An 88,299-nucleotide genomic window follows, 5' to 3' on the forward strand; every position below is an offset into this window, starting at 1 on the left:
CTGCTTCTTCGTCCTATCCCGCCCGAGCGGCAGTATCTCCCGCGCCATCCTCTACGTTCTCTCCCGCCTTGGGGCCGAACCGCCCCTTCCACGCCTTCAGCTGCTGCGTGACGACGGCCTTGGGCGACCCCTTCGCGAGCACGATCTTGCGCTTTACGTCCATGAGGAACTCCTCCGCCTCGGCGAAGCTCCCGCCTTCCAGGTCGCGCGCGAGCGCGGTCGGATCGATGCCCAGCGCCTTCCGGTCGGCACCGACGTGTTCGAGCCAGCGCCGGAAGTCGGCACGAGTCGGCATCGGCAGCTCGAGACGCAGCTGGAAGCGGCGCCACACGGCGCGGTCGAGCAGTTCGGGATGGTTGGAGGCGCAGACGATCACCGTATAGGAGGGCAGATCGTCCATCTGGAGGAGAAGAGAGGACACGACGCGCTTGATCTCGCCGGTCTCGTGAATGTCGCCGCGCTCCTTCCCGAGTGCGTCGAACTCGTCGAGGAACAGAACGCAGGGTGTCGAGCGTGCGAACTCGAATACGCGCTTCAGCCGCGCGGACGTCTCGCCGAGATAGCTGTCGATCACGGCGTCGTAGCGGATGGTCATGAACGGTACGCCGAGCGCGGAGGCGATGGCCTCGGCGAGCGTCGTCTTGCCATTGCCCGGCGGGCCGGCGAGCATGACCCTGTGACGCGGCTCGAGCGAGTTCGCACGCAGACGGTCGGCCTCGTACTGCTCCTCGACGAGGTCGCGGACCTGCGCCTCGACCTCCGGCGGCAGTACCAGATCGTCGAGGCTGCGCCGAGCGGGGCGCTCGATCACCAGATCGCGAACCTTGTCGGGCAGGAACGTACCTCCGACCGCTCGAGGAGCCTGGCGCGACGGCGGCGCCACGGCACCGAGCGCCTTGGAGAGTCGGTCGGCGAGCGTATGATGCTGCTTTGCGCGCGCCTCCGCAACCAGCGCGGCTACCGTCCGCTCCAGCTTCGCATGATCGTTCTGTGCGCCGGCTTCCGCCAGCTGGATCACCAGGTCCGCTCTACTCATCGATACACCGCCACGGCCGAATCCTAGCGATCAGCCGCCCTTCCGTTCATTGACGCGCCTGCTCGCCAGGTCAAGGTCGAGCAGTGACACCAAGTGTAACAGTATGTCACGCAACTGCGTAACACTTTCTACGCTGAGATTTAAGAAATCGTCACCTGACAGACCGGTCATCGGACGCATGCCCGTCGCCATCGCCCTCATCATCTCCTCTCGACGCGTCGAGCGCGGAGCGGTGTCACCACCCAAGTACCGATAGAGGTCTGTACGAGTGATGCCAAGCGCGTCGGCGGCAGCCCTCTTGCTCGGCTGCCTGCCCACATAGGTCCAGAGAGCGGCTCTGAATGCATCCGGTTCGTCCATCAGACCAATGTGAACACGCAGTGTCACACATACAAGATGAAAGTTACGCTTTTCGTCACATAGAATGACACATACCGGAGGGCGCATAATGAACTCACTGCGGTTCGAGTCCGCGGCTCTGGAGGAGCTGAAGTCTCATGGCTGGACGCAGACCCGAGACGCCGCGATCGCTGACAGAGCATGCCGCTCAACCAGATCGTGTCCCATCCGGTCATCGAGGGTGCCGGTCTGGTCATCAATCGCGCACAGCTATCCAGCGGCAATTGGAGCGGATCAGGATCACCGTCCGTTCGGACCTGATGTCCCGGTTCGACGCCAGGACGCTGACCGCGAAGCTGCTCACCTCCCGTGGCGCCGAGAACCCCTGACCTCCTGCCGGAACCGTCATCCGCCTCCGCACATGCACGCCTTAGCGAGCCTTTTTCCGTTTGCGGATGACTCACCCATCCTGAAAATCTACGGCCGTTCCGCCGCGGCACCGCTGCGGCGCGGACGTGTCGCTGGTATAGAGATGAGTGGGTCCCGCAGGTATAGAGCCCGTGGGGTCACCTTCCGCAACTCCAGGATTTCCGCCGTTTTCCAGAGACGGCGATCTCTCCCGTAGGGGTCACCATCTTCAAAGGCTTAGCTTTTTCCGGTGGTGTGTGGGGTAATTGACCCGTCACAACGTGGATTTGCGAGCGCATCCATCGCCCGCAGTCGGCCATAGATCAGCGCCGGCGGCTGGCTCCGATTGAGACCGCTAAGCGCGTCGTACATGATCTGCGCCTACCGCCGACGCCATCGGTAATTGATCAGCACGCGCGCTGCGCGCCAAACGAGCGATACAATGATGATGGTAACACAAAGGAGCGGAATGGTTATGGTGGACCTCAGCGTTCGAGAGCGCGCTGCGGCGCGGCGTGGTCGGGAGGATGGGTCGGGTTGGCAGGTACGTGCGCGCGCTTCGTTACCTCCGCGATCGGCGATGCGCTCACGATCGAGAACCGCCTGAAGGAAGCGATCAAGCCGTACCGCGATATCGCGCGCACGCACGCACGCTGCACTTCGCACCAGCGCCCTGTTCCGCCCTACCCTCCCGCAGTTGGCCGGGATGCCAATGCAGGATCAGCCGTTTGCGGTCCGGCAGCGGGCGCGGCGTGAACGCAATGGCCGGTGCAGACGTTGTTGAAACGACCCAGCCATCGAAGCGCTATTCCATCGGGAACCACGCCGCAGGACCTGTCATATGAGTGCGCATGATGGCCTACCCCCCTGACGAAACGGCAGACTGATCATGGACCCAGATCGCAGCGGCACGATTTCCTTACCCATACGGGTCGGGCTGATCGGATACGGATTCTCCGGCAAGACCTTCCATGCGCCGCTGATCGCGTCGGTGCCGGGCCTGACGCTGGCCGCGGTCGCGTCCAGCGACGCCGCGAAGGTCCGCGCGGATTTCCCCGATGTCGTCGTCCATGCCGACCCGCTGGCGCTGATCGCGGCCGGCGATATCGACCTTGTCGTCGTCGCGACCCCGAACGATACGCACGCCCCCCTCGCCCGCGCCGCGATATCGGCGGGCAGGAATATCGTCGTCGACAAGCCCTTCACGCTGGATTTGGACGAGGCACGCGACCTGTTGGCACTGGCGGCGGCGCATGGCGTGCTGCTATCGGTGTTTCACAACCGGCGGTGGGACAGCGATTTCCTGACGATCCGCGCGGCGATCGACGGCGGGGTGGTGGGCGACGTCACGCACTTCGAATCGCATTACGATCGCTTCCGCCCGACCGTCCGCGATCGCTGGCGCGAGCGGGCCGGCGTCGGCAGCGGCGTCTGGTTCGATCTGGGGCCGCATCTGGTCGATCAGGCGCTGTCGCTGTTCGGCGTGCCGGACCGAGTGCAGGGGTCGCTGGCGGCGCAACGCCCGGGCGCGGTCACCGACGACTGGGCGCATGCGATCCTCGATTACGGCGATCGCCGGGTGGTGCTTCAGGCGACGATGCTGGCCGCAGGCGGCACCGCGCGGTTCACGGTCCACGGCACGGGTGGGAGCATGATCAAGCGCTTCGCCGACCGGCAGGAGGAACAATTGCTGGGTGGCATGTGCCCGGGTGAGCCCGACTGGGGCGAGGACTCCGATCCACTGCTGATCCATCGCGTGGGCGGCACGGAACGTCGTCCGGCGCTGCCGGGCGACCAGCGCGCTTACTATCGCGGTATCGCCGCGGCGCTCGCGGGCAAAGGTCGCAACCCCGTCGAACCGGTCGAGGCGCTTGCCGTGATGGCGGTCGTGGAGGCGGTGCGCACCGCCGCCGCAGCGGGATCGCGCATCGCCGTGCCGCTCACCGACGACGAGCGGACCGCCGCGGATATCGCCCTCCATCGTCTTCCGACCGAGCGGGAATCCGCCCGAGGTTTGACACGCCGGCGGGGACCGGCCCGCCGACGGACCGGATCGCCATCAGAAGCAACAGGTGCCGCATAACCTGCTCCCTCGACTGCCTATTAGCTTGTCTCACAAATTAACTCCGTGGAGGTATATGTGGGAGCACAGCGATGTCCTCCTGCTTGCGTCGGGTGATACCGTCCGCGTAAAGCTGTCGATGTGATGGCGGGAGGAGCATGATGGCGGCTGGGAAACGGACGCGCCCGGCACATCTGATGCTGGCGCAACAACTGGGCGTCGCGATCGTCACCGGTCGTCATCAGCCCGGCTCCGTGTTGCCGGGTGAGATCGAACAGGCCGAAACGCTGGGCGTATCACGCAGCGTGGTCCGTGAAATGCTGAGAACGCTTGCCGCCAAGGGACTGGTCGAAGGTCGCCCGAAGACCGGCACCAGGGTGCGTGACCGCCATGACTGGAATCTGCTCGACCCCGAACTGCTCGGCTGGATGTTCGAGGGCGCACCGCCGCTGCCGTTCGTCCACAGCCTGTTTCAACTGCGGATGATCGTCGAGCCCGCCGCCGCCGAGATCGCCGCCGTCAAGCGGACCGCCCGGCATCTGTCGGCAATGGGCCATGCGCTGGAAACGATGTCGACGCACGGATTGGCCAGCGAGATCGGCCGGGCTGCCGATCAGGAATTCCATTCGGTCATCCTCGATTCGACCGGTAACGAGCTGCTCGTCAGTCTGTCGGCGAGCATATCGGCGGCGGTGCGATGGACGACGTTCTTCAAATACCGTCACGAAAAACATCCCCGAAACCCGATCCCCGAACATCGCGCGCTGTTCGAAGCGATTGCCAATGGCGACCCGGCGGCGGCCGGCGAGGCGACGCGGGCGCTCGTCAATCAGGCGCATCTAGACACGGAAGCCGCCCTGGAAATCGAAGCGCGCCTCGCCACGAATTGACGTTACGCGCAGCCGTTCGGCGCCGGCACATCTTGTGCGGCTCCCGAGCCGCGTTGCAATTCGGCGTTGACCGACCAGAACCGCCAAATATAGTCCGACATGACAGATGAGGGGCAGAACATCTTGGCGCGACATCGCTGCCGATGCCCCGACAGGAGAGGATCATGGCGAAATCGATCGCTATTGTCGGACGTTACGCGGCGTCCGCATCAAATCAAGCGATCACGCGCCGGAACCTGCTGGCAGGCGGTAGCGTCTTCGTGTTGGCCGGCCCCGCGGCGGCGCTGACGACCATCGCCACATCGCCCCCCGATCGCGTCCGCCGGGTTGCGGCGGTGCCCATGCGCCACGTCAGACTGAAGCCTTCGCCCTTCGCCGACGCCTTCGCGGCCAATCAACGCTATCTGCTGTCGCTCGACCCCGAACGTCTGCTCCACAATTTCTATCTGTCCGCAGGTCTTCCCGCGCCGAAACCCGTGTACGAAGGTTGGGAGGCGCAGGGGATCGCCGGTCATTCGCTCGGCCACTGGCTGTCTGCCTGCGCGCTGGTGGTCGCCAACATCGGCAATACCGATATCGCCAGCCGTCTCGACCACGCGCTGGCCGAAATGGCGCGCATCCAGACCGCGCATGGCGATGGCTATCTCGGCGGCACGACGGTCGAGCGCGACGGCAAGCAGGTCGATGGCAAGATCGTGTTCGAAGAGGTACGTCGCGGCGATATCCGCACGCAGGGGTTCGACCTCAACGGCGGCTGGGTGCCGCTATATACGTGGCACAAGGTACATGCCGGTCTGCTCGATGCGCATGCGCTGGCGGCCAACCCGCGCGCCCTGCCGATCGCGATCGGGCTGGCCGGTTATCTCGCCGGCGTCCTGGAACCGTTATCGGACGCGCAGATGCAGCAGGTGCTGCGCGCCGAGCATGGCGGCCTGAACGACAGCTATGCCGAAACCCATGCGCTGACCGGCAATCCCCGCTGGCTGCGCATGGCGGAGAAGATCCGCCACAAGGCGGTGCTCGATCCGCTGACCGCGCAGGTGGATCGACTGGAGGGACTGCACGCCAACACCCAGATACCGAAGCTGATCGGACTGGCCCGGCTTCACGAGCTGACCGGGAATCCGAACCATGCCACCGCCGCCCGCTTCTTCCACGACCGGGTCACCCATCACCACAGCTATGTCATCGGCGGCAATTCCGAACGCGAACATTTCGGCGCCCCCGACAAGCTGGCGAAGCGAGTCACCGAGGCGACGTGCGAAGCATGCAACAGCTACAATATGCTGAAGCTGACCCGACATCTGTACAGCTGGGAACCGAACGCACGCTGGTTCGACTATTACGAGCGCGTCCAACTCAATCACATTCTTGCGCATCAGCGACCCGATACCGGGCAGTTCGTCTATTTCATGCCGCTGTCGGCGGGCGCACGGCGCAGCTATTCGACGGCGGAAGAGAGTTTCTGGTGCTGTGTCGGTTCGGGCATGGAGAGCCATGCGAAACATGCCGATTCGATCTATTGGCACGATATCGGCGCCGGGGCGGCGCATACGCTCTACGTCAATCTCTACGTTCCCAGCACGCTGGACTGGACGGACCGGAAGCTCGCGCTCGATCTCGATACACAAATGCCGATGGAGGGCGCGGCTACCCTCACCATCCGGCGCGCACCCCGTGTCGAACAGGCGATCGCGTTGCGCCTACCCGGCTGGGCGCAGGAACCGACGATCGCCTTGAACGACCGGACGATCACGCCGACGATCCGCGATGGCTATGCGATCGTGAGCCGCATCTGGAAGCCCGGCGACCGTCTTCGCGTGACGATGCCGATGGCGTTGCGCACGGAGGCCCTGCCCGACGATCCATCGATGGTCGCGTTCATGCAGGGGCCGCTGGTGCTGGCCGCCGATCTCGGTCCGGCGTCACAGCCCTTCGACGGGCTGGGGCCGGCGCTCGTCGCCGAAGGCGCGGTGACCGGGGCGTTGCGAACCGCGACCGGAGCGCACCGCTTCACCGCCCGCTCCGCCCTGGGCGAGCCGCTCGAATTCAAGCCGTTCTTCGCGCAATATGACCGCCGCACCGCCGTTTATCTGCCGACGTTCACACCCTCCGACTGGGCAAGCGCGAAGGATGGCTATCTCCGCGCGCAGGCGGAACGCCAGTCACTCGCGCGGCGAACGGTCGATGTCGCCTATCTCGGGGAGATGCAGCCCGAACGCGATCACGGCTTCACCGCCACGCGCAGCGAAACCGTCCAACTCAACGGCCGGTCGGCGCGCAAATTGCGGGGCGGCGAGACGTTGACGCTGACACTGGCGCGACGCCCCGGTCCGGCGATGCTGCAGGTCGTCTATTGGGGACAGGATATCGATAAGCGGTTCGACATCAGCATCGATGGCACGCCGCTCGCCACCGAAACCCGCCCCGGTCCGCGCAAGCCCGGCTTCGTCGCGGTCGATTATCCCCTCCGTTCGGCCGGCGAACAGGGCAAGGCGCAGGCGACAATCTCGTTCACGGGCAAGCAGGGTGATATCGACATCTATGAGGTCAGAATGCTGACGGTCTCGGCGGGCGCAACATCACCCCCGCCGGTCGCCTGATCGCCGTGATCGGATTGCAAGGGCGCGGTAGGACCGCAGTCGCCGCGCTGATGCTGTTCGCGACCGGTACGGCCTCAGCGCAGGAACCGACCGTCCCGGTCACGCTGCGGCCCGCCGTCGATCGGCCATCCACCCGGTTCGAGGGGTGGGGCACCGCCCTCGCCTGGTTCGCCAACGTCACCGGCGGTTGGCCCGATTCCGAGCGCCAGCGACTGGCCGACCTGCTCTATGGTCCCGACGGGCTCGGCTGGACGATCGCCCGCTATAATATCGGCGGCGGAGACGCACCGGAAACGCCGCCCTATCTGCGTCACGGGGCGGCGGTGCCCGGCTTCTGGCGGCGCCCCGCCGGGGCCACCGGCAAGGATTGGTGGCGCGCTGACGACGAAGCGATGTGGGACTGGTCGCGCGATGCCCATCAGCGCTGGTGGCTGGACGCGATCCGCCTCCGGGTGAAGCAACCGATCTTCGAGGCATTCTCGAACTCGCCGCCATGGTTCATGACCATATCCGGCCGCGTGTCGGGCGCCGAGCGACGAACCGACGACAATCTGCGCGTCGGACAGGAAAAGGCTTTCGCCGCCTATCTCGCCCGCGCCGTCGATGAGCTTCAACGTCGCCACCACATCACCTTTCGCACGCTGTCGCCGGTCAACGAGCCGAACACCGATTACTGGTATTCGATCAACACGCAGGAAGGCGCGCATTGGAGCCCCGCCCGTCAGGCGGCGATGATCGACGCGACCTATTCTGCGCTACAGGCACGCGGCCTAAAAACGACGATCGCCGCGCCCGACGAAACCAACTCGCACCTGTTTCTGGCCGATTGGGCAGCCTACCCTCCGGCGACGCGCGCGCGGATCGGCCAGATCAACGTCCACAGCTATGGCACGGTACACCAAACGGCGGTGCGCGACGCCGCAAGGGCGTCCGGCATCCGCCTGTGGATGAGTGAGAACGACGCCCCGCTGGACAAGGACCCGGAGGATTTCGTGGGCATGGCGTCGCCGCTCGCCTTCGCGGAACATGTCGTGGCCGATCTCAAGCGACTCGAACCTGCCGCCTGGATATTCTGGCAGGCGGTCGAGCATCTCAGCACGCTGAACGGTGGTGCGGGATCGAACTGGGGTCTGGTCAAGGCTGACCTGAGTGCCGGGCCGACGGGCGCGCACGCGATCCATGTGACCCGCAAATACTGGGCCATGGCGCAGTTCAGCCGGTTCATCCGTCCGGGTTATCGACTGGTGCCGGTCGACGACCTTGATACGGCGGGTGCTTTGTCGGCCGATGGCCGGACGCTCGTGATGGTCCATGTCAACGCCGGCCTGAACCCGCGCCGCCTGACCCTGCCCACCGGCTGGCGCGCGCAGATGATCGTCACCGACGCCACCCGCACAGTCGCCTGCGTCGCCGGCAACACCGCCCCGCCCCGCGCAATCGTTACGCTGATCCTGCGCCGCGGCGCCTATCGAGGACGATGCGACAGCGTTTCCTGACCGCGCTTTCACCATAACCGGATCAGAACAGTTTGCGCACGCCGAGCCTGATGGAGCGTCCCATGGGATCGGTATAGGCGCTCTGAAACCGGTTGGGTGTGTCGCCGATACGATCGCGGACATCGACGCGGTCGTTCAGCAGGTTTTCGACCGTCAAATTCAGCGTCATCTTTCGCGCCCAGGGGCGGCCGACTACTTTTTCCGCGTCGAGTGAGCCGTATGCGACCAACCATGTCCGTCCCGAAAACCGCAGGTCCGACGCGGCCAGATCGTTGCGCACGCGTGTCGCTCCCTGCAACCGTGCGAAGACGCCCAGATTGACCGCCCCGATCATGCCGCCGACATTGCCCTCCACCTCCCAACGGGACCGCCCCCCGGTGCCGGTCAAAGTCGCGCCGTCCAGCAGATTCAGCGTCGGCGACCCAGGTTGCAGGATCAGGCGATTGTCGAGCCGCCATGTGGTCGTCAGAAAGACGAACAGGCTGGGACGTTGTTTGGGCGGTTTTGGCGGCGGGGCGTCCTTGAGCGGCACGACGGCTTTGTCGGACGGCGGCGGTGGCGCCCGCCCGATTGGCGTCCACAGGTTGACGGACACCCTCAGTTTCCGCTCGTCCTCGCGTGCGATGTTGACGGGCCGCAGATCGGCCTGGATGAGCGAACCGGATGGATCACGGAGAAAATGCCCCGGAAACGCAGCCTGAAAATCGCTCGTCGCGCCGCCCAGATAGGCGGTCTGATCGGATATCTGCGTATCGAAATAATCGAGATTTACCCGAAACTCCTTGTCGCGCATCGGCTGCCACGCGACGCCCAGTGTCGTCACCCGGCGCCGCTCCGGCGAAAGATCGGGATTTCCACCGCTGAGCACCGTCACCAGAGCGCTTGCTCCCGTCGTGAAATCGAAGAACGGCACGTTCAGCGACGTGAAGACCGGGTTCGTTAGCAGCGCGATCGGCGGCGGTGTCCGGGCATCGTTGATCGTCGCGTTGAACTGGACACCCCGGATCGGCGTCCAGTTCAAGCCGTAGTTCGACGTGACCAACCGCCCATAATTCGACACGCCCGATATCCCCAGCGTGCCGTTCGCCGACAGGCGCCCCATAAACGGAAGGACGTCCTTGTCCGGCGAAGTGATCGGCACGTCGATATTGACGCTGGCCCCCCTGGTCGTTCGTTCAAGGCGCAAAGGCTGATCCGCCATCCCATCCTGCCTGCCGCTGCTCGTCGATCGCGCGAAGTCGGTCGTCATCGTGACCGTTGCCTCCCCGGCAGGAAGGCGCAGGACCGGTCCGTTCGCAACGGCCTCGCCAACCACCGTGTTCGTCGTCGTATGGCTGTCGTTGCGGATGCGCCGCGACAGGGCGGCGGCATCCGGCGACATCAGCGGATCGCCGCCCGCTGCGATCGCCGCCTGCAACTGGTCCACCGATATACCCTGATCCGTCAGGGCACCGCTACGGTTCCGGTCGTAGGTGGTCGTCACGTTCCACGTCCAGCGACGATAATCGCCCTGAAGCGTCCCCGAGCCATGCAGGTTCAGATTGGTGGTTCGCTGCCTGAGCAAAGTACCGGGCAGATAACGATAGAGAAGGACCTCATCGGCGAACGGCAGCCCCGGATTGCCGCCCGGCACGCGCAACAGCGCCGGTGACAGACCGTTCAGACCCAGACTGCGCTGCGCCTCCATCGTCAGGTTGAGCGAACCGCTGATCTTGCCGTCCAATGGTGCCGCGACCGTTCCATCGACGCGGAAAGTGTCCGAACGTGGCTGCAACGTGCGATAAGGGCCGAGGTCCGTCGTTGCCAGCCCCTCATTATCGTAACTCGACAGCAATTGTCGGACAGCAGGGTCGGTCGGAACACCCGCCTGCAGCATCGGCCGCCCCGCGATCTGGTCGAGGCGCGGATCGAGGCTGCCGCTGTTCGTCCCCGTGACATTCCCTTGCAGGGCGAACAGAATGTCGGGATCGGGAACGATGTCCCGCTGGCTCTGCAGGATGCGGTTCTGGCGGAGGTGCGAGGCGCTCAACGACGTACGACGCGGTCCGTCGATGCGCGTCGATATGATTTCGGCATAGTTGGTCGCGCCGCCGCCCTCGGTCGACGTTCCGCCCAGTTGCTGCACCGCGACCGACCGGAACTGCTTCCTGGTGATAAAGTTCATCACGCGAACGGTCGGTGGAAATCCGAAGCGTACCGCATCCTGCTCGGGCAGGATCTCCGTGCGCTCGATCGCTTCGGGCGGGATATCCTGCATCTCGCCGAAACCCGAAACCCGCCGCCCGTTCAGCAGAAGCACCGGATCGCCCCCACCGGACGACGTGGACAACGGCTTCAGGCGCTTCATCAGCTCCGTCAGACTGGTCGCGCCCAATGCCCTGATGTCGTCCGGACCCAGAACCGCGATCGGATCGACGTCGCGGATGGCCGATCCGGGGATGCGACGGCCCAGAACGACGACCTCGTCATCATTGCCGGTCGCCTCCTGTCTGGCCCTGTCGATCGGGCCGGTCGCGGAGGGAATGTTATCCTGCGCCGCGAGCGGCAACGGGATGGCGACGATGCCTAATGACCACGCCCATAACGACCGCGTTCGCCCGGAACCGGCGATTGCATGATGACCGATACGGTGATTGCAACGAGCAGGATCATACACTCACCGTCTCTCCCACGACATCGACCGATCCCGATCGCTGCTTTCGCCAATGATCTTGGTAAGATTGCGGCAATCGAGTCCCCGGTCGCGACTTGGCGAGCAAAATGGATCAAGATGCCGGTCGTCTCCCGTTGCCGTTCTGAAAGGAAGCGATCGATGACCCCCACGCGCCGTCACCTGCTGGCCGCTGGCGCTGCCCTGCCGCTGGCCGCACCGATATCGGCGCGCGCCGAACCTTCCGCCGCCGATCGCATAGCCCGGCGCATACGGATGCCCCGTATCCCTCGCCATCGCGAAAGCGTGGCCGCCCATGGTGGCAAGGGCGATGGCCGCACCGATTGCACTGCTGCGATCGCCGCCGCCATCGCCGCCTGCGTCGCGGCCGGTGGCGGGCAGGTCGTACTGCCGCCGGGCACCTGCATGACCGGGCCGATCCGCCTGCGATCGCGCGTCGCGCTTCACGTGCCGGCCGGCACCGTCCTGCGCTTCATCCCGGAATCCGAGCGTTACCTGCCGCCCGTTCTCACCCGGTGGGAAGGGGTCGAGTTGATGGGCTATCATCCGCTGATCTACGCGCTGGACGAAGAGGATGTGGCGGTGACCGGCGGCGGGACGATCGACGGCGGGGCCGACGATCGCCATTGGTGGCCATGGAAAGGCCCGTGGAACGGCCGCTATGACGACACCCCGGAACGCGAGCGGCAAGCCACCGACCGCACCCGCCTGTTCGCCATGGCAGAGGCAGGTGTCGCGGTCGGCGAGCGGGTATTCGGGCGGGGCAGCCGGTTGCGTCCGCCGCTATTCCAGCCCTATCGATGCCGTCGCGTGGCGATGGAGGGCGTGACCGTGAACGGATCGCCCTTCTGGCTGCTTCATCCGGTCGCCTGTCGCGACGTCACCTTTCGCGGTGTCACGTGCGCCAGCCATGGCCCCAACAACGATGGCTGCGATCCGGAATCCTGCACCGATGTCCTGATCGAGGATTGCATCTTCGACACCGGCGACGACTGTATCGCGCTGAAGGCCGGTCGCAACGCCGATGGCCGGCGGCTCGCGATGCCGTGCGAGAATGTCGTGATCCGCCGCTGCACGATGCGGGAGGGACATGCCGGTGTGGCGATCGGCAGCGAGCTGACCGGCGGCATCCGTCACGTCCATGTCGAGGACTGCATGATGAACAGTCCGTCACTGGCGCGGATGCTGATCGTCAAGACCAATGGCTATCGCGGCGGGATCGTCGAGGATATCCGGTTGCGCCGGATCACCGTGGGCCATGTCGAAACCGCGCTGATCCAGTTGTGGATGATCTATGAGGAAGGTGATGGCGGCACGCATGTCCCGGTCATCCGCGATATCGGTATCGCCGACTGCACCGTCGGCGACGTCGGCCGGGTGCTCGCCATCGTCGGGCGCCCCGACAGCCCGGTGACGAACGTCCGGATCGATCGACTGCGGCTGAAAAAATCCGCTCGGCCGTCGTTCGCCGATGGCATCCGAAACCTGTCGATCACCGATACGTCGGTCGATGGTCGGCCGTTCGGAATATCCGATGTCGGATCGATGCGGTCGATCGACGTGCGCTGCGACAAATGGGCTTTCTGCCGGTGAGGCTATCGCCCGAAGCGGTCGATTTGATCGGCCGACGCCTTCACGATAGACGCCGCAGGGTCGGTTAGAGGGTTAGAGGCATGTCGAACGGTTCGGACCTCGGATGGTCTGCAGAAGGCGGCGTACCCACCATCACCGATGTGGCGATCGCGGCCAGCGTGTCGGTCAGGACGGTGTCGCGCGTCATCAACAACTCGCCCAAGGTCAATGCGGAAACCCGCATCGCCGTGCAGCGGATCATCGGCGAGATGGATTTCACCCCCAGCGCGCGGGCGCAGGCCCTGGCTTCCGGCAAGTCGCGACTGATCGGCGTGATCCAGGGGGATGAAAATGCCCATGTCCTGGGTCGCGTACAGCACGGCATTGCCCAGGCATGCGCGCCATCCGGTCATGAGTTGCTCGTCCACCCCACTTCGCTGTCCGGTGACGCGCTGATCGACAATGTCCGGGCATTCCTCCGCCGGTCGCGGGTCGATGGCCTGATCGTCCTTTCGCCGACATCGGAGGACTTCACGCTCGCCGCGACGATCCGTCGATTGCGGGTGCCGGTGGTGGCGCTCGCGTCCTGTCCGATCGACGGGTATGCAGCCATGCTGATCTCGCGCGACCGCGACGGGGGCGGTGCGGTGGGGGCACATCTGGCCGGTCTGGGGCATCGCCGGATCGCCGTCATCACTGGCCCTTCCGGCCGGTTGTCGTCGCTGGAACGCGTGAACGGCCTGCGCGCCGAACTGGCACGCCGGGACATCACACTTCACCCCGGTATGATCGTCGAGGGCGACTATACCTTCGCGTCCGGTCACGAAGCCGCGGAACGACTGCTGTCGCAACCGATCCCGCCCACGGCGATCTTCGCGTGCAACGACCTGATGGCGGCCGCCGTGCTGAAGGTCGCGTCAAATCGCGGTGTGGACGTGCCGTCACAGCTTTCGGTCGTGGGCTTCGACGGCACCGATCTCGCGACCATGCTGACGCCCGCGCTGACCACCGTCCATCGACCGATCGCCGATATCGCCCGGCACGCCACCGACGTTCTGCTGACGATGATCGGCGCCGGCCCGGCCGATCGGTCGACGCCGCTCCATGAATTCTTCGATCTGACCTTCACGCTGCGGGAATCCACCGCTCCCCCCGGATCGCGCGCGATCGCCTGAAACCGACCAGCGCATCGTCGTCGAGCGAACACGAGCGCCTACCATAACAATCATCGATCGGAGGATGTCATGACGACCAGACGCGGACTGATTCAGGGCGGTGCCGTCGCCATGCTGGCCGGCGCCGCTGCCGATGCATCGATCCGGACGCTGCCGACACCGAATGGCGCGGGTCGGGCATTGAAGGTGCCGCCCCCCGCCCGCTTCACCCCCGACTGGGCCTCGCTGACGGCGGGCTACAGTACCCCGGACTGGTTCCGTGACGCCAAATTCGGGATGTGGGCACATTGGAGTGCGCAATGCGTACCCGCCGCCGGTGACTGGTATGCGCGCGACATGTATCTTCCCGGCACGCGCGCCTATGCCCACCACCTGAAGCATTATGGCCATCCATCGGACGTCGGCTTCATGGAGATGCAGAACCGGTGGAAGGCCGAGGCCTGGGACCCGGCCCGCCTGCTCGATCTGTATCAGCGGGCCGGCGCGCGGTATTTCATGGCGCTGGCCAATCACCACGACAATTGCGATACCTACGCGTCGTCGCATCATGCGTGGAACACGACCCGCATCGGCCCGAAAAAGGATATCATCGGCACCTGGGCGCGGCTGGCGCGGGAGCGCGGCCTGCGCTTCGGCGTGTCGAACCATTCCGCCCACGCGTGGCACTGGAACCAGCCTGCCTATGGCTATGATCCGGAGGGAACGCGGGTCGGCCAGCGTTACGACGCCGATCGCCTGACGGCGGCACAGGGTCGCGGCAAATGGTGGCAAGGACTGGACCCGCAACAACTCTACACCGGTCGCCAGATGCCGATGCCCGACGGCATCCGGACGATCGCCGAGGCGAACGAGTGGCACGAGGGCACAGACCGGTTGTGGAGCGAAGGCGTACCGGCGAATGACGGCTTCGCGAAGAACTGGTTCCTGCGCTGTCGCGAACTGATCGACCGGTACCGGCCGGACATGATCTATTTCGACAATTTCGATCTGCCGCTGGAGCAATACGGTCTGGATATCACCGCCTATTATTACAACCAGTCGATGCGGTGGCATCAGGGCAGTCTCGAAGCGGTGGTGACGGCGAAGACCACGCCTCCGCAGCGCCGGATGGGGATCGTCGACGATGTCGAACGGGGCGGGAAGAACTATATCGAACGGTTCCCGTGGCAAACCGATACCTGCCTCGGCAACTGGCATTACGATGCCGATCTCTACGAGCGCGGCGGTTACAAATCGGCCGCGACGGTCATGCATACGCTGTGCGATGTCGTATCGAAGAACGGCAATCTGATGCTGTCGGTCCCCATGCGCGGCGATGGCACGATCGACGACAAGGAGGAACGGATCGTCGAGGATATCGCCGACTGGATGGGACGGTTCGGATCGGCGATCTACGGCACCCGCCCCTGGCGGCGATACGGCGAGGGACCGACCAGGGCGAATGCCGGCCTGTTTTCGGAAGGCGGTCCGATATCCCCCTATGGCGCCCGCGATATCCGCTACGTCACGAAGGGAGACGATCTCCACGCCCTGATCCTCGGCTGGCCGGACGATGGCGTCGTTCGGCTGACGCTGCTCGGCAGCGGCAATCCCACGTTGCGGGGGCAGGTTCGGCGGGTAACACTGCCCGGCAGTTCGGAACCACTGTCCTTCCGCCGCACGCCCGACGCGCTGGAGGTGACGTTGCCGCCGGCGGCCCGTCACCCGATCGGCGTCGCGCTGGTTCTTTCGGGCGACAAGGTCGGTGCATGATCGATCGTTGAGCGGGCTGCGTTCGGCATCCACCTCCGCCGGCACGCATCGAGCGGCTGTCGCACGCCATGGGAACCGCTATGCACCGGCGACATGTCGATCACTTGTCGGCATCCTGCAAAGGAACCGGATCGTGCGCGCCTGCCAAACCCTGATCGTCGTCCTTACCCTGCCCGCCGCCGCGCTGGCGCAAAGCTCGACAGATCAGGCACGCGCCATCGCCGGCGATCCGCCATCGGCATCGCAGCGACTGACGCTGGCGGACCTGCCCCGCCCGACGGGCAAGGCGACCGCGCTGTTCGACGGACGCAGCCTGACCGGCTGGCAGCCATGGCTGGGTTATGCCGATCCTGCCGTCACCTATCGCGGCGATCCCGGCAGCAAGCCGATCGGCACCGGTCGCGATACCAGCGGCGATTTCGCCGTGCGACGGACGGACGGCGCGCCAGCCATATGGATCAAGGGCCAGACGTGGGGCAGCCTGGTGCAGCGCGACGACCTGCGCGACTATCACCTCCGGCTCCAATATAAATGGGGCGCGAAGACGTGGCCGCCGCGCATCGGCCAGCCACCGAATAACGGCCTGCTCTATCACACGCACGGCACACCCGGAGACGTGTTCGGCACGTGGCAACCGTCGGTCGAATTCGAGATCATGAAGGGTTCGACCGGCATGGCCGTCACCGTCGGCACCAGGGTCCGCGCCCGCACCACCGTGGCGTTCGATCCCTCACTGATCGCGCCGCACCTTCGGTTCCGGGTCGGCGGCCGCCCGATCGATATGGTCAACGGCACCGCGACCTGGAATGTCGAGGCGGCCACCGATGCGGAACGGCCGATCGGCCAGTGGAACACGCTCGACCTCTACGTGCTCGGCGACCGGGCCATCCACGTCGTCAACGGCGTGCCCGTCGCCGACGTGCGCGACCTCGCCACCATTGCGCAGGACGGCACCCGCCAGCCGCTGACCCATGGCCAGATCCAGCTGCAATCCGAAGGCGCCGAGACATGGTTCCGCGCCATCACCGTCGAACCGATCCGCACCCTGCCGCGCGTGATGGTCGCCGATTAGAGCGACCGCGCTCAGGTGCCGTGGCGCGCCTGAAACAACCGGCCGCCTTCGACCAGATAGACGATGCCAAGCACGACGATGCCGATGCCCAGATAGCCGATCGCGAGCGGCCATGTCGTTCCGTTGTACGACTGGCCGATCACCGATCCCACCACCACCGCCCCCACGCTGGTGATGAAGCCCTGGATCGAGGATGCGGTGCCGGCGATATGGCCGACCGGCTCCATCGCCATCGCGCCGAAATTCGATCCGCACAGGCCGATGCACGTCATGCTGAGCGCCTGGAACAGCATATACGTCACCAGCGATTCCCGACCGGCGGCGATCACGAGAAGGTGCAGGATCGACAGCCCGATTAACGCCAACAACGCCGATTGCGAGATCAGGCGCGTCCCCAGCCGCTCGACCAGCCGGCTGTTGGCGAACGACGCGCACCCCATCGAAAACGCGCAGATCGCGAACAGGATCGTGAACCGCTCGCCGGCATGGAACTCGTCGACGAAGATCTGCTGCGCCGAGGATACGAAGGCGATGATGCCCCCGAACGTCATCGATGCCGCCACCGCATAGCCGGCGGAAAAACGGTTCGTCAGCGTCAGCCGATATGCCTGCTTCAGCGCCATCATCGACAGCGGCGAGCGCCGGTCGACCGGCAGCGACTCGCGCAAACGGAGCACCGTCCACGCCAGCACGAACGCCGCGAACCCGGCCAGTGCATAGAAGATGAAGCGCCACGGCCCGAACGCCAGCAACACCTGTCCCAGACTGGGCGCCATGATCGGCACGAGGAAGAAAATCATCTGCGCCACCGACAGCGTGCGCGCCATCTGCCGTCCCGAATACCGGTCGCGCACGATCGCGACCGCCAGCACGCGGGTCGATGCCGACATCAGCCCCTGCAACACGCGCGCGCCGAGCAGGCCGGCAAAGGTCTGCGATCCCGCCGCGAACACGCTCGCCGCCACGAAGCCCACCAGCGTGACGAGCAGGATCGGTCGCCGGCCATAACGATCCGCCAGCGGCCCATAGACAAGCTGACCGGCCCCGAAACCCAGCATGTACGCGGTGATGATCCACTGCCGGTGATTGGCCGTGGCGATGCCGAGCTGATGGCCGATATCGGCGAGCGCCGGCAGCATCAGGTCGACGCCCAGCGCGTTGACCGCCATCAGCGCCGCGATAAAGGCGACGAACTCCCCCGGTTTCATCGATGCGTGGGTGGCATGGTCGTTCATCGCTTCCGCCTAGGGTGATGACGCGCGCATTGCCACCCGTCATCCGTCACCGGATGTGAGGTCCGGACGATCCGTTGCGTCTTGAGATAGCTGGTCAGGCCGCCTGCAACCGGTCACCGTCGACAACGCCGTTTACGCCCAAGGATATCGCCATGATTCGTCCCCTGCTGATCTCCACCATGATGCTCGCATCAATCCCCACCGCCGCGGCGGCAGCGACACCGGCCGAGGAACGTGCCGCGATCGATGGACAGATCGGCAAGGATTATCCGGCGCTCGACGCGCTCTACCGCGATCTCCATGCCCACCCCGAAATGGGCTTTCAGGAGACGCGCACCGCCGCCGTACTGGCGAAGCGGATGCGCGCGCTGGGCTTCACCGTGACCGAAAAAGTCGGCCGGACCGGGCTCGTCGCGCTGTATCGCAACGGCGCCGGTCCCACGCTGCTGGTGCGAACCGAACTGGACGGCCTGCCGATGGAGGAGGAGACCGGTCTTCCCTATGCCAGCCGTGCCGAAGCGACATTCGAGGGCAAGCAGACCTTCGTCGCCCATAGCTGCGGTCACGACGTGCATATGACCGCCTGGATCGGCGCGGCGCAGGCGCTGCTGGCGATGAAGGACCGGTGGAAGGGTACGCTGATGTTCGTCGCCCAGCCCGCCGAGGAACAGGTCAGCGGCGCCGCGGCGATGATCGAGGACGGCCTGTTCACGCGCTTTCCGAAGCCCGATCTGGGCATCGCCGTCCATGTCGGGTCGAACGAGGTGGGAACGGTGATCGTCAAGGACGGCATCGTCAGCTCCAATTCGGACTCGGTCGAGGTGGTGTTCAACGGCCGCGGCGGACACGGGTCCATGCCCAGCGCGACGATCGATCCGATCGTCATGGGCGCCCGCTTCGTCACCGACGTGCAGACCGTCATCAGCCGGCAAAAGGACGCCAACGCGTTCGGCGTCGTCACCGTCGGTGCGTTCCAGGCGGGGACCGTCGCCAATATCATCCCGGACAAGGCGGTCGTGAAGCTCAGCCTGCGCTCCTTCGATGCGGATGTGCGGAAGTTGCTGCTCGACGGTGTGACGCGGACGGCACAGGCGTCGACGACGATGGCGATGGCGCCGGCACCGACGATCACCCGGCTCCACGGCACGGCGGCGGTCGTCAACGACGATACGCTCGCCGCCAGACTGGCCACCGCCCTGTCGGCGGCCGGCGGCGACCGGATAAGGCATGTTCCAGCGAGCCAGCCGGGCTGGTCGGCCAGCGAGGATTATTCGGCCTTCATCGATGCGGGCGTCCCCTCTGTCTATCTGACGATCGGCGGATACGAGAAGGAGCGGCTGGCCGATTGGGCGAGCAAGGGCCAGCCGGTGCCGAGCAACCACTCCCCCTATTTCGCGCCGGACCATGATCCGGCGATCCGCTCCGGCATCCGCACGCTGACGCTGGCGGCGCTGACGTTGCTGCCGGGCTGAGCCAGCGCTTGCGCGGAGCCGGCCGGCCCGGCAAGGCGGCGGCCATTCATGCACAGAGGGAACGGACGATGGCGAAACGATTCTGGGCACAGCTGATCGAGATGGACGAAGAGATCGCACCGGCCAGCATCCCCGGCTGCACCGACCACGAAAGCGCCGCCGATACCCTAGTCACCGATTTCGTCGGGGCGATGGGCGGCGAGATCACCAGCGGCGCCGTCCGGGTCTGGATCGACGGCGGCGGTCAGGAACGCATCTATGACTGGAGCGCCGAATTCGAGATGCCGGACACCAGCGATCTGGGCGATGACGAAGACATTGAAGTAGAGGGCGAAATCGTCCTGACCGAACGGGTCAACCGGGCCTGAGTTTTTTGGGGGTTGGCCCAAAACCACGTCTTATCCCTCATTCTCCAATCGGCCGGCGACTCTTTAGAGCACAGCGGGCGCTCAGCGGCGCCAGACGGCCGGTTGCGCAGCCAGATAGGCGTCGATGGCGGCGGCAATGCGCTTGTCGTCGCCAATCGATGGATGGGCATGGCACCCGCTGAACGCCAGCCCGGTCACGGGGACCAGCCCGACCCGGCGGTCGCCGGCCGATCGCAGCTTGGCAACGACCTTACCCGCCTCGCGCAAGATTTCGCCATCGGCCAGATCGGTCGCCCACAGGACGATCTGCGCGCGGGGGTTTGCCCGGCGCAGTTCGCGGACGAACGCCACATAGCGCCTGACATAGGCGGCATCGAGCGCCGCCAGGTCCGGCCATGGCTCGCCGGCTTTTAGCGGGGTCGAGAAATCGTTGGTGCCGAGCGCGATCACGATCACCTGCGGATGCCATCCGGCCGGCGCCGCGCGAACGCTGCGATCGAACAGCGCAAAGGGGTAGGCGATCGGCAGCGTATCGGCGGCGAACCCATCATAGTTGCGCACCACGCCCCGTCCCGAAATGGCGTTGACCGCATAGTCGGCATCATATTGCCGCCCGAGCAGGCCGGCGATCCCTCTCGACGTATCGGTGGTCTGCCACACCTCGCTCTCGGTGCAGTCCCGCTTCGTCGCGGTGTTGCCATAGCCGACGGTATGGGAGTCGCCGATGAATTCGATCCGGCGCGCGCGGGGCGATGGCGGCGGCAGGGCGCGGGCACCATCGGCCGGATAGAGTCCGCCGAATTGGGTCGGCGCCGACTGGCTCTCGCTCGCCACCTCGACACGCACGACATGACGGCCGGGGGCGAGGCCATCGACGCGGTATAGGCCGGGCGCGGGCTTCACCAGATCGCCGACCGCCACGCCATCGACCAGGACGTGAAGCCGGACATCCCCCGTCCCGACCTTCAGCAAGGCGGCGCTGCCCCGGAATGCCGCCTCGAAATAGGTGCCGGGCCATTGCCGTACCGCGTTGCCGTCACGCTGCACCGCACGGCCGCCGACGTGCATCTGCAACGCGGCGGCGGTGACGCGGGCATCGGGTGCGGGCGCCAGTCGCGGGGCACCGGTGGCGGCGGTGGTCAGGGCGATCGAGGCGAGGATCGCGATACGCAGGGTCATACGGGGTCCTTCAGCCATCCCGGCAGTTCGTCACGCGTCAGATAGCGATCCGATGCATAATAGCGACGCAGCAGTTCCGGCGTGTTCTGGTCGGCGCCGGTCAGCCAGCGGGTGTGCCAGGTCATGAACCACAACCAGTCCGCCTCCGCCCCCAGCAGCGCAGGGTCCGGGACCGGCCCGTTTTCATGCAGGCAGATGGGCAGCGTATCGCCGACGATGCGTTTCACCTGCGCGAACATCGGCGCCAGATTGCCGTGATCGGCCGCATAGATATCCGCCCCCGCGATATCGACCGTGGCACGGCCGGGATACCAGGCGGCATCGACATTCTGCCCCGCCCAGCCCAGCACCCAGATCAGGTTGTCGAGGCCGTGCATCCGCGTGAAGCGATCGTACATCAATCGCCACAGCGCCTTGAACGCCGCCGGCCCATGCTTGCCCCACCAGAACCAGTCGCCGCTGAATTCGTGCAAGGGACGCCACAGCACCGGCACGCGGGCATCACGCAGGCGGCGCAACAGTACCGCCACCTCGTCCATCTGCACCAGCATCGCCACGTTCTGCGGCGTGCCGGAACGCAGCGCGGCGATCAGGTCGAAATCCTTCTTCGAGTTCTCGTATCCCGCGCCGATGTCGGGCGCGCCCCAATGCCAGCATAAGGTGACGATGCCGCCTTTCCGCGACCAGTCGATCGCCCGCGCGTTCACGGCGTCGTTGTCCGCGGGATCGATATAATCGAGGCCAAGAATTGCCGGCAGGCGTCCCGTTACCGTTTCCAGATAATCGAGTTCGGCATGCGGGTTCGGCGGCGCCGATCCCTGTTCCTGCTGACCGGTCAGCGTCTTGCGACCGTATTGGCTCCACAGCCACGCATATAGTCGCCGGGCCCCGGCGGACGCGCGCGCATTCGATAGCGACGGCATCGACCGCGCGAGCGCCGGCGCGGCAAGGCCCATGGCGGCACCGCCAATCATTGCGGTCCGCCGCGTCAAACCGGTCATGCCGTCGTCTCCAAGGGATAATCGCGATCGATCGATACCGGATCGATCGCACTTTGCTACAGGGCGATGATGATGCAGCTATCCGGCCTGTTCCGCTATCCCGTCAAAAGCGTTCGCGGTCATTCGCTGGCCGGGGCCATGGTGGAGCAACGCGGGATCGCGGGCGACCGCCGCTGGATGCTGATCGATGCGAACGGCCGTTTCCTGACAAGGCGCCAGTTCCCGGACATGGCCTTGCTGGACGTGACGGCGGGCGACGATCATATCGTTTTCGATCATCCACGACGGGGACGGTGCGAGGCCGCCATACCCGGCGGCGATGCCGAGACGACCACCGCCAGCGTCTGGCGCGACACCTTGTTGGTGCAACTGGGCAATCCCGCCGCCAATGCCTTTCTGACGGCGGCGCTCGGCCGACCCGTGCGACTGGCCTATCAGCCCGACGACAGCCTGCGTCCGATCGATCCGGCATGGTCGCGGCCGGGCGAGCATGTCAGCCTCGCCGACGGGTTCCCGCTGCTGGTGACGACGGAGGCATCGTTGGCCGCGCTCAACGAACGCCTCGCGACACCCGTCACCATGGCGCACTTCCGACCCAGCATCGTCATTGCCGGTGCGGAGCCGTGGGCGGAGGATCGCTGGCGCCACATCCGCATCGGCGGGGCGATCCTGCGTATCGCCAAACCCTGTTCGCGGTGCATCATCGTGACGCAGCAGCCGCTGACCGGCGAGCGGCTCGACGGCAACGAACCGCTGACGACCCTGCGGGCGATGGGTCATGCCGGCACGGGCGGCGTCATGTTCGGCCAGAACGCCATCCCCGACCGGACCGGCGTGATCCGGGTCGGCGACGAGGTGGAGGTGCTGGAAGAGGGGGCCGGCAACGTCTGACCCTGCCCCCTCCCCGCTTCGATCAGAGGCGGAAGTTGACGCCGACCGTCACCGTCCGCCCGATCCGCGTCTCGAACAAGGTGTCCTGACGAACGCTGTCGATATACAGCCGGTTCTGCTCGTCGGTCAGGTTCTGCGCCTCGACGATCAGCTTGATCTGGTCGGTGATGTTGTACGACGCGGAGGCATCGACATACAGCGTCGGTGCATTGCCCTGAAGATCGCTGCCCGGTGATGCCGGGATGCCGCGGATGAACCGGTCGCGGTAGTTGGCGGTGCTGCGGATGCTGAACCGGTCGTCCTCGTAATAGATCGTGCCCGAGGCGGTGTTCTTCGACAGCCCGACCAGATCGGCCGTCGTCGTCACCGTCGGCACCCCGCCGACGCTCGCCAGGATATAGCGGATTTGCGATGTCACGCGGGTATAGTTCGCCAGCATGCCGAAGTTCTTCAGGAACCCCGGCAGGAAGGTGAACGGCACCTGCGCATTGATCTCGACGCCCTCCAGGGGACCGCCCGGCGTATTGAACGGCTGCGACACGGTGAACAGCTCGGTCGGCAGCGTGTTGGAATTCTCCAGCAGCGCGTCGGGCAGGCCCAGCTGGTTGAACGGAATCTGGCTGTTGACGCTCTGGATGAAGCTCTTGATGTTCTTGCGGAAATACGCCGCCGACAGCAGCGATCCCGGTCGGAAATACCATTCGATCGCCGCGTCGAACGTGTCCGCCCGGATCGGGTCGAGGAACGGGTTGTTGACGTTGCCGACACGCGTGACGGGATTGACGCCGCTGGTGGGCGTCAGCAGCCCCAGTTCCGGCCGCGCCAGCACCTTGGCGGCGGACAGACGCACGATCAGGTTCTGCATGGGTTCGATGACGAAGTTGGTCGATGGCAGCCAGTCGTCATACGCGTTGTTTGCGACGGCGTACTGACCGACCAGATTGGTCGGCGACGTCACGCCCGCCGGCGGGGCCACCGCGATGATGCCGGACGCGCGCATGTCCGTCTTGATGTAGCGGACGCCGACATCGCCGCGGATGCCGACGCCGAACCGGTCGCCCAGATCGAACGTGCCCATCACATAGGCGCTCTTGATCTCTTCCTTCACCCGCGAGCGACCGCCGCCGCACTCGATCCCGCAGTAACGGACCGAGTTGAACCCGAACGTGTCCGCCCATTTGTCAGGATCGATCGCCGCCCAGCTGTTCGGCGCGCCCGATCCCCAGAGATCGCCGACCCCGGTGATCTGCCGCGTGATGCTGGCGAGCGTCGTGCCGGCGGGCAACGCACGGACCACCGTGTCGGCGCTGTAGGGTCGCAGGAACGTGCTGAGGAAATCGCTCTCGCGATATTGGCCGCCGGCCTTGATCGTCAGGTCCTCGCCGACCTTCCACCCGACATTGACCTCGCCGGTCATGTTCTTGGTATCGTTGCGCGACGGCTTGCCCTGAAAGCTGAAGCCGCCAAGAACCGTGCCATCGGACAGGCTGGGCGCGTAGCTGAAGGCGTTGGGATCGGACACGTCGAAGCCGAAGCCGATCGCCGGGGTCGATCCGTTGCGGTTGTCGATCGTGAAATTGTCGCTGTCGATCACGTCCATGAACGTCTGCAACCGCTTGCGGCCATCCCAGACGGACTGGTTCAGGCCGACCAGGCCGCTGATCTCCAGCGCGTCGGTGAAGCGGTGTTTCCAGTTCAGGTTCGCCTGCTTGAAGCTCGACACGAAATGGTCGACCAGCCCCTCGGATCGCACATCGACGCCGTCGAACGTGCCGTTCACCAGCGAACCCTTGTCGTCGAAGGCGATGTCGCGCACCGACGTCATCGGCTGGCCGTTATTGGCGATCGACCGGGCGAAGGAGACGCCGGCGATGTAGTTGTCGCGCCTGGTCACGTCGAACCGCGAATAGAGCAGGTCGAGCGAGATGTCGGTGTCGGCATCCGGCCGGAATTGCAGCGTGACGGTGCCGCCGATGCGCTCCTGATCCTGTTCCGAATTCAGGTAACGCGGCAGGCGCGGCAGGAACGCGCCGCTGCCCGCCGTATTGGGCAGGTCGGCGCGGCGCAGGTTCTGGATCGTGTTGTACGCGGCGGTCGTGCTGGTACGCGGATTGCCGGTGCTGCACAGCGCCGCGGTCGATCCCTTCGCGCCGATGGCGGGATTGACGGGCGTGTAACCGACCGGCGAACAGAAGCCGCCATTGGTATTGGCCGACAGGATATCGACCGCCGAATAGCCGACCTCGCGGATGTTGCGCTTCTGATAGGCGACCGATCCCAGAATGCCGAAGCCGCTGTCGCCGAATTTCTTGGACACCAGCAGCGAGGCGCGCGGGTCGACCTTCTTCGACAGTTCGTTATAGATTCCGCGTCCCGTCGCCGACAGGACGAAGTCCTCGCGGTTGTCCATCGGCTTGGGCGCGGTCAGATCGACGGTGGCACCCAGCGACCCTTCCTCGACATCGGCGGACGGCGTCTTGCGTACCGACAGCGACGAGAAGATTTCGGTCGGGAACACGTTGAAATCGAAACTGCGCCCGTTGTTGCCGGCGCCATAGATGTCGGACGATCCGGTCTGCGCCGTACCCTCCATGCCGTTGATGCGGACGCGGGTGAAACCGGCGCCGAGACCACGGACCGAGATGTTCCGCCCTTCGCCACCGTCACCGCGTGCCAGCGCCACGCCGGGAATGCGCTGCATCGATTCAGCGAGGTTCGAATCCGGGAATTTGCCGATGTCTTCGGCCACGATGCTGTCGATCGCCGCGGTCTCCAGTCGCTTCTGGTTCAGGGCGCTCGCCAGCGAGGCACGGAAGCCGGTGACGATGATGTCGTCGCCCTCGACCGATTCCGGCACGCCGGTGTCGTTGCTGGACGATGTCGTCTGACCGACGGGTACGGGAGCGTTGGCCTGTTCGACGGCGCCGGCCGGCGGGGCGGGCGGTGTCGTCGCGGTCTGGGCGATGGCCGGCGCGGTCATCATCCCCAGCGCCAATACGGCCCCCGATGCGCCACGACGCCAAACCGAAAGAGCAACAGCCTTCGACATCTCAATCTCCTCGCCTGTCTCGTCCCGCTCTTTACGAGCAGCAACGTCCACAATGTGGAATTATCTTCCACAAAGTACCAAGAGGAGGGTGATTCGGCTACAGTAAAACGACATACGTCATGCCCGATCACGCACGGACCGCGCTATTTTGGGACATATAAGGAAAAGATGTTGCTCAGCCGGCTGATTTAACGACGAATTATCCGGCGATGGCGCAATATTCGCTAAACCGTCACACTCGCTCGATGAGCAGTGCGATGCCCTGCCCCACGCCGATGCACATGAAGGCCATCGCATAGCGCCCGCCGGTCCGCTGCAACTCCTCGACCGCGCTCATCGTGATCCGCGCGCCCGACATGCCGAGCGGATGGCCGAGCGCGATGGCGCCGCCGTTGCGGTTGACGCGATCGTCGGCGGGATCGACGCCCAGATCGCGCAGCGTGGCGATCGCCTGGCTGGCGAACGCCTCGTTCAGTTCGATCACATCCAGGTCCGCCATCGCCAGTCCCGTCCGCGCCAGCAGCTTGCGCGCCGCCGCGACCGGGCCGATGCCCATCACGCGCGGCGCGACACCCGCCGCCGCCATGCCGATCACCCGCGCGCGGGGCGTCAGGCCATGGCGGGTCGCGGCCGCCGCCGATGCGACCAACATCGCCGCCGCGCCATCATTTAATCCCGACGCATTGCCCGCCGTCACCGTGCCGTCCGCCCGCACGACGGGCTTCAGTCGCGCCAGTGCCGCCGGATCGGTCGCACGCGGATGCTCGTCGGTGGCGAAGAGGATCGGCTCGCCTTTACGCTGCGGCACCGACACCGGCACGATCTCTGCCGCCAGCCGACCGCTGGCCTGCGCCGCCGCCGTCTTGCGCTGGCTGGCAAGCGCAAAGGCATCCTGATCCTCGCGGCTTACCCGCCATTCCGCCGCGACGTTCTCGGCGGTTTCCGGCATCGAATCGACGCCGTACGCGGCCCGCATCGCCGGGTTGACGAAACGCCAGCCCAGTGTCGTGTCCTCCAGCGCCTGCGCCCGGTCGAACGCGCCCTGCGCCTTGCCCAGCACATAGGGCGCCCGCGTCATGCTCTCGACCCCGCCGGCAATCATCAGGTCGGCATCGCCGCACCGGATCGCCCGCGCCGCCGAACCGACCGCATCCAGCCCGGAACCGCACAACCGGTTCAGCGTCGCGCCCGCGACCTTGTCCGGCAGGCCCGCCAGCAACGCCGCCATCCGCGCGACGTTGCGATTGTCCTCGCCCGCCTGATTGGCGCAACCGAGGATGACGTCGTCCACCGCCTGCCAGTCGACCCGTGGATTGCGCTCCATCAGCGCGTGGATCGGCAACGCGGCGAGATCGTCCGCGCGGATCGTCGCCAGCGATCCACCCAGCCGTCCGATCGGGGTACGGATCGCATCGCAGATGAAGGCGTCGGTCATTCCGGTATCCCATCCAGTTCCGCGATGATGCGGCCAGCCTCGGCAAAGGCGGTGTTGGCGGCCGGCACGCCGGCATAGATCGCGGTCTGCATCAGCACCTCCTTCAACTCGTCGCGCGTGAAGCCGTCGCGCGCCAGCCCGGTCCTGACATGCAGGACGAACTCCTCCCAACGGCCCAGACTGGCGGTGATCGCCACCACCAGCAAACGGCGGGTCCGATCGTCCAGCCCCGCCCGGCCCCAGATCTCGTGCCACGCGATGCGCGTTATCATCGACTGGAAATCGGCATTGAACGGCGTGCGGTTCGCCAGACTGCGATCGACCCATTCGTCGCCCAGCACCCGGCGGCGGTTGGCCAGTCCCGCCGCGAACAACGTCACGGCCGCGTCTCCTGCCGGATCGTCGGCCAGAAATCGTCGCAGCGTCGATGCCAGCGCGGCCGGCGTCTCGATCGGCGCCAGATGCGCGGTATCGAGATGGACGACGGTCGCCCCCGATATCGCCGCCGCGATCCGGTCGCCATGGCCGACGAACGGCGTCGAGGTATCGCGGTCGCCCGCCACCAACAGCACCGGCAGCGTCAGCGACGGCAGCCGGTCGATCACCGCCATGTCACGGATCGCCGCGCCTGCGCCGGCATAGCCATCCGCCGGCGTCGCCACCAATCCCCGACGCAACCCATCGGCGACGTCGCCATGCGTTCGCGCGAACCGCGGCGACAGGAACCGGCCCATCGCCACATCGGCGATCGCCGCCACGCCGCCCGCGCGGACCGTGGCGATCCGGTCCGCCCATGCCGCCCGGTCCATCGCCGCCGACGTGCAGATCAGCGCCAGCACCGTCACCCTGTCCGGCGCGTCAAGCGCGAGTTGCATCGCGATCATCCCGCCAAGCGACACCCCCGCCACCGCCGCCTGTGCGACCCCCGCCGCGTCCATCACCGCGACGACATCCGCGGCCAGCATCGACAGCGTATAGTCACCCGCCGTCACATCGGACGCACCGTGGCCGCGCGTATCGATCCGCAAGACCCGGAACGCCGGCAGCAGGGACGGGACGGTCGTATCCCACAACCCCATGTCGGTGCCGATCGAGTTGAGCAGCACCAGCACCGGCCGCGCCGCCGCGCCGTCCATCTTCCAGTATATCCGTACGCCATCGCGCATCGCGAAGGGCATCAGCCATCCTCCTTCAGCAGCGCCGCGACCAGCGCCACGCTCTCGCCGATATCGTCACCGATGCCGGCGCTCGCCAGATTGCGCGCGATCGCCGCTTCGTCGATCTCCAGCCCTTCGGCCACCACCGCCATCGCCGCCAGCGCGCCCGACGCGATCAGCGCCAGATCGGCGAGCATCGGCCCCTCCGCCTGCCAGCCGCCCAGGCCACGCTCCTCCTCGCCGGCCATCGCGGCGAGTACGCCCGCAACAAGCCCCGACGCCCGCGTCGCGGCGGCGAGCGTCACCTGACAGCCTGTCGGATTGCGCTTGTGCGCCATCGCCGACGATCCGCCGCGCCCGGCGATCACCGGTTCGCGCACCTCGCCGATCGCGTTCTGCGCCAGCAGCGATATGTCGCGTGCCATCTTCGCCGTCGCGCCGATCAGGATGCCGACCGCGCTGGCGACCATGGCGGTCGCGGTGCGACGCGCGTGCCACGGCGGTCCGGCCGCGATCCCGAGTGTCGCCGCCATCCGGCCGGCCACCGCTTCGCCCCGCCCCGCCATGCCGCACCGCGTACCGGCCGCGCCGCCCAGTTGCAGCGTCAGGCCGGCCGCCGCCGCCTCTACCTGCGCCGCCGCCGCCGCGATCCCCGCCCGCCACTGGGCGATGCGCAGGCCGAAGCCGATCGGCAACGCGTCCTGCAATAATGTCCGCCCTACCGCCGGGCGATCCGCATGGGCCACGGCGTGAACCTTCAGCGCGCGCGTGATCCGCGCGGCATCGGCGATCAGCAATGCCGCCGCATCGCGCAGTTGCAGGACCAGCACCGTGTCCGCCACATCCTGACTGGTCGCGCCCCCATGCACCTGCCCGCCATCGTCACCCATCGCCGCGCGCAGGTGACGAACCAGCGGGATCGCCATCGTGCCCGCCAGCGCCACCTCCTCGGCCAGCATCACCGGATCGATCGTCAGCGCCCTTGCCACGGCCGCGATCCGCGTGGCGACATCGGCCGCGATCAGACCCTCCGCCCCCTGCGCCTCCGCCAGCGCCGCCTCGAACGCCAGCGCATGGCGGATGGTCGCCGCGTCGCTCCACACCTCCAGCATCGCCGGCGTCGCGGCCGGGCGTTGGCGCAGCCAGTCGCTCACAGGTCGAAAAACACCGTCTCGCCCGGTCCCTGCAACACGATGTCCAGCCACCAGCCGCCGACCCGCGCCTCCGCGATCAGCGTTCCCCGCCGTGCCACCGGCACCGCCGCCAGCACCGGATCGGTATCGTTGCCCTCACCATCCGCGAAGTACAGCCGCGTCGCCAGCCGCTTGATGAGGCCCCGCCCGAACACCGACAGCGCCAGATGCGGCGCCTGCCACGCGCCGTCCGGCCCCGGCACCCGGCCCGGCCGGATCGTGCGGAACCGCCAGACCCCGCCATTGTCGGTCGACGCCCGACCGAAACCGACGAAGTGCGGATCGACCGGCACCGCCTCGCGGCGATCGTCGGCGCTGCGATAACGGCCCGCGGCATTCGCCTGCCACAGTTCGATCATCGCATCGGGCACCGGATCGCCATTGCCGTCGATCACCCGGCCCGCCACCTCGATCACCTTGCCCAGCGGCGTGCCGGTCGGTGCCGACAGGTTGAGGACATAATGCTCCTCGCCGAACAGTTCCGCCCGCGCACCCATGTCGGACCGGCCGACCAGATCCGCGCCGCCCTTCCACGGCAGGCCATAATGAAAGAACGGCCCGACCGTCTGTGACGGCGTCTGTCCGAATATATCGGAATGCTGGTTGTCGAGGCGTTCGGCGGGGATACGATCGGCGACGTCAATGGTCATGCGCATCCTCCTCGAACGGCGTCTGCTCGCGCCCCTTCAGCACCACGTCGAAGCGATAGCCGAGCGCCCGGTTCGGCTCTGTGACGCTCATGTCGAACCGGCTGACCAGCCGCTGGCGATACGGCATCGGCACCGCATTGGCGATCGGGTCGATCTCGATCAGCGGGTCGTCGGGGAAATAGAGTTGCGTCACCAGCCGCGTCGCAAAGGCGGGGCCGAGCAGCGACAGATGGATATGCGCCGGCCGCCACGCATTGCGATGATTGCCCCAGGGATAGGCGCCCGGCCGCACCGTGACGAAGCGATACCGCCCCTCGCCATCGGTGACGACCCGTCCCGCGCCGGTGAAGTTCGGGTCGAGCGGCGCGTCCCATTGATCCTTTACATGCACGTACCGCCCGGCGGCATTCGCCTGCCATATCTCCATCACCGTATCGGGCACCGGCAGCCCCCGTTCGTCGAGGACGCGGCCGGTGACGATGATCCGCTGGCCGAGCGGCGGCGCCCGGTGCTGCGTCGTCAGGTCCGCCATCGCCGGCCCCATCAACCGGTCCCAGCATCCCGTGGGCCCCGTCGTCTCCGTCAGGGTCGCCGGGATGCGTACCAGCGGCTCGCGCGGGGATCGCGGCACCGTCGATCGATAATCGGCGACCAGCGATGGCGGCGCGCCCGCATCCTCGCGCGCATAGGGTATGACCGCGCTCATGCCGCCATCTCCGCCAGCGGCGCGCCGGTCTTCGCCCGCAATTCGTCCAGCGTGACGCCCGGCGCCAGCTCCACGACGCGCAGGCCGGGCCTGTCGCACGCGATCACCGCCAGATCGGTGACGATCAGGTCGACGCATCCCTTGCCCGTCAGCGGCAGCGTGCATTCGGGCAGTATCTTGGGTTCGCCATGCTTGCTGACATGGTCCATCACGACGACGACCCGCTTCACGCCCGCGACCAGATCCATCGCGCCGCCCATGCCCTTCACCATCTTACCGGGGATGGTCCAGTTGGCGATGTCGCCCGCCGCCGACACCTCCATCGCGCCCAGGATCGTCAGGTCGATATGCCCGCCGCGGATCATCGCGAAGCTGTCCGCGCTCGAGAAGAAGCTGGAAGTCGGCAGCGCTGTGATCGTCTGCTTGCCGGCATTGATGAGGTCCGGGTCGGCCTCTCCCTCGAAGGGGAACGGCCCCATGCCCAGCATCCCGTTCTCCGACTGCAACGTCACGTCGATGCCGGGGGGAATGTAATTGGCCACCAGCGTCGGAATGCCGATGCCCAGATTGACGTAGAATCCGTCCCGCAATTCCCGCGCGGCGCGCGCCGCCATCTGTTCGCGCGTCCAGCCCATCATGCATTCTCCCGGCTGCGCACGGTCAGCTTCTCGATCCGCTTCTCGTTAATGGTCGAGAGCACGATGCGGTCGACATAGATGCCCGGCGTATGGATGCAGTCGGGATCGAAGCTGCCCGCCGGCACGATCTCTTCCACCTCCGCCACCGTCACCTTGCCCGCCGTCGCCATGTTCGGGTTGAAGTTGCGCGCGGTCTTGCGGAACATCAGGTTGCCGGCCGGATCGGCCCGCCACGCCTTCACGATCGACAGGTCGGCGCGCAGCCACGTCTCGCGGACATACTCCTCGCCATCGAACGTCTCGACCGGCTTGCCCTCCGCCACGACGGTGCCGACCCCGGTCTTCGTATAGAAGGCCGGAATACCCGCGCCGCCCGCCCGGATGCGTTCGGCCAGCGTCCCCTGCGGCGTCAGTTCCAGCGCCAGTTCGCCGTTCAGATATTGCTGCTCGAACAGCTTGTTCTCCCCGACGTAGGACGCGATCATCTTGGCGATCTGCCGACTTTCCAGCAGCATCCACAATCCGAACCCGTCCGCGCCGGCATTGTTGGAAATCACGGTCAGCCCGCCCACCCCGATCGCGCGTATCTCCGGGATCAGGCTTTCGGGATTGCCCGACAGGCCGAAGCCGCCCGACATGATCGTCATGCCGTCGAACAACAGGCCGTCCAGCGCGGCGGCGGGGCTGTCATAGACCTTGTTCTTCATGCTGCCCGCTCCTTCATGCCGGCGTCAGGGGAAGGCCGACGTAATTCTCCGCCAGCGTCCGCTGGGCGGCCTCCGACCCCCGGATGTAATCCAGCTCGGCCATTTGCAGCCGTCGTGAAAAACCGTCCATGTCGGGAAAACGATGCGTGATAGACGTGAACCACCACGAAAATCGCTCCGCCTTCCACACCCGCGCCAGCGCCCTTGCCGAATAACCGTCGATCCCCGCCGTCGATCGCTCGTCGAAATACTCGACCAGCGCCTCGCCCAGCATCGTCACGTCCGACACCGCCAGGTTCATGCCCTTCGCGCCGGTCGGCGGCACGATGTGTGCGGCGTCGCCGGCCAGGAACAGCCGCCCCCACCGCATCGGCTCCGCCACGAAGGACCGCAGCGGCGCGATCGTCTTTTCGAACGACGGCCCCCGCGTCACCCGCCCGCCGACGTCCGGCCCCAGACGCAGGCACAGTTCGTCCCAGAACCGCTCGTCGGACCAGTCGACGATCTTCTCGTCCAGCCCGCACTGCACATAATAGCGGCTGCGCGTCGCCGATCGCATCGACGCCAGCGCGAAACCGCGTTCGTGATTGGCATAGATCAGCTCATGCTCGACCGGCGGCACATCGGCGAGGATACCGAGCCAGCCGAACGGATACACCCGCTCGAACGTCCGCAGCACCGTCGCCGGGATCGCCGCGCGGCTGATCCCGTGATAGCCGTCGCAGCCCACGACGATGTCGCAGTCCAGCCGTCGCTCCATACCGTCCTCGCGCCAGCTGACCGAGGGCCGCGCGCTGTCCAGATCGTGCAGCGCGACATCGTCCACGTTCCACCGGATCGACAGGCCACGCGCATCCGCCGCATCGAACAGGTCGCGCATCACCTCCTGCTGGCCATAGACCGTCACGGTCGCCCCACCGGTCAGCGCCGCCATGTCGATGCGGAACAGATCGCCGTCCAGCGACAGCCGCGTGCCGCCATGCACCAGCCCCTCGCGCACCAGCCGGTCGGCGATACCCAGCCGGTGCATCAGATCGACCGTCACCTGTTCCAGCACCCCGGCCCGCACCCGGCCCTCGACATAATCCCGGTCGCGCCGCTCGATCACCACCGCATCGATGCCCGCCGCGTGCAACAGGTGCGCCAGGAACATGCCCGCCGGGCCGGCGCCGACGATGGCGACTTGCGTGCGCGTTGCCATGTTACGCATCCACCGGGTCGGCCAACGCCGCCGTCACCGCGACCCGCGCCACCACGGCACCCAGCAACGCGCCATAGATCGCCTTGAACGACAACACCGCGACGAACGACCAGCGCTCCCCCGTCAGCGGTAACAGGATCGCGTGCGCCAATACCGCCACCACCGCGACCGGCACCGCGATGCACAGGCTGCGGACCAGCGCCGGCCGCGGCCATGATCGACCGGCCGACAAAGGCGCGATCGCACCAGCCGTCCGTCGCCGGCGCGTCAGCCACGTCGGCACCAGACTGCTCATCAGCGCGATCATCAGACTTTGCGGGGCGGCATCGACGATCAGCCCATTCCATCCGCGCATCGGCACGAACGCGGGCGCGCCGAATACCAGCAGGACGAAGACGATGCTCAACACCGCGCTGATCGCCGCAGCCACCGTCATCTCGATGCGAAGATACCGACGATGCGCATCGGACAAATAGCGGTGCGCCTCCATCGATCACTCCTCACCGGCAGTTCTCAGCGACTGTCCGGTGCAGATGTGCCTCCGCTTTGGCATTCGTGTAAAATACTAAGATGCAATGGATCGATAGGATAACACTATGCCCGTAATCGGTACGGCATGGGCAAACTGCCCCGCTCTCAATCCAGAGCGGCCGACAGCCATATCGATGTCATATGAGACCGGACGTTCGCCACGTCGATCGAGATATTGGTGCGGGCGGTCGGACTCGAACCGACAATCCTTGCGGAACCGGATTTTGAGTCCGGCGCGTCTACCATTTCACCACGCCCGCACACCGGTCGGCGCCCCTTGCTGGCCACCGATCAATGAGCGGCAAGCCTATATGCAAGTCGCCCCGAGTTTTCAAATCGGATTTTGGGGGTTCGACCCGCTGGGTCGTGTCGCCCTATTTCGGTGTGCTGGAACCTCGACCGATCCGATACGGCCCAGCCCGCGTGTCGAGTGCGTCACCCTTCCAGCTCAGCCGGACCAGTCCTTCGGCAACCAGTCTGTCGACCGCCGCGTGGACGATGGGCATCGCATCCCGCCAATCCGTCGCCGTCGTCCCGGCCTCGCTGGCCGTAGCGAGTGCGCGAGCGACTTCGCTGGGACAGATCGTCGCCCCCGGCGCACGGGCGGCGAGCAGGGCCAATGTCAGACTTCGAGCATCCATATCCCCGGCCTTCTGTTTCCTCGGTCAGTTCGTCACGTAATCGTTCCCCGCCGCGCGGATCGGAGCGACGAGTGCGGCCGGATTGGCCACCCCCGCCCCTCGCCAGATCGATCGCCCAACCTTCGCCATCAATTACGCGGCGGTTGCCGCCGATAACTCAGCGCCTCGGCGATATGGATGCGGCCCACTTCCCCGGCACCGGCCAGATCGGCGATCGTCCGCGCCACGCGCAGGATGCGGGTATAGCCGCGCGCCGTCAGCCGCATCGCCTCCGCCGCCTGTGCCAGCAGTGTGCGCCCCGCCTGATCCGGCGTCGCCACCGCATCCAGCAGCGGCCCGTCCGCCTCGGCATTGGTGCGCACCGGATGGTCGCGATACCGCGCCGTCTGCACCGCCCGCGCCGCCGCGACCCGTGCCGCGACCTCTGTCGATCCCTCGACCGGTGGCGGCAGCACCAGTTCCGCCGCCGTCACCGCCGCGACATCGACATGCAAGTCTATCCGGTCGAGCAACGGCCCCGACACCTTCGCCTGATAATCCGCCGCACAGCGCGGCGCCCGCGCGCAGGCGAGGCCGGGATCGCCCAGATGCCCGCACCGGCACGGGTTCATCGCCGCGATCAACTGCACGCGCGCGGGAAACGTCACATGCGCGTTGGCCCGCGCCACGCTGACCGTTCCCGTCTCCAGCGGCTGGCGCAGCGAATCGAGCACCGCCCGCCCGAATTCGGGTAACTCGTCGAGGAACAGCACGCCCAGATGCGCCAGACTCACCTCGCCCGGCTTCACCTTCAACCCGCCGCCGGTCAGCGCCGCCATCGACGCCGAATGATGCGGGCTGCGGAACGGCCGCGTCCGCGTCAGCCGGCCGTTGGTCAGCGTGCCGGCGACCGACTGCACCATCGACACCTCCAGCGCCTCCGCCGGATCGAGCGGCGGCAGGATACCCGGCAGGCACGCCGCCATCAGCGACTTGCCCGCCCCCGGCGGACCACAGAGCAGCAGGTTATGACCGCCCGCCGCCGCGATCTCCAGCGCGCGCTTCGCCGTTTCCTGCCCCTTCACCTGTCGCAGGTCGGGGCCGTGCGAAACCTCCTCCACCTCGCCCGGCTGCGGCATCGCCAGCAGGCCATGGCCCTTGAAGTGGTTGATAAGCGACAACAGGTCGGGGCCGGCGACCACCTCGACCGATCCGGCCCACGCCGCCTCCGCCCCCTGCGCGCCCGGACAGATCAGGCCCTTGCCCGTCTCCGCCGCGTGCAGCGCCGCCAGCAGGACGCCCGGCGACGACGCCACCCGCCCGTCCAGCGCCAGCTCGCCGACGACGACATAACCGGCCAGCGTCTCGACATCGACCACACCCATCGCCCCCAGCAAGGCAAGCGCGATCGGCAGGTCGAAATGCGATCCCTCCTTGGGCAGGTCGGCCGGCGACAGGTTCACCACGATCCGCTTGGGCGGCATCGCCAGCCCCATCGCCGCGATTGCGCCGCGCACCCGCTCGCGGCTCTCGCCCACCGCCTTGTCGCCCAGACCCACCACGTTGAATGCCGGCAGGCCGGGGATGAGTTGCACCTGCACCTCGACCGCGCGCGCCTCCAGCCCCAGATACGCCACTGTCGATACGATCGCCGCCATTCACATTCCCCCGGTTCGGCCCTAATAACCGCTTTCGGCCATGTGCAAATGGGGGTAAGAGCAAGGGAAGGTGTGGCGCAGGCCGTGGCCGCGACGCGTTGACTTGAACGCCCGTCCCGCGTATGCGCCGCCCCGCAAGGCCGTCCTCCGGGCGGCCGTTTTTATTACACGACGATCTTCGAGGAATGAACGATGAAGCGCACCTTCCAGCCGAGCAACCTGGTGCGGGCACGCCGCCATGGCTTCCGTTCGCGGATGGCGACCGTCGGCGGCCGTGCGGTAATCCGCGCCCGTCGCGCCCGCGGCCGCAAGAAGCTGTCGGCCTGATCGTGATGTCGCGCCGCCGGGATTTCCTGGCGGCCAATGCGGGCAAGCGTGCACCGATGCCGGGATTCGTCCTGCTGGTGCACCCCCGCAACGACGGTGACGCCGCGATGCGCGTCGGCTTCACCGTCACCAAGAAAATCGGCAACGCCGTGGTCCGCAACCGGATGAAACGCCGGCTGCGGATGCTCGCGCGCGAGCTGCTGCCTGCTGGCGGCACGGCCGGTGCCGACCACGTGCTGATCGGTCGCAATGGCGGCATCGAACGCGATTTCGCGCTGCTGCGGACCGAACTGACGAAAGCATTGCGCAAGGCGGCACCGGGCAACGCGGCGACGGCCCATCGGTCGCCTGCGCCTTGATTGCCCGGCTCCTGATCCTGCTGGCCCGTGGCTGGCAGATCGGCCCCTCGGCCATCCTGCCGCCGACGTGCCGCTATGATCCCAGCTGTTCGGCCTATGCAATCACCGCCCTTCGCCGCTATGGCGCGATGAAGGGGGGCTGGCTCGCGCTGAAGCGGATCGCGCGCTGTCATCCCTGGGGTGGGTTCGGGCCGGACCCGGTCCCCTGACCCACTACTATCACGCCCAAACGGGAATACAGACGCCGTGAGAGACGATCGCCAGAATTTCGTGCTGTTCGCGGTGATCGCGGCGCTGATCCTGTTCGGATGGCCGCTGATCCAGAATCGCTTCTTCCCGACCGCCAATCCGCCCGCGACGAAGATCGTCGACGGCAAGCAGGTCGCCCTGCCGAAGCCGGGTGCCGATCCCACCGCCGACAGCCCCGCCGCGATCCGCGATCGCCAGCTGGTGCTGCGCGAATCGCCGCGCGTCAGGATCGAGACGCCAACGCTGCGCGGCTCGATCAACCTGCGCGGGCCGCGGATCGATGACCTCGTGCTGGTCGGCTATAACGAAACCGTCGCCAAGAATTCCGCACCGATCCGACTGTTGTCGCCCGCCGGCGCACCGGAAGCGTATTTCGCCGGCTTCGGCTGGCGCGCGGACGGTCTGGCGCCGCCTGCCGCCGATGCGACCTGGACGGCATCGTCCGATGTCCTCGCCCCCGGCCGCCCCGTCACGCTCGACGCCGCCAATGCGACCGGCCAGCGTTTCCGCATCCAGATCGCGATCGACGACGGTTATCTGTTCACGATCAAACAGACGGTCCTGAACGCCGGCACCGCCGCCGTTCCCGTCGCTCCCTATGGCTTCGTCAATCGCGTCGGCGTGTCGAAGGACCCGGATAGCTGGACGATCCACACCGGCCCGATGTCCGTCAACAACGGTGCCGCGCACTATGACCCGAACTTTACCGACGTGGACGAGGCCCCGCAGCGTTTCACGACGCAGGGTGGCTGGCTGGGCTTCACCGACAAATATTGGCTGACCGCACTGTCGCCCGATGCCACCCAGACGTTCGACGGCCAGTTCCGCGCCGGCGCCAACAAGGCGTATCAGGCCGACTATATCGTCCAGCCCAAGGTGCTCCAGCCCGGCCAGTCGCTCGCCACCAGCGCGCGATTCTTTGCCGGTGCCAAGGAAGTGCGGCTGCTCGATCATTATTCCGACGATGGTTTCATCGCCAAGCTCGACTATGCGATCGACTGGGGCTGGTTCCGCCTCGTCGAAAAGCCGATCTTCTATTATCTCGACTGGCTGTTCCGCATGGTCGGCAATTTCGGCGTCGCGATCATCCTGTTGACGCTGACGATCCGCGCCGTCCTGTTCCCGATCGCCCAGCGCCAGTTCGCCTCGATGGCGGCGATGCGCGCGGTGCAGCCCAAGATGAAGGCGCTGCAGGAGCGGTACAAGGACGACAAGGTCCGCATGCAGCAGGAGGTTATGGCCCTCTACAAGCAGGAAAAGGTCAATCCGCTGGCCGGCTGCCTGCCCACGCTGATCCAGATTCCGATCTTCTATGCGCTCTACAAGGTGCTGCTGCTGACGATCGAAATGCGCCATCAGCCGTTCATCCTGTGGATCAAGGATCTGTCGGCGCCCGATCCGGCGACCGTGCTGAACCTGTTCGGCTACATCCCCATCACGCTACCGCATTTTCTGGCGATCGGCGTGGTGCCGGTGCTGCTCGGCATCTCGATGTTCTTCCAGTTCCGCCTCAATCCGCAGGCGATGGACGAGACCCAGAAGCAGGTGTTCCAGTTCCTGCCATGGGTGCTGATGTTCGTGATGGCGCCGTTCGCGGTCGGCCTTCAGGTCTATTGGATCACCACCAACTGCGTCTCGATCCTGCAGCAGAAGCTGCTCTACGCCCGCCATCCGGGCCTCAAGCAGGCGGCAGAGAAGTGAGCTTCACCGACGAACAGTTAGAGGCCGCGCGGAAGATATTCTCCGGCCCGATCGCCTTCCTGAAATCGGCGCCCAGGCTGGAGCATCTGCCCGAACCCATCGTGCCGGAGGTGGCGTTCGCGGGTCGGTCCAACGTCGGCAAGTCGTCGCTGCTCAACGCGCTGGCGAACCGCAACGGGCTCGCCCGCACGTCGAACACGCCGGGCCGGACGCAGGAACTGAACTTCTTCGACGTCGGCGGCGGCGGGGGCCAGCCGCCGAGCGTCCGCCTCGTCGACATGCCCGGCTATGGCTTCGCCAAGGCGCCCAAGGACATGGTCCGCCAGTGGCGTTTCCTGGTGAACGACTTCCTGCGCGGGCGCGACGTGTTGAAGCGCGCACTGGTGCTGATCGATTCGCGACACGGTATCAAGGACGTCGATCGCGAGATTCTTGGCATGCTCGACAAGGCGGCCGTCAGCTATCGCATCGTCCTGACCAAGGCCGACAAGGTGAAGGCCACCGACCTGGCCACCGTAACTCAGGCGACCGCCGACGAGGCCCGCCAGCGCCCCGCCGCGCATCCGGAGATCATCACCACCTCGTCGGAGGGCGGCATGGGGATCGCCGAACTGCGCGCCGCCGTGATGGAAGCCGTCACCGTCTGACCCGCGACGGGCCGGCGCCTCAGCTGGCCTTGGCGGGCAGCTTGATGTCGATCGGCACGTCGAACCTGACGGGGACGATCACCGGCAGATCCTCGACCGCGGATCCGCGGGTCACGGGCTTCATCCGGAACAACCGCGACATTTTCACTGCGGACGAACCGAACCCGATCCCTTGGGGATGTTCGTGAATGACCGAGCATCGACGGGGTGGCCCTGGTCGCGGCACGATGCAGGCCAGGATCACCCGCCCCGCGATGCGCTCGCGACGGGCGCGGACCGGCCAATAGGGTTCCATCTCGGGCACTGTCGGCATCCTGATCCACAGCGCCCGCGCAAGGCCGACACCATCGCCGCTACCCGTGCCGCTGCCACGACCATTTCCGCTGCCGCCTGCGCCGCCCCGCTCGGCCCCGCCGCCGTTCCCGACCGCGATATCGGGCAAAGCCAACAGGTCGGCGGATATCGGACGACCCTGCGGCGACACCAACGGCGGTTCTTCCACCAGCATCGCCGCGCGTACCGATGGCGTCGGTGCCTGCGCCATGGCGGCCCGCGGCAATGTCCGCGCCCGACCCGGCGACCCGCCGGCATCCGGATGCGGTCGCTCGCGGACGGGTGGCGGCGGGACCGGTAGGGGAGCAGGTGGCGGTGGCAAGGAGACATCGAACACCGTCAGCGCCGTCGTCACCGGTGACACGACCGTCTGCGTACCCCGCCCGGACAGGATTATCAGCAACAGGACGGCATGGACCAGTATCGTCGCGGCCATCGCCGCCACCCGCCGTCGCGCCGCATGAGGAATACCAACATGACCGGGTGATGATTCGATGGCCATGCGCTCCCTTCCAGACACGATCCTATGCCAGGCTCCCGCCCCCGGCAAAGCCGAAGCCCGGTTGCCCCCACCGGTCGCCTCGCCTAGTCCGTGGGCCATGAAGCTCATCATCGGCAACAAGGCCTATTCGTCCTGGTCGCTCCGCGGCTGGCTCGCCTGCAAGCAATCGGGCCTGCCCTTCGAGGAGGTCGTCGTCCCGCTCTACGACGCCGAATGGGATCGCCGCCGTCAAGGCGACGAGTTCGCTCCCTCGTCGGGCAAGGTGCCGATCCTGTGGGATGGCGACGCGGTGGTGTGGGACAGCCTCGCCATCGTCGATTATCTGGCGGACAAGGTCGGTCGCGACGTCTTCTGGCCGGCCGACGACGCCGCCCGCGCGATGGCCCGGTCGATGGCGGCCGAAATGCACTCGTCGTTCCAGAATTTGCGCCGCAAGCACGCGATGAACATTCGTCAGGTGTTCCCCGCTCAGCGCCCCGACGACGACGTCATCGCCGAACTGGCGCGCATCATGGAATTATGGGCGCAGGCGCGGGCCCGGTTCGGCGGCGACGGCGACTTCCTGTTCGGGGCATTCGGCGCGGTCGACATCATGTACGCGCCGGTCATCACCCGGATCGTCACCTATCAGCTACCCGTCGCCCGTTTCGCTACCGCCTATATGCAGGCGGTGCTGGAGCATCGCTGGATGCAGGACTGGATCGCCGCCGCGCAGGAAGAGGAATGGGTGATCCAGCAATACGAACAGACGCCGGAGATCAGGGGCCAGTGATCGACGTGGCGACCGATCCCGTCGCGCTCGCCGCGGCGTTGATCCGCGCCGACAGCGTCACCCCCGCGCGCGGATCGGTGTTCGACGTATTGGAAGCGGCGCTGCTCCCCCTCGGCTTCGCGGTCGACCGCTTCGTTATCGGCGAAGCACCTGACGGCCCCGTCGAGAACCTGCTCGCCACCCGCGACGGTCAGGGCCGTCACCTCGCCTTCGCCGGGCATGTCGATGTCGTGCCGGCCGGCAATGGCTGGGCCGGCTCGCCCTGGTCGGGCGAGGTGCGCGGCGACCTTCTATACGGTCGCGGCGCGGTCGATATGAAGGGCGCGGTCGCGGCCTTCATCGCCGCCGCCGTCCGCGCGCCGGGCGCGCCGCTGACGCTCGTCATCACGGGCGACGAGGAAGGACCGGCGACCTACGGCACGCTGTCGCTGATCGATCGAATGGCCGCACGCGGGATCGCGCCCGACCTGTGTCTGGTGGGCGAACCCACCTCCGCCGTTCGCCTCGGCGACATGGTCAAGATCGGCCGGCGCGGATCGGTCAATATCTGGATCGAGGTCGCCGGCCGTCAGGGCCATGTCGCCTATCCGCATCTGGCCGACAATCCCGTCCCCCGCCTCGTCGCCTTGCTGGCGGCGATCGATGCGATCGTGCTCGATCATGGCAATCGCTGGTTCCAGCCATCGAATATCGAGATCACGGAGATCGAGGTCGGCAACCCCGCCACCAACCTCATCCCCGCCGCCGCCCGCGCCCGCCTGTCGATCCGTTTCAACGACGAACAAAGCGGTGCGGCGCTGGTCGATCGCATCCGCGCCTTCGCCGCCCCCTACCGCGCCACCGTGACCGGCCGCATCTCGGGCGAAGCGTTCCTGACCCGGCCGGGCGACTGGTCGCGGATCATCACCGATGCGATCGTAGCCCGAACCGGCGTCGTGGCGGAACTGTCCACCACCGGCGGCACCTCCGACGCCCGCTTCCTGTCGCGGCTCTGCCCGACGGTCGAATTCGGCCTGCTGAACGCGACGATGCACAAGGTGGACGAGGCGGTGGCCGTGGCCGACCTCCACGCCCTGACCGACATCTACGCCGACATCATCCGGCGCGTGGCCGCCTGAGCACGATATAAAGCGCGCCCAGCCCGCCATGGCGCGGATGGGCGCCGCGCACCGCCGCGATGGCATCGGCATGGCGCGATCCCGCCAGCCAGTCCGCCACCGCCGCCCTGATCGCGCCCCGCGCGTGCGGCCGCTCGCTCTCCGGCCGCGGCGGCTTGCCCGTGACGAGCAACAGCACCCGGTCGCCCCGCCGGATCGCCCGGTCGATCCCTGCATCCAGCATCGCATGCGCCGATGCCAGCGTATGGCCGTGCAGATCGATCGAACTGTCCGGGATCACCGCGCCCCGCCCTAGCTTGCGATCCCAGGACGCATCCAGATTGTTCTGTACCGTACGGGCGGGCGACGGCTTCGGTACCGCGACGGGCGGTGGCGGCGGCACCCTGCCTGCCTTACGCGTCATCACCACGACCGGTTTCGGCAGCACTGCCGCCTTGGCCGCCACGACAACCGGCACCGGCGCCCTGGCGACCGGCACCCGGATCGGCCTGACGGTGGCCATCACCCGGCCCCATGCCAGCGCTTCGTCAGGGTTGAGGCGACGCACCCGCGACCCCCGCGCTCAACCGCGCAAGCGTACCCACCGGCAGCAACAGGAACGCCGCGCCCCGCGCCGACATACCGCCGGCAGTCGCCTCCGCGCCGGCGCCGGCACCCCAGAACGTGTCGAAGCGGTTCGCGCCCTTGATCGCGCCACCCGTATCCTGCGCCACCCACAGACCCGTCGCGTCCGCCCGATCGACCGAAAGGAACACCGGCGCACCGAGCGGCACGAATTTCGGATCGGTCGCCGCGCTGACCTGCCCCGTCACCGCATAACCCATCGCGCCCTGCGGCGGACCATCCAGCTCGCGAAAGAACACGAAGCTCTTGTTCTCGCGCATCAGCGCCCGCCCCTGTTCGGGGTTCGCCCGCAACCACGCGACGATGCCCTGCATCGACGCCTGCCCCGGCTGGAGCAGGCCGCGCTGGCGCATCAGGCTGCCGATCCCGGTATAATCACGGCCGTTCTGCGTATCATATCCGATCCGCAGCACGGACCCGTCCGGCAACCGCAGGCGGCCCGATCCCTGGATCTGCAGGAAGAACATCTCCACCGGATCGGCCGCCCAGGCGATCACCGGCGCGCGATTCGCCAACGCGCCCTCCTCGATCTGGGTCCGGTCGAAATACGGCACAAGATTGCCGCCGTTCACCCGTCCACGAACGCGCTTACCCTTCAGCGCGTCGGAGAACTGGCCCAGATCGACATCGACCAGATCGGTCGGCCGGCCATAGACCGGCACGTCATATCCCGGCCGGCGATCGAGCGACCCGCGTATCTCCGGCTCGTAATACCCCGTCGCGAACGCCTTGCCGTCGCCGACCTGCACCGCCTCGAACTGGCTGGCGAAGAACCCGCGCGCATCGCCGCCCATCGCCGCCGCGGCACAGGCCGCCTGCCAGTCGGTCCCTCGCGTCAGTCCCGACGTATCGACCCGCCGCATCAGCCCCGGACAAGACCGCGCGAATGCCGCCCGCGCCGCCACCGCCTGCACATCGGTCATCGGCAGCGTCGCGACCGGTGGCCCCGCCACCACGCCAGCCGCTGCCGCCGTAGCGGCACCCACCGGCACGGTGACGAACTGCGGGATCATCGGCACGGCCGCCACGATCCGCCCATCTGCCTGCCGCACGTTCACCGGCACATCGCCCCGCGTCAGATGATGCGTAGCTTTGGCGGGCGAGGAAGGCGGAAGCGACGACCCGGAAACGGGCGCGGGCGGCACCAGCCGCCCGCCGCATGCGCTCAATACAAGCGCCAGCGCCATTCCCCCGATCAGGCGCACCTTCACGCCTCGTCGGTGTCCGCGAGCTTCCAGTTCGGATCGCCGCTCTTCAGCGTCCGGGTGAACGTCCATACGTCATGCGTCTCGACGGCATCGGTCAGCGATCCGGCAATCATCTGCCCTTCGCCGTTGCGCGTCACCGCGGCGATATCGGCATCGAACCGCACCGTGATCCGCGCCTCGCGACCGGCCAGCTGCGCATCGGCGATCACCGCCCTCTCGATCGTGACCAGCCGGTTTTCCAGTGTCTCACCAGCGGCGTTGCGCGCCGCGATCGCCTCGGCGAACGCCGCGCAGACATCCGGCTCGGCCAGCTCGGCAAGCGTCTGCTCGTCGCCCTTCCAGAATGCCTCCAGCGTCATGCGATAGGCGCCCTTGGCACCCTGCAGGAACTGGCCGACATCGAACCCCGGCTCGCCGGCGACGATCGCGCGGAGACCCTGTTCGGCGCGGGTGTCGATATTTCGGTTGGCGGGTTCCCGCACCTCGGCCACGGCATCCACCGTTCGTGGCGCGGATGGCACTGCCGCCCGCTCCTCCGCCGCACGCGGCAGGGGCTGCTGCTCCTGCCCGGTGCGCTTGCCCAGCACCCCGTACAGTCTCAGCGCCAGGAAGGCGGCAATCATCGCAAACACTACAACGTACAGCACCAGGCCTCCGATCTTCCCGTTCAACATAGGCGCAAGCACGCTGCGATTCAAACCCGCGCCCGTTGAAACCGTTCCGACGCACTGCTAGGCGCGCTTCATCGGACCGATGGCGCGGGGGATCGCCCGCCCCGGCCTCCCGCCTCACGCTCCCTTTCAGTCAAGGATATGAACATGGACGATCAGGACAACGCCGCCAACGAGCCCGTCGGCAACGGCACCGATACCGCCCCGGCGGCAGGTCTGATCTCGCAATATGTGAAGGATCTGTCGTTCGAGAATCCGAACGCGCCCGCGATCTTCCAGTCGCAGACGCCGCCGGCGATCGACGTGCAGTTCAACATCGGCGCCAGCCAGGTGGCCGACGAAGTGCACGAACTGGTCCTGAAGATCGACGTGCGCGCCGATGTCGATGGCCAGACCGCGTTCATCGTCGACCTGTCGTTCGCCGGCCTGTTCGGTTTCCGCAACGTGCCGGTCGACCAGATCCAGCCGTTCCTGCTGGGCGAGGCACCGCGCCTGCTGTTCCCGTTCGCCCGCCGCGTGCTGGCCGATGCGGTGCGCGACGGCGGCTTCCCGCCGCTGCTGCTGGAGCCGATCGATTTCGGCCAGCTCTATCTGCAACAGGCATCGCAGCAGGGTCAGCCGACCACGACCGAGGTCGGTCACGCCTGATCCCAAGGCCTGCTGATACCCAGGCACTGATAACCCAGGCAGCGGACGATAGATGAACCTCACCAAGGCACTCGGCTCGGTCGGCGGGCTTACGCTGGCCAGCCGGGTGCTGGGGTTGGTGCGCGACGCCCTGTTCGCGCGCTTCGTGGGCGCGAACTTCGCGTCGGACGCGTATCAGATCGCCTTCCGCCTGCCGAACATGTTCCGCGCCCTCTTCGCGGAGGGTGCCTTCTCCGCCGCCTTCATCCCGCTGTTCAATAAAAAGGTCGCGGACAAGGACGGCAACGGCCTGCCCGACGGCATCGCCTTTGCCGAGGATGCGCTGTCGGTGCTGCTGCCGATCCTGATCGGCATGACGGTGCTGATGGAGGTGGCGGCCTATCCGGTCACCTGGGCGCTGACGCTGGGTTTCGGCGATGCGACGAACGATCAGTTCGCCTTCGCCGTCGGCCTCGCCCGCCTGACCTTCCCCTATCTGCTACTTATCAGCCTCGTCTCGCTGCTGGGCGGCATCCTCAATTCGCTGCACCGGTTCTGGATCGCCGCCGCGGCGCCGATCCTGCTCAACCTGACGCTGATCACCGCGCTGCTGCTGTTCCATCACGCCGACCCGATGCTCACCGCCCGTAACCAGGCGATCGCCGTCACCGTATCGGGCGTGCTGCAACTGTTATGGCTCTGGTATGCGTGCCGGCGGGCGGGCGTGACGTTGCGGCTGAAGCTGCCGCGCCTTGGCCCCGACGTCCGCCGGTTGATGAAGCTGATCTGGCCCGCCGCCGCCGGGGCGGGCGCGGTCCAGATCAACCTCGTGATCTCGACCGCGCTCACCGCCAAGCTGCTGCCGACCGGATCGGTGTCGTACATCTATTATGCCGATCGGCTGAACCAGTTGCCGCTGGGTCTGATCGGTATCGGTCTCGGCACCGTGCTCCTTCCCACCATCTCGCGCCTTCTCGGCCGGGGTGAGGAGGCGCAGGCGATGGAGACGCAGAACCGGGGCATGGAGCTGGCGCTGTTCCTGACCCTGCCCGCCACGATCGCGCTGATCGTCTGCGGCACACCGATCGTCGCCGCGCTGTTCCAGCACGGCAAGTTCGGTGCGATGGAAAGCCTGCTGACGGCGCAGGCGCTGGCGGCGTTCTCGGTCGGGCTGCCGTCCTACATCCTCGTGAAGGTGCTGACGCCGGGTTATTATGCGCGCGGCGATACACGCACGCCGGTGCGCTATGCGACGATCTCGATCGCGGTCAATCTGGTGCTGAACCTGATCCTGATCGTGCCGTTGCGCCACATGGGGCCGCCACTGGCAACCGCGATCGCCAGCACGGTGAACGTCGCATTGCTCTATCGCACGCTGGCGAAGCGGGGCCATTTCCTGCCGGATGCACAGCTTCGCCGCCGCACGCCACGGTTGGGTATCGCTGCGGTGATGATGGGCGTGACGATGTGGTTCCTGAACATCCTGTTCGAACCATATGTCACCGGCACCAGTCTGGAACGATGGCTGGCGCTCGCCGTGCTGGTCGGCACCGGCTGTCTCGTCTATGCGGCCGCCACCGTGCTCACCGGCGCGGTCCGTATCGCGGACCTGAAGAAACTGGTCCGCCGCTCCGCCTGAAGGAAGTCATCGTGCGCGTCGTCTCCGGCATCCAGCCCACCGGCAATCTCCACCTCGGCAATTATCTGGGCGCGATCCGGCAATGGGTCGCCATGCAGCATCAGGCCGAATCGCTGTTCTTCCTCGCCGATCTCCACGCGCTGACCGTCGCGATCGACCCGAAGGAACTGGCCGCCAACACGATCGAGATGGCCGCGACCCTGCTCGCCGCCGGGATCGATCCGGACAAGGCGATCCTGTTCAATCAGGCGCGCGTCCCCGCCCATGCCGAGTTGTGCTGGCTGTTGCAGGGCACCGCCCGCATGGGCTGGCTGAACCGCATGACGCAGTGGAAGGACAAGGCGGGCAAGAACCGCGAGGGCGCCTCGGTCGGCCTGTTCACCTATCCCGTCCTGCAAGCCGCCGACGTGCTGGCCTATCAGGCGACGCACGTTCCGGTCGGCGACGACCAGCGTCAGCATCTGGAACTGGCCCGCGACATCGCCACCAAGTTCAACCTCGATTTCGGGGTCGAGCTGTTCACCCTGCCCGAACCGTTCATCTCACCCGCCGCGCCGCGCGTCATGTCGCTGCGCGATGGCACCGCCAAGATGTCGAAGTCCGATCCGTCGGACGCGTCGCGGATCAACCTGATCGATTCGGACGACGCCATCGCCCAGAAACTGCGCAAGGCGCGCACCGATGCCGAACCGCTGCCCGACACGATGGCGGCGCTGGCCGAGCGGGCGGAGGCGCGCAATCTGGTCACGATCTATGCCGCGCTGGCAGAGACCGGGGCCGATGCGGTGCTGGCGCAATATGCGGGACAAGGCTTCGGCGCGTTCAAGCCCGCGCTGGCCGATCTGGCGATCGCGGTTCTGTCGCCGATCCGCGAGCGGCTGACGCGGCTGCTCGACGATCGGGCCGCCGTGGCGACGGTGCTGGAACAGGGCGGCGAGCGGGCGCGTGGGCTGGCGGCGCCGACGCTGCTGGCCGCCCAGCGTGCGATGGGGCTTCATGTCTAGGGCATCAAGCGCTTGACTGACCCCGTTCGTGCTGAGCGCAGTCGAAGCACTTTGGGGAAAGGAGGCCTTCGACTTCGCTCAGGCCGAACGGTCAGGGGTGGATCCGATTTCACGCAAATTGCTCTAACTAACCAGCGGTGTCGGCACCACGACCGGCGATGTCCTACATCGCCGCGTTCGATTATACCCGTCCGACACCGCTCTTTCTCACCGTCTGTCAGCCACCCAGAAACGATTCCTCGCGTGCGCACGCGTGCGTAGGTGTGACTTTTGAGACTTTCCGGCCCGCCCGCCCTCAGGCCTCAAGCTCGCGCATCAACACCCGGACGGCATTGTCGATCTCGCGGTCCTGATCGCGCAGTTCCTCGATCTTGCGGACGGCGTGGATGACCGTGGAATGGTCGCGACCGCCGAACTTGCGGCCGATCTCGGGCAGCGAGCGTGTCGTCAGGCGCTTGGACAAGTACATCGCGATCTGGCGCGGCCGGGCCACCACGCGGGACCGGCGCGCGGACACCATGTCGAGCGGCTTCAGGTCGAAATGCTGCGTCACCAGCTTCTGGATGTCGTCGATCGTCACCCGCCGCTGCGTACCGCGCAGCACATCGCCCAGCGTCTGCACGGCGAATTCCAGATCGACGCGTTCGCCGGTCAGCTGGGCATAGGCGGCGACGCGGTTTAGCGCGCCCTCCAGTTCGCGAATGCTGAAATGGATGCGCGCCGCGATCAGGTCGAGCACCTCGGCCGGGATCGGCACGCCCGGCAGCTCGGCGGCCTTGCGGACCAGGATGGCACGGCGCAGCGCCAGATCGGGCGCCTTGATGTCCGCGACCAGACCGGCACCCAGTCGCCCGATGATCCGTGGCTCGACCCCGTCCAGCGACTGCGGGCTGCGGTCGGCGGAAATCACCAGCCGTTTACCCATGCCGACGATCTCGTTGATCGTGTGGAAGAACTCTTCCTGCGTCGCATCCTTGCCGGCGATGAACTGAAGATCGTCGATCAGCAACAGGTCGGACGACCGCAGCCGCGCCTTGAACGCATAGGTGTCGCGCGCCCGCATCGACGCCACGAAATCGAACATGAAACGCTCGGCCGACATGCACAGCACCGCCGCATCCGGCACCGCCGCCAGATAGGCATGGCCGATCGAGTGCATCAGATGCGTCTTGCCCTGCCCCGTGCCGCTGTGGAGGAACAAGGGCGAGAAGCGCGGTACGCCCGGCTCGGCCAGCAAGCGCGATGCATTGAACGCCACCCGATTCGACTGATCGACGACGAACCGGTCGAAGGTCAGCTTCGGATCGAGCGTCGGCCGTTCGATCGTGATGCCGGCCATCGCCCGTACCGCGACGGGGGACGGCATGGCCGCGGCGAGTTCCGCCGACAGGGGGATATCCGCCAGCGCCGGCGATTCGGCGGTCAGCGCGACGGTGGGCGCACGCGGCGCGCGGGTCTCGACGACGACGCTGTTCACCGCGGGCAGCAATTGCTGAAATTCGAAGCTCAGCCGGTCCGCATAATGGCTGCGCACCCAGTTGGTCATGAACGCCGATGGCAGCGACAGGCGGACGGTGTCGGGATCGCCGTCCTCGACCAGTTCCATCGGTTTGAGCCATTGATCGAACAGGCGGGCGCCGGCCTGTTCCTTCAGCGAGGCACGCACGACGGCCCAGGCATTCGCCTGCTCGCTCGTCGATCCTGCCTCCCAATTCGTCACGCGCACACTTTCCCGTCAGCGAAAGCATCGCGCCTTCGCCTGTTTTATTCGTTCAAGGCAAAAGCCCCCATTGGCCACCCAGCGGGTGTCCGGCTCCTACTCCGTCTGTTTATGACGCCGCGATGAGCATCGCCGGCGTGGGTCCAGTTATGAAGAGACGGGGGGTTCGATCAACCCCGCTTCCGGCCACAAAAATGAAATAAACCGGATTGACAGACCATGGTTGGCGGAAATGCGTCAAACTTTCTTATAAGCTATTGATATCGTTATATTAACTTATCGTTTTTAGCGATACGCCGATGCGGAATCCCCGCAAATCCGCGACTTAGGCGGCTATCAGTCCGGGCATCGATTCAGTTCCTCCACCGGTCGCATCCGGGCACGAAAAAACCCGCCGGAGCGGTTGCTCCAGCGGGCTTCGTATTCGTGTCTGCGACCGCTCAGGCGAGCGAGGACAGCGCCTTGGTCAGCCGGGCGAACTTGCGGCTGGCGGTGTTGCGGTGAAGGACGCCGCGTGCCACGCCGCGCGCCAGTTCAGGCTGCACCGCTGCCAATGCTTCGGTCGCGGCCGGCTTGTCGCCCGACGCCAGAGCCGCTTCGACCTTCTTCACGAAGGTACGGATACGGCCGACGCGGATGCCGTTGATTTCGGCGCGACGCTCGTTGCGACGGATACGCTTCTTGGCTTGCGGCGTGTTCGCCATGCTGGATCGGTCCTTGAATTCTTTTCGATGGATTGGGAAGCGCCGGGAACACCCTGCGTCTCTCGAAGGTGCGGCCCTTAGCGATTGATCCCGCACCGGTCAACCAATTGGTCTTCGCCCGGGCGATCACCCACGCTGGCAACGCGGGCACCAGAAGGTCGATCGCCCCGCCTCCACGCGGCGTTTGACGACGCCGCCACAGGCACAGGGCTGACCCTCCCGGCCATAGACCAGGAACTGCTTGGAGAAATAGCCCAGCTCGCCATCCGGCGCGGCGAAATCGCGGAGGGTCGATCCGCCCGCCTCGATCGCCGACAACAGCACCGTGCGAATCGCCTCGACCAGCCGTTCCAGCCGATACAGCGCGATCCTGCCCGCCGCCCGCGACGGCGCGATCCGGGCGATATGCAACGCCTCGCACACATAGATATTGCCCAGCCCCGCGACGATTCGCTGATCGAGCAGCATCGCCTTGATCGGCGCCGCCCGCCCCGCCAGCGCGTCCAACAGGTAATCGGCGGTCAGGTCCGGCCCCAACGGCTCCGGCCCCATCGCCATGAACGGCGGATAGGTGGGCAACGCATCGGTCGGCACCAGATCGAGGAAACCGAATCGCCGGGGATCGTTCAGCGCCAGCCGCCGCCCCGCCGCCGTCTCGATCACCAGATGGTCGTGCGCGATCAGGTCCCCCGGATCGACCCGCCAGCGCCCCGACATGCCCAGGTGGAAGATCATCGTGTCGCCGCGATCGGTGTCGATCAGTCCATATTTGGCACGCCGGCCCAGCGACGTCACGGTCGCCCCCTGCATCCGCTGGCGCAGATCGACGGGGATCGCCTTGCGCAGATCGGCACGACGCGGTTCGACCAGCGTCAGGCGCTGATGATGGAGGACGGGGGTCAGGCCCCGGACGGTGGTTTCGACTTCGGGGAGTTCGGGCACGGCAATCAGCTAGGTTGCGTTTGCCCCCGCCACAAGCCGCCGCTAGGGCCATGAACATGACCGATACCGTCTCCTTCGGCTACGAAGACGTCGCCCCCACCGAAAAGACTGAGCGCGTCGGTGGCGTGTTCACCAGCGTCGCCTCCAGCTACGACCTGATGAACGACGCCATGTCCGGCGGGATGCACCGCCTGTGGAAGGACCGCTTCGTGCGCCGCGTGAAACCGCGCAGCCACGAACAGATCCTGGATATGGCGGGCGGCACCGGCGACATCGCGTTCCGCCTCGCCGAATCGGGGGCGTCGATCACCGTCGCCGACATCAATCCGGCGATGCTGGAAGTGGGCATGGGCCGTGCCGCCAAGCGCGGCATCGACGGCCTCGTCTGGACCGAGGCGAATGCCGAGGTGCTGACCTTCCCCGACCGGTTCTTCGACGCCTATACGATCGCGTTCGGCATCCGGAACGTGACCGACATCCCCAAGGCGCTGCGCGAGGCACATCGGGTGCTGCGCCGGGGCGGGCGGTTCTTCTGCCTGGAATTCTCGACCGTCGAATGGCCGGGGTTCGCGGAGGTGTACGACGTCTATTCGCACAGGCTGGTGCCGAAACTGGGCCAGCTGCTGGCGCGCGATGCGGACAGCTATCGCTACCTGATCGAATCGATCCGCCGTTTCCCGCCGATGTCGCAGTTCCAGTCGATGATCGGCGAGGCCGGCTTCATCAACACGACGGTCGAGCCGATCATGGGCGGGCTGGTCGCGATCCACAGCGGCTGGAAGATCTGATCGCCCCGTGACCAGTTCCGTCACCCATGTCTGGCGGCTCCTGAAATGGGGCCGCATCCTCGCGCGGTACGGGGCGCTGAGGGGTATCGAGCGCGATCCGAACACGCCCGCACCGGTGCGCCGCCTCGCCCGCATTGCCCGGCTCGGCGCGCGGGTGCCGGCGGTGCCGCGCTATGCCGATGCGTTCCAGGCGATCGGGCCGGCGGCGATCAAGCTGGGGCAGTCGCTCGCCACCCGGCCCGATCTGGTCGGCGAGGAAGCGACGCACGACCTGTTGCGGTTGCAGGACCAGTTGCCGGCCATCCCGTACGAGACGATTCACGAGGCGATGCGTGCCGGGCTGGGCCGCGATCCCGCGTTGTTCTTCAGCAGGATCGAGGAAACGGCGGTGGGCGCCGCCTCGATCGCGCAGGTCCACCGCGCCGTCACCACCGAGGGCCGGCAGGTCGCGGTGAAGGTGCTGCGGCCCGGCGTGGAGGAAGAATTCGCCCGCGCGATCGACACCTATCAATGGGCCGCCGCCCAGCTGGAGGCGATGAGCCCCGAGGCGCGGCGCCTGCGCCCGCGCCTGACGATCGAGAACTTCCGCCGCTGGACGCTACGAGAGCTGAATTTCCGGCGTGAGGCGGCATCGGCATCGGAACTGGCGGAAGCGATGACCGCCGAGCCGGAATTCGTGATCCCGAAGGTCGACTGGGCACGATCGACCGCCAAGGTACTGACGATCGAGTGGATAGACGGCATCAAGCTGTCTGATCGCCCCGCGCTGATCGCCGCCGGATACGACCTGCCGAAACTGGCGCAGACGCTGATCCGCGCGTTCCTGCGCCAGGCCATCGCGGAAGGTTTCTTCCATGCCGACATGCATCAGGGAAACCTTTTTGCATTGCCCGGCGACCGGATCGCCGCGATCGATTTCGGCATCATGGGCCGGATCGACCGTCGCGCGCGGGTGTGGCTGGCGGAGATCCTCTACGGCCTGATTACCGGCAACTATAAGCGTGTCGCGGAAATCCATTTCGAGGCGGGATATGTGCCGGCGCACCACAACGTCGCCGAATTCGCCACCGCCCTGCGCGCGGTCGGCGAGCCGATGCGCGGGTTGCCTGTGAAGGATATGTCGATCGGCATGATGCTGGACGGCCTGTTCTCGATCACCCGCGATTTCGACATGGTGACGCAGCCGCATCTGTTGCTGCTCCAAAAGACGATGGTGATGGTGGAGGGCGTGGCGACCAGCCTCGATCCCGACATCAACCTGTGGGACTCGGCGGCACCGTTCGTGCGCGAATGGATACGCACCGAGTTGGGACCGGAGGCGGCGATCGCCGACCGGCTGATCCTCGATTTCCGCACACTGGCGTGCCTCCCCGATCTCGTCCGCCGGATCGAGGCGCATTATCCCGCCCCCGGTGGTGAGCCCCCCGCCCTGCCGATGAAGGAGGTCGAGGTCGTGCGGATCGGCGGTAGCTGGCGTTATGCGGTGGTCGCGGGTCTATCGGCCGCGGCCGGCGTCGCCGCTACCTTCGGCCTGCTGCACTAGAGCGCGCGAGTCCGGACATGCGCCGCCGTCCACTCCTGTTGATCCAGCCCACCAGTCTGGCCGGCCTCGGACGATCGCCGGCCCGGATATTGCTCGGAACGCTGCTCGCGCTCGTTCTCGTCATACTGATGATGGGCGGTATCACGGCGCTCGACCTGACCGATCGACTGGTGTTCGACGAGACGCTGGTCGAGCGGGTGCGCCATGGCGGCACCTTTTACTCGATGGCCGCCGATACGCTGCGCGGTGAGGGTTCGCCGTTGCGGCCTGCGTTGTTCTTTCCGGTGCCGACGCTGCCGATGATCGCCGCGATGGTGCCAACGTTCCTGTTGATCGCCGCACTGTGGATACTGGCAGCGGCGACGGTGGCGGCGTGGAGCGCCCGGTTGGCGCCATTGTGGATCGGGCTGCCGGGGCGCGCGGTGACGCTGGCGCTGCTGATCGCCGGGGTCGCCAGCGCGGTGCGTGCCGATCTGGCGGTGATGCCGGAGGTGTGGGCCGGCCTGTTGATCGCGCTGTCGCTGGCCGTCCGCCATCCGGGTCGCTGGCTGGAGGCGGCAGCGCTGGGGCTGGCCGCGGCGCTGCTCCACGGCGTTGCGGCGCTGTACCTGATCGTCATGGCGGCCTGGGCTTGGCGGGACCATGGCCGGCGGGAGGCGATCGGCTGGGTGCTGGCGATCGCGGCGCTGCTGCCGGTCCTGGCCCTGCACGGCCAGGCGGCGGCGGCGGTCGTCGGGCCGCTCGATACCGCGACGATGTTCTGGCAGGCGATGGTCAATCCGGTCAATGCGCTGGGAACCCTCGCCGCGATGACCTATGCGGCCGCCCTGCCGGCCGGGGTCGGCGCGGTGCTGGTGCTGGTGTCGCTGATCGGCTGGACGACGTGGCGCGATGACGCGGCCCGGCGGGTGGCGACGACGCTGGTGGTATTCATCGCCGTCGTGATCGTAGGCGGCAGTGCGGCGACCGCGCTGCTGGTCGCGCCGGTCGCGCTGCTGGGGCTGGCGTTCGTGCCCGACCTGCTCCGCGAACTCATGACGGTCGCCCTCGACAGGCGGCGCATCACCGTGACAAGGATGTTCCGGTGAAGCGCATCCTGCTCATCGTCGGGGGCGGCATCGCCGCCTACAAGGCGTGCGAGCTGATCCGCCTGCTGCGCCGTCGCGGTCACGCGGTACGCTGCGTCCTGACCGAGGGGGGCAGCCACTTCGTCACGCCGATGACGCTCGCCGCGCTGTCGGGGGATCAGGTCTATACCTCGCTGTGGGATCTGAAGGACGAGGCGGAGATGGGCCATATCCAGCTCAGCCGCGAGGCGGATCTGGTCGTCGTCGTGCCCGCGACCGCCGACCTGCTCGCCCGCATGGCGAGCGGGCAGGCAGGCGATCTGGCGACGACGCTGTTGCTGGCGACCGACAAGCCGGTGCTCGCCGCGCCGGCCATGAACGTGCGGATGTGGCGCCATGCGGCCACCGTCCGCAATGTCGTCACGCTGCGCGCGGACGGCGTCACGATCATGGAGCCGGACGAAGGCGACATGGCGTGCGGTGAATATGGTCCCGGACGCCTGCCCGATCCCGCCGTCATCGCCGATACGATCGACCGCCATCTGGGCATCGGCCATCGCCCCTTGAGCGGCCGGCACGCGCTCGTGACTGCCGGTCCGACGCATGAGCCGATCGATCCCGTCCGCTATCTCGCCAACCGCTCCTCCGGCCGGCAGGGCTTCGCCATCGCCGGGGCGCTGGCCGCGTTGGGTGCGCGAGTGACGCTGGTCGCAGGACCGGTGACGCTGCCCACCCCATTCGGCGTCGATCGCATCGACGTCCAGACCGCGCGCCAGATGGCAGCGGCAGTCGCTACCGCCCTGCCCGCCGACGTCGCCGTCATGGTCGCGGCAGTCGCCGACTGGCATGTCGCTGCGGCACCGCAGAAGATGAAGAAGGGAGACGCGCCGGCATCGCTGACGCTGGTGGAGAACCCGGACATCCTTGCCGCGCTGTCGCAAGGGCCGGACCGTCCGCCGCTGGTCATCGGCTTCGCGGCCGAGACCGAACGGGTGATCGAACACGGCGTCGCCAAACGCATCCGCAAGGGTTGCGACTGGATCGTCGCCAACGACGTGTCGGGCGACGTGATGGGCGGTCCCGACAACAGCGTGCATCTCGTCACCGCCGACGGTGTAGAAAGCTGGGATAACCTGCCCAAGGAACAGGTCGCCGCGAGGCTCGCGCAACGTATTGCCGATACGCTATAGGCCACGCCATGACGACGATACGCATCGCGGTAAAGCGACTGCCGAACGGCCTGGACCTGCCACTGCCTGCCTATGCCACCAGCGGTGCAGCGGGAATGGACGTGGTCGCAGCCGAGTCCCTGACGCTACAGCCGGGCGGACGGGCCGCCATCGCGACAGGCTTCGCCCTTGCCATTCCCGAGGGGTATGAGGTTCAGGTGCGCCCGCGATCGGGACTGGCGCTGAAGCATGGCATCACCTGCCTGAATACGCCCGGCACGATCGATCACGATTACCGGGGCGAGGTGAAGGTCATCCTGACCAACCTCGGCGACGAACCCTTTGCCGTGGTGCGGGGCGAGCGAATCGCACAACTGGTCCCGGCCGTTGTCCAGCGTGCCGCGCTGGTCGAGGTGGCCGAACTGGACGACACCGTTCGGGGATTGGGCGGCTTCGGATCGACCGGGCGATGATCGCCGCCCTGCTCCTCGCCGCGACGCAAGCGGCACTGTCGCCCCCGCCGGTCGCCGACTGGGACCGATTGCCGGCGTTCCCCGTTCCGCGCGCCGCCGACATCGTCGATGGCGCGGCATTCGTCAGAGGCGAAATCGAATCGGGGCATTGCCATCCGGTGCCGGCCCCCGCCACGGGCGGCGTCCGGTTAATCGCGCCTGTCGCGATCCTGGTGGGGCCGACCGGTATCGTCCGTCAAATCGTGCCACAGGCAATCGGTTGCCCTACGATCGAGCAGTATACGGTAGGGTATCTGTTGTCGTTGACCCGCACCGGCGCTGGAGCCGCACCATCGCCCGAACCCGGCTGGTACAGGCTGGTCGTCAGTTATCGCTGGTAGACGGCAATCTGACCCGATGGCCTCGTTACTGCCGAAAACACGCCGGAACGACGCAAAACATGACTTTCGCTAACCCTGTTTCATCGGTTAGAAGCCAGATGCGGTGCCGCGAAAGTGTTGCAGTACTGCATCGCCGCAAAACACTTTTGCGGCGTGCCGTATTGTCGGGTTGTCTTGCATGCCGTTGTATGTAAGGGGGTTCGGCGAGATTATTAAGGGAGTTCAACATGCGTCTTGGGAAGTATCTCATGGCTGCCGCTGCAGCCACTCTGGCCGTTGCGCCTGCAATGGCCGCTCCGGTCAATGCCGCTTCGAGCCTGTCGGTTGCCAAGTCGGCTCGCGCCGGTTCGGCTTCGGCGAAGAAGAACGAGCTCGCCGGTGGCGGCATCATCGTTGCGATCATCGCAGCGGCTGCCGTTGTCGCAGGCATCGTGATCGTCGCTGACGAAGACGACAACGCCGACAGCAACTAAGTCTCGACTTAGCTGTTAGAGAATAGCGGTCTTCGGGCCGCTATTTTTTTGCCTGCCGCCATTCAGGGCGGTCGGTTGCGGACGGGCCACACGCCTCTATAGCGGCAGCATGCTCTCAGACGCGGAACTCGAACGCTACGCCCGCCATATCGTGCTGCGGGAAATCGGTGGGGCCGGGCAATTGCAACTGAAGCGCTCCACCATCGTCATTATCGGCGCCGGTGGTATCGGCTCTCCAGCCATCCAGTATCTCGCCGCTGCGGGTATCGGCCGACTGGTGCTGATTGATGACGACGTCGTCGAGCCATCGAACCTTCAGCGGCAGACCATTTTTGCCACAGCCGATCGCGGCCGACCAAAGGTAACGGCCGCCGCCGATCGCGCGATGGCGATCAATCCCCAGGTCGCCGTGGATATTCACCAGCGTCGCGTTGCCGCCGACAATGTCGCTGCGCTGATCGCCGGCGCGGATGCAGTCATCGATGGCTGCGACAATTTCGAAACCCGCTTGCTGGTGGCCGATGCGACGCAGGCGGCGAAGGTGCCGTTGATCTCCGCGGCGGTCGATCAGTTCGAGGGGCAGCTGGCGGTGTATCGCGGGTGGCAGGCCGACAAGCCCTGTTACCGGTGCTTCGTCGGCGACGACCCGGCACGCGCGGATCGCAGTTGCGCCGATGTCGGCATCCTCGGCCCGGTCACCGGCATATTGGGCAGCCTCGCCGCGCTGGAAGCGATCCGTGCGGTGGTGCCGTTCGGGGAGGACAGCGCCGGCACCATGTTGCTGGCCGACCTGCTCTCCCTCCGTTTCCGGACGCTGCGGCTGCCGAAGGATCCGGGGTGTTCCGCCTGTGGTCAGTCGGCGGTGTAGGACCGATACCAGTCGACGAACCGGGGAACGCCCGTGTCGATCGGCGTGGTCGGCGCGAACCCCAGATCTCGGATCGTGTCGTCGATATCGGCAAAGGTCGCCGGCACATCGCCCGGTTGCATCGGTTGCAGGTCGCGGATCGCCGGGCGGCCACACGCCGCCTCGATCACGTCGATCAGACGGCCGAGCGGTTCGGATCGATTATTGCCCAGATTATAGATCGCATGCGGTGCGCCGCTGCCGCCCGGCTTCACCCGGTCATCGTCCAGCGGCGGCCGATCGAGCGCCGCCACGATGCCGCTGACGATGTCGTCGATATAGGTAAAGTCGCGCTGCATCCGTCCCTCGTTGAAGACACGGATCGGCTTTCCTTCGAGAATAGCCTGCGTAAACAGCCAGACGGCCATATCCGGTCGCCCCCACGGACCATAGACGGTGAAGAAGCGCAGCCCCGTCTGCGGCAGGCGATAAAGATGCGCGTAGCTTTCGCTCATCAACTCGTCCGACCTTTTGGTTGCGGCATAGAGCGAAACGGGCAGATCGACGGGATTGCCCACCTTGAACGGCATCGTCGTGCTGCCGCCATAGACCGAGGATGACGAGGCATAGACCAGGTGGCCGACCCGCCGCCGGCGCCCGAGTTCCAGCAGGTTGAGGTGCCCGACGATGTTCGCCCGCGCATAGGCATGCGGATTCTCGATCGAGTACCGCACGCCGGGTTGCGCGCCGAGATGGACGATCCGGTCGATCGTGGAGGACGCCAAGGCTTCCTCCAGCGCCGCCTGATCGGCAAAATCGACGGGCACGAACCGCACGCGGCCGCTATGACGGCGGTCGAGATCCGCCAGTCGTGCCCGCTTCAGTGCGGGATCGTAATAATCGTTCAGGTCGTCGACACCGATTACCGTCTCGCCCCGCGTGGCGAGACGATCCGCCACGTGATAGCCGATGAACCCGGCGACGCCCGTGACGAGGGTAGTCAACCGAGCAATGTCCGGGCGAATTCGCGCACCGCGGGGCCGATATCCTCGCGGGCCAGTGCCAGCGCCAGATTTGCCTGGATGTACCCGGTCTTGTCGCCGCAGTCGTACCGCTTGCCGTCAAAAGTGAAGCCATGGAACGGCTGACGACCGATCAGCTTGGCCATCGCGTCGGTCAGCTGGATCTCACCGCCAGCGCCCGGCTCCTGCACGTCGAGGATGTCCATCACCTCGGGCTGTAGGATGTAACGGCCGGGGATCATCAGGTTGGACGGCGCCTTGCCCTTCGGCTTTTCGACCAGCGCGGTCACCTCGGTCAGGCGGCCGTCGACCTTGCCCGGCGAGATGATCCCGTATTTGTCGGTTTCGCTGTCCGGCACTTCCAGCGCGCCGATCACGTTGCCGCCGACTTCGTTATAGGCCTCGACCATCTGGCGGAGGAAGCCGCCGACCATCAGTTCGTCGGGCAACAGCACCGCAAAGGGCTCGTCACCTACGATCTCCCGCGCGCACCAGACGGCGTGACCGAGACCCAGCGGTTCTTGCTGCCGGACATAGACCGGGCTGCCCGGCCGCTGACGGATACCCTCGATCAGCGCCATGGACTTGCCGCGCGCCTTCATTGTCGCTTCCAGTTCGTAGGAAACGTCGAAATGATCCTCCAGCGCGCTCTTGCCGCGGCCGGTGACGAAGATGATCTGCTCGATTCCCGCCTCGCGCGCTTCCTCGACCGCATACTGGATCAGCGGCTTGTCGACGACGGTCAGCATTTCTTTCGGCATTGCCTTGGTCGCCGGCAGGAACCGCGTTCCAAGTCCAGCGACAGGCAACACTGCCTTACGTACCGGCTTGATCGACATGTGTTGACGTCCTTCTGGTCTGCGGTGCACCCGCGATCCGCGGCTGCCCTTTAATTCTCCTATGTTGAGCTCTTGTTAAACAGCAATCCTCTATCGCCCAAAACCATGCGGTCGCGCCGGATTCTCGTCGTGTTGGGTACACGGCCCGAAGCGATAAAGCTGTTTCCCGTGATCCGCGCCTTGTCCGCACGGCGAGAGCTGAGCGTCCGTACCTGCGTGACCGGCCAGCATCGCGGATTGCTGGATCAGGTGCTGGCGATTGCCGATCTGGTGCCGGATATCGACCTGGACCTGATGGCCGCCGGGCAGAGCCTGGATGAACTGACCGCCCGGATGGTCGTGGCGCTCGGCCGGGTGATGGATGCGGAGCGGCCAGATCTTGTCATCGTACAAGGCGATACCACCACTGCCTTTGTCGGCGCGCTGACCGCGCATTACCGGGGTATCCATGTGGGGCATGTCGAGGCCGGGCTGCGCTCTGGCAATCTCTGGCACCCCTGCCCCGAGGAAGCGAATCGCCGGATGATCGGGCGGATCGTACAGCATCACTGGGCGGCTACCGATTCGGCGGCGGCGGCGCTGATCGCGGAGACGACCGATCCTGCGACGATCCATGTGACGGGCAATACCGTGATCGACGCCCTCCACTGGATGCGCGACCGGATTGCCGCCACGCCATCGCTGGCGGCGGGACTCGATCCCATCGTGGAGCGCATCGCCGGCCGGCGCATGGTGCTGGTGACGACGCATCGGCGGGAGAATTTCGGCGAGGGTATGGCATCGATCGCCATGGCGATTCGCCGGATCGCCGAGCGGGATGACGTCGCCGTCCTGTTTCCGATGCATCCCAATCCACAGGTTACCGGCCCGATGGACGCGTTACTAAGCAACGCGCCGAACATCATCATTACGGCGCCCCTCGATTACCCGCATTTCGTTCGCGCGCTGGCACTGGCGCATATCGTTCTGACCGATTCGGGCGGCGTGCAGGAGGAAGCGCCCGCGTTCGGCAAGCCGGTGCTGGTGATGCGCGAGACGACGGAGCGGCCCGAGGGGATCGCGGCCGGCACTGCACGGCTGGTCGGCACCGATGCGGATCGCATCGTCGCGGCGGTAACCGATCTGATGGACGACAAGGCCGCCTATGCACGGATGGCGCGGGCGCACAGTCCGTTCGGGGATGGCCATGCGGCGGCGCGGATCGCCGATCTGGTGGTGGCCGCTCTTCAAGTGATTGAGGGCAATGACACACGAGGTTGCGGCGGCGCAGCGTGAAGTTTATAGGCCCCTGACCCTGGGACCCCATCTATGCTTCGCAAATTGTTCGTCCGCGGCGCTCGCAAGGGCGCGGCCTCTTCCGCCGTTCCGCCGGGACAGCGCGTCTATGCGATCGGTGACATCCATGGTTGCCTGATTCAGCTTGAGCAGTTGCTGGCGATGATCGCCGCCGATGAGGCGGCGCGGGGCGAGGCCGATACCGTGCTGATCTTCGTCGGCGACATCGTCGATCGCGGTCCCGATTCGGCCGGCGTCATCGAACGCCTGATGCGGTTGGCGACGGAGCGGCCGGAGACGCGGTTTCTGTGCGGCAATCACGAAGAAATACTGCTGCGGACGCTGGACGGCGAGGACAAGTCGTTGCGGATGTTCTGCCGGGTCGGCGGTCGGGAAACCGCGATCAGCTATGGCATCGACGACGAGACCTATAACGGTCTGGGCTTTGCCGAACTGCAGGAGTTGCTGGTTCGGACCGTCCCGGCCGGGCATCGCGCATTCCTGGAAGGGTTCGAGGATCTGATCTCGATCGGCGACTACACCTTCGTCCATGCCGGCGTGCGGCCGGACCTGCCGCTGGCGGAGCAGTCGCGATCCGATCTGCGGTGGATGCGTGAGCCGTTCATCTCGTCACGCAAGCCGCTGGAACAGATGATCGTCCACGGCCACACCATCACCAACGATGTCGAACAGACCCCTGCCCGCATCGGTATCGACACGGGCGCCTATGTCACCGGGGTGCTGAGCGCGATCGGGCTGGAAGGCACCGATCGCTGGGTCTTGCAGACGCCACGCACCGCCGAAGGGTGACACGCGAACCGGTCGCCTTTCGGGCGACCGGCGATCGTTTCGTTAGCGAGGAGGCTGGCCGGGGATGCCGCCGGGCATACCACCCGCCGCCCCGCCGCCCTGCATCATCTGCTGCTGCATCTGCATCTGGCGGACCTGCGCTTCGGGCAGGAAGTCGATCAGTTCGACATCGAACGCCAGCGTCGAATTGGCCGGGATCGGGCCGGATGCCTTGTCGCCGTAACCAAGGCTGGGCTTGATCCAGATACGGTACTTCGCACCCTTCGGCATCAGCTTCAGCGCTTCGGAGAAGCCGGGGACGACCTGCGCCACGGGCATGGGCGTCGGCTGCTGCGACTTGTCGAAGGTGGTGCCGTTCAGCAACTTGCCCTCATAATTGATGAGCGCGACGTCGGCATCGGTCGGCTTTGGCGCGCCGCGCTGGCCGGGGTCGAGCACCTTGTACTGAAGGCCGGACGGCGTCGTCATCACGCCGGCGGCACGGGCGTTGCGCGTCAGGAAATCGTCGCCCTGCTGGGCCAGCACGAAGGCGGCGATCGCCGACAGCGCCAGGCCGATCCAGATATAGACGAGGTAGCGGCGATTGACCGGGCGAAGGGGTACGGCGGTGATGGTCGACATGGAGGCACCTGACATGCTGGATGCGGGGCCGGATGTCGATCCGATCGCCACCACCTGATGGAAAGTCTCGAAAGTCACACCCGCGCTACGCGCGCGGGCGTGTACGCGCGGGAATTACCGGGCGCCGTCACGCTCCAGACGCTTGCGCTCGACCTTGCGCGCGCGACTTACCGCAGCGGCACGCTCACGGGCGCGCTTTTCCGATGGCTTCTCGTAATGCCGACGGAGCTTCATCTCGCGATACACACCTTCCCGCTGCAACTTCTTCTTCAGCGCGCGGAGGGCTTGGTCGACATTATTGTCGCGAACGATGATCTGCATAAACCGAATCGGCTCCAATAGGAAAAGCGGCCGTGGAACGCATCCCAGCCGTGTTGACCGGCCGCCTAACAGAACGCCCCCTTGTTGACAACCCGATGCGACTCTGCGCAGCACCTGTTGCCCTGACGCCACAGCCAGCCGTCAATCGTCATTTGTTGCAGCATTGCAATGCGAGCGATACGCAGGGGAACCATCGTTTTCCCATGCACCGACTGGCCGACATCTTGAATCTGGAAACCCGCCTTCTCATCGTCGACGACGATCCCGGCATCCGCGAGCTGACCGCGCAGTTCCTGGCGACGCATGGTTATGTCGTGGATACGGCCGAGGATGGGGCGACGATGCGCGCGGCGCTGGAACGCCACAGCTATGCGCTGATCGTGCTGGACGTGATGATGCCGGGCGAGGACGGACTGACCATCCTGCGGTCGCTGGACCGGGCATCGGCCCCGGCGATCATCATCCTGTCGGTGATCGGCGAGGAGGTCGACCGCATCGTCGGGCTGGAAATGGGCGCCGACGATTATGTCGCCAAGCCAGCGAACCCCCGCGAACTGCTGGCCCGTATCCGGTCGGTGCTGCGCCGGCAGGGAGAGCGCAGCGAACCGCGGCTGGTGGCGGTGCCCACCGCCCGGCGCTTTCAGCGGTTTGCCGGCTGGCGACTCGATCCGCAGGCGCGACAGTTGTTCGATCCGGACGAGGTGGTCATCAACCTGTCCGACGGCGAGTTCCGGTTGCTGATGGCCTTCGTCGATCATCCCCGCCGCGTGCTGACCCGTGATTTCCTGCTGGATCAGTCACGTGGCGCCAATGCCGAACATTTCGATCGAGCCATCGACGTGCAGGTCAGCCGGTTGCGCCGCAAGCTGGCCCGGCAGGATGGCCGCACCGGCGACGACCTGATCCGCACCGTCCGCAACGAAGGCTATATGTTCGCGGCCGATGTCGAGCTTCGCTGATCCGCTGCGCACGCGATCGATCGCGTGGCCGATCTTCGCGCTGGTGATCGTGTCGGTGGTGGTCGCCACACTGGTGATCTTCGTCGTCACCTTCAACGGCCCGCCGCCGCGCATGGCGCCGGGCGCCAGCGCGAATGTGGTGCAGATGCTGCGGACCGGTGCGGCGCCGGCGGATGTCGGGTCGCGGCTGGCGTTCGACCGGCGGGCCGCCGCGCCGTCACCGGGGGGCGGCTTCCATCCCGATCCCGCCGCCGCGCGCGGACTGGCCGCCGAACTCGGCGTACCGGTGAGCGACGTCGCCGCCTTCACGATGCGGCCACCGGAGCAGGACCGCAGCGCCTTTGGCCGCGATTTCGTGCTGGGATGGCGGACGAACGGCGAATGGCGTGTCGTGGAGACGCCCAGCCCTTTCCTGGCGCCGTGGCATATGAAGACGCTGGCGGCGATGCTGATCGCGATCGTGGCGCTGGCGGTGCCGGCCTGGGCGCTGGCGCGGGCGATCTCGCGCCCTTTGGCCGAAGTGGCACGCGCGGCGGAGCAGGCGCGGGCCGGCACCACGCTCCCCACCCTGCCCAGCGGTGGCGCGCGCGAGGTGCGCGTGCTGTCGGGCGCGGTCGCGGCGATGCATGCGCGGCTGGCGGCGCACGCGGCGGGGCGCACGACGATGCTGGCGGCGATCGCGCACGACATGGGCACCCCCCTGTCGCGACTGTCGTTCCGGGTCGAACAATTGCCCGAGGCGTCGCGCGATCGTGCCGCCGCCGACATCGCCGAAATGCGCGCAATGATCGCCGCCGCCCTCGCCTTCGCGCGTGACGAGACCAGCGACATCACCCCCCGGCTGGATCTGGGCAGCCTGATCGAAAGCCTGGTCGACGACATGGTCGATGCCGGCGCACCGGTAACGATCGTCACCGGGCCGCGTGCGGTAATACGCGGCGATTCCGCGGCCTTGCGCCGGTTGTTTACCAATTTGCTGGAGAATGCGATCCGCTATGGCGAGCAGGCGACGATCGGCTGGCACGTGACATGGGGCAATGTGGAGGTGACGGTGGACGACCACGGTCCCGGCATCGATCCCGCGACGGTGGAGCGGCTGTTCGAGCCCTTCGTGCGCGGCGACCCCTCGCGCAATCGCGCCACGGGCGGCACCGGGCTGGGGCTGGCCATCGTGCGGTCGATCGCGAACCGGCATGGTGGCGAGGCGGTGCTGGAGAACGGCCCGACCGGCGCCCGCGCTCGGGTTACCCTGCCGCTGGCGAGCTGACGCGGCTGGCACTGGCTTCGCAGATGGGGATTTCCCTCGTTGTGAGCGTAGCGAAGCAATCCAGGGCGGCGCACGGAACACCGGTTTGCTTCGTTGCGCTCGCCATGACGGACTCGTTCGGATGGATAAAGCCAGCCTGACACATGGCGTAACAATAAGACGATCGGCGGACATATCCCGGTGACGCGGTACGGCGAGAAGCCGGTCATCGAGATACAGGGACACGCCACCATGACCGACCATCACCTGAACGAACCCGAGCATGGTCACAGCCTGGCCGAAGACATGAAGCTGATGCAGGCGATGGTCGCTCGTCGCCGCGCGCTGAAATGGTTCGCCGGCGCCGGTACCGCCGCCATGGTGGCCGGATGCGGCGGCAGTGGCAGCAGCGATGCATCGTCCAGCGTCAGCGTCGTCAGCGGTGCGACGCCGACGCCGACCGCGACGGCCACCACCGCCACGCCGACGCCGACCCCCACGGCGACCGCCACCGCCACGACGGGTTGCGTGGTCGATCCGACCGAAACCGCCGGCCCATATCCGGCGGACGGAACGAATACGTCTGCCGGCGCGACGTCGAACGTCCTGACGGTCAATGGCGTGGTCAGGAGCGATATCCGCCCCAGCTTCATATCGACCACGACGGTCGCGACGGGGGTGCTGGTGACGATGACCCTGACCGTCGTCAACGTGAACGCCACCTGTGCGCCGCTGGCGGGGTATGCCGTCTATCTGTGGCATTGCGACCGGGGCGGCAATTATTCGCTGTACGGCAACGCCGCGTCGGAAAGTTACCTGCGCGGTGTGCAGGTGACGGATGCCAACGGGCAGGTGACGTTTACGACCATCTTCCCCGCCTGTTACGACGGGCGCTGGCCACATATGCACTTCGAGGTGTTTTCCACGCTGGCGAACGCGCTCAGCGGACGATATTCGGTGCTGACCTCCCAGCTGGCGATGCCGACGGCGATTTGCACCGCGGTGTTCGCCGACACGACGACCTATGCCGGCAGCGCGACGCGATTTTCGCGGGTATCACTGTCGAGCGACGGCATCTTCGGCGACAACACCGCGGCGCAAGTCACGCAACAGACGCCTGTTTTCACCGGAAGCCCCAGCGCGGGCTATACGGCGACGGCGTTGATCGGCATTGCCCGGTAAACCAGTTTCACGAGATGCGCGGCGCTCCCCCCTGTCGCCGCGCTGCTCCGGCCGGCCCCCCGTCCGGTCGGAGCCCCTGTCGGGCGTCGCCTCCTGTTTCACGCGACGCCCCACCCCATGCGTGGCGCCTCCCCTGTCGCCACGCCGCCCCGGCCGGACACCTCCGCCGGTCGGGGCCCCCTTGGCGGGCCGCCGCTTGCGCGGCTAAGGCACCGGCATGGCCAACCTCACCCTCTTCAACAGCCTGTCGCGCGCGATGGAGTTGTTCGAACCGATCGATCCCGACAATGTGCGCGTCTATTCGTGCGGGCCGACGGTCTATAACTATGCGCATATCGGCAATCTGCGCGCCTATGTGTTCACCGACACGCTGTCGCGCGTGCTGCGGTGGAAGGGGTGGCCGCTGACGCATGTCATCAACATCACCGATGTCGGCCACCTGACGTCGGATGCGGATGCCGGCGACGACAAGATGGAGGCGGCGGCCAGGGCGAGCGGTCAGGATATCTGGGCGATCGCAAGACATTATACCGATGCCTTCAAGCAAAATCTGCGCGACCTGAACATCGACGACCCCAGCCGCTTTCCGCTGGCGACCGAGCATGTCGAGGGTATGATCGCATGGGGGCAGGCGATCGAGGCGCGGCATTGCTATCGCCTGCCCGACGGCTTGTACTTCGATACGGCAACGGTGCCCGACTATGGCCGGCTGGCACGCGCCGGGATGGACGAGCGCGAGGGCCGGATCGACGCGGTCGAGGGCAAGCGGCAGGCGGAGGACTTCGCGATCTGGCGCACCTCCGCGCCGGGCGAAAATCGGCAGATGGAATGGGATTCGCCCTGGGGCCGCGGCGCGCCGGGCTGGCATCTGGAATGCTCGGTGATGAGCCGCGCCTATCTGGGCGAGCGGTTCGATATCCATACCGGCGGCATCGACCATCGCGAGATCCACCATCCCAACGAGATCGCCCAGAACCAGGCGATGAGCGGCACTGCCGACACGGGCGCGAATTACTGGCTTCACAACAACTTCCTGGTACTTCGTGATACGAAGATGTCGAAGTCGTCGGGCGAGTTCATGCGGTTGCAGACGCTGGTCGATCGCGGTTTCCATCCGCTGTCCTATCGGATGATGTGCCTGCAGGCGCAGTACCGGTCGGAGATGGAGTTTTCGTGGGAGGGACTGGCCGCCGCGCAGACGCGGCTGAAGCGGCTGGTGCAGGCGGTCGAGACGCTGAAGGCCCGGCCGGCGGTGGCGTCTGCGGGCAGTGCGGCAGCCTATCGCGAGCGGCTGGATGTGGCGGTGTCGGACGATCTGGCGACGCCCCGCGCGCTGACCGCGCTCGACGAATTGCTGGCGGACAAGCGCGTGTCGCCCGCCGATCGGCTGGCGGCGCTGGCCGATTTCGATGCGGTGCTGGGATTGGGGTTGGCGACGCTGACCCGCGAGGCGCTGCGGGTGCGGCCGGTATCGGCGACGATCGACGAAGACGCGATCGCCGCCCGCTTGGCGGAACGGCGCGAGGCGCGGGCGGCGAAGGAGTTCGCCCGGTCGGACGCGATCCGCGACGAGCTGGCGGCGGCGGGGGTCGAGGTGATGGACGGCGACCCGATCGGCTGGGACTGGCGCCTCAGCTAAGCGGCTGGTCGCGGGTGTCGAGCAACGGCGGGCGGTAGAGGATGGCGCGGTCGGCGGGCATCTTGGCTACCTCCGCCGCGATCGCGTCGGCGCGGGCCTTGGACGACGGATGCGTGCGGCTGCGGAACAGGCCGCCATCGACGTCGCCGCCATGGTCGCGCCAGAACCGCACGGCGATCTGCGGATCGTAACCGGCGTTGCGCATCAGCGCGGCGCCGAGCAGGTCCGCCTCCTCCTCGGTGCGGCGGAACAGGCGACCGTTGCGGCCGAACTCCGCCAGCAACCCCCATTTGACACCGGCCGCTTCCAGCCGGGCGCGGTGGCGCAGGACGGTGTGGGCAAGCTCGTGCGCGACGACGGCCGCGACCTGTTCGTCGGTATAGCGTTCGAAGAAGCGGACGCCGATCTGGATGACCCGGCCGTCCGACGACGCCTCCATCTTCGGGCCAAGCATCACCTCGAATGACGATCGGCAGCCGGCCGGTGCGGTGACGGTCAGCGTGCGCTCGGCGCCCCCGCGTGACACGCGCCAACGCATCGGCGTGCCGACCGGCTGCGCGGCGATGATCGCCAGCGCCGCGTCGCGGGTGGCGGCGCTGGTCGCCTTCGGATCGGCGGGGGTAGGCATCGGGCGGTCGGCGACGGCGAGCACACCGTCATTGGCGATCAGCCCGGCCTTCGCGACGGGAGCATCCGGCACGACGGCTTCGACAGACACCGGCTCAGCGAAGGCGAACACCTGTTTCGCGGCGGCGCGCGAGCCGGTGTCGTACTGGTCGATCGCATGAACGACGGCGCCGGTCGCGGGTTGCAGGTCGCTGCACAGCGGCGCGTTGGCGGTGACCAGCCGGTGGCCGATCGTCGCCAGCCGCAGGTCGATACCGCGCAGCGCCTCATATCCGGCCGCATCGATCTGTTGCGCGGATGCGGGTAAGGCTGTGGTGATAAGGATGCCGAGGGCGATCGGGATGGCGCGTATCATGGGCGCGGTCATAGCGGCTCGGGCACTATGTGTGCAGCCGGCTTTCCGCATTCGGCGGGGCGGCTTGTGTCGAATGGCTCGATTGGGTAGCGTAACTCCCCTACGTCAAGCATGACGGAACGGAGGGGCAGATGCCGGCCCGGCGCATTCAGCGCCAGTCGACATCCTATGTTATCTACCGGATGTCGATGCCAGCAATACCGGGATAATTCTGTGGAATCGCGACTGTTGATTGCCTTTGGCCTGATTGCCGTATGCGCCGTGGGCGGCAGCATCTTCGCGTGGGTCACGCTGAAGCGTCGGGCCAGCCGCCGGCGGCGGTTGCGCGGGATCAAGGATTACAACAGCGGTCGGTGACGCTCGCCACTGGTCAAATCGGCCTCGATGGATAGAGGACCGGTCTTCCTCATCCTGCAACGGAAAGTGCCACGACCATGCGTATCGTGATGATCGGCTCGGGCTATGTCGGCCTGGTATCGGGGGCGTGCTTCGCCGATTTCGGGCATGACGTGGTGTGCGTCGACAAGGATGCCGGCAAGATCGCGGCGTTGCAGGCCGGGCGGATGCCGATCTACGAACCCGGTCTGGAGCAACTGGTCGCCTCGAACGTCGCGGCCGGGCGGCTGGCGTTCACCACCGACCTGACCGAGGCGGTGGCGGGTGCCGATGCGATCTTCATCGGCGTCGGCACGCCGTCCCGGCGTGGCGACGGTCATGCCGACCTGTCCTATGTCTATGCCGCGACCGAGGAGATCGCGGGCGCGCTGACCGGCCCGACGGTCGTCGTGACCAAATCGACCGTACCGGTCGGCACCGGCGACGAGGTGGAGCGCATCCTGCGCGAGAAGCGGCCGGAGATCGACGTCGCGGTCGTCTCCAACCCCGAATTCCTGCGCGAGGGCGCCGCGATCGGCGATTTCAAGCGGCCCGACCGCGTGGTGATCGGCACCAACGACGAACGCGCCCGCGCCGTGATGCGCGAGGTGTACCGCCCGCTCTACATCAACGACAACCCGATCCTGTTCACCAGCCGCCGCACATCCGAGTTGACCAAGTACGCCGCCAACGCGTTCCTCGCGACCAAGATCACCTTCATCAACGAGATCGCCGACCTGTGCGAGGCGGTGGGCGCCGATGTGCAGGACGTGTCGCGCGGCATCGGGCTGGACAACCGGATCGGCCGCAAGTTCCTGCACGCCGGTCCCGGCTATGGCGGGTCGTGCTTCCCCAAGGATACGCTGGCGCTGTTGAAGACCGCCGAGGATTTCGAAAGCCCGGTCCACATCGTCGAGGCGGTGGTGAAGGTGAACGACAGCCGCAAGCGAGCGATGGGCCGCAAGGTGCTGGCCGCGCTGGGTGAGAGTGCGCGGGGCAAGACGGTCGCGCTGCTGGGCCTGACGTTCAAGCCCAACACCGACGACATGCGCGACGCGCCCAGCATCGCGATCGCCACCGCGCTGGCCGATGCCGGCGTATCGGTGCGCGGGCACGATCCCGAGGGGACCGAGCAGGCGCGGCAGGTGATGCCGGACCTGACCTATTGCAGCGATCCGTACGACGCGGCCACCGGTGCCGACGCGGTAGTCATCGTGACCGAATGGGATGCGTTTCGGGCGATCGACCTGAAGCGGCTGAAGGGCGTGATGGCCGGCGACGTGCTCGTCGACCTGCGCAACATCTATCGCCGCGAGGCCGCCGCGCAGGCGGGCTTCGCCTATACCGCGGTCGGTCGCTGATGCGCGCCGTGCTGCCCGCGGCGGCACGGCCGCTGCTCGAACCGCATCTGCCCGCCGACCTGAACGTGGCGTGGTTCGCCACGCCGGACGAGGCGAAGGCGGCGATCGCGGAGGCGGAGATCGCCTGGGTCGACATGCAGCCGACCGATCTGGTCGCCGACGCCATCCGCGCGAGCGGCCCGGCGCTGCGCTGGGTATCGACGATCTATGCCGGGCTCGACGCCTTCCCTCTCGACCTGCTGCGCGAACGGGGCGTGACAGTGACGAACGGCGCCGGCATCAACGCGGTGACGGTCGCCGAATATGCGGTCATGGCGGTGCTGGTCGCAGCGAAGCGGCTGGACGAGGTTGTCCGCGCCTATGACCGGCGGGAATGGCCCCGCGATGCGCCCGGCAAGATCGAACTGCCCGGCACGCGGGCACTGGTGATCGGATACGGCACGATCGGCCGGTTGATCGGTGAGCGGCTGGCGGCGTTCGGCGTCGAGGTGATGGGCGTGACGCGGTCGGGGCGCGACGGCACGCTGGGCCCCGACGCATGGCGGTCGCGGCTGGGCGAAACGGACTGGGTGATCCTGGCGGCACCGTCCACCGGCGACACCCGCGCAATGATCGGCGTGGAAGAATTGGCGGCGATGAAACCGGGCGGCTGGATCGTGAACGTGGCGCGCGGCGACATGATCGACGACGACGCGCTGGTCACCGCACTGACCGAGCGGCGGATCGGCGGCGCCGTACTGGACCCCGCTCATCCCGAACCACTGCCGGCCGACCATCCGTTATGGCGCACCCCCAACACGCTGCTGACGATGCACCTGTCGGGCCGCAGCCAGAACACGATGTTCCAGCGTGGCGCGGCGCTTTTCCTGGAAAACCTGACCGCGTGGCGGGAGGGTCGGCCGATGCGTAACCAGGTCGACCTGAACGCGGGATATTGACGGGCGTTCGCACGTTGATCGCTTCCAGGAGGAAGAGGTCATGGAGAACATCGGCGGGATCATCAACGAATCCCTCGTCATCGATCACGACACCGATCTGGGCGGCATCGTCGCCGGTGACGTGACGGTCAATCCGGGCTGTCTGTTGCGGCTGGGCGGTATCGTCGGCGGCGATGTGATTCTTCAGCCCGGCGCGCGCCTGCACATGACCGGCATCCTCAACGGACGCGTCGTCCACGCCTGAAGCCCTGTATCGGAACGATTGCGAACCGAACCGAATTGGCGCATGGCCCGTCGCGATCAAGCGAGGACATTATGGCTGCCAACTGGGCCCCCGATAGCTGGACCGCCGCCGAGGCGCGCCAGATGCCCGATTATCCCGACACCGCGGCGCTGACCGCCGCCACCGACACGCTGGCCACCTATCCCCCGCTGGTGTTCGCCGGCGAGGCGCGCAGCCTGACGCGCGAGCTGGGCGAAGTGGCCGCGGGCCGTGGCTTCCTGTTGCAGGGTGGCGATTGCGCCGAGAGCTTTGCCGAGCATAGCGCGAACAACATCCGCGATACGTTCCGCGTCATCCTGCAGATGGCGGTCGTGCTGACCTGGGCATCGAAGCTGCCGGTGGTGAAGGTCGGCCGGATGGCGGGCCAGTTCGCCAAGCCGCGTTCGACCCCGACCGAGACGATCGATGGCGTCGAGTTGCCGTCCTATCGCGGCGACAACGTCAACGACATCGCCTTCACCCCCGAATCGCGGCATCCCGATCCGCAGCGGATGATCCGCGCCTATGCGCAGGGTGCGGCGACGCTGAACCTGCTGCGTGCCTTCGCGCAGGGTGGCTATGCGAACCTGCATCAGGTGCATCGCTGGACGCACGACTTCATGGGCCGCAGCCCGTGGACCAAGAAATATGCCGAGACCGCCGACCGGATCGGCGAGGCGCTGGAATTCATGGCGGCATGCGGGATCGACCCCGAAACCGTGCCGCAGCTGGCGCAGACGCATTTCTACACCAGCCACGAAGCCCTGCTGCTGCCGTTCGAACAGGCGCTGACCCGGCAGGATTCGCTGACCGGCGACTGGTACGACACCTCCGCGCACTTCCTCTGGATCGGCGACCGTACCCGGTTCGAGGGGTCGGCCCATGTCGAATTCCTTCGCGGCATCGGCAACCCGATCGGCGTGAAGTGCGGCCCCAGCCTGGAGCCGGACGCGCTGTTGCGGATGCTGGACACGCTGAATCCCGGCCGCGTGCCGGGCCGAATGACGCTCATCACCCGCTATGGCTATGACAAGATCGAGGCGCATTTGCCCAAGCTGGTCCGCGCCGTGACGCGCGAGGGACATCCGGTGGTGTGGAGCTGCGACCCGATGCACGGCAACACGGTGAAGGCGACGACCGGCTATAAGACGCGGCCGTTCGACCGCATCCTGGCTGAAGTGCGCGGCTTCTTCGCCGTCCACCGTGCCGAGGGCACGCATGCCGGCGGCATCCATGCCGAAATGACCGGCCAGAACGTGACCGAATGCACCGGCGGCGCCGTCGATGTGACCGAGCAGTCGCTGGCCGATCGTTACCACACCCATTGCGATCCGCGCCTGAATGCCGGCCAGAGCCTGGAGCTGGCATTCCTGCTGGCGGAAATGCTCAACGCCGAGATGGCCGAGCGCCGGCTGGTCGCCGCCTGACAGTTTATCCGGCGGGGCCGCTTGACGGCAGCCCCGCCCCCGGATAAACGCCCGCTTCCACTGCATACGGCCCCTTCGTCTAGCGGTTAGGACGACGCCCTCTCACGGCGTAAGCACGAGTTCGATTCTCGTAGGGGTCACCAGTCAAGCGCGCTATCGCGTTGATCTTGGCTGACAAGTGGCAGGTTATCCGGACTTGCACCACGGAGTGCCCACATTTTGCTTGGGTCATGATGGTATGATTCGGGATATGACGGGACTGGTTGCGGCTATCGGCCGCCCCCGATCGCGTATGGTGGCGCGTCTCATTCTGAGAAATGTGCATTGACCGCCGGTCCGCACGACCCACTGAACAGCCGATTGTCTCGCCCGCTACGCCCCGGGACAGACGGCTTGTCCAGACAATGCAGTTTCATCTTCGCCCGTTGGGCGTTCGTCAGAATATTGCGATCCATCCAAAGCGTGAATCACATCCAGGCCTAAATATGGATCCCCACACTCCCTGGTCCAGACGACGGCTCCACATCGTATCGTGGGATCGACTCTCAGGCAGCGAAAAAAATGCGTCATCTATATGCGCGCTATATGCCTTTTCCTGAAATCGATCTCGAATTGCTACGCTGGATGCGCCTAATCGCACATCCCTGAAGGCATCGTCGTGTGACGAGCGCCGCTCAAGGGGTGCAACAATGAAGTTCCTTCATGCGGCCGTGGTCGTCGCGATTGTGGGTTTTCCGATCACCGCGCAGGCACAATCGACGGCAAACGATAAGGCCGAAGCTGCCAACGCCGCTGCATCATCCTCGACGCTGACCGTCAGCGGATCCGCTTCGATCGCGTCCGACTACCGGTTTCGAGGTGTGTCGCAGTCGGATCAGGAGATGGCTGTGCAGGGCGGCATCACCATCGTGCACGAGAGCGGCCTTTACGTCGGCACATGGGCATCGAACCTCGCCGGCTGGGGCACCTTCGGCGGAGCGAACATGGAGCTCGACCTGATCGGGGGCTACAAGGCGAAGCTCGCCGACGATGCGGCGCTCGACATCGGCCTGACCTGGTACATGTATCCGGGCGGCGCCGACAGGACCGACTTTGCCGAACCCTATGTGAAGCTGACCGGGACATCCGGTCCTGCGACACTCACCGCCGGCGTCGCCTATGCGCCCAGGCAGCAGGCGATCGGCAAATGGTACGACACCGGTATTGATGCCGCGAACGGCATCTTCAAGAATCCCGGCGACAAGGACGACAACCTCTATCTGTGGGGCGATGGCGCGATGGCGCTTGCCGGTACGCCGGTTACCGCCAGGGTACATGTGGGGCATAGCTGGGGTCAGGATGGCCTGGGGCCGAATGCGACCGCAGTCGCGCCGACCGGCGAATACTGGGACTGGTCGCTCGGTGCCGATGCCACCTACAGGAATCTGACGTTCAATGTCAGCTACATCGACACCGACATTTCGAACCGGGAGGCGACGTACCTCCGCCCCAGCTTCAGCAAGGGTCAGGACGGCACCGGCAATATCGCTGGCGGCACGGTCGTGCTCTCGCTGACGGCTGCCTTCTGACCTTCTGAAAGGACATCTGATGCAGGACTTGCTCTGGATCGCGATCATGGTCGGGCTGGTGGCGCTTACGCTCGCCTATGTCCGCCTGTGCGACAACGCCTGAGGACACGGCGATGACCCTCGACCTTTGGCTGGCGGCGCTCACTGCGCTTGGCCTCCTCGCCTACCTTGTGGCGGTCCTGATCCGCCCCGAACGCTTTTGACGGAGGCGGACCGATGACATTCCAGGGCTGGTTCCTGATCCTTGCCTTTATCGGCATCCTGCTCGCACTGGCGAAACCGGTCGGCCTGTGGCTTTTCGCTCTGTATGAGGGGCGGCGCACGCCGCTCCACATCGTGCTTGGCCCGGTCGAACGCGGCTTCTACGCGCTGTCCGGCATCGACCCGAACGAAGAGCAGGGCTGGCGCCGCTACGCGGTGCATATGTTGCTCTTCAACGCCATCCTCATGGCGTTCACTTATGCGGTGCTCCGTTTGCAGGGGGTGCTGCCGGGGAACCCGCAGGGGCTCGCCGGGGTGGGCGAGCATCTGTCGTTCAATACCGCGATCAGCTTCACCGCCAACACCAACTGGCAGAGCTATGGCGGCGAGAGCACCATGTCGAACCTCAGCCAGATGCTGGGGCTGACGATCCACAATTTCCTGTCGGCCGCGACCGGCATCGCGCTCGCTTTTGCGCTGTTCCGCGGCTTCGCCCGACGCGAGACAAAGGCGATCGGCAACTTCTGGGCCGACATGACCCGGATCACGCTCTACCTGTTGCTGCCGCTCTGCGTCGCGCTGACGATCTTCTATATCGCCAGCGGCGTGCCCCAGACGCTTGCCGGCGTCGTCGAGGTACAGACGCTGGAAGGTGCGCGGCAGTCGATCCTGCTCGGGCCGGTCGCGAGCCAGGAAGCCATCAAGATGCTTGGTACGAACGGTGGCGGCTTCTTCAACGCGAACAGCGCGCACCCGTTCGAGAATCCGACGGCGCTGACCAACTTCATTCAGATGCTGTCGATCTTCGTGATCGGCGTCGGCTTGACCTGGACCTTCGGCAAGGCAGTCGGCAACACCCGCCAAGGGTGGGCGATCCTGTCCGCCATGATGATCCTGTTCCTGGCCGGCACCACGGCCACCTACTGGGCCGAGGCAGCCGGCAATCCGGTGCTGCACAGTCTCGGCGTGGCGGGCGGTAACATGGAAGGCAAGGAGGTACGCTTCGGCATCGCCGCGTCCGCCCTGTTCTCGGTCGTCACCACCGCCGCGTCGTGCGGTGCTGTGAATGCCATGCACGACAGCTTTACCGCTCTCGGTGGCATGATCCCGCTGTTCAACATGCAGTTGGGCGAGGTCGTCATTGGCGGTGTCGGTGCCGGCATCTACGGCTTCCTGCTGTTCGCCGTCCTCGCGGTGTTCGTCGCCGGTTTGATGGTCGGTCGCACGCCCGAATATGTCGGCAAGAAGATCGAGGCTCGGGAAGTGAAGCTTGCGGTGCTCGCGATCGCGGTGCTGCCGTTGACGATACTCGGCTTCACCGCGCTCTCGTCCGTCGTGGGTCAGGGCCTCGCGGGTCCGCTCAACAAGGGGCCGCATGGCTTCTCGGAGATTCTCTACGCCTTCACCAGCGCGGTCGCGAACAACGGATCGGCCTTTGCGGGTCTTACCGCCAACACACCCTATTACAACGGGTTGCTGGGCGTCGCGATGTGGATCGGCCGCTTCTTCATCATCGTGCCGATGCTGGCCATCGCCGGCAGCCTGGCTGCGAAGAAATATACGCCGGAAAGTGCGGGCTCGTTCCCGACGACAGGCGGCCTCTGGGTGGGGCTGCTGGTCGGCATCATCCTGATCCTGGGCGGTCTGACCTTCCTGCCGAGCCTCGCGCTCGGTCCCATCGCCGATCATCTGATGATGATCCGCGGGCAACTCTCGTAAGGGCGCCGGACATGGCCCAAGACACCCAGAAACGCTCCCAGACCAAGAGCCTGTTCACCGCCGACCTCGTCGTGCCGGCGATCAAGGCCTCGTTCCTCAAGCTCAACCCACGCGAACTCGTTCGCAACCCGGTGATGTTCGTTACCGCCGCCGTCGCGGCGCTGATGACCGTCCTGCTCGTGATCGGGCAGGACGATCTGTCGGTCGGCTTCAAGCTGCAACTGGTGATCTGGCTGTGGCTGACCGTCCTGTTCGGCACGTTTGCGGAGGCTCTCGCGGAAGGACGCGGCAAGGCGCAGGCGGCATCCCTGCGCGCCACCAAGGCGGAACTGACCGCCAAGCGCCTAAAGGGCGACGGTCGCCAGTTCGACGCCGTGCCTGCCAGCCAGCTCAGGGTGGGCGACATCGTGCTGGTGGAGACGAACGATCTGATCCCGTCGGACGGCGATGTCGTCTCGGGCGTTGCCTCCGTCAACGAGGCGGCGATCACCGGCGAGAGCGCGCCGGTGATCCGCGAGGCGGGCGGGGATCGATCGGCGGTGACCGCGGGTACGCGCGTTATCTCCGACGAAATCCGCGTCAAGGTGACGGTCGAGCCCGGCAAGGGCTTCCTCGACCGGATGATCGCGCTGGTCGAAGGCGCCGAGCGACAGAAGACACCTAACGAGATCGCCCTCACGCTGTTGCTGGTCGGCCTCACGATCATCTTTCTGATCGCGGTCGGGACCATCCCCGGCTTCGCCACCTATGCCGACGGATCCATACCCGTGGCGATCCTGGCGGCACTGCTCGTCACGCTGATCCCGACAACGATCGCGGCGCTGCTGTCGGCGATCGGGATTGCCGGGATGGATCGTCTGGTAAGGTTCAACGTGCTCGCCAAGTCGGGCCGCGCGGTGGAAGCGGCAGGCGACATCGACGTGCTGTTGCTGGACAAGACCGGCACGATCACGATCGGCGACCGCCAGGCGAGCGAATTCCGGTCGGTGTCCGGAACCAGCACTCAGGAACTGGCCGAGGCCGCGCTGGTAGCCAGCCTCGCCGACGAAACGCCGGAAGGCCGCTCGATCGTGCTGCTTGCCCGCGAACAATTCCACGTCGCGACCGCCGAGCTGGCCGTCGGTGCCGAGATCATCCCGTTCACGGCGCAAACCCGTATTTCGGGCGTGAAGGTTGGTGGATCGCTGATCCAGAAGGGCGCGGTGGATTCGATCCTGCGCGCCAATCCGGGGTCGGGTGAAACGGCGGTCGCGACCGAACTGCGCCGCATCACCGACGAGATCGCGCGTGCAGGCGGTACGCCGCTCGCGGTCGCGCGGGACGGCCGTCTGCTCGGTGCGATCTTCCTGAAGGACGTGGTGAAGGCTGGCATTCGCGAGCGTTTCGGCGAGCTGCGCGCCATGGGCATTCGCACGGTGATGATCACCGGCGACAATCCGCTCACCGCCGCGGCGATCGCGGCAGAGGCGGGGGTGGACGATTTCCTCGCCCAGGCCACGCCCGAGGACAAGCTGGAGCTGATCCGCAAGGAGCAGACCGGCGGGCGGCTTGTCGCGATGTGCGGCGACGGCACCAACGACGCGCCGGCGCTGGCGCAGGCCGATGTCGGCGTCGCGATGAACACCGGTACGCAGGCGGCGCGCGAAGCCGGCAACATGGTGGATCTCGACAGCGATCCTACCAAACTGATCGAGGTCGTCGGCCTCGGCAAGCAGTTGCTGATGACGCGGGGGGCGCTGACGACCTTCTCGGTCGCCAATGACGTGGCGAAATATTTCGCCATCATCCCGGCGATGTTCGTCGTCCTTTATCCGGGGCTCGGCGTGCTGAACGTGATGCGGCTGGGATCGCCTGAAAGCGCGATCCTGTCGGCGATCATCTTCAACGCCGTCGTCATTCCGTGCCTCGTCCCACTGGCGCTCCGCGGTGTTGCCTACAAACCGATGGCAGCCGGACCACTGCTCGCCCGCAACCTCGCGATCTACGGCCTTGGTGGTCTGATCGCCCCGTTCATCGGCATCAAATTCATCGACCTCGTGGTCGGTGGCCTCGGTCTCGCGTAAGGAAAGAAAGACATGGGCAAGGATTTCTCCTCCGCACTGCGGCCCGCGATCGTCATGACGATCCTGTTCGCGGTCCTTCTCGGACTCGTCTATCCGCTTGCCATGACCGGCATCGGCCAGACGCTCTTCCCCGCTCAGGCGAACGGCAGCCTGGTGCGGGACGCACGTGGCACGGTCGTCGGCTCGAGCGTATTGGGTCAGGCATTCACGGCAGACCGTTATTTCCAGACCCGGCCATCGGCCGCCGGCAAGGGCTATGATGGTCTGGCATCGTCAGGTTCGAACCTTGGTCCGGCAAGCCAGGCCCTCGTCGACCGCGTGAAGCCGGACGTCGCGAAACGTCGTGCCGAAGGCGTGCCCGGCCCCGTACCGGTCGATCTGGTCACCGCCAGCGGTTCTGGCCTCGACCCCGATCTCTCACCGGCTGCCGCACTGACCCAGGCGCCGCGTATCGCCCGCGTTCGCGGCGTGCCGGTCGACCGGGTTCGCACGCTGGTGGCCGATGCAACCCAGGCGTCCATCCTGGGTGACGCCCATGTCAACGTACTGGCCCTCAACCGTGCTCTCGACACGCTGTCAGGGGCCAGCACCGCCGGCGCACGCCCGCGCTGATGCCTGTCTCGGGCGCTAAACGACCTGACCCGGACGCCCTTCTGCGCGCAGCCGCGCAGGAGGGAAGAGGGCGCTTCAAGATTTTCCTTGGCGCCGCTCCCGGAGTCGGCAAGACGTTCGAGATGCTGTCCGAGGGCGCCGCGCGTAAACGGGACGGCGTCGATGTCATCGTCGGCGTGGTGGAAACCCACGGTCGTGCGGAAACCGAGGCGCTGACCCGCGGTCACGAGATCATACCCCGGCGAGCGATAGACTATGAAGGCCGGACGCTTCGGGAAATGGACCTGGACGCGATCCTTGCACGATCACCCCGCCTCGTCCTTGTCGACGAACTTGCCCATACAAATGCGCCGGGCAGTCGCCATCCGAAACGCTATCAGGACGTCGAGGAACTGCTGGTCGCCGGCATCGATGTCTATTCGACCGTCAACATCCAGCACGTCGAGAGCCTGAACGATGTCGTCGCCAGTTTCACCCGCGTGCGGGTGCGGGAAACCGTACCGGACAGCGTCCTGGAAATGGCCGAGATCGAGGTCGTCGACATTCCGCCCGACGAATTGATCGAGCGGCTGCGGGCCGGCAAGGTCTATCTGCCGCATGAAGCGACGCGCGCGTTGTCGCACTTCTTCTCCAAATCAAACCTGTCGGCACTGCGTGAACTGGCGTTGCGGCGCGCGGCGCAGGCGGTCGATGCCCGGATGCTCGACGACGTCCGCGCGCTGGGACTTGGCGGCACCTGGGCGGGCAGCGACCGGATCGTCGTCGCGATCAACGAGTTGCCCGGCGCCGACACGCTGGTGCGCGCCGCCAAGCGGGTAGCGGATGGCCTGCGCGGTCCCTGGACCGCCGTCTTTATCGAAACCCCGCGCGCGGCGCATTTTTCCGATGCCCAGCATCAGCGCGTCGCCGCCGCCATGACGCTGGCGACGCAGCTCGGCGCTGCCGTTGCGACCGTTCCCGCGACCGATGTCGTGGAGGGTATCCAGAACTTCCTCGCCGACGCCCGGGCGACCCAGCTGGTCATGGGCAAGTCGCGGCGGTCGCGCTCGTTCGAATTCCTGCACGGCTCCGTCGTCGATCGGGTGATCCGCAACACCCCGGGCGTTACCGTCCATGTCTTGCCCGTCGTGTCCGATCAGGCCGACCGGGACCGTGGTCGACGCAGACCCGCGCGATGGGGCACGCCCGCCGGCTATGCGATCACCACCGCGCTTGTCGCCGGCATCACCGGCATCGCCAGCGCGCTGTTCCACGTGCTCGACCTAGGCAACGTCGCGCTTCTGTATCTCTTGCCGGTGATGGCGGCTGCGAGCCTGTATGGTCTTCGCACCGGCCTCTACGCCGGCATCGCCTCAAGCCTGGCCTATAATTTCTTCTTCCTGCCGCCCGTCGGTACGCTGAGCATCAGCAATCCCGAAAACCTGATCTCGGTCGTTGTCCTTCTCGGCATCGCGATCGCCACCAGCCAACTGACCTCGCGCGTCCGGGCACAGGCCGATCTGGCGGCGGCCAGCGCCCGGACGAATGCGACGCTGGCCGGCTTCCTTCGCCAGATCACGAGTGTCAACGACATCGACGTCGCCGCGCAGATGATCTGCGACGATGTGCGGGGTCTGCTCGACGTGCAGGTGGTACTGCTGGTGCGCGGGGCGGGCACGGGCCTCGACATCCTCGCGACGAGCGACGCCGCCTATCGTCTCGGCACGATGGACACCGCGGCTGCCACATGGGCGCTGGACACCGGCATGCCGGCTGGAAAAGGCTCCGGCACCCTCGCGGCGTCGGAGTGGCTGTTCCAGCCGTTGAAGGCAGGCGGCCGGGTCCTCGGCGTCCTCGGCATCGCCAAGGATACGACGGCCGACCCGGTGCGGGCCGATCAGTTGCCTTTGCTCAGCAGCCTGCTCGATCAATCCGCGCTCGTGCTCGAACGGCTGCGGCTGGAGGTCGAAATGCGCGACGTCGAGACGGTGCGAACCCGGGATCGCTTGCGCGCTGCGCTTCTATCTTCGGTCAGTCACGACCTGCGGACGCCGCTTACGGCCGTCATCGCGGCAGCCGCGCAGCTGCACCATGGCGCCACCCCCGAACTGATCGGCACGATCGAAAGCGAGGCCGCCCGCCTTAATCGCTTTGTCGCCAACCTCCTCGACATGGCCCGCGTCGAGGCGGGGGCATTGAAACTGAAGATCGAGGCGACCGACCTTGAGGAAGCGGTCACCGGCGCCGCGCACGATGCACGGCGCGCGTTGGAAGGTCATGCCCTCCGGCTCGATGTTCCGCCTGGCCTCCCGCTGGTCCGGGCCGACCCGCAGCTTCTCCATCACTGCCTGCTTAACCTGCTCGACAATGCCGGTCGCTATGCCGATCCGGGTACCGACATCGTTATCGAAGGCAGCAATCGCTTTGGGGAGCTTCGCCTGGTCGTCATGGATCACGGGCCGGGCTTGCCGCCCGGGCGGGAGAAGGAGGTATTCGAGACGTTCCGGCGGCTTGAGGGCTCCGATCGGGCCATCGGTGGTACGGGCCTCGGTCTGGCAATCGTCAAGGCGTTTGCCGAGGCAATGGGCATGACGGTCGAAGCTGCGAACCGGGGTGACGGCGCGGGTGCCGCTTTCACGCTGGTCTTTCCCCCCGGCCTCATCGTCCGTGATCCCGCACCGGAAGGTCTGACCTGACATGCCTGCCAAAATTCTTGTGGTGGACGATGAACTCGCCATCCGCCGTCTGCTGCGCAACACACTCGTCCGGGCCGGTTACACCGTCGTCGAGGCCGAAGACGGCCGGCAAGCCCTGCATCAGGCAGCGGCCGAACACCCCAGCGCCGTACTGCTCGATCTCGGCCTGCCGGACCGTGACGGATTGACGCTCATTCCCTTGCTGCGGACGCATGGCGACGCCGTCATCCTGGTGGTGTCCGCACGCGACGCGGTCGACGAGAAGGTGACCGCGCTCGACCTCGGCGCAGACGATTTCGTCTGCAAGCCGTTCGACACCGACGAGCTGCTCGCACGGCTTCGCGTAGCCCTTCGCCATCACGGCTTGTCCGAGACGATGCAGAAGATCGTGCGACGCGGTGACATCAGCATCGATCTCGATCGTCGGGTCGTTCTTCGCGGGACCCAGGAACTGCATCTCACCCGCAAGGAATATGACGTGCTCGCCGTGCTGACCCGACATATCGGCCGGGTTGTGACGCATGAACGCGTACTGGCGGCTGCATGGGGAGGAGACGACGAGCCACGCGTCGAGTATCTTCGCATTGTAATCCGCAACCTTCGTCAGAAGCTGGAACACCCGGGCCCGGTCGGCAGCGTGATCGCCAACGAACTCGGTGTAGGCTATCGTCTTCGCTCCGACGTATGACGGAACTTCCGTTTTCAGAAGCAGGGCGGCGCCTATCCATTTGCAGTCGTTAGGGGCACTCTTCGGGCTCCCGAGCTTGACCGGCTGTCTGCATGGCTTGAGGTGGCGACTGGCTCGCGGCTTGTTTAAGCGGAAGATGCAAACAGCCGATCCTCGTTCCCGTCGGACCCGTCACCGTTCAAATGTCGCGCTCACCCTGCCGCCTTGCGCAGGATGCGGGATAATTGCTCGACGGAATAGGGTTTGTGCAACAGCTCGAAACCATGGGTTCCGTCCTGGGCAAGCACGTTGCTGTAGCCCGAGGTCAGTACCACCGGCAAATCAGGGTAGGTTGACCGGATCACCTTTCCGAATTCGATCCCGTTCATGCCGGGCATCATGACATCGGAGAAAACGATGTCGAACCGCGACGCATCGCTGGCCAGTTCGGCCAGGGCCTCCTGCGCATCGGCAGCCCACACCGTCTCATAGCCCAGTTCGGCAAGTGATTGGGTCGTGAATATTCCGACATCCCTGTTGTCCTCGACCACCAGGACGCAGGTACCATGACCATCTGCCAGGGCTTCCAGCGCAGCGCCGCCTGCGGCGACCCCTCCCCCGTTGGCGCTCGGCAGATACAGCGTGAAGGTGGTTCCGTGCCCGACTTCGCTCTCTACCAGAATCTCGCCATCAGACTGCTTGGCAAATCCGAACACCTGGCTGAGACCAAGACCGGTTCCCTGGCCGACACCCTTGGTGGTGAAGAATGGCTCAAAGATGCGCTCCAGCCTGTCAGGTTCGATGCCTGACCCCGTATCCGTCATCGAGATCGCTACATACTGCCCTTCGACGGCGGGATGCGAACGAACCGCAGGGATGAATGAAGCGGGCCGGACCGCGATATCGATACGCCCGGCGCCGTCCATCGCGTCGCGCGCGTTCACGGCCATGTTGACCAACGCCGTATCGAGCTGGCTGGTATCGACGTTCGTGAAGCAAGGTACCTCTGGCAGATCGATATCGATCGTTATCCTTGAGCCGGTCAACGTTCCCAACATGTCCGATATCACCCGCAGGCTCTGACCCACGTCGATAACCTCAGGCCGCAAGGCCTGACGCCGTGCAAAGGCAAGCAGCTGGCCGGTGAGCTTGGCGGCACGATCGGCGGTGTCGGAGATCGCATCGATGTACCGCGCCTGCCGCTCCGGGCTGAGACCCGGGCGCTTCAGGAGATCCGTGGCCGACCGGATTACGGTCAAAAGATTGTTGAAGTCGTGTGCGACCCCCCCGGTAAGCTGGCCGACCGCCTCCATCTTTTGCGATTGCCGGAGCGCGTCTTCGGCGTGTTGCAGTTCTCCGGTCCGGGCAATCACCTGTTGTTCGAGAGACGAGGCCAGCGCTGCCAATGCCTGTTCCGTCCGACGACGCTCCGTGGCGATCCTGGTCCGCTCGGCCACCTCTCGCGCGAACATGGTCTCGTCCGAACGCCAGCGCCGCGCCCGGCCGCTGCCGAGGTAGAGCATCGCCACCAGCTGGCCGTTCTCCATGATCGGCATGTTGATGATGGCACGCGCGTCGACCGCCTCGAGGGCATCGACCGTTGGCGCGGTGCGCGGATCGAGGCGGGCATCTTCGATACAGACTTCATCGCCACGCTTCAGGTCATCGATATATGATCCGAAGTCCCGCAGGTTGAAGGTGCCTGAGAGCTGACTGACGCCCGGCGCGGTCCAGTCACGCGTTACGGTTATCGTCTCGGTCACGGGATCGATCTCGCCGTAACCGACCCTGCTCAGATCGACGGTGCGGCCGATGATCGCAGCAGCGGCAAGGCTGATGTCCTCGGGGCAATCCGTGTCGCGGAACATGTCACCCAGCTCGACCAGAGCGACACGCATGATCTCGTTGCGACGCTGATCGGTAATGTCGGTCGAAACGCCGGAAATGCGCAGTGCCCTGCCCTCGGCATCGAAGAAGGGCTGGCCCCGCGATCCGATCCAGCGCAGTTCACCATCCGCGCGGAAAATCCGGTAGATGACGTCATAGTCGGTCCCCTCTTCGACGCAGCGTCGGACTTCGGCAATGCTGATCGCACGGTCGTCAGGATGGATCGCAGCCAGCCGCTCGGCATAGCTGAACGGCTCATCGATCGGTCGGCCGAAGATTTCCTTGCAGGTTTCGGACGCCGTTAGCTGCCTTGTCTCGATCTCGAGGCTCCAGGTGCCAAACCGGGCAGCTTTCAGCGTGAACGCCAGTTCGCGTTCCTGTTCCTGCTGCAGGCGCAGTCGATCGGTGAGTTCGGCCATGAGCGAGGCATTGCTCGTCTCCAGCCCCTTCAATCGCTCTCGCTCAAGGGTCACATCGACCTGGCTGGCAAAGAAATAGGCCAGAACACCCTCGGTATCGTACACCGGCGCCATCAGCAGCCGATTCCAGAATGACTCCCCGTCCTTGCGATAATTTTGGATGTCGATCTCGATCGACTCCACCCGCCGCACGGCTTCGCGGATTTTCCTCACGGTATCCGGATCCGTGTCCGGCCCTTGCAGAAAGCGACAATTACGCCCGAGGATCTCCTCCCGCCCGTAGCCCGTCAGGCGACAAAACGAGTCATTGGTGAATACGACAGGATTGTCCGACAGTCTGGGATTGGTGATGATCATCGGCATGCGCGTGGCGCGCACGGCCGCCACAAACGGATCGGTTCCAAGATCCTCACCGATCAGTTCCGACGCGATCCGTTCCGCGTCAGCGGTCAACGGCCGCACGTCCTCGAACGCGCGATCAATCATATCAGTCAAGGCCGTCGCTCGTTGGTTGCCGCTAAGTCACTGACATCTAGGTCATGATCCGGTTGACGGCAACGTCGGGCCTGGGGTGGGTTGCAATCGGTGCCTACGCGACGATTTTAGCCTATTCGACCTTGCCATGCGGCAACGGAATAGCGTCGCCCGGTGATCCGCAACAAGAATGGCGTAACTTTAGTGGTCGTCGAACGGCGTACTCTCGTCAGCGTCGTTAGCCATGGCTGGTCGAAGATGGCGCATCCGCGTCCAGCGAAAGCGTGCGGGCGATGACGCGTAGCAAGTCGCCAACCGGATCGTCCGCTTGATCCGTGCACTGCGCCAGTGCGATCTGACCGGCCGTATCGGTCGCGATCTCGACGACGGCGATGGCTCGATCGAGGGGAAGCCGTCCATTTGCCACCAATTCGTGGATCAGGCTTTCCACCAGCAAGAGCGCCGCCTGCCCGGCCGAGGCGGTAATGCCCGGAGCCGCATCGCCCTCATGCAAACCATATTTGCGCATCGCGGCCATTCCAAGCAGCAGGCGAAGGCATGAACCTCCAGCCGTCGTTGCCTGTTACAGTGTCGACGATTGGGCATAGATAACGGTAAATTCCGAGCAACGCCATTTCTGATATTAATTTCTTATAATATTCATATACAATATTTTTGCTGCTGTTTCTGTATAGTTTTGATCGCGATGACTAATCGCTTTATCACCAAGCTGAACGGCTTTGTCGATTTGACGGCGGATGAGGTGTCGGCGCTGCGCGAGGCGACCGCCTTTCCCCGCCGTTTTGACGCCCGTCAGGACCTCATTCGAGAAGGCGATACGCCGGGACCGGTATTCGTCGTGCTCGACGGCTGGGTATGCCGCTACAAGATCCTGCCCGCCGGTACGCGCCAGATCATCGCATTCCTGTTGCCGGGTGATGCCTGCGATCTGCACATGGGCATGTTTCCGGAGATGGATCACAGCATCCAGGCGCTGACACCGGCACGGGTGGCGGTGATCCCACAAGCCGACATGAACGGGATGATGGAAAAGCATCGCGGCATCGCCCGCGCCATGTACATGGCGCAGTTGGTCGACGAGGCGACCTTGCGCGCCTGGATCGTCAGCATGGGCCGGCGCAGCAGCGCGGAACGCGTCGCGCACCTGGTATGTGAGCTCTATCTCCGCGCCCAGGGCAGCGGGCTGGCCACCGGCAGCGAGTTCGCCTTGCCACTCTCCCAGATCGTCCTGGCCGACACGCTGGGAATGACGCCTGTGCACATCAACCGGGTGCTGAAGGAGTTGCGTCTCGCCGGCACCATGAAACTGGCCCGTGGCAGTCTGACGATCATCGACCCGATCCGGCTCGTCCAGATCGCCGGCTTCGATGAGAACTACCTGCACCGCCGGCTTGGTCGGTCGGTCGCGGCGGAGGAAAAATGAACAAATTAAAGGTCGGCAACCTTAATCTGCGCTAATACCGCTACGCTCTGTCATCGCTAACTTCCCTGCCAATCGGGGGTGGCGCATGTCCGGTAGATTGATCAGCTCAAGCAGGTTGAGGCAGACTTCCTATTCGGCCCAGATTCGAATGCTGATCGATCTGTTCAGCCAGCCCACTGCGCCATGCAATTCGGTGCTGCCGACTGGCAGTGCTGCGACCCTGGCACCGCTTTGGGCAGCCGATGCTCTGCACCGGGCCAATAATCTTGCCCAGATGGCATCGGCGCTGGAATTAACATCAGGCCGCAATGCCCTGGGTGGATCGATCAAGGAAGTTGGCGTCACGGCACGCGCCCTGGCTCGTGCTTATGCCGAACTCGGGGCGCGGGAATTGACGGGGATCGTAGTACCCTGCCGACCACTGCTGGAGGCGATCGTCACCAGACTGGTCGAACTGTTCCGGGGTGACCGAACGATCGACCTCACGCTTTCCCTCGCCGATCTCGGTCTTCCTGCCGACCGGCGGCGGGCACTGACCCTGATCGCCAGCGAACTCGTCATCAATGCGCCGAAGTACGCTTTTCCAGAAAATCACGCGGGTCATTTGACCGTCAGCCTGACCAGAACAGCAGATGTCGTGGAACTGATCGTTGCCGA

General features: G+C 66.1%; 81 protein-coding genes, 2 tRNA genes and 1 pseudogene (1 of these 84 running past the window's edge). 50 read left to right on the top strand and 34 right to left on the bottom strand.

Annotated features, from left to right (window positions below; all coding sequences use genetic code 11):
- The 3 genes in view from JAO74_RS09230 to JAO74_RS09240 are tightly spaced (at most 48 nt apart) and all read right to left on the bottom strand, a layout consistent with a single transcriptional unit that may run on beyond the window.
- Positions 1-48 carry the 5' end (the start) of a S8 family peptidase gene (locus JAO74_RS09230; RefSeq protein ID WP_199037230.1) on the bottom strand. 2,622 nt of this gene lie to the left of the window's left edge, so only the first 48 of its 2,670 coding nucleotides appear in the window; the start codon lies at positions 46-48; its stop codon lies beyond the left edge, outside the window.
- Positions 14-1,018 carry an AAA family ATPase gene (locus tag JAO74_RS09235; RefSeq protein WP_199037232.1) on the bottom strand — a complete coding sequence of 335 codons (1,005 nt, stop codon included), beginning with the start codon at positions 1,016-1,018 and terminating at the stop codon, positions 14-16. Before JAO74_RS09235 ends, JAO74_RS09230 begins: the two co-directional genes overlap by 35 nt.
- A gap of 48 nt (positions 1,019-1,066) precedes the next feature.
- A complete protein-coding gene (locus JAO74_RS09240) occupies positions 1,067-1,396 on the bottom strand; it encodes a hypothetical protein (protein ID WP_199037234.1) in 330 nt (109 codons plus the stop codon).
- A 1,276-nt stretch (positions 1,397-2,672) separates the two neighbouring features.
- Here JAO74_RS09240 and JAO74_RS09245 point away from each other — a divergent pair.
- From JAO74_RS09245 to JAO74_RS09260, 4 genes are all read left to right on the top strand, one after another.
- The gene (locus tag JAO74_RS09245) at positions 2,673-3,866 is read left to right on the top strand and encodes an oxidoreductase (RefSeq protein ID WP_199037236.1); all 1,194 of its coding nucleotides are present in this window, start codon (positions 2,673-2,675) and stop codon (positions 3,864-3,866) included.
- Between the two features lie 140 nt (positions 3,867-4,006).
- Positions 4,007-4,735 carry a FadR/GntR family transcriptional regulator gene (locus tag JAO74_RS09250; RefSeq protein WP_199037238.1) on the top strand — a complete coding sequence of 243 codons (729 nt, stop codon included), beginning with the start codon at positions 4,007-4,009 and terminating at the stop codon, positions 4,733-4,735.
- Positions 4,736-4,995: 260 nt separating this feature from the next.
- The gene (locus JAO74_RS09255; protein WP_199037240.1) at positions 4,996-7,338 is read left to right on the top strand and encodes a beta-L-arabinofuranosidase domain-containing protein; all 2,343 of its coding nucleotides are present in this window, start codon (positions 4,996-4,998) and stop codon (positions 7,336-7,338) included.
- Positions 7,339-7,388: 50 nt separating this feature from the next.
- Complete coding sequence (locus tag JAO74_RS09260) at positions 7,389-8,834, top strand: glycoside hydrolase (protein ID WP_199037242.1); 1,446 nt, start codon at positions 7,389-7,391, stop codon at positions 8,832-8,834.
- A gap of 22 nt (positions 8,835-8,856) precedes the next feature.
- Here JAO74_RS09260 and JAO74_RS09265 read toward each other — a convergent pair whose 3' ends face one another.
- On the bottom strand, positions 8,857-11,382 hold the full coding sequence (locus JAO74_RS09265) for a TonB-dependent receptor (protein WP_233150826.1): 2,526 nt from the start codon (positions 11,380-11,382) through the stop codon (positions 8,857-8,859).
- A 264-nt stretch (positions 11,383-11,646) separates the two neighbouring features.
- On the opposite strand from JAO74_RS09265, the gene JAO74_RS09270 reads away from it, so the two are divergent.
- The 4 genes from JAO74_RS09270 to JAO74_RS09285 all read left to right on the top strand — a co-directional run bounded on the left by JAO74_RS09270 (position 11,647) and on the right by JAO74_RS09285 (position 17,076).
- Positions 11,647-13,098, top strand: coding sequence for a glycoside hydrolase family 28 protein (locus JAO74_RS09270; protein ID WP_199037244.1), 1,452 nt, complete (start codon positions 11,647-11,649; stop codon positions 13,096-13,098).
- Between the two features lie 80 nt (positions 13,099-13,178).
- A complete protein-coding gene (locus tag JAO74_RS09275) occupies positions 13,179-14,252 on the top strand; it encodes a LacI family DNA-binding transcriptional regulator (protein ID WP_199037246.1) in 1,074 nt (357 codons plus the stop codon).
- A gap of 69 nt (positions 14,253-14,321) precedes the next feature.
- On the top strand, positions 14,322-16,004 hold the full coding sequence (locus JAO74_RS09280; protein ID WP_199037248.1) for an alpha-L-fucosidase: 1,683 nt from the start codon (positions 14,322-14,324) through the stop codon (positions 16,002-16,004).
- A gap of 133 nt (positions 16,005-16,137) precedes the next feature.
- Entirely contained in the window at positions 16,138-17,076 is a 939-nt protein-coding gene (locus tag JAO74_RS09285; protein WP_332908771.1) for a 3-keto-disaccharide hydrolase, read from the top strand.
- Between the two features lie 11 nt (positions 17,077-17,087).
- Here the strand turns inward: JAO74_RS09285 and JAO74_RS09290 are convergent, their stop codons facing one another.
- On the bottom strand, positions 17,088-18,311 hold the full coding sequence (locus JAO74_RS09290; protein ID WP_416194297.1) for a multidrug effflux MFS transporter: 1,224 nt from the start codon (positions 18,309-18,311) through the stop codon (positions 17,088-17,090).
- Positions 18,312-18,463: 152 nt separating this feature from the next.
- Here JAO74_RS09290 and JAO74_RS09295 point away from each other — a divergent pair, with 152 nt between their 5' ends.
- Both JAO74_RS09295 and JAO74_RS09300 read left to right on the top strand, forming a co-directional pair.
- Positions 18,464-19,783 carry an amidohydrolase gene (locus JAO74_RS09295; RefSeq protein WP_199037250.1) on the top strand — a complete coding sequence of 440 codons (1,320 nt, stop codon included), beginning with the start codon at positions 18,464-18,466 and terminating at the stop codon, positions 19,781-19,783.
- Between the two features lie 68 nt (positions 19,784-19,851).
- Positions 19,852-20,151: a hypothetical protein gene (locus JAO74_RS09300; protein WP_056528550.1), complete on the top strand. Its 300-nt coding sequence runs from the start codon at positions 19,852-19,854 to the stop codon at positions 20,149-20,151.
- Positions 20,152-20,232: 81 nt separating this feature from the next.
- Here the strand turns inward: JAO74_RS09300 and JAO74_RS09305 are convergent, their stop codons facing one another.
- Complete coding sequence (locus tag JAO74_RS09305; protein WP_199037253.1) at positions 20,233-21,330, bottom strand: SGNH/GDSL hydrolase family protein; 1,098 nt, start codon at positions 21,328-21,330, stop codon at positions 20,233-20,235.
- The gene (locus JAO74_RS09310; protein WP_199037255.1) at positions 21,327-22,331 is read right to left on the bottom strand and encodes a glycosyl hydrolase; all 1,005 of its coding nucleotides are present in this window, start codon (positions 22,329-22,331) and stop codon (positions 21,327-21,329) included. Before JAO74_RS09310 ends, JAO74_RS09305 begins: the two co-directional genes overlap by 4 nt.
- Positions 22,332-22,397: 66 nt before the next feature.
- Between JAO74_RS09310 and JAO74_RS09315 the strand changes: the two genes are divergently transcribed.
- Positions 22,398-23,222 (top strand): MOSC domain-containing protein, encoded by an 825-nt coding sequence (locus tag JAO74_RS09315; protein ID WP_233150827.1) that lies wholly within the window; start codon positions 22,398-22,400, stop codon positions 23,220-23,222.
- 22 nt (positions 23,223-23,244) lie between these two features.
- Here JAO74_RS09315 and JAO74_RS09320 read toward each other — a convergent pair whose 3' ends face one another.
- From JAO74_RS09320 to JAO74_RS09380, 13 genes are all read right to left on the bottom strand, one after another.
- Positions 23,245-26,271, bottom strand: coding sequence for a TonB-dependent receptor (locus tag JAO74_RS09320; RefSeq protein ID WP_233150828.1), 3,027 nt, complete (start codon positions 26,269-26,271; stop codon positions 23,245-23,247).
- Positions 26,272-26,503: 232 nt separating this feature from the next.
- Entirely contained in the window at positions 26,504-27,706 is a 1,203-nt protein-coding gene (gene pcaF / locus JAO74_RS09325; protein ID WP_199037259.1) for a 3-oxoadipyl-CoA thiolase, read from the bottom strand.
- Entirely contained in the window at positions 27,703-28,884 is a 1,182-nt protein-coding gene (gene pcaDC, locus JAO74_RS09330; protein WP_199037261.1) for a bifunctional 3-oxoadipate enol-lactonase/4-carboxymuconolactone decarboxylase PcaDC, read from the bottom strand. The genes pcaF and pcaDC overlap by 4 nt, the downstream gene beginning before the upstream one ends.
- Positions 28,884-30,017 (bottom strand): lyase family protein, encoded by a 1,134-nt coding sequence (locus JAO74_RS09335; RefSeq protein ID WP_199037263.1) that lies wholly within the window; start codon positions 30,015-30,017, stop codon positions 28,884-28,886. Before JAO74_RS09335 ends, pcaDC begins: the two co-directional genes overlap by 1 nt.
- Positions 30,014-30,706 (bottom strand): protocatechuate 3,4-dioxygenase subunit alpha, encoded by a 693-nt coding sequence (pcaG, locus tag JAO74_RS09340; RefSeq protein ID WP_199037265.1) that lies wholly within the window; start codon positions 30,704-30,706, stop codon positions 30,014-30,016. The genes JAO74_RS09335 and pcaG overlap by 4 nt, the downstream gene beginning before the upstream one ends.
- On the bottom strand, positions 30,696-31,412 hold the full coding sequence (gene pcaH, locus JAO74_RS09345) for a protocatechuate 3,4-dioxygenase subunit beta (RefSeq protein WP_199037267.1): 717 nt from the start codon (positions 31,410-31,412) through the stop codon (positions 30,696-30,698). Before pcaH ends, pcaG begins: the two co-directional genes overlap by 11 nt.
- On the bottom strand, positions 31,409-32,047 hold the full coding sequence (locus JAO74_RS09350; RefSeq protein WP_199037411.1) for a 3-oxoacid CoA-transferase subunit B: 639 nt from the start codon (positions 32,045-32,047) through the stop codon (positions 31,409-31,411). The genes pcaH and JAO74_RS09350 overlap by 4 nt, the downstream gene beginning before the upstream one ends.
- Positions 32,047-32,757: a CoA transferase subunit A gene (locus JAO74_RS09355; protein ID WP_199037269.1), complete on the bottom strand. Its 711-nt coding sequence runs from the start codon at positions 32,755-32,757 to the stop codon at positions 32,047-32,049. Before JAO74_RS09355 ends, JAO74_RS09350 begins: the two co-directional genes overlap by 1 nt.
- Before the next feature lie 13 nt (positions 32,758-32,770).
- On the bottom strand, positions 32,771-33,958 hold the full coding sequence (gene pobA / locus JAO74_RS09360) for a 4-hydroxybenzoate 3-monooxygenase (RefSeq protein WP_199037271.1): 1,188 nt from the start codon (positions 33,956-33,958) through the stop codon (positions 32,771-32,773).
- 1 nt (position 33,959) lies between these two features.
- On the bottom strand, positions 33,960-34,448 hold the full coding sequence (locus JAO74_RS09365) for a hypothetical protein (RefSeq protein ID WP_199037273.1): 489 nt from the start codon (positions 34,446-34,448) through the stop codon (positions 33,960-33,962).
- A 217-nt stretch (positions 34,449-34,665) separates the two neighbouring features.
- Positions 34,666-34,749 (bottom strand) — tRNA-Leu (locus JAO74_RS09370).
- Between the two features lie 114 nt (positions 34,750-34,863).
- Positions 34,864-35,130: a DUF3253 domain-containing protein gene (locus JAO74_RS09375; RefSeq protein WP_199037275.1), complete on the bottom strand. Its 267-nt coding sequence runs from the start codon at positions 35,128-35,130 to the stop codon at positions 34,864-34,866.
- Positions 35,131-35,258: 128 nt separating this feature from the next.
- Complete coding sequence (locus tag JAO74_RS09380) at positions 35,259-36,767, bottom strand: YifB family Mg chelatase-like AAA ATPase (RefSeq protein ID WP_199037277.1); 1,509 nt, start codon at positions 36,765-36,767, stop codon at positions 35,259-35,261.
- A gap of 192 nt (positions 36,768-36,959) precedes the next feature.
- Here JAO74_RS09380 and rpmH point away from each other — a divergent pair, with 192 nt between their 5' ends.
- Genes rpmH through yihA form a run of 5 tightly spaced genes read left to right on the top strand, consistent with a single transcriptional unit; the run spans position 36,960 to position 40,050 of the window.
- Positions 36,960-37,094, top strand: a complete 135-nt coding sequence (rpmH, locus tag JAO74_RS09385) for a 50S ribosomal protein L34 (RefSeq protein ID WP_017978410.1) — start codon at positions 36,960-36,962, stop codon at positions 37,092-37,094.
- Positions 37,095-37,099: 5 nt separating this feature from the next.
- Positions 37,100-37,453 (top strand): ribonuclease P protein component, encoded by a 354-nt coding sequence (gene rnpA, locus JAO74_RS09390; protein WP_199037279.1) that lies wholly within the window; start codon positions 37,100-37,102, stop codon positions 37,451-37,453.
- Entirely contained in the window at positions 37,450-37,662 is a 213-nt protein-coding gene (gene yidD, locus JAO74_RS09395; RefSeq protein ID WP_199037281.1) for a membrane protein insertion efficiency factor YidD, read from the top strand. Before rnpA ends, yidD begins: the two co-directional genes overlap by 4 nt.
- 37 nt (positions 37,663-37,699) lie before the next feature.
- Positions 37,700-39,403 (top strand): membrane protein insertase YidC, encoded by a 1,704-nt coding sequence (yidC, locus tag JAO74_RS09400; RefSeq protein WP_199037283.1) that lies wholly within the window; start codon positions 37,700-37,702, stop codon positions 39,401-39,403.
- Positions 39,400-40,050 (top strand): ribosome biogenesis GTP-binding protein YihA/YsxC, encoded by a 651-nt coding sequence (gene yihA / locus JAO74_RS09405; protein ID WP_199037285.1) that lies wholly within the window; start codon positions 39,400-39,402, stop codon positions 40,048-40,050. The genes yidC and yihA overlap by 4 nt, the downstream gene beginning before the upstream one ends.
- 19 nt (positions 40,051-40,069) lie before the next feature.
- Here yihA and JAO74_RS09410 read toward each other — a convergent pair whose 3' ends face one another.
- Complete coding sequence (locus JAO74_RS09410) at positions 40,070-40,885, bottom strand: TonB family protein (protein WP_199037287.1); 816 nt, start codon at positions 40,883-40,885, stop codon at positions 40,070-40,072.
- Positions 40,886-40,982: 97 nt separating this feature from the next.
- Between JAO74_RS09410 and JAO74_RS09415 the strand changes: the two genes are divergently transcribed.
- Positions 40,983-41,657, top strand: a complete 675-nt coding sequence (locus tag JAO74_RS09415) for a glutathione S-transferase family protein (protein ID WP_199037289.1) — start codon at positions 40,983-40,985, stop codon at positions 41,655-41,657.
- On the top strand, positions 41,657-42,775 hold the full coding sequence (gene dapE / locus JAO74_RS09420; RefSeq protein ID WP_416194299.1) for a succinyl-diaminopimelate desuccinylase: 1,119 nt from the start codon (positions 41,657-41,659) through the stop codon (positions 42,773-42,775). The genes JAO74_RS09415 and dapE overlap by 1 nt, the downstream gene beginning before the upstream one ends.
- On the opposite strand, the gene JAO74_RS09425 is transcribed toward dapE, so the two are convergent.
- The 3 genes from JAO74_RS09425 to JAO74_RS09435 are packed head-to-tail and all read right to left on the bottom strand — an operon-like array spanning position 42,753 to position 45,254.
- A complete protein-coding gene (locus JAO74_RS09425; RefSeq protein ID WP_199037415.1) occupies positions 42,753-43,277 on the bottom strand; it encodes a Smr/MutS family protein in 525 nt (174 codons plus the stop codon). The genes dapE and JAO74_RS09425 overlap by 23 nt on opposite strands.
- A 25-nt stretch (positions 43,278-43,302) precedes the next feature.
- Positions 43,303-44,586, bottom strand: a complete 1,284-nt coding sequence (gene mltA, locus JAO74_RS09430) for a murein transglycosylase A (RefSeq protein ID WP_199037413.1) — start codon at positions 44,584-44,586, stop codon at positions 43,303-43,305.
- Positions 44,587-44,606: 20 nt separating this feature from the next.
- The gene (locus JAO74_RS09435; RefSeq protein ID WP_199037293.1) at positions 44,607-45,254 is read right to left on the bottom strand and encodes a Tim44/TimA family putative adaptor protein; all 648 of its coding nucleotides are present in this window, start codon (positions 45,252-45,254) and stop codon (positions 44,607-44,609) included.
- 171 nt (positions 45,255-45,425) lie between these two features.
- Between JAO74_RS09435 and secB the strand changes: the two genes are divergently transcribed.
- From secB to trpS, 3 genes are read left to right on the top strand one after another with little or no spacing between them, the layout of a single operon-like run.
- Positions 45,426-45,926 carry a protein-export chaperone SecB gene (gene secB / locus JAO74_RS09440; RefSeq protein WP_199037294.1) on the top strand — a complete coding sequence of 167 codons (501 nt, stop codon included), beginning with the start codon at positions 45,426-45,428 and terminating at the stop codon, positions 45,924-45,926.
- 52 nt (positions 45,927-45,978) lie between these two features.
- A complete protein-coding gene (gene murJ, locus JAO74_RS09445; protein ID WP_199037295.1) occupies positions 45,979-47,544 on the top strand; it encodes a murein biosynthesis integral membrane protein MurJ in 1,566 nt (521 codons plus the stop codon).
- Between the two features lie 11 nt (positions 47,545-47,555).
- On the top strand, positions 47,556-48,548 hold the full coding sequence (gene trpS / locus JAO74_RS09450; protein ID WP_199037296.1) for a tryptophan--tRNA ligase: 993 nt from the start codon (positions 47,556-47,558) through the stop codon (positions 48,546-48,548).
- Between the two features lie 295 nt (positions 48,549-48,843).
- Here trpS and dnaA read toward each other — a convergent pair whose 3' ends face one another.
- The 3 genes from dnaA to mutM form a co-directional block, all read right to left on the bottom strand.
- Positions 48,844-50,268 (bottom strand): chromosomal replication initiator protein DnaA, encoded by a 1,425-nt coding sequence (dnaA, locus tag JAO74_RS09455; RefSeq protein ID WP_332908773.1) that lies wholly within the window; start codon positions 50,266-50,268, stop codon positions 48,844-48,846.
- Between the two features lie 440 nt (positions 50,269-50,708).
- The gene (rpsT, locus tag JAO74_RS09460; protein WP_199037300.1) at positions 50,709-50,972 is read right to left on the bottom strand and encodes a 30S ribosomal protein S20; all 264 of its coding nucleotides are present in this window, start codon (positions 50,970-50,972) and stop codon (positions 50,709-50,711) included.
- A 126-nt stretch (positions 50,973-51,098) separates the two neighbouring features.
- A complete protein-coding gene (mutM, locus tag JAO74_RS09465; protein ID WP_199037302.1) occupies positions 51,099-51,914 on the bottom strand; it encodes a bifunctional DNA-formamidopyrimidine glycosylase/DNA-(apurinic or apyrimidinic site) lyase in 816 nt (271 codons plus the stop codon).
- A 56-nt stretch (positions 51,915-51,970) separates the two neighbouring features.
- Between mutM and JAO74_RS09470 the strand changes: the two genes are divergently transcribed.
- The 8 genes from JAO74_RS09470 to JAO74_RS09505 all read left to right on the top strand — a co-directional run bounded on the left by JAO74_RS09470 (position 51,971) and on the right by JAO74_RS09505 (position 58,675).
- Positions 51,971-52,702, top strand: coding sequence for a class I SAM-dependent methyltransferase (locus tag JAO74_RS09470; RefSeq protein ID WP_199037304.1), 732 nt, complete (start codon positions 51,971-51,973; stop codon positions 52,700-52,702).
- Positions 52,703-52,709: 7 nt separating this feature from the next.
- Positions 52,710-54,245 (top strand): 2-polyprenylphenol 6-hydroxylase, encoded by a 1,536-nt coding sequence (gene ubiB / locus JAO74_RS09475; protein WP_199037306.1) that lies wholly within the window; start codon positions 52,710-52,712, stop codon positions 54,243-54,245.
- A gap of 17 nt (positions 54,246-54,262) precedes the next feature.
- Complete coding sequence (locus JAO74_RS09480) at positions 54,263-55,333, top strand: hypothetical protein (RefSeq protein ID WP_199037309.1); 1,071 nt, start codon at positions 54,263-54,265, stop codon at positions 55,331-55,333.
- Entirely contained in the window at positions 55,330-56,502 is a 1,173-nt protein-coding gene (gene coaBC, locus JAO74_RS09485) for a bifunctional phosphopantothenoylcysteine decarboxylase/phosphopantothenate--cysteine ligase CoaBC (protein ID WP_199037310.1), read from the top strand. Before JAO74_RS09480 ends, coaBC begins: the two co-directional genes overlap by 4 nt.
- An 8-nt stretch (positions 56,503-56,510) precedes the next feature.
- Positions 56,511-56,954, top strand: a complete 444-nt coding sequence (dut, locus tag JAO74_RS09490; protein WP_199037311.1) for a dUTP diphosphatase — start codon at positions 56,511-56,513, stop codon at positions 56,952-56,954.
- Positions 56,951-57,334 carry a hypothetical protein gene (locus tag JAO74_RS09495; RefSeq protein ID WP_199037312.1) on the top strand — a complete coding sequence of 128 codons (384 nt, stop codon included), beginning with the start codon at positions 56,951-56,953 and terminating at the stop codon, positions 57,332-57,334. Before dut ends, JAO74_RS09495 begins: the two co-directional genes overlap by 4 nt.
- A gap of 227 nt (positions 57,335-57,561) precedes the next feature.
- On the top strand, positions 57,562-57,807 hold the full coding sequence (locus JAO74_RS09500) for a hypothetical protein (RefSeq protein ID WP_233150830.1): 246 nt from the start codon (positions 57,562-57,564) through the stop codon (positions 57,805-57,807).
- 109 nt (positions 57,808-57,916) lie between these two features.
- A complete protein-coding gene (locus JAO74_RS09505) occupies positions 57,917-58,675 on the top strand; it encodes a HesA/MoeB/ThiF family protein (RefSeq protein ID WP_199037313.1) in 759 nt (252 codons plus the stop codon).
- On the opposite strand, the gene JAO74_RS09510 is transcribed toward JAO74_RS09505, so the two are convergent.
- Together JAO74_RS09510 and galU are read right to left on the bottom strand one after the other, a co-directional pair.
- Positions 58,660-59,658, bottom strand: a complete 999-nt coding sequence (locus tag JAO74_RS09510) for an NAD-dependent epimerase/dehydratase family protein (RefSeq protein ID WP_199037314.1) — start codon at positions 59,656-59,658, stop codon at positions 58,660-58,662. The genes JAO74_RS09505 and JAO74_RS09510 overlap by 16 nt on opposite strands.
- The gene (gene galU / locus JAO74_RS09515) at positions 59,655-60,515 is read right to left on the bottom strand and encodes a UTP--glucose-1-phosphate uridylyltransferase GalU (RefSeq protein ID WP_199037317.1); all 861 of its coding nucleotides are present in this window, start codon (positions 60,513-60,515) and stop codon (positions 59,655-59,657) included. The genes JAO74_RS09510 and galU overlap by 4 nt, the downstream gene beginning before the upstream one ends.
- 105 nt (positions 60,516-60,620) lie before the next feature.
- Here galU and wecB point away from each other — a divergent pair, with 105 nt between their 5' ends.
- A complete protein-coding gene (gene wecB, locus JAO74_RS09520; RefSeq protein ID WP_199037319.1) occupies positions 60,621-61,790 on the top strand; it encodes a non-hydrolyzing UDP-N-acetylglucosamine 2-epimerase in 1,170 nt (389 codons plus the stop codon).
- A gap of 33 nt (positions 61,791-61,823) precedes the next feature.
- A complete protein-coding gene (locus JAO74_RS09525) occupies positions 61,824-62,600 on the top strand; it encodes a metallophosphoesterase family protein (RefSeq protein WP_199037321.1) in 777 nt (258 codons plus the stop codon).
- Between the two features lie 42 nt (positions 62,601-62,642).
- Here JAO74_RS09525 and JAO74_RS09530 read toward each other — a convergent pair whose 3' ends face one another.
- On the bottom strand, positions 62,643-63,221 hold the full coding sequence (locus JAO74_RS09530; protein ID WP_199037322.1) for an FKBP-type peptidyl-prolyl cis-trans isomerase: 579 nt from the start codon (positions 63,219-63,221) through the stop codon (positions 62,643-62,645).
- 114 nt (positions 63,222-63,335) lie between these two features.
- Positions 63,336-63,542 carry a 30S ribosomal protein S21 gene (rpsU, locus tag JAO74_RS09535; RefSeq protein WP_199037323.1) on the bottom strand — a complete coding sequence of 69 codons (207 nt, stop codon included), beginning with the start codon at positions 63,540-63,542 and terminating at the stop codon, positions 63,336-63,338.
- A gap of 203 nt (positions 63,543-63,745) precedes the next feature.
- On the opposite strand from rpsU, the gene JAO74_RS09540 reads away from it, so the two are divergent.
- From JAO74_RS09540 to cysS, 4 genes are all read left to right on the top strand, one after another.
- On the top strand, positions 63,746-64,501 hold the full coding sequence (locus JAO74_RS09540; RefSeq protein WP_199037324.1) for a response regulator: 756 nt from the start codon (positions 63,746-63,748) through the stop codon (positions 64,499-64,501).
- The gene (locus tag JAO74_RS09545; RefSeq protein WP_199037325.1) at positions 64,485-65,768 is read left to right on the top strand and encodes an ATP-binding protein; all 1,284 of its coding nucleotides are present in this window, start codon (positions 64,485-64,487) and stop codon (positions 65,766-65,768) included. The genes JAO74_RS09540 and JAO74_RS09545 overlap by 17 nt, the downstream gene beginning before the upstream one ends.
- A gap of 231 nt (positions 65,769-65,999) precedes the next feature.
- A complete protein-coding gene (locus tag JAO74_RS09550; protein WP_199037326.1) occupies positions 66,000-66,929 on the top strand; it encodes a dioxygenase family protein in 930 nt (309 codons plus the stop codon).
- A 217-nt stretch (positions 66,930-67,146) separates the two neighbouring features.
- Positions 67,147-68,568: a cysteine--tRNA ligase gene (gene cysS, locus JAO74_RS09555; RefSeq protein WP_199037327.1), complete on the top strand. Its 1,422-nt coding sequence runs from the start codon at positions 67,147-67,149 to the stop codon at positions 68,566-68,568.
- On the opposite strand, the gene JAO74_RS09560 is transcribed toward cysS, so the two are convergent.
- Positions 68,561-69,562: a M48 family metallopeptidase gene (locus JAO74_RS09560; protein ID WP_233150831.1), complete on the bottom strand. Its 1,002-nt coding sequence runs from the start codon at positions 69,560-69,562 to the stop codon at positions 68,561-68,563. The two genes, cysS and JAO74_RS09560, sit on opposite strands and share 8 nt — an antisense overlap.
- A 201-nt stretch (positions 69,563-69,763) precedes the next feature.
- On the opposite strand from JAO74_RS09560, the gene JAO74_RS09565 reads away from it, so the two are divergent.
- The 13 genes from JAO74_RS09565 to JAO74_RS09625 all read left to right on the top strand — a co-directional run bounded on the left by JAO74_RS09565 (position 69,764) and on the right by JAO74_RS09625 (position 83,439).
- On the top strand, positions 69,764-69,907 hold the full coding sequence (locus tag JAO74_RS09565; protein ID WP_199037329.1) for a hypothetical protein: 144 nt from the start codon (positions 69,764-69,766) through the stop codon (positions 69,905-69,907).
- A gap of 77 nt (positions 69,908-69,984) precedes the next feature.
- A complete protein-coding gene (locus tag JAO74_RS09570) occupies positions 69,985-71,286 on the top strand; it encodes a UDP-glucose dehydrogenase family protein (protein ID WP_199037330.1) in 1,302 nt (433 codons plus the stop codon).
- Complete coding sequence (locus JAO74_RS09575) at positions 71,286-72,224, top strand: D-2-hydroxyacid dehydrogenase (RefSeq protein ID WP_199037331.1); 939 nt, start codon at positions 71,286-71,288, stop codon at positions 72,222-72,224. The genes JAO74_RS09570 and JAO74_RS09575 overlap by 1 nt, the downstream gene beginning before the upstream one ends.
- Before the next feature lie 40 nt (positions 72,225-72,264).
- Positions 72,265-72,468: a hypothetical protein gene (locus JAO74_RS09580; RefSeq protein WP_199037333.1), complete on the top strand. Its 204-nt coding sequence runs from the start codon at positions 72,265-72,267 to the stop codon at positions 72,466-72,468.
- 71 nt (positions 72,469-72,539) lie between these two features.
- Entirely contained in the window at positions 72,540-73,913 is a 1,374-nt protein-coding gene (locus JAO74_RS09585; RefSeq protein ID WP_199037335.1) for a class II 3-deoxy-7-phosphoheptulonate synthase, read from the top strand.
- 68 nt (positions 73,914-73,981) lie between these two features.
- A tRNA-Glu gene (locus tag JAO74_RS09590) sits at positions 73,982-74,056 on the top strand.
- A gap of 546 nt (positions 74,057-74,602) precedes the next feature.
- Entirely contained in the window at positions 74,603-75,481 is an 879-nt protein-coding gene (locus tag JAO74_RS09595) for a TorF family putative porin (RefSeq protein WP_199037337.1), read from the top strand.
- Between the two features lie 113 nt (positions 75,482-75,594).
- Positions 75,595-75,684 carry a K(+)-transporting ATPase subunit F gene (gene kdpF, locus JAO74_RS09600; protein ID WP_041864902.1) on the top strand — a complete coding sequence of 30 codons (90 nt, stop codon included), beginning with the start codon at positions 75,595-75,597 and terminating at the stop codon, positions 75,682-75,684.
- A 13-nt stretch (positions 75,685-75,697) separates the two neighbouring features.
- Complete coding sequence (gene kdpA, locus JAO74_RS09605; RefSeq protein ID WP_199037339.1) at positions 75,698-77,401, top strand: potassium-transporting ATPase subunit KdpA; 1,704 nt, start codon at positions 75,698-75,700, stop codon at positions 77,399-77,401.
- An 11-nt stretch (positions 77,402-77,412) separates the two neighbouring features.
- Positions 77,413-79,464, top strand: coding sequence for a potassium-transporting ATPase subunit KdpB (gene kdpB, locus JAO74_RS09610; protein ID WP_199037341.1), 2,052 nt, complete (start codon positions 77,413-77,415; stop codon positions 79,462-79,464).
- A 12-nt stretch (positions 79,465-79,476) separates the two neighbouring features.
- On the top strand, positions 79,477-80,076 hold the full coding sequence (kdpC, locus tag JAO74_RS09615) for a potassium-transporting ATPase subunit KdpC (protein ID WP_199037343.1): 600 nt from the start codon (positions 79,477-79,479) through the stop codon (positions 80,074-80,076).
- A complete protein-coding gene (locus tag JAO74_RS09620; RefSeq protein WP_199037345.1) occupies positions 80,076-82,751 on the top strand; it encodes a sensor histidine kinase in 2,676 nt (891 codons plus the stop codon). Before kdpC ends, JAO74_RS09620 begins: the two co-directional genes overlap by 1 nt.
- A gap of 1 nt (position 82,752) precedes the next feature.
- Positions 82,753-83,439, top strand: coding sequence for a response regulator transcription factor (locus tag JAO74_RS09625; protein WP_199037347.1), 687 nt, complete (start codon positions 82,753-82,755; stop codon positions 83,437-83,439).
- Between the two features lie 191 nt (positions 83,440-83,630).
- On the opposite strand, the gene JAO74_RS09630 is transcribed toward JAO74_RS09625, so the two are convergent.
- Together JAO74_RS09630 and JAO74_RS09635 are read right to left on the bottom strand one after the other, a co-directional pair.
- Complete coding sequence (locus tag JAO74_RS09630) at positions 83,631-86,210, bottom strand: PAS domain-containing protein (protein ID WP_199037417.1); 2,580 nt, start codon at positions 86,208-86,210, stop codon at positions 83,631-83,633.
- A gap of 226 nt (positions 86,211-86,436) precedes the next feature.
- Positions 86,437-86,727: a hypothetical protein gene (locus JAO74_RS09635; RefSeq protein WP_233150832.1), complete on the bottom strand. Its 291-nt coding sequence runs from the start codon at positions 86,725-86,727 to the stop codon at positions 86,437-86,439.
- A 234-nt stretch (positions 86,728-86,961) separates the two neighbouring features.
- Here JAO74_RS09635 and JAO74_RS09640 point away from each other — a divergent pair, with 234 nt between their 5' ends.
- Together JAO74_RS09640 and JAO74_RS09645 are read left to right on the top strand one after the other, a co-directional pair.
- On the top strand, positions 86,962-87,642 hold the full coding sequence (locus tag JAO74_RS09640; RefSeq protein WP_332908774.1) for a Crp/Fnr family transcriptional regulator: 681 nt from the start codon (positions 86,962-86,964) through the stop codon (positions 87,640-87,642).
- 148 nt (positions 87,643-87,790) lie between these two features.
- Positions 87,791-88,299: pseudogene (locus tag JAO74_RS09645) on the top strand (sensor histidine kinase); the annotation flags it as partial.

It is taken from the genome of Sphingomonas mollis, from assembly GCF_016427505.1.
Classification (GTDB): Bacteria; Pseudomonadota; Alphaproteobacteria; order Sphingomonadales; family Sphingomonadaceae; genus Sphingomonas; species Sphingomonas mollis.

Excerpts from the sequence above, each read along its gene's own strand:
- JAO74_RS09240 (WP_199037234.1), bottom strand. The coding sequence starts at position 1,396 with ATGGACGAACCGGATGCATTCAGAGCCGCTCTCTGGACCTATGTGGGC.
- JAO74_RS09245 (WP_199037236.1), top strand. The coding sequence starts at position 2,673 with ATGGACCCAGATCGCAGCGGCACGATTTCCTTACCCATACGGGTCGGG.
- JAO74_RS09250 (WP_199037238.1), top strand. The coding sequence starts at position 4,007 with ATGGCGGCTGGGAAACGGACGCGCCCGGCACATCTGATGCTGGCGCAA.
- JAO74_RS09260 (WP_199037242.1), top strand. The coding sequence starts at position 7,389 with ATGCTGTTCGCGACCGGTACGGCCTCAGCGCAGGAACCGACCGTCCCG.
- JAO74_RS09270 (WP_199037244.1), top strand. The coding sequence starts at position 11,647 with ATGACCCCCACGCGCCGTCACCTGCTGGCCGCTGGCGCTGCCCTGCCG.
- JAO74_RS09275 (WP_199037246.1), top strand. The coding sequence starts at position 13,179 with ATGTCGAACGGTTCGGACCTCGGATGGTCTGCAGAAGGCGGCGTACCC.
- JAO74_RS09280 (WP_199037248.1), top strand. The coding sequence starts at position 14,322 with ATGACGACCAGACGCGGACTGATTCAGGGCGGTGCCGTCGCCATGCTG.
- JAO74_RS09290 (WP_416194297.1), bottom strand. The coding sequence starts at position 18,311 with ATGAACGACCATGCCACCCACGCATCGATGAAACCGGGGGAGTTCGTC.
- JAO74_RS09295 (WP_199037250.1), top strand. The coding sequence starts at position 18,464 with ATGATTCGTCCCCTGCTGATCTCCACCATGATGCTCGCATCAATCCCC.
- JAO74_RS09300 (WP_056528550.1), top strand. The coding sequence starts at position 19,852 with ATGGCGAAACGATTCTGGGCACAGCTGATCGAGATGGACGAAGAGATC.
- JAO74_RS09305 (WP_199037253.1), bottom strand. The coding sequence starts at position 21,330 with ATGACCCTGCGTATCGCGATCCTCGCCTCGATCGCCCTGACCACCGCC.
- JAO74_RS09310 (WP_199037255.1), bottom strand. The coding sequence starts at position 22,331 with ATGACCGGTTTGACGCGGCGGACCGCAATGATTGGCGGTGCCGCCATG.
- JAO74_RS09315 (WP_233150827.1), top strand. The coding sequence starts at position 22,398 with ATGATGATGCAGCTATCCGGCCTGTTCCGCTATCCCGTCAAAAGCGTT.
- JAO74_RS09320 (WP_233150828.1), bottom strand. The coding sequence starts at position 26,271 with ATGTCGAAGGCTGTTGCTCTTTCGGTTTGGCGTCGTGGCGCATCGGGG.
- pcaF (WP_199037259.1), bottom strand. The coding sequence starts at position 27,706 with ATGACCGACGCCTTCATCTGCGATGCGATCCGTACCCCGATCGGACGG.
- pcaDC (WP_199037261.1), bottom strand. The coding sequence starts at position 28,884 with ATGCCCTTCGCGATGCGCGATGGCGTACGGATATACTGGAAGATGGAC.
- pcaG (WP_199037265.1), bottom strand. The coding sequence starts at position 30,706 with ATGACCATTGACGTCGCCGATCGTATCCCCGCCGAACGCCTCGACAAC.
- pcaH (WP_199037267.1), bottom strand. The coding sequence starts at position 31,412 with ATGAGCGCGGTCATACCCTATGCGCGCGAGGATGCGGGCGCGCCGCCA.
- JAO74_RS09350 (WP_199037411.1), bottom strand. The coding sequence starts at position 32,047 with ATGGGCTGGACGCGCGAACAGATGGCGGCGCGCGCCGCGCGGGAATTG.
- JAO74_RS09355 (WP_199037269.1), bottom strand. The coding sequence starts at position 32,757 with ATGAAGAACAAGGTCTATGACAGCCCCGCCGCCGCGCTGGACGGCCTG.
- pobA (WP_199037271.1), bottom strand. The coding sequence starts at position 33,958 with ATGGCAACGCGCACGCAAGTCGCCATCGTCGGCGCCGGCCCGGCGGGC.
- JAO74_RS09365 (WP_199037273.1), bottom strand. The coding sequence starts at position 34,448 with ATGGAGGCGCACCGCTATTTGTCCGATGCGCATCGTCGGTATCTTCGC.
- JAO74_RS09375 (WP_199037275.1), bottom strand. The coding sequence starts at position 35,130 with ATGGATGCTCGAAGTCTGACATTGGCCCTGCTCGCCGCCCGTGCGCCG.
- JAO74_RS09380 (WP_199037277.1), bottom strand. The coding sequence starts at position 36,767 with ATGGCGGCGATCGTATCGACAGTGGCGTATCTGGGGCTGGAGGCGCGC.
- rpmH (WP_017978410.1), top strand. The coding sequence starts at position 36,960 with ATGAAGCGCACCTTCCAGCCGAGCAACCTGGTGCGGGCACGCCGCCAT.
- rnpA (WP_199037279.1), top strand. The coding sequence starts at position 37,100 with ATGTCGCGCCGCCGGGATTTCCTGGCGGCCAATGCGGGCAAGCGTGCA.
- JAO74_RS09410 (WP_199037287.1), bottom strand. The coding sequence starts at position 40,885 with ATGGCCATCGAATCATCACCCGGTCATGTTGGTATTCCTCATGCGGCG.
- JAO74_RS09415 (WP_199037289.1), top strand. The coding sequence starts at position 40,983 with ATGAAGCTCATCATCGGCAACAAGGCCTATTCGTCCTGGTCGCTCCGC.
- JAO74_RS09425 (WP_199037415.1), bottom strand. The coding sequence starts at position 43,277 with ATGGCCACCGTCAGGCCGATCCGGGTGCCGGTCGCCAGGGCGCCGGTG.
- mltA (WP_199037413.1), bottom strand. The coding sequence starts at position 44,586 with ATGGCGCTGGCGCTTGTATTGAGCGCATGCGGCGGGCGGCTGGTGCCG.
- secB (WP_199037294.1), top strand. The coding sequence starts at position 45,426 with ATGGACGATCAGGACAACGCCGCCAACGAGCCCGTCGGCAACGGCACC.
- murJ (WP_199037295.1), top strand. The coding sequence starts at position 45,979 with ATGAACCTCACCAAGGCACTCGGCTCGGTCGGCGGGCTTACGCTGGCC.
- rpsT (WP_199037300.1), bottom strand. The coding sequence starts at position 50,972 with ATGGCGAACACGCCGCAAGCCAAGAAGCGTATCCGTCGCAACGAGCGT.
- JAO74_RS09470 (WP_199037304.1), top strand. The coding sequence starts at position 51,971 with ATGACCGATACCGTCTCCTTCGGCTACGAAGACGTCGCCCCCACCGAA.
- JAO74_RS09480 (WP_199037309.1), top strand. The coding sequence starts at position 54,263 with ATGCGCCGCCGTCCACTCCTGTTGATCCAGCCCACCAGTCTGGCCGGC.
- dut (WP_199037311.1), top strand. The coding sequence starts at position 56,511 with ATGACGACGATACGCATCGCGGTAAAGCGACTGCCGAACGGCCTGGAC.
- JAO74_RS09495 (WP_199037312.1), top strand. The coding sequence starts at position 56,951 with ATGATCGCCGCCCTGCTCCTCGCCGCGACGCAAGCGGCACTGTCGCCC.
- JAO74_RS09500 (WP_233150830.1), top strand. The coding sequence starts at position 57,562 with ATGCGTCTTGGGAAGTATCTCATGGCTGCCGCTGCAGCCACTCTGGCC.
- JAO74_RS09505 (WP_199037313.1), top strand. The coding sequence starts at position 57,917 with ATGCTCTCAGACGCGGAACTCGAACGCTACGCCCGCCATATCGTGCTG.
- galU (WP_199037317.1), bottom strand. The coding sequence starts at position 60,515 with ATGTCGATCAAGCCGGTACGTAAGGCAGTGTTGCCTGTCGCTGGACTT.
- wecB (WP_199037319.1), top strand. The coding sequence starts at position 60,621 with ATGCGGTCGCGCCGGATTCTCGTCGTGTTGGGTACACGGCCCGAAGCG.
- JAO74_RS09525 (WP_199037321.1), top strand. The coding sequence starts at position 61,824 with ATGCTTCGCAAATTGTTCGTCCGCGGCGCTCGCAAGGGCGCGGCCTCT.
- JAO74_RS09530 (WP_199037322.1), bottom strand. The coding sequence starts at position 63,221 with ATGTCGACCATCACCGCCGTACCCCTTCGCCCGGTCAATCGCCGCTAC.
- rpsU (WP_199037323.1), bottom strand. The coding sequence starts at position 63,542 with ATGCAGATCATCGTTCGCGACAATAATGTCGACCAAGCCCTCCGCGCG.
- JAO74_RS09540 (WP_199037324.1), top strand. The coding sequence starts at position 63,746 with ATGCACCGACTGGCCGACATCTTGAATCTGGAAACCCGCCTTCTCATC.
- JAO74_RS09545 (WP_199037325.1), top strand. The coding sequence starts at position 64,485 with ATGTCGAGCTTCGCTGATCCGCTGCGCACGCGATCGATCGCGTGGCCG.
- JAO74_RS09550 (WP_199037326.1), top strand. The coding sequence starts at position 66,000 with ATGACCGACCATCACCTGAACGAACCCGAGCATGGTCACAGCCTGGCC.
- cysS (WP_199037327.1), top strand. The coding sequence starts at position 67,147 with ATGGCCAACCTCACCCTCTTCAACAGCCTGTCGCGCGCGATGGAGTTG.
- JAO74_RS09560 (WP_233150831.1), bottom strand. The coding sequence starts at position 69,562 with ATGACCGCGCCCATGATACGCGCCATCCCGATCGCCCTCGGCATCCTT.
- JAO74_RS09570 (WP_199037330.1), top strand. The coding sequence starts at position 69,985 with ATGCGTATCGTGATGATCGGCTCGGGCTATGTCGGCCTGGTATCGGGG.
- JAO74_RS09575 (WP_199037331.1), top strand. The coding sequence starts at position 71,286 with ATGCGCGCCGTGCTGCCCGCGGCGGCACGGCCGCTGCTCGAACCGCAT.
- JAO74_RS09580 (WP_199037333.1), top strand. The coding sequence starts at position 72,265 with ATGGAGAACATCGGCGGGATCATCAACGAATCCCTCGTCATCGATCAC.
- JAO74_RS09585 (WP_199037335.1), top strand. The coding sequence starts at position 72,540 with ATGGCTGCCAACTGGGCCCCCGATAGCTGGACCGCCGCCGAGGCGCGC.
- JAO74_RS09595 (WP_199037337.1), top strand. The coding sequence starts at position 74,603 with ATGAAGTTCCTTCATGCGGCCGTGGTCGTCGCGATTGTGGGTTTTCCG.
- kdpF (WP_041864902.1), top strand. The coding sequence starts at position 75,595 with ATGACCCTCGACCTTTGGCTGGCGGCGCTCACTGCGCTTGGCCTCCTC.
- kdpA (WP_199037339.1), top strand. The coding sequence starts at position 75,698 with ATGACATTCCAGGGCTGGTTCCTGATCCTTGCCTTTATCGGCATCCTG.
- kdpB (WP_199037341.1), top strand. The coding sequence starts at position 77,413 with ATGGCCCAAGACACCCAGAAACGCTCCCAGACCAAGAGCCTGTTCACC.
- kdpC (WP_199037343.1), top strand. The coding sequence starts at position 79,477 with ATGGGCAAGGATTTCTCCTCCGCACTGCGGCCCGCGATCGTCATGACG.
- JAO74_RS09620 (WP_199037345.1), top strand. The coding sequence starts at position 80,076 with ATGCCTGTCTCGGGCGCTAAACGACCTGACCCGGACGCCCTTCTGCGC.
- JAO74_RS09625 (WP_199037347.1), top strand. The coding sequence starts at position 82,753 with ATGCCTGCCAAAATTCTTGTGGTGGACGATGAACTCGCCATCCGCCGT.
- JAO74_RS09630 (WP_199037417.1), bottom strand. The coding sequence starts at position 86,210 with ATGATTGATCGCGCGTTCGAGGACGTGCGGCCGTTGACCGCTGACGCG.
- JAO74_RS09635 (WP_233150832.1), bottom strand. The coding sequence starts at position 86,727 with ATGCGCAAATATGGTTTGCATGAGGGCGATGCGGCTCCGGGCATTACC.